Origin of the sequence: Brevibacillus panacihumi W25 (assembly GCF_000503775.1) — a bacterium.
In the GTDB taxonomy this organism is placed as follows: Bacteria; Bacillota; Bacilli; order Brevibacillales; family Brevibacillaceae; genus Brevibacillus; species Brevibacillus panacihumi_A.
Map to the genome: position 1 here is coordinate 56,559 of NZ_KI629785.1, position 114,342 is coordinate 170,900.

The 114,342-nt window shown below is 50.3% G+C and carries 122 protein-coding genes, 3 tRNA genes, 2 pseudogenes and 3 riboswitches (1 of these 130 cut by a window edge); of the genes and pseudogenes, 30 read left to right on the top strand and 97 right to left on the bottom strand.

Going from position 1 to position 114,342, the window contains the following annotated elements; all coding sequences use genetic code 11:
- Positions 1-2: 2 nt before the first annotated feature.
- The 9 genes from T458_RS41125 to T458_RS41165 form a co-directional block, all read right to left on the bottom strand.
- Positions 3-611, bottom strand: a complete 609-nt coding sequence (locus T458_RS41125; RefSeq protein ID WP_023556890.1) for a DedA family protein — start codon at positions 609-611, stop codon at positions 3-5.
- Between the two features lie 136 nt (positions 612-747).
- A complete protein-coding gene (locus T458_RS41130; RefSeq protein ID WP_023556891.1) occupies positions 748-1,134 on the bottom strand; it encodes an ArsR/SmtB family transcription factor in 387 nt (128 codons plus the stop codon).
- Positions 1,135-1,136: 2 nt separating this feature from the next.
- Positions 1,137-1,568: an SRPBCC family protein gene (locus T458_RS41135; RefSeq protein WP_023556892.1), complete on the bottom strand. Its 432-nt coding sequence runs from the start codon at positions 1,566-1,568 to the stop codon at positions 1,137-1,139.
- 214 nt (positions 1,569-1,782) lie between these two features.
- A complete protein-coding gene (locus T458_RS41140) occupies positions 1,783-2,664 on the bottom strand; it encodes a metal ABC transporter permease (protein WP_023556893.1) in 882 nt (293 codons plus the stop codon).
- Positions 2,661-3,599 carry a metal ABC transporter permease gene (locus T458_RS41145; protein ID WP_031305774.1) on the bottom strand — a complete coding sequence of 313 codons (939 nt, stop codon included), beginning with the start codon at positions 3,597-3,599 and terminating at the stop codon, positions 2,661-2,663. Before T458_RS41145 ends, T458_RS41140 begins: the two co-directional genes overlap by 4 nt.
- On the bottom strand, positions 3,599-4,327 hold the full coding sequence (locus T458_RS41150; RefSeq protein WP_023556895.1) for a metal ABC transporter ATP-binding protein: 729 nt from the start codon (positions 4,325-4,327) through the stop codon (positions 3,599-3,601). The genes T458_RS41145 and T458_RS41150 overlap by 1 nt, the downstream gene beginning before the upstream one ends.
- An 84-nt stretch (positions 4,328-4,411) precedes the next feature.
- Positions 4,412-5,371 carry a metal ABC transporter solute-binding protein, Zn/Mn family gene (locus T458_RS41155; protein ID WP_023556896.1) on the bottom strand — a complete coding sequence of 320 codons (960 nt, stop codon included), beginning with the start codon at positions 5,369-5,371 and terminating at the stop codon, positions 4,412-4,414.
- Between the two features lie 202 nt (positions 5,372-5,573).
- On the bottom strand, positions 5,574-6,167 hold the full coding sequence (locus tag T458_RS41160; RefSeq protein ID WP_023556897.1) for a YqaA family protein: 594 nt from the start codon (positions 6,165-6,167) through the stop codon (positions 5,574-5,576).
- Between the two features lie 409 nt (positions 6,168-6,576).
- Positions 6,577-8,466: an EAL domain-containing protein gene (locus T458_RS41165; RefSeq protein ID WP_023556898.1), complete on the bottom strand. Its 1,890-nt coding sequence runs from the start codon at positions 8,464-8,466 to the stop codon at positions 6,577-6,579.
- Positions 8,467-8,815: 349 nt separating this feature from the next.
- Between T458_RS41165 and T458_RS41170 the strand changes: the two genes are divergently transcribed.
- Positions 8,816-9,256, top strand: coding sequence for a hypothetical protein (locus T458_RS41170; RefSeq protein WP_023556899.1), 441 nt, complete (start codon positions 8,816-8,818; stop codon positions 9,254-9,256).
- Positions 9,257-9,411: 155 nt separating this feature from the next.
- On the opposite strand, the gene T458_RS41175 is transcribed toward T458_RS41170, so the two are convergent.
- On the bottom strand, positions 9,412-9,615 hold the full coding sequence (locus tag T458_RS41175; protein ID WP_023556900.1) for a cold-shock protein: 204 nt from the start codon (positions 9,613-9,615) through the stop codon (positions 9,412-9,414).
- Between the two features lie 413 nt (positions 9,616-10,028).
- Between T458_RS41175 and T458_RS41180 the strand changes: the two genes are divergently transcribed.
- From T458_RS41180 to T458_RS41190, 3 genes are all read left to right on the top strand, one after another.
- The gene (locus T458_RS41180) at positions 10,029-10,382 is read left to right on the top strand and encodes a rhodanese-like domain-containing protein (RefSeq protein ID WP_252989830.1); all 354 of its coding nucleotides are present in this window, start codon (positions 10,029-10,031) and stop codon (positions 10,380-10,382) included.
- 75 nt (positions 10,383-10,457) lie between these two features.
- Positions 10,458-10,608: riboswitch (cyclic di-AMP (ydaO/yuaA leader) on the top strand.
- 8 nt (positions 10,609-10,616) lie between these two features.
- Entirely contained in the window at positions 10,617-11,372 is a 756-nt protein-coding gene (locus T458_RS41185; protein ID WP_023556902.1) for a CAP domain-containing protein, read from the top strand.
- Between the two features lie 202 nt (positions 11,373-11,574).
- Positions 11,575-12,873, top strand: a complete 1,299-nt coding sequence (locus T458_RS41190) for an aminotransferase class I/II-fold pyridoxal phosphate-dependent enzyme (protein WP_023556903.1) — start codon at positions 11,575-11,577, stop codon at positions 12,871-12,873.
- Between the two features lie 78 nt (positions 12,874-12,951).
- Here the strand turns inward: T458_RS41190 and T458_RS41195 are convergent, their stop codons facing one another.
- The 5 genes from T458_RS41195 to dacB all read right to left on the bottom strand — a co-directional run bounded on the left by T458_RS41195 (position 12,952) and on the right by dacB (position 19,805).
- The gene (locus T458_RS41195; protein ID WP_023556904.1) at positions 12,952-14,124 is read right to left on the bottom strand and encodes an acyltransferase; all 1,173 of its coding nucleotides are present in this window, start codon (positions 14,122-14,124) and stop codon (positions 12,952-12,954) included.
- 236 nt (positions 14,125-14,360) lie between these two features.
- A complete protein-coding gene (locus tag T458_RS41200; RefSeq protein WP_023556905.1) occupies positions 14,361-15,566 on the bottom strand; it encodes a DUF418 domain-containing protein in 1,206 nt (401 codons plus the stop codon).
- An 82-nt stretch (positions 15,567-15,648) separates the two neighbouring features.
- The gene (locus T458_RS41205; protein WP_084567981.1) at positions 15,649-16,386 is read right to left on the bottom strand and encodes a YheC/YheD family protein; all 738 of its coding nucleotides are present in this window, start codon (positions 16,384-16,386) and stop codon (positions 15,649-15,651) included.
- Entirely contained in the window at positions 16,383-16,775 is a 393-nt protein-coding gene (gene panD / locus T458_RS41210; RefSeq protein ID WP_023556907.1) for an aspartate 1-decarboxylase, read from the bottom strand. Before panD ends, T458_RS41205 begins: the two co-directional genes overlap by 4 nt.
- Positions 16,776-16,916: 141 nt before the next feature.
- Positions 16,917-19,805 (bottom strand): D-alanyl-D-alanine carboxypeptidase/D-alanyl-D-alanine endopeptidase, encoded by a 2,889-nt coding sequence (gene dacB / locus T458_RS41215; protein WP_023556908.1) that lies wholly within the window; start codon positions 19,803-19,805, stop codon positions 16,917-16,919.
- A 172-nt stretch (positions 19,806-19,977) separates the two neighbouring features.
- On the opposite strand from dacB, the gene T458_RS41220 reads away from it, so the two are divergent.
- A complete protein-coding gene (locus T458_RS41220) occupies positions 19,978-20,532 on the top strand; it encodes a hypothetical protein (protein WP_023556909.1) in 555 nt (184 codons plus the stop codon).
- Here T458_RS41220 and T458_RS41225 read toward each other — a convergent pair.
- The 10 genes from T458_RS41225 to T458_RS41265 all read right to left on the bottom strand — a co-directional run bounded on the left by T458_RS41225 (position 20,529) and on the right by T458_RS41265 (position 28,900).
- Complete coding sequence (locus tag T458_RS41225; protein WP_023556910.1) at positions 20,529-21,068, bottom strand: DUF4269 domain-containing protein; 540 nt, start codon at positions 21,066-21,068, stop codon at positions 20,529-20,531. The two genes, T458_RS41220 and T458_RS41225, sit on opposite strands and share 4 nt — an antisense overlap.
- A gap of 296 nt (positions 21,069-21,364) precedes the next feature.
- Complete coding sequence (locus T458_RS41230; protein WP_023556912.1) at positions 21,365-22,402, bottom strand: ABC transporter substrate-binding protein; 1,038 nt, start codon at positions 22,400-22,402, stop codon at positions 21,365-21,367.
- A 24-nt stretch (positions 22,403-22,426) separates the two neighbouring features.
- Positions 22,427-23,182, bottom strand: a complete 756-nt coding sequence (locus T458_RS41235; RefSeq protein ID WP_023556913.1) for an ABC transporter permease — start codon at positions 23,180-23,182, stop codon at positions 22,427-22,429.
- Entirely contained in the window at positions 23,175-23,957 is a 783-nt protein-coding gene (locus T458_RS41240) for an ABC transporter ATP-binding protein (protein WP_023556914.1), read from the bottom strand. The genes T458_RS41235 and T458_RS41240 overlap by 8 nt, the downstream gene beginning before the upstream one ends.
- A complete protein-coding gene (gene tenA / locus T458_RS41245) occupies positions 23,954-24,622 on the bottom strand; it encodes a thiaminase II (RefSeq protein WP_023556915.1) in 669 nt (222 codons plus the stop codon). The genes T458_RS41240 and tenA overlap by 4 nt, the downstream gene beginning before the upstream one ends.
- A gap of 7 nt (positions 24,623-24,629) precedes the next feature.
- Positions 24,630-25,913, bottom strand: a complete 1,284-nt coding sequence (locus T458_RS41250; protein ID WP_023556916.1) for an acetylornithine deacetylase — start codon at positions 25,911-25,913, stop codon at positions 24,630-24,632.
- Between the two features lie 2 nt (positions 25,914-25,915).
- Positions 25,916-26,686: a thiazole synthase gene (locus tag T458_RS41255; RefSeq protein WP_023556917.1), complete on the bottom strand. Its 771-nt coding sequence runs from the start codon at positions 26,684-26,686 to the stop codon at positions 25,916-25,918.
- 5 nt (positions 26,687-26,691) lie between these two features.
- Positions 26,692-26,895 (bottom strand): sulfur carrier protein ThiS, encoded by a 204-nt coding sequence (gene thiS, locus T458_RS0128845; RefSeq protein ID WP_031305785.1) that lies wholly within the window; start codon positions 26,893-26,895, stop codon positions 26,692-26,694.
- A gap of 206 nt (positions 26,896-27,101) precedes the next feature.
- Positions 27,102-27,212, bottom strand: a riboswitch (TPP riboswitch).
- A 37-nt stretch (positions 27,213-27,249) separates the two neighbouring features.
- Positions 27,250-27,633 carry a kinase-associated lipoprotein KapB gene (gene kapB, locus T458_RS41260; protein ID WP_023556919.1) on the bottom strand — a complete coding sequence of 128 codons (384 nt, stop codon included), beginning with the start codon at positions 27,631-27,633 and terminating at the stop codon, positions 27,250-27,252.
- 58 nt (positions 27,634-27,691) lie between these two features.
- Positions 27,692-28,900, bottom strand: coding sequence for a serine-tRNA(Ala) deacylase AlaX (locus T458_RS41265; protein WP_023556920.1), 1,209 nt, complete (start codon positions 28,898-28,900; stop codon positions 27,692-27,694).
- A 99-nt stretch (positions 28,901-28,999) separates the two neighbouring features.
- On the opposite strand from T458_RS41265, the gene T458_RS41270 reads away from it, so the two are divergent.
- Positions 29,000-29,386 (top strand): DUF2203 domain-containing protein, encoded by a 387-nt coding sequence (locus tag T458_RS41270; protein ID WP_023556921.1) that lies wholly within the window; start codon positions 29,000-29,002, stop codon positions 29,384-29,386.
- Positions 29,387-29,398: 12 nt separating this feature from the next.
- Here the strand turns inward: T458_RS41270 and T458_RS41275 are convergent, their stop codons facing one another.
- The 10 genes from T458_RS41275 to tlp form a co-directional block, all read right to left on the bottom strand.
- Complete coding sequence (locus T458_RS41275; protein ID WP_023556922.1) at positions 29,399-29,626, bottom strand: hypothetical protein; 228 nt, start codon at positions 29,624-29,626, stop codon at positions 29,399-29,401.
- A 98-nt stretch (positions 29,627-29,724) separates the two neighbouring features.
- Entirely contained in the window at positions 29,725-31,008 is a 1,284-nt protein-coding gene (locus T458_RS41280; protein ID WP_023556923.1) for a glycoside hydrolase family 18 protein, read from the bottom strand.
- Positions 31,009-31,072: 64 nt separating this feature from the next.
- The gene (locus T458_RS41285; RefSeq protein ID WP_023556924.1) at positions 31,073-31,381 is read right to left on the bottom strand and encodes a thioredoxin family protein; all 309 of its coding nucleotides are present in this window, start codon (positions 31,379-31,381) and stop codon (positions 31,073-31,075) included.
- 63 nt (positions 31,382-31,444) lie between these two features.
- Positions 31,445-32,401, bottom strand: coding sequence for a class 1b ribonucleoside-diphosphate reductase subunit beta (gene nrdF / locus T458_RS41290; RefSeq protein ID WP_023556925.1), 957 nt, complete (start codon positions 32,399-32,401; stop codon positions 31,445-31,447).
- A gap of 32 nt (positions 32,402-32,433) precedes the next feature.
- Positions 32,434-34,518, bottom strand: coding sequence for a class 1b ribonucleoside-diphosphate reductase subunit alpha (gene nrdE, locus T458_RS41295; RefSeq protein WP_023556926.1), 2,085 nt, complete (start codon positions 34,516-34,518; stop codon positions 32,434-32,436).
- Positions 34,505-34,870, bottom strand: a complete 366-nt coding sequence (gene nrdI, locus T458_RS0128850; protein WP_031305787.1) for a class Ib ribonucleoside-diphosphate reductase assembly flavoprotein NrdI — start codon at positions 34,868-34,870, stop codon at positions 34,505-34,507. The genes nrdE and nrdI overlap by 14 nt, the downstream gene beginning before the upstream one ends.
- Before the next feature lie 146 nt (positions 34,871-35,016).
- Positions 35,017-35,212: riboswitch (cobalamin riboswitch) on the bottom strand.
- Positions 35,213-35,290: 78 nt separating this feature from the next.
- Positions 35,291-35,803, bottom strand: a complete 513-nt coding sequence (locus T458_RS41300; RefSeq protein WP_023556928.1) for an ACT domain-containing protein — start codon at positions 35,801-35,803, stop codon at positions 35,291-35,293.
- Positions 35,804-35,834: 31 nt separating this feature from the next.
- Positions 35,835-36,167, bottom strand: coding sequence for a hypothetical protein (locus T458_RS41305; protein WP_023556929.1), 333 nt, complete (start codon positions 36,165-36,167; stop codon positions 35,835-35,837).
- 25 nt (positions 36,168-36,192) lie between these two features.
- Complete coding sequence (gene mnmA / locus T458_RS41310; protein WP_023556930.1) at positions 36,193-37,299, bottom strand: tRNA 2-thiouridine(34) synthase MnmA; 1,107 nt, start codon at positions 37,297-37,299, stop codon at positions 36,193-36,195.
- A 147-nt stretch (positions 37,300-37,446) separates the two neighbouring features.
- The gene (tlp, locus tag T458_RS41315; RefSeq protein ID WP_023556931.1) at positions 37,447-37,662 is read right to left on the bottom strand and encodes a small acid-soluble spore protein Tlp; all 216 of its coding nucleotides are present in this window, start codon (positions 37,660-37,662) and stop codon (positions 37,447-37,449) included.
- Positions 37,663-37,802: 140 nt separating this feature from the next.
- Between tlp and T458_RS41320 the strand changes: the two genes are divergently transcribed.
- Positions 37,803-38,021: a hypothetical protein gene (locus tag T458_RS41320; protein ID WP_023556932.1), complete on the top strand. Its 219-nt coding sequence runs from the start codon at positions 37,803-37,805 to the stop codon at positions 38,019-38,021.
- 3 nt (positions 38,022-38,024) lie between these two features.
- Here T458_RS41320 and T458_RS41325 read toward each other — a convergent pair whose 3' ends face one another.
- Positions 38,025-38,369, bottom strand: a complete 345-nt coding sequence (locus T458_RS41325) for a DUF952 domain-containing protein (protein ID WP_031305788.1) — start codon at positions 38,367-38,369, stop codon at positions 38,025-38,027.
- Positions 38,370-38,395: 26 nt separating this feature from the next.
- The gene (locus T458_RS41330; RefSeq protein ID WP_023556934.1) at positions 38,396-38,641 is read right to left on the bottom strand and encodes a hypothetical protein; all 246 of its coding nucleotides are present in this window, start codon (positions 38,639-38,641) and stop codon (positions 38,396-38,398) included.
- 193 nt (positions 38,642-38,834) lie between these two features.
- On the opposite strand from T458_RS41330, the gene T458_RS41335 reads away from it, so the two are divergent.
- From T458_RS41335 to T458_RS41350, 4 genes are all read left to right on the top strand, one after another.
- Positions 38,835-39,062 carry a hypothetical protein gene (locus T458_RS41335; RefSeq protein ID WP_023556935.1) on the top strand — a complete coding sequence of 76 codons (228 nt, stop codon included), beginning with the start codon at positions 38,835-38,837 and terminating at the stop codon, positions 39,060-39,062.
- A 98-nt stretch (positions 39,063-39,160) separates the two neighbouring features.
- A complete protein-coding gene (locus tag T458_RS41340) occupies positions 39,161-39,373 on the top strand; it encodes a hypothetical protein (RefSeq protein WP_023556936.1) in 213 nt (70 codons plus the stop codon).
- A 174-nt stretch (positions 39,374-39,547) separates the two neighbouring features.
- Positions 39,548-39,901, top strand: a complete 354-nt coding sequence (locus T458_RS41345; RefSeq protein ID WP_023556937.1) for an MmcQ/YjbR family DNA-binding protein — start codon at positions 39,548-39,550, stop codon at positions 39,899-39,901.
- Between the two features lie 73 nt (positions 39,902-39,974).
- A complete protein-coding gene (locus T458_RS41350; protein ID WP_023556938.1) occupies positions 39,975-40,391 on the top strand; it encodes a hypothetical protein in 417 nt (138 codons plus the stop codon).
- Positions 40,392-40,408: 17 nt separating this feature from the next.
- On the opposite strand, the gene T458_RS41355 is transcribed toward T458_RS41350, so the two are convergent.
- Positions 40,409-41,101 (bottom strand): class I SAM-dependent methyltransferase, encoded by a 693-nt coding sequence (locus tag T458_RS41355; protein WP_023556939.1) that lies wholly within the window; start codon positions 41,099-41,101, stop codon positions 40,409-40,411.
- 103 nt (positions 41,102-41,204) lie between these two features.
- Here T458_RS41355 and T458_RS41360 point away from each other — a divergent pair, with 103 nt between their 5' ends.
- Positions 41,205-41,561, top strand: coding sequence for a VOC family protein (locus T458_RS41360; protein ID WP_023556940.1), 357 nt, complete (start codon positions 41,205-41,207; stop codon positions 41,559-41,561).
- Between the two features lie 66 nt (positions 41,562-41,627).
- Complete coding sequence (locus T458_RS57200; RefSeq protein WP_023556941.1) at positions 41,628-41,786, top strand: hypothetical protein; 159 nt, start codon at positions 41,628-41,630, stop codon at positions 41,784-41,786.
- A gap of 57 nt (positions 41,787-41,843) precedes the next feature.
- On the opposite strand, the gene T458_RS41365 is transcribed toward T458_RS57200, so the two are convergent.
- Entirely contained in the window at positions 41,844-42,161 is a 318-nt protein-coding gene (locus T458_RS41365; RefSeq protein WP_023556942.1) for a metal-sulfur cluster assembly factor, read from the bottom strand.
- Between the two features lie 581 nt (positions 42,162-42,742).
- On the opposite strand from T458_RS41365, the gene T458_RS41370 reads away from it, so the two are divergent.
- Together T458_RS41370 and T458_RS41375 are read left to right on the top strand one after the other, a co-directional pair.
- Positions 42,743-43,087, top strand: a complete 345-nt coding sequence (locus T458_RS41370; RefSeq protein ID WP_023556944.1) for a DUF2512 family protein — start codon at positions 42,743-42,745, stop codon at positions 43,085-43,087.
- A 231-nt stretch (positions 43,088-43,318) separates the two neighbouring features.
- A pseudogene (locus T458_RS41375) lies at positions 43,319-43,837 on the top strand (DUF3231 family protein).
- Positions 43,838-43,916: 79 nt separating this feature from the next.
- On the opposite strand, the gene T458_RS41380 reads toward T458_RS41375, so the two are convergent.
- The 12 genes from T458_RS41380 to T458_RS41435 form a co-directional block, all read right to left on the bottom strand.
- Positions 43,917-44,594, bottom strand: a complete 678-nt coding sequence (locus tag T458_RS41380; RefSeq protein WP_023556945.1) for an SOS response-associated peptidase — start codon at positions 44,592-44,594, stop codon at positions 43,917-43,919.
- A gap of 924 nt (positions 44,595-45,518) precedes the next feature.
- A tRNA-Gly gene (locus T458_RS41390) sits at positions 45,519-45,592 on the bottom strand.
- A gap of 39 nt (positions 45,593-45,631) precedes the next feature.
- Positions 45,632-45,713, bottom strand: a tRNA-Leu gene (locus T458_RS41395).
- Positions 45,714-45,771: 58 nt separating this feature from the next.
- Positions 45,772-45,847: transfer RNA gene (locus T458_RS41400), tRNA-Thr, on the bottom strand.
- Between the two features lie 88 nt (positions 45,848-45,935).
- Positions 45,936-46,247 carry a hypothetical protein gene (locus T458_RS41405; RefSeq protein WP_023556947.1) on the bottom strand — a complete coding sequence of 104 codons (312 nt, stop codon included), beginning with the start codon at positions 46,245-46,247 and terminating at the stop codon, positions 45,936-45,938.
- Between the two features lie 86 nt (positions 46,248-46,333).
- Entirely contained in the window at positions 46,334-46,900 is a 567-nt protein-coding gene (locus T458_RS41410; protein WP_031305791.1) for a thioredoxin family protein, read from the bottom strand.
- Between the two features lie 85 nt (positions 46,901-46,985).
- Positions 46,986-47,153, bottom strand: a complete 168-nt coding sequence (locus tag T458_RS56480) for a YycC family protein (RefSeq protein ID WP_023556949.1) — start codon at positions 47,151-47,153, stop codon at positions 46,986-46,988.
- Between the two features lie 115 nt (positions 47,154-47,268).
- Positions 47,269-47,472 carry a hypothetical protein gene (locus T458_RS57605; protein ID WP_023556950.1) on the bottom strand — a complete coding sequence of 68 codons (204 nt, stop codon included), beginning with the start codon at positions 47,470-47,472 and terminating at the stop codon, positions 47,269-47,271.
- A 107-nt stretch (positions 47,473-47,579) separates the two neighbouring features.
- Entirely contained in the window at positions 47,580-48,101 is a 522-nt protein-coding gene (locus T458_RS41420) for a TlpA family protein disulfide reductase (RefSeq protein WP_023556951.1), read from the bottom strand.
- Between the two features lie 21 nt (positions 48,102-48,122).
- Positions 48,123-48,833, bottom strand: a complete 711-nt coding sequence (locus T458_RS41425; RefSeq protein ID WP_023556952.1) for a cytochrome c biogenesis CcdA family protein — start codon at positions 48,831-48,833, stop codon at positions 48,123-48,125.
- A gap of 252 nt (positions 48,834-49,085) precedes the next feature.
- A complete protein-coding gene (locus T458_RS41430; protein ID WP_023556953.1) occupies positions 49,086-50,327 on the bottom strand; it encodes an efflux RND transporter periplasmic adaptor subunit in 1,242 nt (413 codons plus the stop codon).
- A gap of 26 nt (positions 50,328-50,353) precedes the next feature.
- Complete coding sequence (locus T458_RS41435) at positions 50,354-53,491, bottom strand: efflux RND transporter permease subunit (protein ID WP_023556954.1); 3,138 nt, start codon at positions 53,489-53,491, stop codon at positions 50,354-50,356.
- A gap of 401 nt (positions 53,492-53,892) precedes the next feature.
- On the opposite strand from T458_RS41435, the gene T458_RS41440 reads away from it, so the two are divergent.
- Positions 53,893-55,125 (top strand): sensor histidine kinase, encoded by a 1,233-nt coding sequence (locus T458_RS41440; protein ID WP_023556955.1) that lies wholly within the window; start codon positions 53,893-53,895, stop codon positions 55,123-55,125.
- On the top strand, positions 55,100-55,783 hold the full coding sequence (locus tag T458_RS41445; protein WP_031305794.1) for a response regulator: 684 nt from the start codon (positions 55,100-55,102) through the stop codon (positions 55,781-55,783). Before T458_RS41440 ends, T458_RS41445 begins: the two co-directional genes overlap by 26 nt.
- A gap of 107 nt (positions 55,784-55,890) precedes the next feature.
- Here T458_RS41445 and T458_RS41450 read toward each other — a convergent pair whose 3' ends face one another.
- From T458_RS41450 to T458_RS41510, 14 genes are all read right to left on the bottom strand, one after another.
- Positions 55,891-57,411, bottom strand: coding sequence for a two-component system sensor histidine kinase NtrB (locus T458_RS41450; protein WP_171819385.1), 1,521 nt, complete (start codon positions 57,409-57,411; stop codon positions 55,891-55,893).
- Positions 57,412-57,569: 158 nt separating this feature from the next.
- On the bottom strand, positions 57,570-57,854 hold the full coding sequence (locus tag T458_RS41455; protein ID WP_252989831.1) for an antibiotic biosynthesis monooxygenase family protein: 285 nt from the start codon (positions 57,852-57,854) through the stop codon (positions 57,570-57,572).
- Between the two features lie 108 nt (positions 57,855-57,962).
- Entirely contained in the window at positions 57,963-58,874 is a 912-nt protein-coding gene (locus T458_RS41460) for a hypothetical protein (RefSeq protein WP_023556959.1), read from the bottom strand.
- An 83-nt stretch (positions 58,875-58,957) separates the two neighbouring features.
- Positions 58,958-59,620: a thiamine phosphate synthase gene (thiE, locus tag T458_RS41465; protein WP_023556960.1), complete on the bottom strand. Its 663-nt coding sequence runs from the start codon at positions 59,618-59,620 to the stop codon at positions 58,958-58,960.
- Positions 59,620-60,246: a thiamine phosphate synthase gene (locus tag T458_RS41470; protein ID WP_023556961.1), complete on the bottom strand. Its 627-nt coding sequence runs from the start codon at positions 60,244-60,246 to the stop codon at positions 59,620-59,622. The genes thiE and T458_RS41470 overlap by 1 nt, the downstream gene beginning before the upstream one ends.
- Positions 60,230-60,586: a hypothetical protein gene (locus tag T458_RS41475; protein ID WP_023556962.1), complete on the bottom strand. Its 357-nt coding sequence runs from the start codon at positions 60,584-60,586 to the stop codon at positions 60,230-60,232. The genes T458_RS41470 and T458_RS41475 overlap by 17 nt, the downstream gene beginning before the upstream one ends.
- Positions 60,587-60,729: 143 nt before the next feature.
- Complete coding sequence (locus T458_RS57795) at positions 60,730-60,861, bottom strand: hypothetical protein (RefSeq protein WP_023556963.1); 132 nt, start codon at positions 60,859-60,861, stop codon at positions 60,730-60,732.
- A gap of 75 nt (positions 60,862-60,936) precedes the next feature.
- The gene (locus T458_RS41480; RefSeq protein WP_023556964.1) at positions 60,937-61,350 is read right to left on the bottom strand and encodes a DUF3054 domain-containing protein; all 414 of its coding nucleotides are present in this window, start codon (positions 61,348-61,350) and stop codon (positions 60,937-60,939) included.
- A 78-nt stretch (positions 61,351-61,428) separates the two neighbouring features.
- Positions 61,429-62,019: a GNAT family N-acetyltransferase gene (locus T458_RS41485; RefSeq protein ID WP_023556965.1), complete on the bottom strand. Its 591-nt coding sequence runs from the start codon at positions 62,017-62,019 to the stop codon at positions 61,429-61,431.
- Positions 62,020-62,128: 109 nt separating this feature from the next.
- Positions 62,129-63,655 (bottom strand): tripartite tricarboxylate transporter permease, encoded by a 1,527-nt coding sequence (locus tag T458_RS41490; protein ID WP_023556966.1) that lies wholly within the window; start codon positions 63,653-63,655, stop codon positions 62,129-62,131.
- Positions 63,656-63,667: 12 nt separating this feature from the next.
- Positions 63,668-64,135 (bottom strand): tripartite tricarboxylate transporter TctB family protein, encoded by a 468-nt coding sequence (locus T458_RS41495; protein WP_023556967.1) that lies wholly within the window; start codon positions 64,133-64,135, stop codon positions 63,668-63,670.
- Between the two features lie 63 nt (positions 64,136-64,198).
- Complete coding sequence (locus tag T458_RS41500; protein ID WP_023556968.1) at positions 64,199-65,257, bottom strand: tripartite tricarboxylate transporter substrate binding protein; 1,059 nt, start codon at positions 65,255-65,257, stop codon at positions 64,199-64,201.
- Between the two features lie 144 nt (positions 65,258-65,401).
- A complete protein-coding gene (locus T458_RS41505; protein ID WP_023556969.1) occupies positions 65,402-66,094 on the bottom strand; it encodes a response regulator in 693 nt (230 codons plus the stop codon).
- The gene (locus T458_RS41510) at positions 66,081-67,703 is read right to left on the bottom strand and encodes an ATP-binding protein (protein ID WP_023556970.1); all 1,623 of its coding nucleotides are present in this window, start codon (positions 67,701-67,703) and stop codon (positions 66,081-66,083) included. Before T458_RS41510 ends, T458_RS41505 begins: the two co-directional genes overlap by 14 nt.
- A gap of 192 nt (positions 67,704-67,895) precedes the next feature.
- Between T458_RS41510 and T458_RS41515 the strand changes: the two genes are divergently transcribed.
- Complete coding sequence (locus T458_RS41515) at positions 67,896-69,386, top strand: NCS1 family nucleobase:cation symporter-1 (RefSeq protein ID WP_023556971.1); 1,491 nt, start codon at positions 67,896-67,898, stop codon at positions 69,384-69,386.
- A 67-nt stretch (positions 69,387-69,453) separates the two neighbouring features.
- On the opposite strand, the gene T458_RS41520 is transcribed toward T458_RS41515, so the two are convergent.
- The 11 genes from T458_RS41520 to T458_RS41570 form a co-directional block, all read right to left on the bottom strand.
- The gene (locus tag T458_RS41520) at positions 69,454-71,166 is read right to left on the bottom strand and encodes a methyl-accepting chemotaxis protein (protein ID WP_023556972.1); all 1,713 of its coding nucleotides are present in this window, start codon (positions 71,164-71,166) and stop codon (positions 69,454-69,456) included.
- 114 nt (positions 71,167-71,280) lie between these two features.
- Positions 71,281-72,177: a hydroxymethylglutaryl-CoA lyase gene (locus T458_RS41525; RefSeq protein ID WP_023556973.1), complete on the bottom strand. Its 897-nt coding sequence runs from the start codon at positions 72,175-72,177 to the stop codon at positions 71,281-71,283.
- 4 nt (positions 72,178-72,181) lie between these two features.
- Entirely contained in the window at positions 72,182-73,537 is a 1,356-nt protein-coding gene (locus T458_RS41530; RefSeq protein ID WP_023556974.1) for a tripartite tricarboxylate transporter permease, read from the bottom strand.
- Positions 73,534-73,980, bottom strand: coding sequence for a hypothetical protein (locus tag T458_RS41535; protein ID WP_023556975.1), 447 nt, complete (start codon positions 73,978-73,980; stop codon positions 73,534-73,536). Before T458_RS41535 ends, T458_RS41530 begins: the two co-directional genes overlap by 4 nt.
- Positions 73,961-75,250, bottom strand: coding sequence for a hydroxymethylglutaryl-CoA reductase, degradative (locus T458_RS41540; RefSeq protein ID WP_023556976.1), 1,290 nt, complete (start codon positions 75,248-75,250; stop codon positions 73,961-73,963). The genes T458_RS41535 and T458_RS41540 overlap by 20 nt, the downstream gene beginning before the upstream one ends.
- Positions 75,251-75,527: 277 nt before the next feature.
- A complete protein-coding gene (locus T458_RS41545) occupies positions 75,528-76,103 on the bottom strand; it encodes a helix-turn-helix domain-containing protein (protein WP_252989832.1) in 576 nt (191 codons plus the stop codon).
- 95 nt (positions 76,104-76,198) lie between these two features.
- Entirely contained in the window at positions 76,199-76,729 is a 531-nt protein-coding gene (locus tag T458_RS41550) for a hypothetical protein (RefSeq protein ID WP_023556978.1), read from the bottom strand.
- Positions 76,730-76,795: 66 nt separating this feature from the next.
- Complete coding sequence (locus T458_RS41555; RefSeq protein WP_023556979.1) at positions 76,796-77,686, bottom strand: nitrilase-related carbon-nitrogen hydrolase; 891 nt, start codon at positions 77,684-77,686, stop codon at positions 76,796-76,798.
- 37 nt (positions 77,687-77,723) lie between these two features.
- Entirely contained in the window at positions 77,724-79,109 is a 1,386-nt protein-coding gene (gene hydA, locus T458_RS41560; protein ID WP_023556980.1) for a dihydropyrimidinase, read from the bottom strand.
- Between the two features lie 98 nt (positions 79,110-79,207).
- Complete coding sequence (gene preA, locus T458_RS41565; RefSeq protein WP_023556981.1) at positions 79,208-80,494, bottom strand: NAD-dependent dihydropyrimidine dehydrogenase subunit PreA; 1,287 nt, start codon at positions 80,492-80,494, stop codon at positions 79,208-79,210.
- A gap of 61 nt (positions 80,495-80,555) precedes the next feature.
- A complete protein-coding gene (locus tag T458_RS41570; RefSeq protein WP_023556982.1) occupies positions 80,556-81,908 on the bottom strand; it encodes an NAD(P)-dependent oxidoreductase in 1,353 nt (450 codons plus the stop codon).
- A 176-nt stretch (positions 81,909-82,084) separates the two neighbouring features.
- On the opposite strand from T458_RS41570, the gene T458_RS41575 reads away from it, so the two are divergent.
- Together T458_RS41575 and T458_RS41580 are read left to right on the top strand one after the other, a co-directional pair.
- The gene (locus T458_RS41575) at positions 82,085-82,612 is read left to right on the top strand and encodes a hypothetical protein (protein WP_023556983.1); all 528 of its coding nucleotides are present in this window, start codon (positions 82,085-82,087) and stop codon (positions 82,610-82,612) included.
- A 9-nt stretch (positions 82,613-82,621) separates the two neighbouring features.
- Positions 82,622-83,023: a hypothetical protein gene (locus T458_RS41580; RefSeq protein WP_023556984.1), complete on the top strand. Its 402-nt coding sequence runs from the start codon at positions 82,622-82,624 to the stop codon at positions 83,021-83,023.
- 15 nt (positions 83,024-83,038) lie between these two features.
- Here the strand turns inward: T458_RS41580 and T458_RS41585 are convergent, their stop codons facing one another.
- On the bottom strand, positions 83,039-84,361 hold the full coding sequence (locus T458_RS41585) for a hypothetical protein (RefSeq protein WP_023556985.1): 1,323 nt from the start codon (positions 84,359-84,361) through the stop codon (positions 83,039-83,041).
- 195 nt (positions 84,362-84,556) lie between these two features.
- Positions 84,557-85,690, bottom strand: coding sequence for a zinc-dependent alcohol dehydrogenase (locus tag T458_RS41590; RefSeq protein WP_023556986.1), 1,134 nt, complete (start codon positions 85,688-85,690; stop codon positions 84,557-84,559).
- A 154-nt stretch (positions 85,691-85,844) separates the two neighbouring features.
- On the opposite strand from T458_RS41590, the gene T458_RS0128865 reads away from it, so the two are divergent.
- Both T458_RS0128865 and T458_RS41595 read left to right on the top strand, forming a co-directional pair.
- Entirely contained in the window at positions 85,845-86,447 is a 603-nt protein-coding gene (locus tag T458_RS0128865; protein WP_023556987.1) for a TetR/AcrR family transcriptional regulator, read from the top strand.
- A 61-nt stretch (positions 86,448-86,508) separates the two neighbouring features.
- Positions 86,509-87,498 carry a quinone oxidoreductase family protein gene (locus T458_RS41595; RefSeq protein ID WP_023556988.1) on the top strand — a complete coding sequence of 330 codons (990 nt, stop codon included), beginning with the start codon at positions 86,509-86,511 and terminating at the stop codon, positions 87,496-87,498.
- Positions 87,499-87,618: 120 nt separating this feature from the next.
- On the opposite strand, the gene T458_RS41600 is transcribed toward T458_RS41595, so the two are convergent.
- The 3 genes and pseudogenes from T458_RS41600 to T458_RS41610 all read right to left on the bottom strand — a co-directional run bounded on the left by T458_RS41600 (position 87,619) and on the right by T458_RS41610 (position 91,281).
- The gene (locus T458_RS41600; RefSeq protein ID WP_023556989.1) at positions 87,619-88,206 is read right to left on the bottom strand and encodes an LOG family protein; all 588 of its coding nucleotides are present in this window, start codon (positions 88,204-88,206) and stop codon (positions 87,619-87,621) included.
- Between the two features lie 142 nt (positions 88,207-88,348).
- On the bottom strand, positions 88,349-89,710 hold the full coding sequence (locus tag T458_RS41605; protein ID WP_023556990.1) for an aspartate aminotransferase family protein: 1,362 nt from the start codon (positions 89,708-89,710) through the stop codon (positions 88,349-88,351).
- A gap of 62 nt (positions 89,711-89,772) precedes the next feature.
- A pseudogene (locus T458_RS41610) lies at positions 89,773-91,281 on the bottom strand (CoA-acylating methylmalonate-semialdehyde dehydrogenase).
- A 150-nt stretch (positions 91,282-91,431) separates the two neighbouring features.
- On the opposite strand from T458_RS41610, the gene T458_RS41615 reads away from it, so the two are divergent.
- Positions 91,432-93,078, top strand: coding sequence for a PucR family transcriptional regulator (locus T458_RS41615; RefSeq protein ID WP_023556991.1), 1,647 nt, complete (start codon positions 91,432-91,434; stop codon positions 93,076-93,078).
- 364 nt (positions 93,079-93,442) lie between these two features.
- Here T458_RS41615 and T458_RS41620 read toward each other — a convergent pair whose 3' ends face one another.
- The 7 genes from T458_RS41620 to T458_RS41650 all read right to left on the bottom strand — a co-directional run bounded on the left by T458_RS41620 (position 93,443) and on the right by T458_RS41650 (position 103,400).
- Positions 93,443-95,818 carry an AAA family ATPase gene (locus T458_RS41620; RefSeq protein WP_023556993.1) on the bottom strand — a complete coding sequence of 792 codons (2,376 nt, stop codon included), beginning with the start codon at positions 95,816-95,818 and terminating at the stop codon, positions 93,443-93,445.
- Positions 95,819-95,926: 108 nt separating this feature from the next.
- A complete protein-coding gene (locus T458_RS41625) occupies positions 95,927-96,130 on the bottom strand; it encodes a hypothetical protein (RefSeq protein WP_023556994.1) in 204 nt (67 codons plus the stop codon).
- A 58-nt stretch (positions 96,131-96,188) separates the two neighbouring features.
- Complete coding sequence (locus T458_RS41630) at positions 96,189-96,515, bottom strand: hypothetical protein (RefSeq protein WP_023556995.1); 327 nt, start codon at positions 96,513-96,515, stop codon at positions 96,189-96,191.
- Positions 96,516-96,522: 7 nt separating this feature from the next.
- On the bottom strand, positions 96,523-99,051 hold the full coding sequence (gene parC / locus T458_RS41635; RefSeq protein WP_023556996.1) for a DNA topoisomerase IV subunit A: 2,529 nt from the start codon (positions 99,049-99,051) through the stop codon (positions 96,523-96,525).
- A gap of 2 nt (positions 99,052-99,053) precedes the next feature.
- Positions 99,054-101,054 carry a DNA gyrase/topoisomerase IV subunit B gene (locus tag T458_RS41640; RefSeq protein ID WP_023556997.1) on the bottom strand — a complete coding sequence of 667 codons (2,001 nt, stop codon included), beginning with the start codon at positions 101,052-101,054 and terminating at the stop codon, positions 99,054-99,056.
- 306 nt (positions 101,055-101,360) lie between these two features.
- On the bottom strand, positions 101,361-102,494 hold the full coding sequence (locus T458_RS41645; protein ID WP_031305803.1) for an Rv1355c family protein: 1,134 nt from the start codon (positions 102,492-102,494) through the stop codon (positions 101,361-101,363).
- A gap of 42 nt (positions 102,495-102,536) precedes the next feature.
- Positions 102,537-103,400 (bottom strand): hypothetical protein, encoded by an 864-nt coding sequence (locus T458_RS41650; RefSeq protein WP_023556999.1) that lies wholly within the window; start codon positions 103,398-103,400, stop codon positions 102,537-102,539.
- A 175-nt stretch (positions 103,401-103,575) separates the two neighbouring features.
- Here T458_RS41650 and T458_RS41655 point away from each other — a divergent pair, with 175 nt between their 5' ends.
- Positions 103,576-103,953: a YflT domain-containing protein gene (locus tag T458_RS41655; RefSeq protein ID WP_023557000.1), complete on the top strand. Its 378-nt coding sequence runs from the start codon at positions 103,576-103,578 to the stop codon at positions 103,951-103,953.
- A 53-nt stretch (positions 103,954-104,006) separates the two neighbouring features.
- On the opposite strand, the gene T458_RS41660 is transcribed toward T458_RS41655, so the two are convergent.
- The 5 genes from T458_RS41660 to T458_RS41675 all read right to left on the bottom strand — a co-directional run bounded on the left by T458_RS41660 (position 104,007) and on the right by T458_RS41675 (position 108,018).
- A complete protein-coding gene (locus T458_RS41660) occupies positions 104,007-104,312 on the bottom strand; it encodes a DUF1292 domain-containing protein (protein ID WP_023557001.1) in 306 nt (101 codons plus the stop codon).
- A gap of 83 nt (positions 104,313-104,395) precedes the next feature.
- A complete protein-coding gene (locus tag T458_RS41665; RefSeq protein WP_023557002.1) occupies positions 104,396-105,805 on the bottom strand; it encodes a PAS domain S-box protein in 1,410 nt (469 codons plus the stop codon).
- Between the two features lie 139 nt (positions 105,806-105,944).
- On the bottom strand, positions 105,945-106,115 hold the full coding sequence (locus tag T458_RS56070; protein WP_023557003.1) for a hypothetical protein: 171 nt from the start codon (positions 106,113-106,115) through the stop codon (positions 105,945-105,947).
- A gap of 71 nt (positions 106,116-106,186) precedes the next feature.
- Complete coding sequence (locus T458_RS41670; RefSeq protein ID WP_023557004.1) at positions 106,187-106,744, bottom strand: RNA polymerase sigma factor; 558 nt, start codon at positions 106,742-106,744, stop codon at positions 106,187-106,189.
- A 125-nt stretch (positions 106,745-106,869) separates the two neighbouring features.
- Positions 106,870-108,018: a trans-sulfuration enzyme family protein gene (locus T458_RS41675; RefSeq protein ID WP_023557005.1), complete on the bottom strand. Its 1,149-nt coding sequence runs from the start codon at positions 108,016-108,018 to the stop codon at positions 106,870-106,872.
- Between the two features lie 143 nt (positions 108,019-108,161).
- Here T458_RS41675 and T458_RS41680 point away from each other — a divergent pair, with 143 nt between their 5' ends.
- The 4 genes from T458_RS41680 to T458_RS41695 all read left to right on the top strand — a co-directional run bounded on the left by T458_RS41680 (position 108,162) and on the right by T458_RS41695 (position 110,948).
- Entirely contained in the window at positions 108,162-108,857 is a 696-nt protein-coding gene (locus T458_RS41680) for a peptidylprolyl isomerase (RefSeq protein WP_023557006.1), read from the top strand.
- A 191-nt stretch (positions 108,858-109,048) separates the two neighbouring features.
- Positions 109,049-109,675 (top strand): cell wall hydrolase, encoded by a 627-nt coding sequence (locus T458_RS41685; protein WP_023557007.1) that lies wholly within the window; start codon positions 109,049-109,051, stop codon positions 109,673-109,675.
- Between the two features lie 385 nt (positions 109,676-110,060).
- On the top strand, positions 110,061-110,369 hold the full coding sequence (locus tag T458_RS41690; protein ID WP_023557008.1) for a YfhH family protein: 309 nt from the start codon (positions 110,061-110,063) through the stop codon (positions 110,367-110,369).
- Between the two features lie 129 nt (positions 110,370-110,498).
- On the top strand, positions 110,499-110,948 hold the full coding sequence (locus tag T458_RS41695; protein WP_023557009.1) for a DUF441 domain-containing protein: 450 nt from the start codon (positions 110,499-110,501) through the stop codon (positions 110,946-110,948).
- Between the two features lie 6 nt (positions 110,949-110,954).
- Here T458_RS41695 and T458_RS0128875 read toward each other — a convergent pair whose 3' ends face one another.
- A complete protein-coding gene (locus tag T458_RS0128875; protein WP_031305805.1) occupies positions 110,955-111,281 on the bottom strand; it encodes an iron-sulfur cluster biosynthesis family protein in 327 nt (108 codons plus the stop codon).
- A gap of 100 nt (positions 111,282-111,381) precedes the next feature.
- Here T458_RS0128875 and T458_RS57205 point away from each other — a divergent pair, with 100 nt between their 5' ends.
- Positions 111,382-111,522, top strand: a complete 141-nt coding sequence (locus T458_RS57205; protein ID WP_023557010.1) for a hypothetical protein — start codon at positions 111,382-111,384, stop codon at positions 111,520-111,522.
- A gap of 89 nt (positions 111,523-111,611) precedes the next feature.
- The gene (locus T458_RS41700) at positions 111,612-112,673 is read left to right on the top strand and encodes a DUF2515 family protein (RefSeq protein WP_031305807.1); all 1,062 of its coding nucleotides are present in this window, start codon (positions 111,612-111,614) and stop codon (positions 112,671-112,673) included.
- On the opposite strand, the gene T458_RS41705 is transcribed toward T458_RS41700, so the two are convergent.
- The 3 genes in view from T458_RS41705 to T458_RS41715 are tightly spaced (at most 27 nt apart) and all read right to left on the bottom strand, a layout consistent with a single transcriptional unit that may run on beyond the window.
- A complete protein-coding gene (locus tag T458_RS41705; protein ID WP_023557012.1) occupies positions 112,640-113,566 on the bottom strand; it encodes a hypothetical protein in 927 nt (308 codons plus the stop codon). The two genes, T458_RS41700 and T458_RS41705, sit on opposite strands and share 34 nt — an antisense overlap.
- A gap of 27 nt (positions 113,567-113,593) precedes the next feature.
- On the bottom strand, positions 113,594-114,196 hold the full coding sequence (locus T458_RS41710) for a DUF1444 family protein (RefSeq protein WP_023557013.1): 603 nt from the start codon (positions 114,194-114,196) through the stop codon (positions 113,594-113,596).
- Positions 114,197-114,216: 20 nt separating this feature from the next.
- Positions 114,217-114,342: the 3' portion of a DUF3900 domain-containing protein gene (locus T458_RS41715; protein ID WP_084568034.1), read on the bottom strand. Its footprint extends 1,011 nt past the window's final position; 126 of the gene's 1,137 nt are visible here — the last part of the coding sequence; the start codon falls outside the window, past its right edge; it ends in the stop codon at positions 114,217-114,219.

Sequence of the window (114,342 nt, forward strand, 5' to 3'; positions counted from 1 at the left end):
CATTATTTTTTGCGGAAATAACGCAAAAGCTTGATCAGCAGCAAGACGAAAATCAAGATTCCAATCCCGATTCCGATTATCTTCAAATAGCGTTCCACCAATTCAAGCATAAATTGCCATTGGTCGCCAAAAAAATAACCGATCCCGAAAAAGACAGCCACCCAGATCGCCAAGCCTGTATAGGCGTAGAGCAACACATTGCGAAAAGGAACGCGAATAATGCCCATGAAATACCCGATGAACTGTCTGATGCCGGGTACAAAAAAACCGACGAACAGAAGCTTGTCTCCATACTTGTCATAATAGCGACGAGTATTCTCCAAATGAGCGGGTTTGATAAACAGCCACTTTCCATAACGGGAGATCAGCGGTTGACCCAATCGATAACCCAGAAAATAGGTGATGGTAAACCCGACGGTAGCCCCGATATAAGCCATCAGGATCGCGCTCCCGCCATGCAGGACACCTTTATAAGAAAGAAAACCCGTATACGTTAAGGTACTGTTCCCCGGGGGGATGGGCAAAGCGATAAAATCTAGCGGCAATCCGATTAACAGAACAAGATAGCCGTACTGGGCAAACAAGCGTTCTACAATCTCAATCAATTGCATGGACAAGCTCCTCGAGAAATCCTTTGTGGAATGGTAATATGTTCGAGAACCAGATGAATTCCTCCTCTATCAGGCCCCAAACATACCCTACTCCTTTTACGTACGCTGTGTAATTTGGTTACAAGCGAGGAGCTTGCTACTTCCCTTTGGTCTCCCTCTCTTGCTTGACGATTTTGGGCACCCGATCTACCATTCCTTCCGAGTCCTGGTGCTCGATGTAATGAGCAAGGGCAGCCAGCTTGTTGTCCCAGAACTGTTCATAGTAAGCGAGCCACTGCTTTAATTCCCGCAGGGGTTCCGGCTGCATACGGTACCGTGTCTCCCTCCCGACCTTCCTCTCCTGAACCAGCCCAGCCTCTGCGAGAATTCGCAAATGCTTGGAGACAGCAGTACGACTGATCGGAAAATGTCCGCTGATAACCGTAACAGGCATTTCCTGCTCGACCAATAGCTGCAGGAGTCTGCGGCGAGTCGGATCGGCGATGGCCTGAAAGACATCGTACTTGGGTGCAGATGAAGCCATTCTTATTTCTCCACGTAAGTGCCGAGCACTTGGATAAGTTTTTCCCAGCCATTGTCCATGTTATTGCGAATTTGCGTATGCGGCGCACCAAATTCTGTGACCTGATCGGCGCTCCATCCGGAGTGGATCAGAGTAAAGTTCGTGTACTCTCCCTCTTCTTGCAGTTCAAATGTCAGCGTCCAGTCCTTTCCCCAACGAAAAGCAAGACGGCGAGGCGCTTCTACTACCGTCACTTCGCAGGGAGACATCCCGAATTGGCCTGCATTCAGGTGAAAGGAATGGCCGACTTCGGGTACCAAATCATTGGGCATAAACCATGCTGCCAGACCTTCCGACGTCGCAACGGCATCCCAAACTTTTTGAATCGGCGCATGAAAACGCATCGTTCTGCGAATATCAGGCAATGTCCCCTGCTGATTTTCTTTTTCTGTCATCTCGATCATCCTCCATTACGAAACCTTTTCGTTTCATGTTCGAACCTCATATTACGACACCATTTGGTTTCGTGTCAAGACGCATGTCTGAATGAGCCACTGGTCCCGTCACTCCTACTATTCCGCCTACTACGCAGGTTTTATACAGAAAAAACCACCCCCGATCCAGGTTCTACAACCTGGCGAAGATGGTTGACAAGTGGCTTGCTCCTGTTTATGGGGAATCCGACGCGGAAACGGGACGGATATAACGCGACAACATGCCGTGCTTCGGCGAACAAAGAAAGCTGAATAGAAATACAAGCCCTGTCGCGAAAGCCATGGAGCCTGAGATGGAAGTATCCAGCCAGACAGCGATCATATAGCCGACAATGGCTGAGACGACGCCGAAGGAGCTGCTCAGAACCAGCATGAGGGACAGCCGATCGGTCCAGAGGTACGCTGATGCTGCCGGTGTGATCAGCATCGCGACAACCATGATTGCTCCCACTGCGTCAAATGCCGCGACTGTAGTGACTGACACGAGAGACATGAACAAATAGTGCATGAACACGACGGGTATCCCGATGCTCGCAGCCAAACCGGGGTCAAACGAAGTGATTTTCCACTCCTTGTAAAAGAGGAGGAGGACCAGCAACACCACAGCCAGCACTACAAGCAGAATAAAGGTGGCTTCAGGAAACTCGCCAATCCAAGGAAGCTCTATGACATTCCAGGGTACGAAGGTAATTTCTCCCATGAGTGCATGTTGAATATCCAAGTGGGCATTCCCTACCTTGGTCGCGATCAGGATCACACCAATCGCAAACATTGATGTAAAAACCACGCCGATCGCAGCTTCCTGCTGAACACCTCTCGCGTGAAACCACTGTACCAGAACCGCCGTCAACAAACCTGCCAGTACGGCGCCGATCAACATATGAATGCCGCTTAGCTCCCGTGTAACCAGATATGCCGTTACGATCCCGAGCAGCACGGTGTGGCTGATCGCGTCCGCCATCATCGCCATGCGCCGCAAGATCAAAAATACACCAATCAACCCGCAGGACAAGCCTACCAGGGATGCGGTGAGCAGTATCCAGGCCGTGTAGCTCATCCGACCTCTCCTCCTCTCTGCGGACCTTTCGCACCCGAAGCTTCAATCGACGCATACCGCAGTTCTCTCTTTTGCAGCTGGATTTGCATGGCTTTTGTCAACAAGCCCTTCTCCATTCCAAAAACGAGTGACACGACGAACAAGACCGAAGATGCGAGTACAATAAACGGACCGGTGGGCCATCCGACTCCCATCGTGCTTACCAACGTGCCGATCACACCCGAACCGCCGCCAAAAATCGCCGATAGGATCACCATCCATTTGAAGGAATGGGTCCAATACCGGGCGCTGACTGCCGGGATAATCAGAAGGGCAGCCATCAGAATGACACCTACTGCTTGGATGCCGATCACGATCACCATGACAAGAACAGCGAGATAGATCCCATCCATGAATCGACGTGATAGGCCAAGCCCGCGTGCAAAGTCGGGGTCGAATAAAAACAATTTCCATTCCTTGAAAGCGATCGAAACAACGAGGATGACAATCGCTGCGAGCACCATCATCATGTATACATCTTTTCGTACCATCGATGCTGCCTGCCCGAAGATAAAGCTGTCCAGACCGCTTTGGTTTCCCCCTGCAAAACGATTGACGATGGTCAGCATCATGATGCCAAAGCCAAAAAATACAGACAGAATCATGCCCATTGCCGTATCTTCTTTGATTCGGCTGGAAGAGCGGATCCATTGGATCATCAGGGCCCCGAACAGAGCGCTTATCGCTGCCCCGGCGATCATGACCGGCATATTTTTTGTGCCAATCAGCCAAAATCCTATGACCACACCGGGCAGGGCTGCATGGGATAGAGCATCACTCATCAGACTTTGGCGCTTCCAGTAGGCAAGACATCCGATCATGCCGGATGCCATGCCCAGAATCAGTGTGCTGAATAACACCCACTGCGCATTTGCAGATAGAAGCATTCCCATCACTACGCCTCCTTCATCCAGCGTAGCGTCCCGCCGTAAGCACGGTACACATTGTCCTTCGTGAAGACCTCTTTAGTCCTGCCGTGTGCGACAACGGTTCGATTCAAAAGCAAGACATGATCGAAATAATCTTCTACCGTCTGCAAATCATGATGAACAACCATGACCGTTTTGCCTTTGTTCTTCAATTCCTTCAGCGTCGTCATGATGGCCCGCTCGGTGGCAGCATCAACCCCTGCAAGTGGCTCATCCATGAAGTACAGATCTGCGTCCTGGACCAATGCCCGTGCGAGAAACACACGCTGCTGCTGGCCACCTGATAGCTGGCTGATCTGTCTCGATGCATAATCGGCCATTCCCATCTGATCCAGCGAAGCAAGTGCCTTTTCCCGATGAGTTCGGGTGGGCCATTTCAGCCAACCAACCTGTCCATACAAGCCCATCATGACGACATCAAGCGCGTTGGTCGGAAAATCCCAGTCTACAGAGCCGCGCTGAGGAACATACCCGATTCGTTTTTTCATCTTGGCATGTGTCGATCCGAAGAAAGAGACGGAACCGGACAGCTTCGGGTGAAGCTCCAGCATCACCTTCAACAATGTCGACTTTCCCGCACCATTGGGACCGACGATGCTTGTCAGCGAGCCGGGCTGCACCTGGAAGCTGACATCATGCAACACCTTGTTTTTACGATATGAAGCAGTTAAATCCGCTACCTCCAGAACACTCATGCTACTCGTCCTCTCCATTCGAGCATTTTCATCCTTCGCGCTCGTGTGATACGTACTCTCGTTCTCCTTGCAAAAACTGCCCTCCTATTGATTCAATGCCTGGAAAATCGTCTCTACATTATGGCGGTACATCCCGATATAGGTGCCTTCCGGCGTCCCGGCATCACCCATCGCATCGGAGAATAGCTCTCCCCCGAGCTTGACTTCCAGACCTGCACTTCCGGCCCCTTCGATCACCGCTTTTATCGAATTTTGATTGATGCTGCTCTCCACGAAAACGGCAGGAATCTTGTACGCCAACAACAGCTCAATGGTAGATTGGATGTCGGAAATCCCAATCTCATCCTCCGTGCTCAATCCTTGCAGACCGACCACCTTCATCTCATGCAGCCTGCCGAAGTAGCCAAACGCATCGTGCGCTGTCACGAGGACGCGTTTTTCCTGAGGGATTTGCTTGAGCTTTTCCTGTGATTCGCGCTTGAGCGCATCCAGCTGCGAAAAGTATTTCTCTTTATTGCCTTCAAAATATTCAGCATGCTCGGGGGCAAGCTTTTTCAATTCATCCGTGGCTGTCGCAAGTGCGATCTTCCACAGATCAATATCAAACCATACGTGAGGATCTAGCTGGCCATCCTCATCGCTGAGCAGTTTTTCTTTCGGAATCGACTCCGCAATGGCTGATACCGCTTTGGTTTTGCCGATCTGGCCAAAAATGTCTATCATATTTCCTTCCAAATGAATCCCGCTATACAGCACCAAATCAGCATTCTCCAGTTTTTTGATATCCCCCTGCGTGGCGTTGTACAAATGCGGGTCTACCCCAGGACCCATCAAACTCGTCACCTGTACTTTGTCGCCACCGATGAACGCGACAGGCTCTGCAATCTGGCCAATGGTCGTAACAACGGTAATCGTCTCTTTCGTCTGTGAAGGCTCCGTGCTGTTTGGCGCAGCAGTCGATCCGCAGCCTGTCAAAAACAAGACAGAGGCGCACACGCAAACGCCAACCTTCTGTACGGCGGCTTTGATTCCTCGATTTCTCACACTCTTCTCCTCCTGAAAATATGCTCGTTCACAAAAATGTTTCCCTAAGGCAAATTTTATTGCTATATACAAAATATATTCCTCCGGCTAAATTTGTCAAGATTTTTCCTGCGACAAATTTCCAGATGTCGGAATAAAACAAAAAAAAGAAGCATCATCTCCATCTCGATGTGGAAATGATGCTTCTCGCTTCCAACACAACTTACGCGTTGCTGGAATCCGTCTCATTTTCTTTTTGCTTTTTGTCTTTTCTGCGTTTAAACCAGATCACCAATGCCAGCAAAGGAATAGCAGCAAGGAAGATGTAGAGGGACACGTCCTTGGCCATATGTGCTGCGGCTCTGCCATACAGGTAAAACAGGATGCCGACCGCATAGAATTTGACTGCGCGCCCAATAGCAGCATAAGCAATCAGCCTCCATAACGGAAAGTGCAAGAAGCCGGAGAGAATGGTAAATACCTTAAACGGAATAGGTGTAAAGGAACCCACCAGAATGGCCATTTCTCCGTTCTTCTGAAACATGTTGGTCGCGGAATCGACCCAGGATTTTTTCAGGATTTTATTTAAGAATTTGTCCCCGGCAAATTTCCCGATCATGTAACCAAACGGCGTGCCCAAAAGACAGGCGATATAACCGACGGTAGCCAACCAAATAGCGGCTGACGGATCAAGGATGCTGAGTGATACCTGCAATACAAAAGCGGGTATGGGGAAGATGACCGCATCAATAAACGAATGGATGAACAACCCCCAGGGTCCTAATTCTTTGAGCACCTCAACTAGATTATGAAGCATTGCACAACTCCTATCCTCGGCAAACCCCTGGGCCCACAATGCCTTTTTTATCTGGATTTTACAGCACATTCATCTCGTTCTACCTCATCTTCCTCCACGGCACTTGCTACATGTGACCCAGTGAAACAAGTGATCTTATGAAAGAGATGGCCCCAACCTAACTCGCACAGCACTGATTCCAACCTTTTTTGGTAGCGTGCTGGGGCGTTGGAAGATTCGAGTACAATAACCCAATACAAGTATTATAAAAAAGTTATCGTGAGAAAGCTATCCTAGCAGACATAAAATTCGTCAAATTCAGCTAAAAATAGCAAATGGGTCTTTCTTTTACATGCAAGCTGTCGTTTTCTCACTGCTGCTCTCTTTTATTATGCACTGTTTAGACATGCTGTACAAGTAGAGAGAATGTTTACTTATTCTTTTCTTTTCTTTGCGGGATAAAAAATGCAGCTTCTACTTGTGGTGCGGGCAAAGGGCGGCTGAAATAATACCCTTGAATTTCCTCGCAGGAATTCCGGGTCAGAAATTCGAGCTGGTCCTTTGTTTCAATCCCTTCCGCAATGACGTCCATTTTGAGGTTTTTCGCCATCGAAATGATGGTTGCTACTATCGCCTGATCATTCACGTTTTTCGTAATATCCGCAATGAAGGATCGGTCAATTTTCAATTTGTGGATCGGGAACTGCTTGAGGTAGCTAAGAGAGCTATAACCTGTGCCAAAGTCATCCAAACTAATTTTCACACCAAACTCGTCTAGTTCTTGGAGAATGCTCTTCGATACCTTCGCGTCCATCATCATGCTCTCCGTGATCTCCAGCTCCAGATACTTGGGCTCCAGTCCGGTTTCCGCCAGGATTTCACGGATGTAATCGATCAGATTGGGCTGATGGAACTGCTGCGAAGAGAGATTGACCGAGACGGGGATCAAGGGCCCTCCGGCCAAATGCCATTCTCGCATCTGACGGCATGCCTCTCGCAACGTCCAAGTGCCAATCTCGTAGATCATCCCTGTCTCTTCGGCGATCGGAATAAAAACGCCAGGCGACAGAATGCCTTTCACAGGATGATTCCAACGTGCCAGCGCTTCCACACCAATCATCTTATTGCTCCCGGCTTGTATTTGTGGCTGGTAATAGAGCACCAATTCCTGCCGCTGTATGGCTTTGCGCAAATCCGCTTCCAGTTCAATCTTCGTATGTAAATGCTCGTCCAATTCACTGGTGAAGAAGCGATAGCCGTTCTTTCCGTTCTTTTTCACCTCATACATCGCTTGATCTGCCTTTTGGAGCAGCTCCTCCTCATTGGTTCCATGATCGGGATACACCGCAATTCCAACACTCGCCGAGACATAGAAATCGTTTTGTTTCAAGTGGTATGGGACTTCAATGGCCGCAACCAGATTTTCTGCCAGACGAGTCACAGCCCCCCTATTCGGACACTCTTCACAGATAAGGGTAAACTCATCTCCCCCCATGCGCGCGACTGAAGCTTGATACCCTTCCGTACAAGCGAGTAACCGTTGGCTTACTTCTTGTAAAAATTGATCCCCATACGTATGACCTAACGAGTCGTTAATCAATTTAAAGCGATCGATGTCGAGCATGAGCACGGCAAACTTCGTCTGTTTCTTTTCATTTCGGGCAATCGCTTCCCGCAGGACATTCTGGAACATGCGGCGATTGGGCAGACCAGTCAGTTCGTCGTGATGAGCTTGGTACTCAACGATTTCTTTTGCTTTTTGCTCCACTTCACGCGTCTTTTCCTCGTATGCTTCCAATACCAATTGCTGCTCGAAGCTAAGCAGTTTGGTAATGGCTTGGATGAAACGGTCATAGTGAGGCAGTTCATTTTGCATGTCATGGGCAATTCTCAGCAAGGTGCTCTGCAGATTCTGGAATGCTCCCATATACCATTTTGGCGGCAACCCAATTTTTTGATGCACCAGGGCAATTTTCAACCGCTTTTGGATAAATGCCTCATCTATTTTACCTGAAAACATCTCTATCACATGGTTTGACAAGGTGAGACGCAAACGCTCAACCGTCGTGTGTTTTGTGATGATCTCTTTGAGCTTGTCGACACGAAGAATCGATTCATAGAAGGAGGAGGTAATTTGTTCAATACGAGTTATAATAATAGGTCGGAAAGCTGAAATAAGAGACAAATCTTCTTCCGTTAATTGGATCATATTCATTTGCAGAATCATTTCCGCGTTTCCTGCAATGGCGATAGACCCGCTATTTTCGATGACATTGCGCTGTTCATCTTGCTGAGCAAATATATGATGGTCGTTGCTCATTCTTCCCGCTCCTTCTCCTTGCTCTTCCTCTCCTCTAGAGCATTTTCCATTGTTTAGGAATATTGTATCATGCTGGAGTACTTCCATTTATCGATAAATTTCACAAATATTCGACAGAATCCCTTACATATTCGTGATTCTCGATTTCGGGCGTTTTCCCCTTTCATCCTCCATTCAAAACAGGCGAGGAAGGATGTTTGTCTTGCACCCCCCATTGCGTGTATGATCTTCCACTCTTTCCGTATAGAAATGGTTTTCCGTGCCGCTACGTTCGCCGTTACCGAATAAGACAAGAAGAAATACAGTATTATTGTCCCACTAGCAAATATGGAGAATGGAGTGAATGAGGATGGCAGAATTTGAACAAGATGGCTTTGAAGAACGTAGAGAACGCGGCAGAAGACCCCGCAGAAGTCTGGTGCGCACCACTGGAATCCTGCAGAATAATCTACGGGCGGCGATCAACGTCCATGCTGAAGTCGTGAATCTCAATCTGGATGACGTAGAGATCCGCGTACAGGTATTGAACTGGGGTACAGCAGTTACGCAGACCAATCCCGTATCTACTGCGCTCGATGTAACACAAATTTTAATGGGCAATACCCGGACTGCATTCAATGCCGCAATCCCTGCAGGAAGCCACTACGAAGTTCGCTTGACAGTGGAAGACAATGAAGAGACTGTCTTGATCAACACCTATGCACGGACTGCTGTTGGCGGTGGCATCCTTAATGGTCTTACTGTTTTAGACAGCCAGTTCCAAAGAGTCGAAATCGAAAACTGTCTGTAAGGATTCTAAAAAAATCGACAACGATTCGGGCATCCGAACGAAGGAGAGAGAAACTGGATTATGGCGTGCTGCCATAGTCCTTTTTCTTTTCAGGTAGGGAATGAAGAGGGCAAAAAAAACTGCCCGCTAGCGGACAGTTTTTTCATAGGAGACTCTTACAGTTTTACTACGTTCTCAGCTTGTGGACCACGGTTGCCTTGAACGATGTTGAATTGTACGCGTTGACCTTCATCCAGGGTTTTGAAACCATCGCCTTGGATTGCGCTGAAGTGTACGAATACATCGTCTCCGCCTTCTACTTGAATGAAACCGAAACCTTTTTCTGCGTTAAACCATTTTACTGTTCCGTTCGTTTGCATGAAGAAAACCTCCAAAAGTCAATTTGAATATGCTAGTCATATTTACCGAAGCAAATAAAGCTCACATATCATGAAGATGTACCCTCATGATTGTAACAACGATACCCCTTCATGATATGTGAAACATACCTACTCCCATAATATATGCGGTTATCTTTCTAACAAAAATCGGACTTGCCAGTTACCTTTTTGAAACCAAAAACAACGAAAGCCCTTCCTCTCTTCCATCCTTGCGGCTCCGATGACCGCGCCAGTGTGAATCAGATATCAAAAACGCAATCCAATGAATGGCCTTACGTATCGGATTTTTCAAGTAGCATATCTATCCTACCACGTTTGTCCAACAAAATCAATATATGCGGTTTTTTCCACGAATCCTTTACCATTTGATACAATAACGTTCGGGAGGATTGATGATGGACAAGAACACGATCAATTGCCAAGAGCTTCAGAAATTGCTGGAAGAAAACAAAGATTTGATCTTGCTTGATGTGCGCGATGAGGAAAAATTTTTGGCGGGCACCTTTCAGGCCAATCATGTGAAGACGCTCAATCGACCTTATCTAATCATGAAAGAAACCCAGGAACCTGTAGATGAACCTACAGCGCAATCATGGAAGGACAAACCGATCATTACGTTTTGCACTTCCGGGAACAAAGCAGGAAAAGCTGCCACGCTTTTGCGGGAGCACGGATTTCATGCGGTTTCACTCGAAGGAGGACTTACTGCATGGAAGGCGTTTGAGAGTGGTGTTGAGAAGGACTGACATCGTCTGTTTATGGCATCTCCCATTATTTACAGGTTCCCTTTATGCAGGGTTCTTTGGTAAAGTGGTTGATGCCAAACAAACAAGCCGAGACTTCCAGTTGGCTGGAAGTGCGGGGGATGATATTGCGAAAGAAATTTCGCTTGGGGTGAATCGCTTACAGCGATGGGTTGTATCCTCAACCCAAATCCGACAACTAACCTCGTAGGCAGAAAAAAGGAGACGATGTGAATAATGAAACAATTCGGCACTATTACCATCGCACTGGCATTGGGATTGGGAATCAGCCTTACGGGCTTTGCAAATACAGCATCTGCTGCAGCACAATTCCCAACATCTGCAAATTACACGCAAAAGGCACCATGCCCGTATCCAGCGGCATTATCCCAATTGCTCCCCTCTATGAAACAATGGCACATGCAGCCACAAATTCAGTTTCCTAACCAACAACAGCAGCCAGTCACAAACTACTACTCCTATGTACCGCAAAAACCCGTACAACAAGCACCTGTTCAACAAAAACCAGTTCAACAGGCACCTGCTCAAGCACCAACACCTGCAGCCAACCAGAACCAACAGCCTGCAGCACCTGTGAATCAAGTACAGCCAGGCAGCGATCAAGCAGCTTCCTTTACCAAGCAGGTAGCTGATCTGGTGAACCAAGAACGCGCAAAAGCAGGACTCGCACCACTTCAATTCGATGCAGCACTCTCCAAAGTAGCGACAGCAAAAGCGGCCGATATGGCGCAAAACAACTACTTTGATCACATTAGCCCAACCTACGGCTCCCCATTCGATATGATGAAGCAATTCGGGATCTCCTATATGACAGCGGGAGAAAATATTGCAATGGGGCAACGCACACCGCAAGAAGTCATGACCCAATGGATGAACAGCGAAGGTCATCGCCAAAATATTATGAATGGCTCCTTCACCAAAATCGGTGTTGGATATGTAAATGGATACTGGGTTCAAACCTTTGCTGGATAAGGTTGAATAGCAAAGCCGCACTTCTCGGATGAGAGGCGCGGCTTTTTCCGTACGGCAGAACGGCAAGGCTCCCCTTTTACATAATCACGGATATTTGTGTAAAAATGCTTGAAAAATCACTGTCGATTCAGATGACAAATGCTTGTAGATACGCTATCTTTAATGATAAAACAACTGTCGTAAACACAAGAGGGAGGATACCATGCATTCACTGGCATCACAATTGAACCAAACGATTCAACGAGAAAATCCACATGTTTTTCACATGCTGTCCCATTTGGGCAGACTGATCTATTTTCCGAAAGAAGGCATTCTCAGCCAATCTGCTGAAGCCAAGGCGAAAGCAAAAAAATATAATGCTACCATCGGTATTGCCCTGGAAGCAGGACAACCTATGCATCTCAAAGTGATCCAGGATACGCTGAGTGCCTATAACCCCAAGGATATCTACGAATACGCACCTCCTGCCGGAAAACCGGAGTTGCGTACGGCATGGCGTAAAAAAATGATTGAGGAGCAACCCTCCCTTGCTGCAAAGTCATTCGGTAATCCCATCGTTACCAATGCTCTGACGCATGGCTTGAGTGTCGTTGCAGATTTGTTTGCAGACGTGGGAGACAGCGTGATCATCCCAGACAAAAACTGGGAGAACTATGAGCTGACGTTCTCCATTCGCCGCGGTGCCGAAATGGTCTACTACCCGCTGTACAATGAAGAAATGTCCTTTAATGCAGATGGTTTGCGCGAAGCCATCCTGGCGCAAAAAGGGAAAGGAAAAGCAATTGTCGTCCTCAACTTCCCGAACAACCCAACCGGCTACACTCCAGGCCCTGAAGAAGGCAAGCAGATCCTGGCTGCACTCAAGGCTGGTGCGGACGAAGGCATCAACATCGTAGCCGTCACCGATGACGCATACTTTGGCCTGTTCTTCGAGGATTCCTTGCACGAATCCCTGTTCGCCAGCCTGTGTGATCTGCATCCGCGCATTCTGCCAGTCAAAGTGGACGGTGCAACAAAAGAAGAGTACGTCTGGGGCTTCCGCGTCGGCTTTATCACATACGGCGGCTCTGCAGACCTGCTCAGTGCCCTGGAACAAAAAACGACTGGAATTATTCGAGCCACCATATCCAGCGGCCCGCATCCTTCTCAGACCTTTGTCCTGAACGCTCTGAACTCCCCTGATTTCTTGCAGCAGAAACAGGAGAAATTCGAGATCATGAAAGGCCGCGCCAACCGTGTAAAGGCCATTCTCGACAGCGGCAAATACAATGATGCCTGGAGCTACTATCCGTTCAATTCCGGCTATTTCATGTGCCTCAAGCTTTCTACAGTCGATGCGGAAAGCCTGCGCACTCATCTGCTGGAACAGTATGGCGTAGGCACGATCGCGCTAGGCCAGACTGACCTGCGCATCGCCTTCTCGTGCATCGAGGAAGCCGATCTGGAAGAGCTGTTTGAATTGGTCTATCAAGGTGTCAAGGATTTGGAGAACAAGCGCTAAATTCGTCTCTCCCCCACCCATACAAAACGCTCTGGCCTGGAAGTGGAAGCACTTCTGCGCCAGAGCGTTTTTTTACGTTTACACCGCTGCCTTTCTGGACGGTTTCGCTGCGGGAGGAAGCGCACGTTTCTTTTTCGCGGACCCCACCAATAGCCAGCCTAATGGCAATTTGCTCAGTCCATACGAAATCGCGAAGGACAGCAACGAGCACAACACAAACGCGACGATACTGCCGAGGATGCCCTCATGAAACCATTGCAAAGCTCGCAACCCTTGCATGACATAAGTCAAAACCAGCGCGTGTATCAAATATGCACCGTACGAATACTGACCGATTCGAGTCAGCATGGCAGCCAGCCGTTGACGTCCCAGCAGCCAAAGCGCCAGACCATAGACCAGCAATAGCTGTGCTACCGTATACAAGAACATGGACGGCTTCAAGGAAGTGGCGACGTTCAGATTGATCAGACCGCTTCCCGAATCACGGATCAGTTCATATCCTACGTAACCGTAAAGCAAGACAAAGGAGATGCAGATCCACGCCCAATACTGCTTGATTTTCGCTCGAAATACGGGAAGAAGGACAGCAACCATCCCCCCGAACAGGAAGTAGAAGAAGTAATAAAAAGCGTTGCGATCCCGGTATTTGACGAAATAGGTATCCAGCCAGACGTTGTGAAAGGAAAATCCATGTGCGGGAATATAGCGGTGTGAAAACCACATCATCACGCCATAGACCAGACTGACCCCCGCTGCAATGACCAAAAAGCGCAGAAGCGTATGTGCCTGTCGCCGCATGAAACGAAACACTTGTTGCCACAAGGGGTAGAACAGATAAAACTGAAAAATCATCACAACGAACCAGAGATGATAGGAAGCCGTCCCTGTCAGAAGCGTCTTGCTAAGATTCCATACACCCCCACCATCTCCCCCCTTCAGAAAATCTGGGGACAGGAGGAGATAGACGATGGACCATACGAGATAGGGAAGCAGGATTTCTGTCATCCTTTTTCGCATAAAACTCAGGTAGGTAATCTTCTCATAGTAGTTGTAAAACAGGACCAGTCCCGTGATAAATACGAAGGCAGGCACAGCGAATTTCAGTAAATGAAACCACATTCCATAAACCATTGCCGTCTCAGGATCAATCCCGGGGACTCGCATGTAGACTCCTATGACATGTTGATAGACTACAGCTAAAAACGCAAAGGAGCGAATTAGCTCAAGCTCCGCGATTCGTTCTTTTCGCATTCATCCGCACCTTCCAGCACTTTCCATTATTTGCAAAACAATAAACTCATTTTCCATACTACTTTTTTGAAGCAAGGATCGCAAGTTTTATAAAATGGAACCGCCAGTGGAATTTTTGCCCTCCCCTTCCCGGTTTTTAACCGGCTGTATCCTTCTTGCGTAATGGGCCAAAACGTGAAAAACCGCCCGTAATAGTATACGGACGGACTTGTTTCCAGCGCTTGATCCTATTCATTTCACTTCAAGACTTGCTTCTTTCGGAGGGGTATCCGCGAGCCATAGGTCAGGCAACGCCACACCCACTCCAGCGGGCCGTAGGTGTAACGGGCGAGCCACCAGCGGCTCCCGATGATTTGCAAAACAAACAGGATCAGGCAGATGATTGCGCCTGTCAGCATACTGATCTTTCCGTATATGTGAAAGAGGCGCACCATTCCAGTGAATACAAACGTTTGCAAGACGTAATTACTCAATGCCATCCTCCCCACAAAGGCCAGGGGCATCAGTGTCTTCCTCCAGGCTTCATCTGCACACAGCAGCATCAAGGAAGTGATGTAAAAGCCACAAAGCGTCAGCCCGCTCAACCCGACAAAGACTAGGACCCCTGTATCCGCAGAGGACGGGAGTACCAAAACGCTTTCCTGTAAAAGCGGAATCATCGCAACCAATGGAAGACTAAGGAAGAGTGAAGTCCACCAAACGCGTCGAATCGCTGGCAGAAAGTCGGCGGTACGGTGAAACAAGCCTTGTCTGGCTAAGGAAAAACCCAATAAAAATAGCGGCAGGATCGGAATGACAGCGAAGAATTCATTAGAGATTACGTATGGAATTTCATAAGCCAGCCGAAATCCCATCCATTGCGGCCAGGCCCCCTCGTTGTAGGCTTGCAGGGCCATAACCACGAGACCTGCCTTGCCTTCCATTTGCTGTGACGCCGGATCGGACGGGAGAAGGAGCAGCAGCGTCATCAGGCCCTGGTAGAAAATCAGCAATGACCATGCCCAGGCGTGCACTGTCTTTTGACTTTTGTAATAGAACCATAAAAGAATACATCCCGCAATTGCATAGGTGTGCAAGATATCGCCGTACCACAGAAAGATGAGATGCAGCATGCCGAACCCCAGGAGCACCCACAAGCGTCTAGCAAATAGTCGTTTGATCGGGAGACCCTTCTGTTCGGCTCGATGCATGAATAGGTAGAACCCGGCACCGAACAAAAAGGAAAAAATCGTATAAAATTTCGTCTGGATAAACATGTTGAAAAGGAGCCGGAGCCATTCGTCCGCTCGTGTGTGCTGGATGGGGAGGGCATCTGCTGGAAGGAACAGCATCGGGTGCAGAAAAGTTGGCATATTAACCAGCACGATTCCCAGAAGGGCAAAGCCTCGAATCACATCCAACTGATGGATACGGTCCCCCTCTGAGACAGGAAATAGATTCACACATGTCATCCTTTCTGATTCTGATCAAGGTGCGAAGAGAAACCGCATGCGCACGACTCACTCACCGGTCCGATGAATTCATTCAAGTCCGAATGCGAAAAGCTTTGATTCTGCGATAAAAGGTTTTTTCAGGCAATCGTTGAAACAAGGAGAGCGCGGGCCGAAAATTGGCCTCGATAACCCAGATCTTTCCCTCTTGATCCAATCCCAGGTCCAATCCGATCTCCAGCAAGCGAGGATAGGCTTTCCCCAAGCAGGAAGCCACTGCCAAAGAGACTTTCTTGATGTCGAACAATAAATCAGGCCGTTTTGGAATCCCAGAGCGCTGGATGGCATTTTGAAGTGAAAGTACACTGCCGCGACTGCGGGCTACATTCGTCACCACATAACCGGGACCGGCCAGCTTTGCCAGCCATCCTGTGACCTGCCAACGCTGATTGCTCCTTGTCCTCTGTACCATCACTCTCACATCAAATGGCCGTCCATTTATCCTACCCAAAGAAAGATGAGGCTGCAACAAGTATATCTTCGGGCGAAACAAAGATTTCAGCGCGTGAAGAACAGCCTCTTTTCCCTCGACAACCCGCCGAATCGATCCCGCATGGATCCGATACCTCTCCCCGTCCAGGCTGCTCATTTTGATGATTCCTGCTCCTCCACCTCCGCCTGACGGCTTCAGGATGACATCTCCGTAGTTCTCCATATACTCCCACAGAGCTGCGGGGGAAAAACGCTTCGTCGGCGGCAAATACGCCTGTAAACGTGCATCCTTTGCGATATGCTGGTGTTTGCTCCATTTCCCTACGTTTGGCGCTTTTATTGCTTCATCTCCCCATTCATAATCAGATGATGTTCCTCAACTTTGGTAATCTGATTTTTGTCATCGACAAAGACAACCTTTGGCACCAACTGTCTTGCTTCCCGATCATCGTACATTCCCATGCTGAGTATGATGACCAGATCACCAGGCGAAAACAGATGAGCAGGAGGGCCATTCAAACAAATTTTTCCACTGCCCCCTTCAGCCGGCAATGCATATGTCTTCCAGCGAGTTGCATTTCGCAGACTGGTCACCTGAACGATTTCATAGGGAAGAATCTCTGCCGCTCTCATCAACTCTGCATCGATGGTAATACTGCCCACATAATCCAGCTCTGCTTGCGTCACGGTCGCTCGATGAATTTTGCCCTTGCACATATGTCGTTGCACCAGGCAAGCACCCCTTTCCTATTCCAGATGCTCCTAGTCTATGTGCAGCAGGCTGTCCATGAACCCAGTCGTGTTTGAGGCAGCGGTTTTTACCAGACAAAAAAAGCAGGGGAAGATCCCCCGCTTCGTCGTATGACACCGCTAATCGTAGCTTGCCAGGCTGTTGACAATCTGCTCCTCGATACGGTTTAGATCCAGGTCGTTCGACATATACCCGTTGATGATCAGCGAGAACACCAGCTTCTCACCGCTTTTCGTGGTCACGTAACCGGACAGGCTTCGCACATCGGTCATGGAGCCTGTCACGCCAGTCAGATTTTCTTCTGCAGCCGTTCCGATAAAGCGCTCCTCCAGTGTTCCGTCTACTCCAGCCAATGACAGCACCTCTACGAAAACAGGTGAAATCTCGTGCTGCTTGCTCATGCCTTCCAAAACAGAGACGAAGTGCCTTGGAGAAATCAGGTTGTAGCGAGTGAGGCCCGATCCGTCCATCATGTCAAAATTGGTTTTGCCGCCCATGGCCTGCACCATCTCCAATACCGACTGGACACCGGAGTCGGCGCTGCCGTTCGCTTGTTTGTGCGCACCGATGCTCTTCAAAATCATTTCGGCATATCCATTGTCGCTTTGTTTGCTCATATAATCTACGATTTGGCGAAGCGGCTGGGATGTAAACTCCATTCGCTTGACTGCCGCTGCGGGTACGGGACCGAGGACAATTTTGCTGTTGCCGGAAAAACGGATCCCTTCCTCTTCCATCTTCTCCTTTAGAACTGTACCGAAATACATCGCAGGCTCTTCGACAGGGATTCGTTTGGCGCCACCGTCATGATCGAGTGGCAATGTCCCCGTAACCCGAATCTGATTGGTTCCTCGCTCACGCTCGATAACCAAAGAATCTTTCCCGCCTTCTGCCGTGACGGCTTCGTTCTTGAGGCTCAGGTAAGAAGTATTCGGGTAGAGGCTGACCCGTACAGCATCCCCTTCCTGCTCTCCCGGCTCATAAGCCAGTACAATGGTTCCCCTGTTGAGCGACAAGGCTCCGATGCGCGGATTGAACGCTTCATCCTCATCGTCCCATGTCCATCCAAGACCCAGACGCTCTTGGTCAAAATAGGTTTCATCCAGTATCAGATTTCCGGTAATCTGCTTGATCCCCCGTTTTTTGAGATCGTCTACGATCTGCTCCACAGATACGCCGTTCTGCACTTTTAACGAATCGTCTGTGTGGATCGTAGGGTCCCCGTATCCTTTTACATACAGATTTCCCTGGATCACAGGAGAATCAGCCTTGGCTGCATCTGTGTACAGCTCCGTCTTGTATACATATTCAGGTCCAAGCTGCGACAAGGCGGCTGCACTTGTCAGCATTTTGACATTCGCTGCAGGTGTCAGGAGAGTATCGGCATCCCGCTCGTACCAGACCGCCTCATCACCGGTCGAGTCTACGGATTTGACCAGCAGTCCGACGGCGAGATTCTCCAGCTGCGGCTGATCCAGGATGGGATCGAGTGTTGCAGACAGCTTGTATGTTTTTTGGTCATCTGTTGCATACCCATCCGGCATGCTGAGTTGGGGGTACGAGGTCAGCAGTACTACGATCTGGTCTTGCAGATCTCTTGCGTACTTGGATTTATACACTCCATTGGTCATGATCACGTAGGCAAGTTTATGCCCATTCTGTGCTGTCACATAACCCGCCAAGGCATTCACTCCGCCCATCGAGCCCGTCTTCGCGATCGCTTTCTTTTCGGCAATCGTCCCTTTCAGGCGGTTTTTGAGCGTACCGTCCACTCCAGCGATCGGAAGTGATGCTTCCAGAGCCTCGCGATAGCTCTGCTCCTGGACAAAAGCAAGCATCGTCACCATCTGCTCAGGCGTGATCCAGTTGAAGCGGGAAAGACCGGAACCATCCACCACACGAAATCCGGATTCTATGCCAGCCCGCTTCACCATCTCGCGGACCGCCTCGCTTCCCGCTGCGAAGCTTCCTTCCCCTTTTTGCGTGGCACCCAACGTCTTCAGCAGCATGTCGGCGTAAAAGTTGTCGCTTTCCTTGTTCAGTTCGATCACAAGCTCGGATAGCGGTTTGGAGTAGTGCGTGTGGAGTGGGGTACCGTGTGTTACCACTGATTTTTCAATCCCCTTTTGTGCCGGGGTAATGATCCCTTCCTGAAGCAGAATGTCTCGCCACAGCTCTCCGACATAGAGTGCCGGGTCTTCCATCGTAACGGCCTCTTGATAGGGCTTGGCTTGTGCTCCGATCGTCCCTTTCAGGATGATTTCGTTTTTTCCTCGGGGACGTTCGACTGTAATGGATGTCGAACTGTTGTTCGCAACAATCTGAACCTGATTGGTGATGGCCAGATATGTAGTCGCAGGCTGTAAAGTGACAGCGGGAGCCGAGGCTTTCCCGGGCGTAATCGTCACCGTCACGCTGTTTTTCTCTGCCGCCAGGCCGCTGAGCTGAGCACTGTATCCGTAAGGCTCGTCATCCCACATCCAGCCCATTCCCAGACGCTGCGTATCGAAATAGCTTTCATCGACGAGCAGCTTCCCCGTCACTCGTCGGATCCCCTTTTCCTTCAGGGCCAATGCGATGTCGCGCAGATCGCTTTGTTTCAGACTCGGATCGCCATAGCCTTTTAGAATAAGGTTCCCTTGGACGACACCATTGCCGACGAGAGACCCGTCGATGAGCACTTCTGTCTTCCAGCGATGATCCGGTCCCAAGCGTTCCAATCCCGTGATTGTTGTGAACAGCTTCAGTGTTGATGCCGGGATGTAGCTTCTCTTCGCCTGATGCTGATACAGGAAGCGCTTGTCTGTCAAATCATAGACGGCAATTCCCGCATGAAGACCGATGCTGTTGTCATCTTTTTTCAGATCGGACAAGCGCTTTTCAATCTGTGCCTGAAGGGGCGACACTGCTTCCGCCCCCGACTCGGCATAGACTGGTGCCGCCGAGACAGACAGAATCACAGCCAACACCATCAGCCACATACAGGCTTGTTTGACTTTCAGATTCATAGTCTCCTCCTTCTCATATTTTCGTACGGGCGGCTCTCCAGTATCAGAGAAAAAGCCTGAGTACGAGTCCTATTTTTCTAAATAGTAACACAATAATCTGGATACTTCCTGCGACTAACGTACCTGTTGCTGTCCATACTAGAGAAAACATGACCGAACGGAGGTATTACCTGTGCTGATTCGCTTCATCTGGACGGCTGTCCTTTGTCTGACTTTGGCTGGCCCGGCATTCGCTGCTCCCCCTAATCTGGCTCGCTTGCACGTCGATACCACCCCTGTGAAAAACGTACGCGATCTGGTACAAACCTGTGATCTCATTGTCTCAGGCCGCACCGACAGTCATTTCCAGTCCGCTCCGACGGGAGTCTCCCTGGGCCACGGAAAGGTGCACAACTACGTACAGTCCTTTCGGGTCCAGCGCACCTGGAAAGGCTCTGCCCCGCAGGTCATCAAACTGCTAACTACGGGAATAGAGCCACTGCCAGATGCCAGAGATCCCCTCAATCTAACATACCCAGGGCCCCTGAGCGAAGGAGAGTATGTGCTTTTTCTCAAAAGGGTTCACGGAACCAATCTTTATCGTCTCGTCGGGGTCTGGCAAGGAGTTTATCCCGTACAGGTCGGGCGAACCATCGCATTGCGGGGAGTCGGATTTGCAGAGTTGAATGGACTTGCTTTGGACCAGATCGGCCTGACATTGCAACGATTACAAGCACCCGCACGTTAACGGTCTGGCAAAATCCCCAATTGCTTTCCCAGATCGAGAAGCGCCATATAGGGATCTCCCGGCAATTGCAGGGCGTAGGCAAAAGCCGGCTCGGTCTTGATGCCTTGCTCCCTGAGCCGCAGGATAGTCTCCCTGAGTCCGGGGTCCCTCTCCATTAGCGCATGCTCCACAATCATATGAAGGTAGGCATTTTGCTCTATCACCGGTCTCGGCTGGCCGAACAGCTCAAAGGCAAACCCGCTGTAGAAAAAATTGGCTTTGATCGTCGGAATTCCGCTCCGTTCTTTTTGTGTGATGACAAAGTCCTGCACCCCCCCGTATAACGAGATCACCTGCTGTTGAAATCGGGCAAAATCATGAACCTCCATGATCACGTCCAGGTCGGATTGATCCGTATCGATCTCAATGGGGATCGTGCCGCACAGGACAGGCGAATACGATTCTAGCTCCTCCGGAATGCGAAGTTCACATATAGCCCGATATGCCAGCTGTTGTTTGGGGTTGCCAGCCTGTAATGTCTGCCAATTGGTCAACAAGCCGTTCCTCTCCTTTCCATATTGGGGAAAATATGAAAAACCACTGTCTTCACAGTGGTTTTTTCGGTGAGCCACTACTTGCTCATATCGTACATAAAAAGGAACATCGCGATCGCACAAGCGAGGACAGTGCCGATAAAGCCCCACATGACCCATTTATTTTCATTGCGATTCTGATTATCGTTCATCACGCAGTCTCCTCATACAAGCATTCATCATCATTATAAAACCGTTTTCATGGAAAAGAAACCCGATAATATGACAAAGATGTTGCTTTCAGGAGTTTAAACAGTCGTTTAATTCGCGAATTGACGAACGATTTGACTGGCTTGAACATCTCCGCTGATCAGTTTTTCCTTTTTCATCCAATTGATCAGCGTTTGCCAGGATTCTTCGGTCTGGTAGCCAAAAGGCTTATCCCCTGCATCCATCAGCGGCAACAGGATCTCCAGGCTCTTGGTCTCGATGTCCTCCTCGAGCGGGAATTCCTCCGCCTGCTTGGCCAAAAGCAGATCCAGAGCTGGTTTCGGATTCTCGGCGACGTATTTCTGTGCTTTTGCAGCCGCGCGCATAAATGCTTCGAACGCTTGCTTTTTCTGTTCCCACTGATCATCGCTTGTCGTCAAGATCAGTTCGTAATAGTCAGGCACTCCGAAATCGGTTGGTTTGAAAATGTTAAGCGGTACACCGTGCTTCTCCAAAATGGGCCCTTCATGGTTGATGTAGCCTCCGACTACGGCATCCACCTTTTTGCCGGTCAAGGCAGGCACAATGTCAAACCCAATATCGATAAAGGACAGCCCGGAGTCGTCTCCGCCAGCATGTTTGACCGCTGTACGAACGATGGATTCGTTAAACGGGATCGATGGGAATCCGATGGCTTTGCCTGCGAGCTTTTCCGGAGAATCCAGTCCGCTGTCCTGCCTAGTCATGATCGCGTTCAGCGGATGTCTGACCAAAGCCGCTACAGAAACGACTGGAATACCCTCTGCTCTCGCCTGAACCACCTGTGTCTGATAGCTAATCGCCAGGTCTACTTTGCCCGCTGCTACCATTTTCAGCGGATCATTGCTGTCCGATGGCATTTGCAGGTGAACATCCAGATTTTCTTCCTGGAAAAAGCCCTTTTCCTGGGCTACGTACAGAAAGGAGTGGACCGCATTCGGATACCAGTCCAAGGCGACGGTCAGTTTTGTCGGTTCCCCTTTGCCATTTGCCTGCGGATTCGAATCCGGGGCAGCCGGAACGGCGGTATTGCTGCTTCCGCAAGCCGCCAAGCTTGCAGCCAAACCAAATGCCAGAACACTCTTCATCCAATTCTTTTTCGTTCTCATGATGGTTTCTCTCACCTATTTTTTTTATTTTTTTCGAGACTGTGGCATATAACGTTGCCCGATATATCCCACGATCCAGAACAACAACATGCCCAGGAGGGATAACAACAGAACGGATGCAAATAGCGCAGGTGCCTGAAAATTGCCGGAAGCCCGCCGCCCGAAATAGCCGAGCCCTTCACTCGCTCCCAGCCATTCGCCGATCGTTGCGCCAGACACGCTGTACGTCGCCGCTACCTTCAGCCCGCTGAAAAAAGCCGGAAGACTGGAGGGCAGCTGCAGCTTCGTGAAAATTTGCCAGGGAGTAGCCCCCATCGTCTGCAGCAAACGGATCATTTCCCGGTCGGTCCCGCGCAAACCATCGTAGGTGGTGACGACGATCGGAAAGAAGGTAAACAGCACCGTGACGGCGATTTTCCCCGAGATGTCATAACCAAACCAGAGGATAAACACGGGCGAGAGAGCGATGATCGGAATGGTCTGCGAGATCACGATATACGGATAGACAATTCGTTCGACCAAACGGCTTCGGTTCATGACAAACGCGAGCAGGCTTCCAAATACAATCGAAATGCTAAGGCCGATGAGCACTTCCTTCAGCGTCGCCCACAGATGCTGTCCGAAGAGCGGCTCGCGCAGTTCCCACAAAGCGTACAGGACCGAGCTTGGCGGCGGAAGAATGAAAGGTGGAATCGCCAGCAGGCGGCACACTGCTTCCCAGACCCCTAGAAACAGGATCAGCGAAGCCGCAAACCATAAGCCGCGCTTGCCTTTATCCATATGCGACGCCCCCCTGTGCCTTCGCTCCTGCTGCTTGCCGCAACAATCCCCAAATCTCTTCTCGCAAGTCCAGAAAAGCCGGGAGATTGCGGCTTGCTGTGCTGCGAGGATACGCGATTGGAACTTCGCGCTCCACAGGCGCCGTAATTGGCGCTCCCGATAGAAGAATGACGCGATTTGCCAGCAGTATGGCTTCATCCATATCGTGTGTAATCAAAATCATCGTGCTGCCAGTCTGCCGCCACATCTGCAGCAGCCACTCCTGCAGCTCCAAACGGGTGATGCCGTCCAATGCGCTGAACGGCTCGTCCAGCAGCATCAGATCCGACCCGAACAGCAGCGCCCTAAGGAACGAGACGCGCTGTCTCATCCCTCCCGACAATTCATGGGGATAGGCATCCGCCCACTCAGACAGGCCGTATCGCGGCAGCTCTTCCCGCACCCGCCGCTGCGCCTCTTTTTTGGAACAGCCTTGAATTTCCAGCGGCAGAGCAGCATTTTCTACTACGGTGCGCCATGGCATTAGTGCATCACTTTGCGGCATGTAGCCGATTTTGCCCAATCGCTCCTTCGTCGCGACTCCGTCGATGCGAATCTCTCCTGCCTGCGGCTGCAAAAGTCCTGCTGCCAGTTGAAACAGAGTGCTTTTGCCGATGCCACTCGGTCCGATCAAGCTGACAAAGTCGCCTTTTTTCACTTCCAGGTCAAAGGACGACAGGAGCTTTCTCTCCCCGTAGGAAAAATCGACCTGCGAGAAAGCGAGCTTTTCGTTCACGGCCACATTTCCTGCCTGTACGCCATATCCCAGAAAAGGACTTCCATCTTTGACGTGATGAGGAAATGCTCTTCCAGTCTCGCCAGCTCCTGCTCGTTCTTCCCGTCTGCCAACTGGTCGATCAGCTCGATCAGCCAGATCGCCAGAGAGCCAAACTCATCGGAGCTGTACATGCGCACCCAATCTCCGTACAGCGGGTGGTCGATTGCCCCGTCTACCTTCGCAAGACGCTTCCCGATCTCCCAGTAGCTCCAGGTGCAAGGCAATAGCGCGCTAACCAGGTCTGCCAACGATCCTTCATGGGCAACCTTCAGCATATAGCTGGTATACGCCAGCATGACGAAGGAGGGCTGCGTGGCTTCCAATTCCTCGCGTGTAATGCCAAAACGTTCTGCATATTGGCGATGCAACGACATTTCATCGTTCAATGTCGCTTCTTGCAGCTGGGCAAACCGCGCACTGGTCGTCAGGTCATATGCCTTTGTGCTCCCAAGCGCAAACATTTTGGCGTATTCGATCAAATAGACATAGTCCTGCTTCATGTAAAATTTGAATGATTCCACCGGAAGACTTCCATCACCGAGCCCGGTAACAAACGGATGTTTGTATTTGCTCTCCCAGATCGGTGCCACGCTTTGCAAAAGTCTTTGGCTAAAAGGTTTCACGATGCGCTCACTCCTCTATTTTCTCCTGGTTGCACCAGGTCGCGATAAACACAGCCATGATTTGGGCAAACTGGACAAGCTGTACCGGATCGATCGACTCGTCAACGGAATGTGCTTGGGACAATTCGCCCGGGCCAAACAAGGCAGCTGGGATGCCTGCGTGAGCAAACCAGCCTGCATCCGTAACGGATGGGGACATATCCACAGCGGGAGCATGTCCGAGCTGTTGCTCGTAGGCTGCCTGCAGCACGGCGAGGGCAGGATGTTCCAAATCCAGCTCCAGCGAAGGGAAAATTTCACCACGCTCCTCAATCATGGAACGCCCTCCCCAGCGAAACGACGGGGGATTCTCACGGAGCCAAACATCAGCAGCAGCCGCCCGATTGACATGGTCCTCGATCTCCTTGACGACCTCTTCATACGATTCATTCGGGTAGAAGTGAACCGTGATCCACAAGGAGCAGCGGTCTGCGATAAAGGCAGCATGCCGCCCACCCTCGATTACCGCCGGATTAATGGTAGTGGTGCCGGGAGGAAATCCCGGGTACGACTTCATGACCGCCCAATGCCGTTCCAAATCCTGCAATGCCGCCAGTATCTTCGCCATTTTTTCAATGGCTGATGCTCCGAGGACCCGGCCTCCAGCATGAATCGTCCTTGCGCGCATGCCATCGTGCAGGGTCTCCGGGCTTTCGACCGTGATCCACCCGGTGATCACTCCGCCCTGGCCTTGAATGTGCAGGTCGCTCGAATCCACAACCACCGCATAGTCCGCGGTATAGCCCCTCTCGATGGCAACCAGCGTCCCGGCTTCTCCCGCTTCTTCGCCAATCACGGATTGAAAAATCAGATCGCCCTGCAAGCTTACCCCGTACTCGCGCAGCATTTTGATCGCGAACAGGCTGGCTGCGAGTCCGCCCTTCATATCCGCTACCCCTCTTCCGTACAGGCGGCCATCCTCACCGCGAGTCAAGGAGAATGGCGGATGCGTCCAGGCTGCATCATCCCCGACCTCCGCTACATCGATGTGGCCGTTGACGATCAGACTCTTGGCTTTTTGCGGCGCTGTGCCGGTCAACCGCCCCACGATGTTATCGTCCCCTGGATACACCGTCCAGCGATCCACTTCAAACCCCAGCTTCTGCAATTCTTCCGTCAGCACTTGTTGCGCGGTGTCGCTGTTTCGGGCTGGAGGGCTGACCGTCGGATGGGAGACCAGCGTCTGCAGCAGATCGAACATTTCTTCCTGCCGCTGGGCGATGGCAGCCACCGCTTCACGCAATCGATCCATCGCTATTCAATCATCCCTTCTGTCGGGCTGCTTGCGGAGGCGTAGCGCTTTTTCGGAATGCGGCCCGCCAAGAATCCTTTGCGGCCTGCTTCCACGCCCAGCTTCATCGCTTCTGCCATCAGCACCGGGTCATCGGCCAAAGCTACTGCCGTGTTGAGCAATACACCATCCGCCCCCAGCTCCATCGCTTTTGCGCAATCTGCCGGAGATCCGATGCCCGCGTCCACGATGACCGGGACCTTTGCTTCCTCGATGATAAAACGCAGGTTGTTCTCATTGATGATGCCTTGACCTGAGCCAATTGGAGAGGCACCCGGCATAACGGCGTGGACGCCTACCTCTTGCAGACGTCTTGCCAGGATCGGGTCGTCATTCGTATACGTAAGCACGGTAAAGCCTTCCTCGACCAGGATGCGCGATGCTTCCAGGGTACCGATCGGATCAGGCAGCAAGGTTCGCTCGTCTCCGATGACCTCCACCTTGATCATGTCGCACAATCCGGAAGCTTTCGCCAAACGCGCGATGCGTACAGCTTCCTCTGCGGTGTATGCCCCTGCCGTATTCGGCAAAAGGGTAAAGCGCTTCAGATCGAGCCTTTCCAGAAAATGAGGCTCGTGCGGATTTTCCAGATTCAGGCGACGCACGGCAAAGGTAAGAATTTCCGCTCCGGATACCTCCACTGCCTTTCCTTGTGTATCCAGATCAGCAAACTTCCCGGTTCCCAAAAGCAAGCGGGAACGAAATTCGTATGTTCCAATTTTCAGTACATCCATGTCTGTCATCCTCCCCCTACGAAGTGAACAATCTCAATGCGATCGCCATCTGCAATCGTCTGATTCTCGTACTGCGAACGTTCAATAATCGTACCGTTCTGCTCGACTACCACGATTTTTTCCATTAATTGGTATGAATCGAGCAAATCACGGATCGTCCGCACTTGATCCGTCAGCGGGACCTGTTTTCCGTTTACAATGATCTGCATAACGTCCCCATCTCCTCCTTCTCCCGTACAACCGAAAAAAAGCTTCCCCCGCCGCTGGGACCACCCAGTCATGCGAAAGAAGCTGTATATCCAAAACATCCGGACGAATGAAAAAAACCATCCGCCGCCGGGATGGTTGGATTCGATCCTCTGTGCCATATGAAACAGATACGCTCAAATCAAGCGATCTCTTCCATCTAGCCGAATTGATTTCGTCTACCTCTTCCTCCGCTGGCATGACCCAGGTCAGGTTCAACGGTCAGTAACGCATTCGTTACAATCTCAGCCGACTATGCTCGGCCCCCGTTTGGTAAAGAACTATGCGGTTGTGTACTACGCCTATACCGTACCACGCTATTTGCTGTTTGTAAAGGCTTCCTTGTGGATGTTTTCCAATTCAACGAGACAACGCTGCGCCCACGCTGACATTTTCTTCATCTTGTCCATCTCTCGCTCCAGAGCGATCCGAACCGATTCCTTGTAATCGGGGATGGCAGCATTGTAGCGAATTACGGATTGTCCAGGCACATAAAACTTCTCCAGATGAGACAAGGCCGTACGCTGGTGAAACAGGGGAACATCTACCTCGTAGGAAGTATGCAAATCCCCTTGCGTCGGGTATTTGGTGACAGCCAGAACCTTCACCAGCAGCTTGCCATCGTGATTCTCCAACACCTCTGCCACATATTCACCTGTTTTATAAGGGACGCGGACAATATCACCCGTATTCCAGTTCATATTCTAGTCCTCCTTCTCATGTCTTTCTCCAAAGCCCCCTGCCCTGACAAGCATTGTGCTATTCCATTAGCTCCTCCAATTTTTGGCGGGCCAAGGCAAGCACTTCCTCCGCTGCAAGATTTGCCTGACCGCCACCTTGTGCGATCGCCGGGCTCCCGCCGCCTTTGCCATCGATTGCTGGCAGTACCTCTTTCATCAGTTGATTCATGGCGACAGACACATTCTGACCGCGTGAAAAGACAAGCTGCCGCTTCTCTCCGGTCGTCGCCAACAACGATATGACATCCGTGGCTTGCGCGTTCACCTGTTGGGCAAATTGTTGCAATTGCTGGATCGTCCTGTCGGCAAATCCTTTTTGCAGCAGACGATACCCCCCTACAGGAGTCGCTTCGGCCAGCGCTTGGCGAACCTCTTCTGCCAGCATCAGCCGCTCTTTTTCTTGCAGAGCTTGCTTGAGTGCGTCACGCTCCGCCAGCAAGCGCTCCAGCTCTGTGCCGAGTTCGGCTTCATTGGTTCCCAGCAGTCGGACTGCGTCGCTGATCCTTCGCTGTTTGACCGTATACTCGCGCATGGCGCGCCAGCCGCAGAGAAATTCCAGCCGTACATTGCCGCGATGGCGTTCCCAACCCAGCATCTTGATCAGCCCCACTTCCCCGGTACGGGATGGATGCGTTCCGCCGCAGGGGTTGTAATCAAAATCCGGGATGATCACCAGGCGGATGTCTTGTGTGACGGTCGGCAGCTTGTGAAGCGGCAATGCCTTCCATTCGTCCTCATCGACAAAACGGGCGATGATCGGGTGATTTTCCAAGATGATCTGGTTGGCTCGACGCTCTACTTTTTCCCAAACGTCCGGAGTCAGTTCATCCAATCGAACATCAATCGTGACACGCTCGCTTCCCAGATGGAAGGCTACGGTCTCGGCACCAGCCACCTCGCGGAAGGAGGCAGATAAAATATGCTGCCCGGCGTGTTGCTGCATATGGTCAAATCGGCGCTCCCAATCGATCTGTCCGTTTACTTGTTCCCAAGATTCGGGGAGCTGCCCTTCCAGTCGGTGGCGAATCTCCCCATCGATTTCTTCTACGTCGACGACCCGAATCTCTCCCAGGTAGCCTTGGTCGGCAGGCTGTCCGCCGCCGGTCGGGTAAAAGGCCGTTTGGCTTAGCACAACGTACGGTGTGCCATCCGCTTCGGCTCCTCGTTTCGTGATCGCAGCCGTGAAGGTTTGCTGGTAAACGTCTTGATAATACAGTCTGTCTTTCATCCTTACTCCTTGCCGCTGGAGTCAGCCATCGTCCGAATGTGCTCCAGCCATTTTCTCTACCGGCCCGTACCCGTATAATAGGGGCGGGAGGCGATTTCGTTGAGCAAAAAATATTTTACGCCCGAAGAAGCGAACCAACTGTTGCCATATGTACGAGAAGAAATCTCTTTTTTGCAAGGATTAAAAAGCCAATTTCAGGATGCCTATCGGGAACGCGAGCACTTGAAAAAATCGCAGTCCGCGACAGACGACGACCTGTTCACGTTGGAATGCAAGCTGGAATTCATGGAAATGGAAGCCCAGATGCGCCTTCAGCACATGGCCGCCAGCGGAATCCAGGTGAAGGACATCGACGTGGGGCTGGTGGATTTCCCCGCTCTGCTCAACGGTGAAGAAGTCCTGCTCTGCTGGCGCGAAGGAGAAGAAGCTGTCGAGCACTATCACGGGCTTTATGACGGCTTTATCGGCCGAAAAAAGCTGGACTAGAAGAATTGCCTTTTATACGAGCAGCTCGGCCATTTTCTCGTCTCGTTGCAGACGTTCTTCCGGTGTAGCCAGATCGTATTTTTTCAGCAGGTGAAAAAGCTCATTCAACTGCTCCTGCGTCAAATCCGTCGCGAGCAAAGCCTCAAGCTGATCGGCGCGTTCTCCTGGCAGGTAGGGGGCCTGCTCCGACAGTTTCTTTTGCACATCAGCCACCGTGTGGTTCAATCTGCACTCTCCCATGCATCATACCTCCTGTTACCTGCACTTTTTGTCATCATACCATGAGTGGTCAGGTGAAAAAAAGGCGTACAAGCCCCTGGAGCTGTACGCCTTTTTGCTTATGCTCTCTTTCGGACGCGAAAATTGGACTCGATCAGCAGCCAGTTTTGCGGAAATGGCAAACCCAATTTCCAGTAGCTGACGCCTCTTAATCCCATCTGTTTAACCAGATTAAACTTAGCCTGGATGGAACGGGCGTCCTCAAACCAAACCTGATGACGGCGGCCTTCATCATCTGTGTACTCGAAAAAGGGAGCCTGCGCCCTGGCGTCATACTGGATCGCCACATTTTCCCTCGCGGCGAGTGCGATTGCTCCTTGGGCGCTCAATGCCCTGGCAGTCGTTCCCGGCTCAAAAGGAAGCGTCCAGTCATAGCCGTAAAGGTTTTGCCCCATCATGATTTTCTCCGCTGGCATCTCCGTCTTCGCATACTGCAATACCCGGCGCACCGGACCGATGGGCGAGACAGCCATCGGCGGACCGCCGCTGTACCCCCACTCGTAAGTCATAATGACGACGAAATCGGCAATCTCTCCGATCTGGCGATAATCATGGGCTGCGTACCATTTTCCTTGCTGCTCGGCGCTCGTTTTCGGCGCGACGGCGACAGACATCATCATTCCCGCAGCCTGGGCGCGCTCTTTGGCACGCCGGAGAAACTGGGCGTACGCGTTCCGATCAGTAGCTGGCAACGCCTCCATGTCAAAATGGATGTCTCCGAAGCCAAGCTCCCTAGCGGTTGTGAAGATATTGTCCAGCAACTTTTGCTGCAGGGCTTGATCGTTCAGGACGAGACTGCCCAGTTCTGAACTAAATTGGTCTCCCTCCAGATTGGTCACCACAAACATCATGACGACCTGATTTTCCCTAGTAATGGCAGGAAATTCGTTCAAAGGCGGCCGGGAGAGCGTGCCATCCCGCTGGATCCGAAAACTGAACGGGGCCAGATAGGTCAAATGAGGTGCCGCTCTGCGTACATCTGCCTCCAATGCAGGACTGACGGTCCTCCGCGGTTCGGCATACGCAGCGAAATCCGCTGCCCGGCGGGGGCGGGGCGGAATGTACAAACGCTGACCGATGGACAAAGGACGGTACATCGATATTCCGTTTACCCTCGCCAGTTCTGCGGCACTGATCTGGTATCGCTGACCGATGGTATACAGGGTATCCCCCTGTTGCACCACGTAAAAGCTTCCCACAATCGGAATCACAAGCGCCTGTCCGACGACGAGCTTGTTTGGATCAGGAAGCTCGTTTGCCCTTGCGATCTCCTCGACTGACGTATCAAATTCTCTCGCAATATCCTGCAGGGTCTGTCCTTCTTCGACCACATAAATCTGCATGCTCCTCCTCCTTCGCACAATCTCTCTTATCCTTGTATTCGGGAAGAAGGCAGTAGGTGTATGTCTAGGAGAAGGATTTCAGCAGATCGTATAGATGCGCTACCGAATGAAGCGCATAGTATCGTTCCTGTACCTGACCGGACCTGATGAGCAACAGGGCAGGAACACTGGATATCTTCCATTTTTCTGCCAGAGATGGAGAGGTATTCAGGTTGATCTGATATATCGAGACATCAGGCAGAGCCGCTTCCACGACGCGCAGCATCTGCCCCGTGATCTTGCAGGTGCCGCACATCGGCGTATAGACGAAAAGGACAAAGGATTTCTTCGAAGCGAGCTGTTCATTCAGTTTATCCAAATGCAGTTCTTCCATCTGATTTTTCTCCTATCCGAATCGTACTTCGTCCATTATACGCGATAGCGGCCGCCCTCAGCCTCAAAGGTCAAAACGAAAATCCTCATCTGTCAACGGCTCCACATGGATCGTCCGGACATAGCCGTTGCCTTTTTTGGAGAAAAAGTCATGCTGCTTCGTGTGGGTGCGAATCCCGTTCAACACGATCGGGTTTACTTCCTCCTCCGGAAACGAGGGCTCGAGCCCCAGATTCATCAAAGCCTTGTTGGCATTGTAGCGTACGTAAGCCTGAACCTCTTCTGCCAGACCAATCTCGGAATACAGCTCCGCCGTATAAGCCATTTCGTTTTCATGCAGCTTGTCAAGCAAGGCGTACAGCTCCTCTTTGGCAGACGCTTGTTCCACTACAGTCAGCTTTTGATATTCTTCCTGAGCCAAGACACCCACATACAGCCCGTGGATGCTTTCGTCTCGCACGATCAGGTCGATGATCTCGCCGCTGCTCGTCATCTTGCCCTGACCCGCCAGGAACAACGGATAGAAGAAGCCGCTGTAAAACAGATAGCTCTCCAGAAAGACTGAGGCGACCATTGCCAGATACAAGTCTTTGGGACTGTGGATATTTTGGTAATACTCGGAAATCAGCGATGCTTTTTTCTGCAGACGTGGATTTTTTTCAATCCAGCGGAAAATGTTGTCGATCTCCTCTGTTGTCGCCAAGGTAGTAAAAATACTGCTGTAGGATTTGGCATGGATCTGCTCCATCATGCCCATGAAGCCCAACACCGCTTTTCGCTGCAATCCGTCGACATGCTCCAGGATCTTGGGCATGCCGATTCCACCCTGTACCGTATCGAGCAAAGTAAGCCCGCCGAGTACTCTTTTATACGTCTCCCGTTCTGCTGCACTCAGCTCGAGCCAAGCCATTTTATCGTCCGAGAGCGGGATCTCGTCGTCTGTCCAGAATTGCATGATATTCTGGTTCCAAAAGGTCATCGTAAAATCATCGTCGGGTCTGTTCCAGTTGACTGCTTTCACCTATTCTCTCTCCTCCTTCTTCTCCATCGGCGTCAGATCGCACAACTGATGCATTCCTCGACTGTCAAATGCTTGGTGCGTGTATAGTAGAGCGATTTCAAGCCCTTTTTCGCCGCATAGATGTAGTAGCGGGCCAGTTCTCGCGTTGAAATATTGCTATTGACGTGCAGAATCGTCGAGATGCCCTGGTCGACATGCTCCTGTATCTCAGCGATCAGGTCGATTACCTTGAACGGATCGATATGATACGCAGATTTATAGATAAAATAGTTCTCTGGCGACAGGTACGGCATCGGATAATACGTCGTGGAATTGGCGTACGTCCGCGTCTCGATATGATCGACAATCGGCATGACGCTCGATGTGGCGTTCTGGATGTAGGAGATGCTTTGCGTCGGTGCGATCGCCAATCTGTACGCATGGTACAAGCCGTGCTCCTTTACCTTTTGCTCCAGCTGTGACCAATCCTCCGCGGTCGGCAGGTACATTCCTTCAAACAGCTGCTTCCCTTTCTCTGTACGCGGATGGTACGATTCGCTCCGATACTTGTCAAAGTAAGTTCCCTTCGCATAATCGGATTGCTCGAATCCCAGGAAGGTCGTACCCGTCTCCTTCGCGATCTCCATGCTTTTCTCCAGCGAATAGTAGTTCATCATCATGAAGAAGGTGCGGACAAAATCCTTCGCTTCCTCACTTTCATAAGCAATCTTGTTTTTCGCCAGATAGCCGTTCAGATTCATTGCGCCAAGTCCCACCGAGTGCAGCTCACGGTTGGCCTTTTGCACCCCTGGCGCATTTTCCACCTGTGTCAAGTCGCTTACCGCCGTGATGGCCTCCATCCCCTCGCGCACCGATTCGCGAATTTTTTTGTGCCCCATGACATTGGCGATATTCAAGGAAGCCAGATTGCAGCTAATGTCCCGGCGAATGATGTCTTCCTCGCCGTAGTTTGTGATCGTGGAAGTCTCCTGCAGCTGGAAGATTTCTGTGCAGAGATTGGACATTTTGACGGAACCGATATCCCGCAGGGCATGGTCGCGATTGGCATTGGTTTTGTTCATGATGTAGGGATAGCCTGATTCCAATTGAATCATGGCGATTTTGGTCAGCATCTCGCGTGCGCTCATGACCGTCTGCTTTTTCACGCGTTCATTGGCCAGCAGTTCCTCATACATCTCATCCAAATCCAGATCGTCCAGGTGAACGCCGTATTCCTTATAGACCGAATAGGGCGCGAAAACGGTCAGAGGCCTGTTCTCCTCTGCAAGCTTGTAGAAGATATTCGGAACGATCAGGCCGATTGACAGCGTCTTGATCCGTGATTTTTCGTCGGCGTTGATTTTTTTGCTATCGAGGAATTCATTGATGTCCCATCCGAAAATATTGTAGTACGCGGCACCCGATCCTTTGCGTTGTCCCATCTGGTCGGCATAGGAGAAAGCATCCTCCAGCAGCTTCAAGACCGGCATAATCCCTTTGGCGGCACCCTCGACGCCTTTGATCGGTTCGCCGCGCCCGCGCAGTTTGGACAGGTTGACTGCCACACCCCCGCCGATTTTGGAGAGCTGCATGCAGGTTCCCAGAATGTAGTTGATCGAGTTGAGCGAGTCGTCCATCTCCAGCAAGAAGCAGGAGACCATCTCACCCCGGCGGCTTTTTCCCGCATTTAAAAAGGTCGGTGTAGCGGGCTGCAATCGCTGTTCCATCATCGAGACTGTCAAGCGCTTCGCCAGGTCGGCATCCCCGCGCGCCAGTGACAAGGCCACGATTGCCACACGATCCGGGTAATGCTCCAGGTAGTACTTTTTATCATCTGTTTTCAAGGCGTAATCCTTGTAAAATTTGGAAATCGCCATATACGAAGCGAAGCGGAAAGAGGAGCCGTGCGCGATCGCGAAAACCTCTTCCACCTGCTCGTTCGTATACGAGGCGTACACATCCTCGTAATAATCGTTTTCGATGAGATAGGCCAGCCTTTCCCGGACGCTTCTGAAGTGCAGGGTGTTGGCCACCACCTCTTCCATAAATACCTCGACAGCCTCCAGATCTTTTTCCAGCTGGAAAAAGCCGTCGCTGCCACGCTGCATGAGTTGGTTGTTTAGTTCAATATGCCGCAATGGATGTCACCTCGTTCTGAAAGGATTCGAGATCGCGTGTCGTTCCGGAAAGCTCGAATTTGGCCAGGACCGGGACACGATACCGCTGTGCGATCCAATCAGCGCTTTTGGCAAAGTTTGCCCCCCAATTCCGATTGCCGCTCGCAGCTACGCCGCGAAGGTAGGCATGATTGTCTGCTAGAAACGCTTCAACCTTTTCCGGCACCTGCCCAAATCCCGTCGTATATGTAATCAGCACAAAAGGCTTGTCCACCCGCAGATCAGGCTGGATCTGCACACTCGGCAAGCGGTCATTCAACTTATCTACAAAGCGTTGGACATTGCCTGTTCTTGAATCATAGGCGATCATCATCTTTCCATCTTCCTTTCCAAATCTTTGTGAGGCATGAAAAAAGCGTATCCGACTTGTCGAAAGAGTCGAATACGCATAGTAATCCAATGGACTGCCCCGGTACGGGCGACTGAGCGCTTCAAACACTTCCCTATCTCCCGTAGGTTGATCGTGTTCACGTCTAGGCAGGTCTCCTGGCTCACAGATCATCGTGACGCTTTGCCTTCCCAATCGAAACAATCAGTGGCGTCGTTCAAGCGTCACTCTCTGTATACAGTGGCGGGACCGCGCCGGATTTGCACCGAGCTTCCCTATTAAGTCAGCCGAAATAATCAGCTAGACACCTATACGCATCAATATGTAGTTGGTAGAATTTACTTTACATCAATATATCGTGGTAGTCAAGAAAAAAACCGCCCGCAAGGAACGGACGGTTCTCTATTACTGCAACGAAATCACCTTTGTGATCTGCGGCAAGTGCTCGATCTCCTGGACGACGGAGGAGGTAATTCCTTCATCTGTGACAGAGACGAGCAGGGCATTTTTTCCTTTCTGCTCCCGGGACACGTTCAGCTTGGAAATGTTGATCTGGTGGTTGGCCAGGATTTGCGACACGTCGTAGATCACACCGGGATAGTCGATATGATGCACCAGCAGTCCATGGGCGCCCGGCGGTATCCGGCACGCACAATAATTGATCTCGCTAATATACACCTCTCGAAAATCCTGGGCAAAAGTAAACTTGTTGCCGCCAGCCTTGAACACCGCCAGATGATTCGCATACTCTCCCGAACTGTGCTGGACGGGCACCTTGGCACCCAATCCTTCAAGCAGCAAAGAAGCGATCTCCTCTTTGTTCTCATGCGACAGAATGGAGATGGCACCGGTTGAATAAGCAGGCTCGATCCGTGCGATCAGTTGCGCGAGTTCACGGAGTCCAGAAAGTTGGCTCATGTGCAATCACACTCTCCCTATTCGTTTTTGTCTATTCGGCAAAAATCCATTCTTCTTGCTCGGAGATGATCGAGGACTGATTTTTCGAGCGATAAAAAGCTGTATACGTTTTGCCGTCCTTGGTGTAATCGATTTTAAAAATCGTATTGCCTTTGCCGCTCTTCTCAAAAGGACTTTCATCCAACGGAACCGCCATGATGCCGCCTTGTGCCACGGTTCCCCCTCGTTCCTCAATGGTCTTGTGAATCAGGGCCACCGCTTCATTTCCGCCTATCGCCATGCCGACGTAAGCAAGAACCCCGATCACGATAGACCCGATCAAAAAAGAGAGGATGACCACTTTTGATTTTTTCGCTGCCTCCATGAAAAGCTCCCCCTACACGCTATTTCTATCTATCCAACAAGGTTACCTTGTCGATGGTGCCGCCTCCCAGGCATACCTCCTGGTCGTAGAAGACCACAGCCTGTCCCGGCGTCACTGCTTTTTGCGGTTGGTCAAAGACAACCTCGACGCGGTCGTCGCCCAGCAGGTGCACGGTTACTTGCTGATCAGGCTGGCGGTAACGGAATTTTGCTGTGCAGGTGAAGGATTCCCGTGGTTTGTTGTCGCTCACCCAGTTCACATCCGTCGCGATCAGACTTGTTGAAAACAGCCGCGGATGGTTCGCCCCTTCGCCCACAATCAGGACATTGCGTTCCAGATCCTTGTCGACGACAAACCATGGCTCGCCGGTGGTGCCGTGTCCGCCGCCGATACCCAGCCCCTGGCGCTGCCCCAGCGTATAGTACATCAAGCCGTCATGTTCCCCGATCACGATCCCATCGACTGTCTCGATGGTTCCTTTTTTCGCCGGGAGGTAATTTTGCAGGAATTCACGGAAATTCCGTTCCCCGATAAAGCAGATGCCGGTGCTGTCCTTTTTCTTCGCGGTCGCCAGCCCTGCTTGTTGTGCGATCTCCCGCACTTGCGGCTTGGGCAAATGCCCGATCGGAAACATCGTCTTGGACAATTGCTCCTGGCCCAAAACGTTGAGAAAATAGGTCTGGTCCTTGTTGTTGTCGACGCCGCGCAACAGCTTGTACTCGCCATCGATGTACTTCACCTGGGCGTAATGTCCCGTCGCGATATAATCAGCTCCGAGATCCATCACTTTGGCCAGAAGCTCGCCAAATTTGATCTCGCGGTTGCACATGACATCGGGGTTGGGAGTGCGCCCGCGCTTATATTCATCTAAAAAGTACTGGAATACTTTATCCATGTACTCTTTTTCAAAATTAACCGTGTAATACGGAATATCAATTTGTTCACAGACGCGCCGGACATCCTGAAAGTCATCTTCCGCCGTGCAATGGCCGAATTCATCGGTGTCATCCCAGTTTTTCATAAAGATGCCGATGACGTCATATCCCTGCTGTTTGAGCAGGTAAGCCGTCACGGAGGAGTCGACTCCACCAGACATGCCGACTACAACGCGTGTATCTTCTGGTCGTTTCATGGTCTTTCTCCTCTATTCTGGATTCGTTCCTTTAACAGATTACCATGTTTTGCGGAACAAATCATGTCTTGGAGTATATTTATTAGAAAACGAGTGTATAAAAAGCGCCCGTCGCATGATTGCAACAGGCGCTTCGAATCTGTTTGATTATTGAGAAGCCTCGTCCTGAATCTCGGCCCGAAAACCATCGATGCTTTCTTCACGGCGCTGGTTTTTCTCCTCAATATCCTGCTTTTCCTTCGCAGAGATCTCATCGCCGTGGGCGCGAAGATAGTCCTGTGATTCCCGAATGTTCTGCTCTGTGTCCTGAAGCATGTCCTGCAGTTTTTCCACGTTGTCCGAGCGATCGTCCGGTTTTGGCATGTCGTACACTCCTTCTATTCGCATGTTTTGAGATATACCTCTCCCATTTTGCGCCAAGACAGGTCCCTTTATGTATCGAGCATGCTATAATTGTCGGTGCCGGCACCCCTTACTTTTGATGTAAAGAAGGTTAGAACACAATGGCTTCCCTGGATTTGCTCGAGCGAAAACTGCTGCGCATCATCGCAGATACAGAATCCGTAAAACTGAAAAGACAATGGATCAAGGGCAACAAAAAGTCCGAATCAGAGGAAGAGCAAAGGCTCCGAATCGGCTACCTTTTGCGAAGACTGGATCAATTGCCTCCGTCCAAGCGTCAGGAGGTACTTGACCTGTTAAATTTGTACCACTTTGAATGAAGCTCAGCGGACGGACTGTCCCAATCTCCAGCCATCCTGCACTCGCTCCATTTTTCTCACGTCGATAATCGCGTCCTGATTCAACCCGCCGTAGATATGCGGATACAGGAGTCCGTCTTTCGCCTGTTCATATTTGACAGGGGATGTACACGTTTTTTCGTCGACAACGAGGACCAGCAATTCGTCCGCAAAATCGGGATAGACGCGATTTGCCACCACTTCCAGCAGTTCGTCCCCCTTGGTCGCATGAATAAAGCCTTCCTGTTCGTAATCACGTGGAAAATACTCCGCTTTTCCTTCCCATTGCTGCCAGTAAGCGCTTGGCACCAAGCAATAGATCGTACTCATTTTCGTCCCTCCATTTTCTCCATCAGCTATTTTCGTGACAACCATTTATCAATGTGACGAATTGATTTTCCGTAGACCAATTCCTCCATCCGTCCCTGGTCATAGCGCCACTGAATGAAATTCCGCAACGAATGCAGATCCACCCATGCGTCCTTGGACTGCGGGTTGCGATCCGGCACCTCGCCGGTGATCTCCCCGTCATAGACGAGCTTCGCCAGTTCTGTAGGATGAATCCCGATCTGATAAGCGATCTGATGCAGGGCAATTTTCATAGGAACCCTCCGTTCCTCTTTCCTGTTTCGACTTCCGTTCTTATTTTGCCAGCATTTTTTGATCATGCCAAGTCCTTAGCTCTTCCAGTCCCATTTGCAGCCTTGGGATCATACTGTTTACATAATAAATGTTATGGTGCGTTCGAACCGTAGCTTTTCTTATGCTACACTACATGAAAAGGAGTGTGCCGCCATGAAAGCAGAGAAAGCTTTTTACTATACAGTCGACAAACAAAATGTAGATCAGTATAAAAACATGCTCGACCTGATGAAGATCCCCTACGAAATTGAAGCCCCCATCGCTTTGCTGCAAGAAGGGGCCGATCTGTATCGAATCGTGTTTCCCGATCTGCCTGCACGCCTCTACGGGATGGTGAGCAAGCTGTTTCAAAGAGACGCAATACCCTATGACCAAGCTTGAAGCTATCCCGCAGCGTAAGTCAGCATCTCAAACCTCTACGCCATCTTGCATACTTTTTCTAAACAGGTAAAGGCTATGATTGGAAAGGAGGCGCGAAGATGAACGGAATGGAATGGGCAGAGTTTATTCGTAGAACAGAAAATAAGATGTATCACTTGCATCGCGCAATAGATGGGATATGTAATGAACCGGATTATCAGGAATCCGTAACAGCTCTTACGGAGGTTGTGAGGGATTACCAAACGCTTGTCGAAAAGGCCAAGGATGAACTTCGGGCCATCGACATGCATCCCGAGCACCGCCACGAATAAGCAAATAATGAGGTCACCTGTGAACGTACTTCAGGTGACCTCTACCTTTGTCCAGCTCCTGCCTCCCCTGCAGAAAATGGCATTGCAAATTTTCTGCTTGCCCTTCATAGTAGGAATGGAAGGGAACATTTGGCAATGTAGTAAGCGTCCATTACAGAAAACGGGGGAAGAAGAATGGATTTTCAGCAGCTGCGTCGATATTGTTTAGCGAAGCCCGGAGCTATTGAGGACTTCCCTTTTGGGGATGACACACATGTGATCAAGGTTGGCGGCAAAATGTTTGCCCTGCTGACAGAAAAAGAGCAGATCCCGCACATCAGTTTGAAGGGCGAACCGGAATTTTCCGAATTGCTGCGCGCCCAATACGACGCAGTCAAGCCCGGCTACCATCTGAACAAACGGCATTGGAATACCGCCGAGATGGATGGAAGTCTCCCCGAGGAGGAAGTGAAGGGCTGGATCGATCTATCCTATCAACTGGTTGTGAAAGGACTAAAAAAAGCCGTTCGAGATGAGTTGCTTATGTAATGAATACTCACAACAGGAGATAAATGATCGTCCCTAGCAACACGCGAACGGCAGCAGTCTGGAGGAGATGTTCGTGAAAACAAGTGTCCGAGTTGCAGGTTATCTGCTCTATACGGCGCTCCTGATATTCGGTTTGTGGCTTCTCTTTTCTTATGATGCAGTCCTTCTGGAACATCGGAATACGACCTATCAATACTGGCCCTACTTATGGTACAGCACGCTTTACCCGATCCTGATCGGAGCTTTCCTTGCTCTTCCGTCGTTTATCCGAACATTCCGAAGCTATGGTCGATGGACTTTTGACTGGATTCTGTTCGTCACTGTCGGCATACCCACTCTATTGGGCACTTTTTCTGGTCCCATACTGTTTTCACCCTTCGGACAGTATCTCACTATATTTTCCTTTTTTGTTCTCGTTCAGAATCTGCGTTTCGTCTGCGGAATCGCTTTTGGCTATTTTTTGTTGTACGGCTTTCAAAAAAAGTCGTAGCATTCTGTCTAAACAAATTATTCGTCCTCACGATCATCAGCTTTTTGTGCTGTCATCAGCAAGGAAAGAGGTTTGCCTGTTAGCGGATGGATGGGCTCTTTGCAATGGATCAATCGGAGCCCGGCTTGATGCAGATCGTTGAGCCAGGAGCTCATTGTACGAAAATACCAAGGCATTTCCGCTTGATACCCTTCTCCCATTCCCTGAAAATCCTCTTTTCTCCAAGCATCTTCGTACTGCTCTCTTTCCGTCACCGCGAACGGGTGCAGCGTATGGATGATGAGCACTCCTTGCTTAGAAAGAAGTACGGAAAGAGCCTGCAGCAAAGGCACGATGACTTCCGAAAGAATGGAGAAATTGCAGATGATCACATCGAATTGTTCCCCTACTTGCTTGGGATTGTCACATAAATCCGTATAGTTGACGGTATAGAAAATGCCGCCACCAGACTGTTGAGCCAGTTTGATCAACTCGTTGCTCCCATCGATGCCGACGACCTCCATGCCCTTTTCAGCCAGTGTACGGGCTAACCACCCTTCCCCGCAACCGACATCGAGGACTTTGGCTGGCTGATGCCTCATAATCTCCTGAATCACTGCCTGATCGGTAACCAGCTTTCGGCTCTCAATCTGTTTTTCTCGCACGGATTGTGTCCATGCCTCTGCATTGGTGATCCAACTCTGTTCCAATTGGCGTTCGAGATCCTTCATGCTTTTCCCTCCCCGATATGTATGATGAAAGTATACGTTATTCTTCATGGGAAGGACAGATTTCATAACAATCGCTTTATACGATATAGAGGGGGAAGCGTTCATGTCGCGCAATATCATGAATCGTATCGGGACTGTTTTTATTCCCGTCAGCAATATTGAGAAAGCAAAGGCTTGGTACTGCAAGCTCTTGGATTTGCCAGAGACGGGTGAGATTTTATATGGACATTTGTATTGCCTCCCGATGGAAGGCGATACGGGTTTGGTTTTGGACAGCAAAATTTATGATCCGGAATCGCGGCGAAACACTCCCCTTTTTCATTTCAATTGCGACGATATTGAGCTAGCCTATCAACACTTGCAGGAGAAAGGGGTAGAGCTTCTCACCGGCGTAGAAAACGGTCATTGGTTCAATTTTACAGATCCGGATGGGAATGTACTGATGGTCTGCCGCTGCTGATTCCCCGTCTTTTTGGCATAAGAACAACTGAATGTTCACAAGCTACTCAAAAAGGCGGTGTGCAGGATGCGTTCAAAACGACGGGATCAAGAGCAGGAGCCAACAGTAGCTCCCGGATTATACGGCCATGACCCGCTAGAGGCCAAAGCAAGCGAAACGGAAATCGAAAACGGTGAATACACATCGGTGACGAAACTGTTCCTGGATCGCACACCTGAAGAGTAGACAGGAAGAACCCGCCTCTGTCCCATACTGAGGCGGGTTCTTTGATTCCCGGGAGAATTACGGTATGGCTTGACGCGACCTGATTTCTTCCCTGGCGCGGTCATTCATTCTTGCCGGACTCCATTTTGGTTCCCACACCAGGGAAACTTTTACATCCGTAATCCCGGGCACCCCTTTTGTCGCAGTTTCTACATTCTGAACAATTTGATCAGCCAACGGGCATTGTGGAATTGTCAGGGTCATTTCAATGTTTGCTTGTCCTTTTGCCTCGTCGACCTCAACCTCATAGACCAACCCCAGGTCTACAATATTCACCCCGATCTCAGGGTCGATCACTTCTTCTAAGGCTGCCCATATGTTGTCTTCTATCGCCATCCTTAGCACCTCGCTCAACCCTCAAAAGGAGAGGGAAATGGGAATCATCACTTTTCTACTTTTACCGTCCAGCGATGATATTATCCAACCTTGAGCAACCACCAGCCCTCCGTGAATCCCCTGTCAAATAAATAGGGACATAGCAAAGAAAATGGTTAGGGCAACAATGCTAATCGCCGATGCAACTTTCGTATAACGAATTGCCCCCTCAGAGGGCTCCGGCTCTTCCTTGTACATCCACCTTTTCCCCCACAAAAGACTTTCTCTAGGCTCGAAGTAGGTCCATATGAGCACCGCGTATAATGGAATAGAGAGAATAATAATTAGAATTTTTTCAGCCACCATGATCACCCTGCCTCTTTTTTAGTGATAAAAGCTGCCTGGTAGATTTCATATCTATCTGTATTAGTATAACATTCCGTATCGATGAACTTGCCACATGGTTGATCCCCTCTTTTTTGTTGATACCTACTTCCTTCATCCAGAAAACCACCTCCAAGTCTGAATAAAGTTATCCTTTTTCGCCCAAGGTAATACCAATACACTTGCATATACCCCATATAGTTAGGAGATTGCGTTCAATGACTCGATTTTTAATCAAATTAATCATTAATGGTGTTATCCTCGTCGGAAGCTTAATCTGGTTTACTGAAGCAACTTGGGGTTCCGCCATCCTTGCTGCACTTGGGTTAACCGTAATCGCCTACCTACTGGGAGATCAGGTAATCCTTCGAGCAACCAACAATACCATGGCTACGATTGCCGATGCCGTAATCGCAGCTATTTATCTTTGGGCAGTCTCGCGCGTGTTCAATTGGGATTTGAGTTTTGGCGAACTGATTGTGACGGTTGCGATCCTTGGCGTCGCCGAATTTTTCTACCACCGCTATTTAGGATTGAATGATGTTGAAAATGCGAAAAGCTGATAAGTAAATGTACATCTTGCCTCCCCCTCTATGTACCAATCTTTAGAGGGGGCTTTTCTTAGCCCGTCATATGTAGTCCTTACTGCTATTCGGGCCAAGCAGGATACGTGCAGTGGCGAAAAATTCCTTCATAACACCTCGCCCCTAGGCAAACCATATCAACGGGTTAAAAAAACAGTCAGGAGAACCCACATGGATATAAAAACTTTAATGAATTCTGGGAGGATGTTAATGGGAATCTTGAGTGGTAATCCGCAAAATGAGCCTATGCACTATGGTGAAGTCTTTGGAGTATGAAGTTATCTTGCAACAACAAAAGGTCTGCTTGTGGCGTATCAAACGTTTATCAACCATACAGGGGATAAGGACCTAAAAAGCTTTCTTGAGGACCTTACCCAGGGTATGAAACAAGAAATCCAACAGATCGAAAATCTGCTGAAGGCAAATGGGATTGCTCCTCCCCCAACAGCATCTGAACGTCCAGTCGCATCCCTTGAGAGCATCCCTGTGGGCGCACGATTTAACGATCCGGAAATCGCTGCAGGCGTGTCGAAGGAAATTGCAACCGGCTTAGTCGCGTGCAGCCAAATCATTGGACAATCGATCCGGGAAGATATCGGGATGATGTTTGGCCAGATCCACACCACAAAAGCTCAGTTTGGTGCAAGATTGTTACGTATCAATAAAGAAAAAGGCTGGTTGGTACCGCCGCCGCTTCATTTGCGGACACCAGAACCCGTTCACGCTTAAGAGTCGCATCACGGGATAAATGATAGGTTTCCTCGCCCCCTCTAAGTCCGTTTTTCTTAGAGGGGCTTTTATTTTTCACTCATGCTAGCTCGGTTATTTCCTTTATACACTCCGGCACATCATTTTTCGGGCTACCGACCATTGCTGATACGGGATACGCACGCATGCGAGCAGAGTCAAATGGTACGAGGAGCGATTGAAGCAGGGCTGCATCATATCGTTCGCGATCCAGCCAGAACGGTTCATCTTCTTGATTCAGAATGACAGGCATGCGATCGTGAATGTCAGCTACCACGCTATTGGGCTGGGTGGTAATGATGGTACATGTATGCAGCTTCTGACCGTCAGCGCATGTCCAGGTATCATACAGGCCGGCAAAAGCAAAAGGCTCCCCGGATCGCATCATGATTCGCATGGGCCGTCTGCCTTTCGGACCCTGCTGCCACTCATAGAAGCCATCTGCGGGTATCAAGCAGCGTTTACGCTCAAATAGCCGACGGAATGCAGGTTTGTCCGTGAGTGTTTCTGCACGGGCATTGATCATTTTGGATCCGCCCTTTGCATCCGACGCCCAAGATGGGACGAGACCCCATTGAAGCTGGCCGATTCTGCGTTGGCCCCTGTCTTCAATAATTGCCGGGATGTTTTGTCCCGGTGCAATATTATATCGTGCCTGCCATTCAAAAGGGATGACCTCGATCTGAAACCGCAGCATCAATGAATCTGGATTCGTAGCCAATGTAAAACGCCCGCACATTCTGAATCCCTCCTATCCACATCATTGCCAATGTGGGGAAGAGGGAAACACGTCCACGTTTGACTGTAACAAGCGTTGGAGGTCGTTCTCTATTCTAAGAATCTGCGAGAAGCTACGACTGCACCTGTTGGCAGGTTTTCTGAGGTGTACCCGTACTCGGCAAGCACGCGGCGGAAAGACTCCCGCAGGCATATATCCTTGTCCACTTTCTTGGCAGCATGGATCGCTATGGGGCCGCTGTGATGATGGCCCACCGCTTTTGTCAGCTCTTCCCGCCTTTTCACAAGTACTATTTGCGCTTAAATCGAAAATTCGCATAATCAATGAACACGATCTTTCCTTTTCGCTTTAACCGTAAATTACAGCGCTTTGGTTTGCCCTTACGAGTTAATACATCATCAGGCATAATTCCACGCTTCCTAAAATAAGCTATCATTTTCTTCAGTTTTCTCCTATATTTCTTTGAGCGGGGAAATCTCCGCCAATACTTCACCATTTTGATCCAGGAATATTTTCGATGAAATTTTTTGATTCTCCCAAGATGCTTTCTCACCGAACGAGGTGATGAGTAGTATATGGACACTTCCTTTTTGTTGCTTCTCCTACCACGCTTTGACCTGGAAACCTTTAAAACATGGCCGTTTACTATATCATAAACAATTCGATGTTTTCCTGATCCGATTCGTTTTTTAAGCTTATACATGTAAGTGGTGGCACCCCTTATTGAAGAATTCATACTTTTAGATTATTCCAATGGAAATGCCATGTCCCCTGATCGAATGCTTATTTTAGGACACAAAATGTCTTGCTTGAATTGCAGCTCACAGGCCGTTTTTAAGAATCGCAAGCTGAGTAGCCATGTCTCATCTTCCTTCGGACTTTTAGAAATAACAAAAAACCCCTGATTTCTCAAGGGTTTTCGTATGGAGCGGGTGATGGGAATCGAACCCACGCCGCCAGCTTGGGAAGCTGGAGTTCTACCATTGAACTACACCCGCATATGGACGGGTATGACCAGCTTGTCTTGTATGTAAGTATGGTGCCGGTGAAGGGACTTGAACCCCCACGGTTTCCCTCACGATTTTGAGTCGCGCGCGTCTGCCATTCCGCCACACCGGCATAAAAAGTGTAAAGATATTATAGCATCTTCCTAGCAAAAAAAGCAATCTAGAAAAGATGGTGCCGGCGATAGGACTTGAACCCACAACCCCCTGATTACAAGTCAGGTGCTCTACCAATTGAGCTACACCGGCATCATAACGTCGTCCATTTCGCGTGCTTGTGAACTAGGAGCGACGTTTATTAATTTAACATGAACAAAATAGAACGTCAATACATTTTTTACACATTTTCTGTCTTCGCTAAAATTTCTTCAGCCCATTGCCGAAAGAGCTCTAGTGCTTCCTCTATCTCCGGAAACATTCGCTCTTCTTCACACTCGAAGTCTGGAAAAGTGGTGATACGATTCTTGCGGATTCGCACTCCCTCTTCCTCACAGCAAATATCCAGGAAAAATGGAACCGGTTCATCGATTCCGTAACGGTTCTCCAAAAACTCGTACGTTCTCACCCATTCGAGAATCCGTATCTCCGACGGCTTCAAACGAAGGACTTGCTCAAGAGACATGATTGTTTCATTTCCGTAATAATGCATACATCTCAGCCTTTCTATACCAAGCGGCATGACCGTTTATCACACAACAGGCGGGCATACAACCCGCCTGTCTACTTATGTGCATGTTAGAAGGAAGAAAGCAGCTCTCTCAGTTCTGTAACAATGACTGCCTGATAGCAAGTGCCATCTCCGTATTGTTGCAGCATCTGTTCGCGTGCAACCTTGATCTTTTCGTCATAGTCTGGCGCATTTCGATCTGGATTTTGCTGTTTGAAAGCAATCATCACTTCTTGAACATGTTTGGGACGAGGTCCCCATGTTCCGAGCACATGCCCGCCTGTATCTGCGAAAATAACGACTGGGATCGCACGTCCTCCCATCGTCAGGAATTCATCCATGAGATCGAGATGATCTTCCATGATCATGATCTCAGTCGGGATCATAGTTGGCTCCAACGCCTTCAAAACAACCGGGACGTTGCGCACGACATCTCCGCACCACTCAGCGGCCAGGATCAGGCAGCGCAAATCATCACGGTGCTGCAAGGAAGCAAAAAACGACTGATCTTCTTCACTCGACCAAGCAAAAGCCTGTGACCAATTCTCGAAGGCTTCTTTGTTTTTGTTCATTCCCTCTACGAATGCTTGCGGCTTGATTCCAGTACGAAATTTGTGAGCTACATTGACTGCCATCTGCTTCTCCTCCAGTATCTTCTTTCTCTCATCCATTTCCACGTAAAACGACAATACTCCTCTATTCTACTGCACTTCAAGGCGGTTATTCCTTATTTTCAGCCTCTTTGCCTGGCTGATCTTCCTCTTTCGCTAATTCCATCATTTTTTGCAGCAATATATGTTGAGGCATATGCATCAGTCGCTCCAATGGCACATTCAAAGCCTCCGCCAGCTTGATTGCGGTCTCAGGCGATATTTGCAAGGGTCGCATTCGATCACAGCTCCTTTCTCATTCTTTCAGTATAATACATGGTATATGGGCAATCCAGATTGCAAAAAAATAATCCCTTTCGCAATAGAAGGGATTATTCGAAGCACCTATCCGATTATTTAGCAGCGGTCGTTTTGTTAGTGAGGATACATGGTACGCCAAACCCAATCATTCCGGGCTCTGACATCTTTTCCAAATAAGCCAATCCGCGTGAACACTGCTGTTTGCACACCTGACAGGTTTGGGATGTCACGATTTTTAAATTTACCTGATTGGGATGGTTTCGTTTATCCTTTTTGATCTTCTTTCCCTTGGCCACCCGTCATTCCCCCCATAGCCCTGAACTCAATCCAGTCTATGTAGGAGATCGACCCTGTACCTTAGGCAAAGATACAAAAAACAGCAAAGAGGCTCTAATTGGGCATGTTAGTCAGCCAAGAGCTTCTGCAGCTCTTTCTCTAGCGTCTTGGCATCGATCATTCCAATGATCTTTTGGCGCACAATTCCTTCGCGGTCAACGAGATACGTAGTTGGAAAAGCCATGATTTTGTACCGATCAGATACACTTCCCGTCACGTCCATGGGGATGGGAAAGCTCAGCTTATGGGATTGGACAAACTGCATAGCGGCTTCCGGATTATCATTGCTCGTAACATTGACGCCGTACAGATCGACTTTCTTCCCATACATCTCGTATACTTTTTGCAAATCCGGCGCTTCCATTTTACATGGTCCGCACCAGGAGGCCCAGAAGTTGATAATCACGGGCTTCTCGCGCTTTCCTGCTACGTGGTACTGCTGGTTGTTCAGTCCCGTCAGCGTAAAATGAGGGGCCTGGTAGCCCACTTCCGGTTTTTGTTCCTGTGCCATGACTTGTACGCTCTGCTGCCCGACAATGACATAGCCAAGCCCAACAGCCAGCAGCATGGCCAATACCAGTCTCTTCATCTGATCCCCCAGCTTTCTCGGTTAGAATCCGGTAAAGCCCCCGTAAAGCTGAATCAACACGCGAGTAATGTCCGTTAACTTGTCTGTATACAAGAGCACACCGAAAACGATCATGATGACTCCCCCAACCTTCATGAAGCGATCCGAATACTTGACGATCGCGCTCACTTTGCTGATAAAGAAAGTCATGATGAAGAAGGGAATCGCGAAGCCCAATGTATATGCCAAAGTATACGACAAGGCAAGGGACGGTTCGGATACACCCATCACGATGATTCCGGAAAGAATGGGGCCGACACATGGTGTCCAACCGGCTGCATACGTCATGCCTACCAGTATAGATCCAGTATACCCCAAGGGCCGGGCTTTTAAATCGACCTTCCAGGTGCGCATCATCCAGTCCATTTTAAAGACCTGCAGCATGATCAATCCGATGATGACAAGCAAAATGCCGCCAAGCTGCCGAATGAGATCCTGTTTGTCAACGAACAAACTGCCAATCCAGGATGTGGACAACCCCAAAGCGATAAAGATAATGGAGAAACCCACCATAAAGAACAGGGTATGGAGCAGTGCCTGTTTTTGGAACACAGCCTTGCCCTTCTTCACTTCATCCATCGTAACTCCGGTTATGTAAGAGAGAAAGGACGGGTAAAGCGGCAGGCAGCAAGGCGATATAAACGAGAGAAAGCCTGCTCCAAAGGCTAACAGAATAGAGATTTCGCCACTCATCGTTACCTCCACTAAAAGTTGCTTGTTGTACCTATTGTAACGAATCTTTCCAGAAGCCAAAAGCAGTCCTCACACTTTGTCTTAAATACGTGACATTTGAGACAACATAATTTTTGTTATGTAAACTAACTTGGTAACTCGTTCAGATTTTTAACCAAGCAGCTTCGAGCTCCCAGATCATTGACTCAGTAAAATTCAATACCAAAAAAAAGAGACGGAGCAACCCGTCTCTTTTCATGTCCTATTCTGTTTTTATTGGTTCTGAATGCTGACTTTGCTTCCATCTTGCAGAAGCGTCTGTCCTTTGACCACGACTTGATCGCCTTCGCTCAAACCAGAGACGATCTCAATCTGGTCACTGGAACCTTTTCCGGTCGTTACTTCGATTTGTTTCACGACATCGCCCTCGAGCTTGAATACATACTGCTTCCCGCTGCGCTCGAAAACTGCTGCGCGAGAAACGATCAGGCTGGAAGCACCCTCCGTACCAGCGGATGGGAAGGTAACCGTCACGACCATATCCGATTTCAGTTCATTCTTCGGATTCGGTATGGTGACTTCGACCGGATACGCCTTCATTTGCTGATCCATCACAGGACTGACTGCAGATACCTTTGCATCCAGCGTTTGTCCAGTAGATTGCACATGCACCTTAACCGGTGTACCGACTGTTACCTTTGTAATATCAGCTTCGGACAGATTTGCCTTTACAATCAACGAGCTGGTATTCACGACTACTACAACAGGCTGTTGACCGGCCATTTGACCGACTGCGCCGTTGACGCTGGAGATAAATCCGTCGATCGGAGACGTGACCGTCGCATTCGCCAACTGTTCCTTGGCGTTTTGCAAGGCGACAGACGCTTGCTGGACAGAAGCCTCAGAGACTTGAAGCCCCGTCTTCTTCTGCGCCGTTTGCAAATTTTGCTGCGCGTTGTCATAAGCGGTTTGCGCATTTGTCAGTTGGTTGTTGGCTTGCTCCATTTGTTGGGATGAGATCGCTCCTTGCGTAAAGAGGTTCTGCATCCGTTGCTGATTGAGTTTCGCCTCATTCAAGCTCAGTTCTGCCTGTTTCAAACCGTTTTGGGCTTGCGTCAGGCCTTGATCTGTACTGTTACCGGTCTGGTTCAGGTTTGCCTTGGCTACAGCATAGGAAGCTTCTGCCTGCTGTACGCCATTGATCAAATCTTGTTCATCCAATTTGAACAGAACTTGACCCTTTGTCACATGCTGACCCAGTTTGACTGGCAGGGAAGTAATTTTACCGCCCACTTTTGGCATGACTTGCACTTCTTCGACCGGTGCCAGCTTTGCTGTAATACCGGAATCAGATTCTACTGCACCTGTCTTAACCGAGTCGATTTGTACAGGGGTGACGGACTCCTTTGTTTCTTCGGCAGGTGCCGTCGTTTCCGGTTCTGGAGCCGAGCAAGCACCCACTACCAGCGATATGGCCAACAAGGCCAGTATGACAGGTTTTTTACTTCTATTCATAATGTCCCTCCTTCTCCGTGCGCACCTTACGATTCCAAAGCCGGAACGGTTTTCTGCTGTTTTTTCTGCAGTTTCTTTTGTTGCTTTCTCAGGCGTTTTTCCTTGCGTTTTCTGCCCATGTCATGGAACCATGAAGCGACTACAGGGACCAGCACGAGTGTAATCAAGGTCGAGAAGCTAAGACCAAAAATAACGGTGATGGCCATCGGCGCCTGCGTCTCTGTACCAGAACCTCCAGCAAAAGCAAGTGGTCCGATTGCCAGAATCGTCGTCAGTGTCGTCATCAGGATCGGACGCAGACGAACCGGAGCAGCATGCAGCAAGGCTTCTGACATCTCCCAGCCTTTTGCACGCAGCTGATTGACATAGTCGATCATGACGATGGCGTTGTTCACAACCAGACCAATCAGGAGGATGTATCCGATAAAGACGGACACGCTGATTGGAGTTCCCGTCACCAGCAAGCCAAGCAATACGCCGGAAATGGTCGGCGGAACCGAGAACATGATGATAAATGGACTGTACAAGGATTCAAACTGCGCAGCCATTACCATGTAAAGCAGTACGACAGACAAGAGTACTGCTAGCCCCAAGCTGGCGAAGGATTCCATCATATCCTCACTCTGTCCGCCAAAATCAATCTTATATCCATCAGGAAGGTTCAGATTTGCCAATTTCGCTTGAATTTCCGTACTGACCGAATTCAAGTCTCTGCCTTCCAGATCACTTGTAATGCTCACTTGGCGTGTCAGGTTGGTCCGGTTGATCGATACCGGGATATCTACCTTGCTGATCGTCGCCACGGATGACAGAGCGATTTGCGCTCCGCCTGGCGCGGAGATCCGCAAGTTGTTCAGGTAGTTGATGTCTTCCTGGTATTCTTCCGGAAGCTTCAGCTTGACATCAATTTCGTCATCACCCGTACGGTATTTCGTCACGGTCTGTCCCTGGAAGGAAGTACGCACGCTGGACAGGATTTGACCTGTTGTCAGCCCATACAAACTTGCTTTTTGGGCATCTACCTTCACTTCAAACTCTTTGAGTGATGCTTGCAAGCTTGTAGTGACGTTCGTCGTACCCGGGATGGTTTCAATTTCACCTTTGATGATATCACTGATGTCTCGCAGCACATCCAGATCGTCACCCGACAGGTTTACCTGGATTGGAGAACCGGTCGACATCGATTGGCTTGCGCTGACTGTGATTTCAGGACCCGCGATATGTTGCAGTTTTTGACGCATTTCAATCGCAATCGCATCAGATGAACGCTGTCTTTCTGTGACATCGACCAGCGTTAGCGTCACGCTTGCCATATGAGACGAGAGCGAGCTTGCCAGCGGTGAACCGCTGCTGCCGATGGAAGTCGAGACAATATCTTTCTCGGGGACTGTATTCACAATCTCTTCCACTTGTTTGGCAACCTTCTCTGTCTCAGCCAAAACAGTACCATTTGGCATCTTGATGGATATATTGACCTGGCCTTCATCCATGGCTGGAATAAATTCGGCCCCGATCATCGGTGTCAGAGCAAGGGAGCCCACCATCAGAACGACGGAGGAAATCATCACCGTTTTACGATGACCCAACGCCCATTTCAGCACGACACGGTATGCTTTTTCCAATTTTTTGAATCCAATGTTAAACCAGATTACAGGATTGATGCCCCGGTAATTCTTGATCTCGCCATGATCCGGCACTTTTTTCAGAATCCGCGAGCTTAACATTGGCACTAACAAGAGGGAGAAGACCAATGCCGCAATATGCGAATACACGACGGTCAAAGCAAGCGGTCCGAACAACTCGGCAGCAATCCCCTCGGTCATCGCGATTGGCAAGAATACGCAAATCTGAGCCAATGCGGATGCCATAACGGCTGTACCTACTTCTTTGGAACCGACCAATGCGGCTTCCATCATGCCCTTTCCTTGTTCCCTCTGTCGGAAAATGTTTTCCAACATAACGACCGCAAAGTCAATCAATGACCCCAGACCTAGCGTCAAACCGGACAAGGAAATCAGGTTGATCGTCTGTCCCGTCATGTACATCAACAGAAATGTCGCTACGATGGAGACAGGAAGAACGATGACTGCCACCAGCATCGACTGGAGACTGCCAAGGAAGAAGAACAACAGGATCATCCCGATCCCGCCACCCAGCAAGGCATGCTCTGCTGTGGTATAGATCGAGTCCTTGATGTACGTGGAGGTATCCATCGTCATGATGACTTCGATGTTCTCAGGCAACTCGGCCTTGATTTTTTCCATTTCTTTCTTGACTTGATCTGCTACTTCGATCGTGTTTCCGCCAGATGCTTTAATAATTGAAATTCCCAGACTAGGTTTTCCATTTACATAACTGATCTGGCTGACCGGCTCGCGCGTATCGTTAACTTGTGCGATATCGCTCAAACGGATCGAATTGCCGCCCACATTGATAGGAGTCAGGGCGATTTGCTCCACATTGTCGTACTCGCCTTGAACGCGGATGCTCAGTTTTTCATCACCCTCGCGAACAATACCGCCGGAACCGGACAGGTTGCTCGCATTCAGGGCTTGTGAAAGTTGATCCAATGTCAGTCCGTAGGCGGACAACTTGGCAGGATCAACGACGATATCAATGACGCGGCTCTGACCACCGCTGAGTGAAGCTGACGCTACACCGTCGATCCGCTCCAGACGGGATTGGATCAGATCTTCCGTCAAATCCTTCAAGCGGTTTACATCATCTTCCCCCGTAACAGCAAAGGTGATAATCGGCATGCTGTTCGGGTCAATCCGCAACACGCGAGGCGATCTTGCGGAGTCAGGCAAAGCTCCTCGAACCTGGTCCACTTTTTCACGCATGTCTAGTGTTGCCATATCCAAATCGGTTCCCCAGTTGAACATCAGGATAACCTGTGAAGCTCCTTCGATGGATACGGATTGAATTGAGTCCAGATTCGCCACAGTACCAAGTGCATTCTCAATTGGCTTGGTGACCAGCTTCTCTACCTCGCTTGGGGATGCTCCGTCAACGGAGGTTACCACGACAGCTACCGGAAAGTTCAATTCCGGCATCAGGTCAATCGCCAAGCGTGGAAGCGAAACGAAGCCAAAAATCATCATGGCCACCGTCAGCATGATCATTAGTACGGGGCGTTTAATCGATAACTCGGACACATTCACTACCACTCACCTCTTCCCAATCAGCTTGTTGCTTGGATGCTTGTTGCTTGTAATGAAAATGGCACGTGTCTGCGAGAAGAGTATGTACCAGCGTGAGATTCCGATCCCTTCTCTTCCTAAACCCGCGACCATTCATCAACCCCGTTTACACAAAATAAAGACACGTCTGCGACGCAAAGACGCAGACTTGCAAGGCCTCGTCCCCGCGATATTGACGAAAAAGTCATACGGATGCCAGGGCGAGGTGCTTCATTTCCTTTTTCATTCTAACCATCGAGTGGAAAAGTGAAATCTATCACATGGCTGTATATTTGTCTCGGGTATCTATCTAGAGATAGACGACACCCCATGCTAGAATGAAATTGGGTGTATAATACAGCGAAAGAAAGTAGGAAATCTCTTTGCTGAAAGGGTTAAAAGCCGCTCTTCATAAACGAATCATGATCATTTGGTTCACCGTCTTGATCGTATTAGCCTTGCTTCCCGATTCCTTCATGAGGGAAACACCGCTCCAATTTTCTATTACGATTGTCCTATTCTTAAGTTACATTTTTTTGTTTTGGTTTCCCAAAAAAAATTGGAAATCGTATTGGGCGGAACTGATTGCAGTCGCCATTGGCATTTTCTCTCTTTTAAAAGGACTCTTAGTAGGCGGAGAAGCTTACGGAATGATGATGCCGCTCGCCATTTTCATCGGCTATAATATCGGAACCAAACGCTCACATCTGTACGCAACCTTTTTTGCGATCGTTGCGACCTTGCTGCTCATTTTCGATACAGACTTACGGATTCAGCATATCGTTTCCTTTATTCTCTCGTACAGCGGTTGCTACCTCGGCTCCAGAGGCTACCGCATACAGAATGAAGCGTATGAAGCGAGCCAGCTCCATTACCAGGAACTCCAAAAAGCTCATGGTGATCTGCAGGAAGCGCATCGACAATTGCAGGAAGCCGCGATCGATACCATGCAGATCGCTGTTCTCGAGGAACGCACACGAATAGCGCGAGATATACACGATGCATTAGGTCACAGTCTGACTTCCTTGATCGTGCAGTTACACGCGCTCAAGTACATGCTGCATGAAGGACCTCCACAAGCACAGGAAGCGGTCCAAAATATGCTGGGAGTAGCCAAGCAAAGCCTGGAAGATATCCGTTCCTCTGTCCATACATTGGCAAGCGACAACACCTGGTTGGGACTAAATCCTCTGCGCGCTCTGGTCTCCCAGGTGGAAAAGCACACCGGGTTACAGGTGGAGATCATCACCGAAGAGTCGGAGGTGCCGCTTCCGCAGCAAATTACCATCTCGCTTTACCGCATTTTGCAGGAAGCGATAACCAATACGCTGCGGCACTCTGATGCCAAGCATTTGCAGGTGATCGTCGAGATGCGCGAACAAGACATTCGTCTTTGCGTCAAGGACGACGGCTCTATTACGAGAGACAATAAAATCCGGCCTGGCTTTGGGCTGACTGGCATTCAGGAGAGAATCGAGATGCTGAATGGAACACTTTCCTATTTTATCCGTGAACCCCATGGATTTCAATTAGAAGTGACAATTCCGACCAAAATTGGGGAAAATCCACCTGGAGAGGAGCAGAATGCAAATGGGCGAAGCAAGCAAACCTTCTAAGATAAAAGTCATTCTCGTCGATGACCAAAACATGATACGCCAAGGTCTGGGATACGTCATTCAGATGCAGCCGGACATGGAAGTGATCGGCGAGGCATCTGATGGAGTGGAAGCCGTGGAGCTGGTCTCCTCCCTCGCCCCAGATGTCGTGTTGATGGATGTACAAATGCCGAAGAAATCCGGAATCCAGGCGACGAAAGAAATTGTCCAAATGCATCCAGAAATCAAGGTGTTGATTCTGACCACCTTCGATAATCATAACTATGTCGTGGAGGGGATTCGTGCCGGAGCTGTAGGGTATATGCTCAAGGATGCCGATTCACAGGAAATGCTGGATCTGATCCGGCGAGCCAATCAAGGCGAGGCCCTGTTCCATACGGTTACGGCCGCTAAAGCACTCGCGGAGGTTCTGCACTCTCAAAGCAATCATGCGCAGAGCATCGTTGACCAGTCGTTTCTGCTGGATGAGCTGACTGAACGGGAACTGGACGTCCTGCAACAGCTCGCATATGGCTACCGCAATGATCAAATCGCACAAAACTTGTACATCTCGGAAGGAACCGTTAAAACACATGTGCATCGTATCCTGCACAAGATGGGTGTGGAGGACCGTACGCAAGCGGTGGCAAAAGCGCTTCGCCACCGTCTTGTCAAGTAAGCCTCGATCTGTTTAAACGAAGTTGGTTCAGCTTTTACAAAAAAATCGCCTCTTTTGAGAATGAGAGCTTTACTCTCCACTTCAAAATGGCGATTTTTCTATTTGTCTTAGATAAGGGGAAGCCTCACTTCAAATCGGGCACCACCTAGACGTGCGGAATTGTCAGCTGATATCCTGCCTCCATGGTCAGCAATGATACGTTGGGTCATCGATAATCCCAGACCAGTTCCTTCTGCTTTGGTCGTATAAAAAGGAATGAACAAATTTTTTTTAATTTCCTCTGAAAGACCGGGCCCATCATCTTCGATCGTGAAAATAATATCTTTCCCCGTCTCGCGCGCCTGGACCAAGACCAGCTGTCCTCTGGAATGGATCGCTTCCAATGCATTTTTTAGAAGATTGAGAAAAACCTGTTTAATTCGCGCCCGATGACCCTTGACTAGCCACTTCCTTTCGGTCACGTCGACCTCCAGACGAATCCCCCTGCGGTTCGCTTCGGGTTCCAGCAGACGTACGACGCTGTATAGCTCCTCCATAACCGGGAAGGGCTCAGAGACAATATGGCTGTCGCGATAGCGTGCCAGAACAAGAACGTCATTTAACAACTCATTGATTCGCTCCACTTCCATCAGGATGACAGAGTAGTACGAACCGCGGAATTGATGATCATCCTGCTCGCGCAACAACTGGATAAATCCTTTTATCGAAGTCAGGGGATTACGAATCTCATGGGCCATGCCTGCTGCTAGCTGCCCTACGGAAGCCAGTGCTTCGCTCCTCGTCAATTCCTCTTCATTTTGCTGGGAATCCGCGAGTTTTCTTACGAGTGCCATTCCTCCATAGATTCGATCCTCATACGTGATCGGACACGTGCTGATCGTCAGCCACCTCCCCTGGTACTCCATCAGGTAATGGCCGGATTCTCCGCGTTCTATCACCCATTGTATATATCGTTCACTTTCGTCAAATGTAATGATCTCATCCACGTTTTTTCCTCTGATCTCTTCTCTGTCAACTCCGAACATTTTTGCGAACAGAGGATTAATCTCCAACACTTTCAAGCGATGATCGATCATGAGGATAGCCATCTCGTTTGACTGCATGATCAACTGGATGAGGCCGCGCAGGATCACATATGCTTCGGATTCCTCAACAGATTCCAGGACGAAGGGCTTGTATGACGAAGCAGTCGGAGGAAAAAGAGAATGAGGGAACAATTCAAGGATGCGATTCATAACGAGATCGAACATTTCATACAAGGAGAGTCGGATGTTCGCATACTGCAAAACATCCTCCGGGGTTTTGGCCTGTTGGTTCGCATGTTTCTGCAACTGTTCCATCACTACATCTCTACATACACGCAACGGCTCGATATAGAAGAGGATTGGCGTATCCTTCAAGCCGTATTTTCTGACAAAGCGATAGACTTGACGCTCCAATGTGCTAAACTTTCCTGTTTCCAACACTTCAATCAAGTGCTTCATAAATAGTGCAACCGTAGATTCAAACCTACCTCTCTCCTCCGGATGGTATAGGGAAAAAGGGAGACGTCGGGACAGGATATGCAGGGACATTGCCGTCATATCAGGGACCATTTTCATAAGATCCAACCATATTCGCTTATTCAAAGCCTCCGGCTCCTTTGTCATGATTCATTCTTCTCAGAATTACATAGCAGAATTTTCAATCTCTTTTATGTATACCTTTTATATTGCGCGAAAATTAGGTCAATGTAAAGTGGCGTGATTTTTAATCTGGATCAAAAATCACGCCAGGATTCCCTTCGTCAAGCATTCGCAAATGCTTTTACTTCATAATTGCGCAGATCAGATTTCACCGGACTGTTCGGGTTGGTACCGGTGTGGGCGCGCTTGAATGCTTCGCTCTCCGTCCAATTGCGAAAGTCCTGTTCACTCTCCCATTTGGTGAACACGATGTACTCGTCTCCTTCGGCTGGAGCCAGGAACAGAAATTCCTTGAACCCTGGTACGTCCTTCATGCGCTCGCCTCCCTGCGCGAATGCGCGTTCCAGGTGGGACTGATAATCTGCAGGAACCACTAAACGATTCATCGAGACATACATCTGCGACACTTCCTTTTTCGATTGTTTACTAGTTTAGTATACGCCATTCCTTGGAATTAGAAAACTTGGCTGCACCAAAAACAAAAACCGGTGACGTCAGGTATCACGTCTCCGGTTGGTTTGTTGCTCCAGCATGATATCGAGCAGCAGGATGTCCTGCAGCGGTTCCTTGGGATCTGTCGTCAAGAGCGCAGAGACAGCAGCCATCGCGCATCGTACAGCGTGATAGGAATAAAAGGCGTCTCTTTCCGCATCACTAAACAAGGACAAATCGGAACGCTCTTGGACAGGATAGGGAAAATCCGTCTCCACGCCTGCGCGATCAAGTACGATCAACGCCTGCTTGATGGCGACGAGAGCCGCACTCACACTGATGCCGTATTCGACACGCAGCTCATCCCAAACCTGAAAAGCGGATCGTTCCACTCGCTCTTGATTCGGCCTGGTAATGATCCCTGATTTCCGCCCTTCCTTGAGCAGCCAGTCCACATAGATGTCATGTCTGGGTGGATAGGCGTACACCTGCAATTTCAACTCCAGCTCACTCGGATGATCCTTGGCAAAACGGGCATGGGACAACGACATCTCATAGCGCCGCGAAGGATGGCCAGGGACAGTGACAAAAACCGTATCCTGCCGGATCGCGGCGATTTGCAGTTTTGTATGTGCAGGAATCCTTCCCTGGGGCGCTTTATCCCTTCTGATGTTTCCCGGTATCAATTCGGAACCAAATTGATGGTATTCAAGCGGAGAATCAATCCAGGGAATCGGCTCCCGATGCATCACTTCGTACAGACCGTTGAACGTCACCCATTCACCCGGGCGGCGTTGACAGCGAATCAGAACTTTGTGACGCTCCTCTTCCGGGGAGACCTCCGCTTCCGTATCCTCAGCCTTCGGGTGCAACCGCTTATGCTCGATCAAGGAGCTATCGTTCAGAGTCAAACGTTCCAGCAACTCCCGTTTGCTGACCCACTCATATCCAATTCGATAGATCCGGTTTTTCATGGTCTCCACCACCTTTGATGCCTGATTACATGATTCCCTGTACTTTGTTTACCGTACCATATGAATGTACGGACCTGTCCGTGCTAGACAGCAGTTACAATCCGCACGAGTGACGCCGCTGCTTCTCGGGGCGACGCTGCACGGCTGATCGCACTGATGATAGCTACACCGTCAGCACCGGCTGACATGATTTCTCCCGCATTGGCAAGGGTAATTCCCCCAATTCCGACAATCGGCAGATCTTTTCCGACTGCCTCCCGAATCTCCCGCAAGCCTGCAGGTCCGATCGGCTCTCCAGCGTCTGCTTTTGATGTCGTGGCGAACATGGCCCCAACTCCCAGGCAATCAGCGCCGCCTGCTTTCGCTGCCAGGGCTTCTTCTACGTTACCTGCCGAGATACCGATATATATGTTCTCCCCGACAGCTGCACGCACCTCATTCAAGGCCATATCATCCTGTCCGACATGGATGCCATCCGCTTGCAGCCGAATAGCCAGGTCGACATCGTCATTGACAAAAAACAGGGCGTCGTATTGCCTGCATAAGCGTTGCAAAGCTCTCGCCATTTCATAACGCTCTTCGTCCGAAAGCCTGCTTCCTTTATCACGAAGCTGCAGGCTGCCTGCACCTCCGCGCAGTGCCTCTTCGCTGACCCGCAGCGTCTCCTCTGCTGAAAAACCGCAATCCTGAGATCCAACCACGAAATATACGCCAAGCTTTTGTCGCAGTCTCTCCTGATTTTTCATTACCTGATCTCCTCCCATAGGTCCAATGCTTGACGATAGGCGGCCGTTTTTTGTCTCACATCATCTGCCGCTGTAATTCCCGACAGCACCGCTACCCCTGTACAGCCCGCCTTCAATAATTCAACGGCATTCTCGGGCGTCACACCTCCAATACCGATGACTGGCGTGCGCAATGCCGCTGTGATTTGCTTCAGCTCCTCGATGCCGCGCGGTTCCAGATCTGGCTTGGAAGCACTGGAATACACATGGCCGTAGATCAAATAATCAGCGCCTTCTGCTTCTGATGCTGCGGCCTCGTCATAGGAGTGGACGGATCTGCCGAGCCACTGATGATCTCGTACGACCCTCCTGGCTTCCTGGACAGACAAGCTGTGGTAAGCGAGATGCGCCCCACGGCACCCGACTGCTGCCGCGACATCCGTCCGGTCATTTATCAGGAGACGATCAAGCGGCATCACTGCAGACAAAGCCATCGCCCAATCCATACATTCGCGCGCCGTCCGCTGCTTTTCCCTGATGTGCAGATAATCCATCCCGCCGGCATAAGCCAGCTCCGCGATGCGCAAAACCTCCGCCAGGGGCTGCTTGCCGCTGGTGATGACATGAAGCTCAGGCTTTTGCCGCATCTCCTCCGCCACCCCCAGACAACGCTGTCAAACACTCTTGCAGCCACTCCATCATACGATCTTCATTTTGCGGTGCGCGAGCGAGCATTTCTACAATCAAACGACGCAGAAAAAAGGATTGCTGCAGCGTCAGGGGAAACGTAATCGTCCGTGGTTTTTTCTCCTGTTTTTCCAGGGTGTCCACTCCGGCCAACAGGATATTCGCGATGGACTCAATCAGTTCATGCAAGGATTCTGTTTCTTTCAACTCATCATAACAGCCGTCAAACAGACGGCATAATAGTAAAAATGCCTGTGACGACATAGTCACCGGCTGAACATCCTCTATGGGTTCCGGCATCTTTTTGTCCCTCCATCCCTTGAAACAACCTCTATTATACCATTTCAACCTGAGAAAAACTTGACCTTTCGCCAAGTCCTTTCATCCTTTATCGCATCAGTGAAATTAATCTTTCTGAAAGAAAAATGAAAACCGCTGAGATTTCAGCGGCTTTTACTTGTCCCTTCATTGCGGTCATTATGATGCGATTGTCGAAGGTTCGTATTCTTATCGTTTTCATCCAGCGTCTTTCCGCGGTTCTTCCCTAAATCCTTGCTGTTGTTATTTTTGCCCACTAAGCACACCTCCTCCACCAGTTCGTCATGGAATAGCGTAACCAGTTGGCCGGTGTTTACACCTAGATTTTTGGATCAGCTCTCAATGCGTTGCATACGACCTCGAACAGCATAGACGATAGCAAATGGAACACGCCAGCCCAACAAAAACAAGAATGTCACCAGATAGGTTACCTCCGCGAATATCCAGGTCAAAGGTACGCCTGTCCACCAGGAGCGAAGCAGAAGACCGATCGGGGCAGCCAGTGTCCAGGTCAAAAAAGTGAAGAGCAGATTGCTCCATGCATTCACATAACGCTTGTTCTGATAGCTTTTCAGCAGGAAGGATGCGACCAGCCAAGCAAGCAAAAACGGCGCGAGCGTCTCCAACATTCCCAAAAACGTGATGGGGAGCTGATGGATTCCTTTTCCAATATAAACGAATAGCCAAAACGCGACCAAGTCACCGGCAAACAGTACGTAGCCAGCCGGCATGATACGATGTCCCATGTATACCCTCTTTTCTGGCGAGGCTTTTTCTTTCCTCTATTGTATACATGCCAGCATGGGATCGACAATCGACATCGCTCATGATTCACCAAACAGCAACAATTCCAGCTTCTTCGCTACTTCCGGCCACTCCCGATCCAGAATGCTGAACATGACAGTATCGCGTACGTATCCATCCTGGATGATCATATGGTTTCGCAACACGCCTTCACGCACACCGCCAATTCGTGCAATGGCACGCTGCGAATTCTGATTTCGGGCGTCCGTCTTCAATTGCACCCGTATGCACCCTTTTTCGAAGCTATGTTTTAATAGAAGGTATTTGCAATCTGTATTGACCCTCGTTTTCCAGACAGATGGGGTTAGCCATGTATGCCCGATCTCCAGACCTTTGTCATGAAGGGAGATGGCCATGTACCGTGTACTGCCAATAACCTCTCCGCTCTCCTTTTTTAGGATGACAAAAGGCAGCTCCGTTCCCTTGCGTTCATTATCCATCGCAATCCTGATCCACTCCTGGATGTCTGTTAGTGAACTCATTTTTTTGGACATATACGTCCAAATCTCTTCATATTTTCCTGCCTCCCAAAGCCCTTCCGCATGATGTTCCCGCAAAGGTTCAAGACGTACGTATTTTCCTTCCAAAATGACAGGTGACAATTGCAGCATATACCATTCTCCTTTTGTCCAAGTGTTCTGCCAGAAGCTCGCTGCAGAACACTTGGCTCAAATTTTTACAAGGATAATGGCGCTTACCCCAACTGTCAAGAGAAGATCGTCACGCCTCTTCGTTTATCACAACTTCTTTGCCTCTGCCTTTTAAAATCAGGGGAATGATCAGCCACAGAGCAGCGCAACCCAAGAAGATGAGAGACAATGGCTTGGTCAAGAAGATTGTGAAGTCTCCATTGGAAGTAGTCAAAGCTCGACGCATGTTGTTTTCGATCATCGGCCCTAGAACCAGTCCCAAGACAAGCGGTGCCAGGGGAAAATCATTAGAACTCAGGAAGTAGCCGAGCAATCCGCAGAATACCAGCAGGACGAGATCAAAGGTAGTGATTTGTACAGCGTATACACCAAAAACAGAGATGGCGATAATCGAAGGAATCAGGAAATGCGGAGGGGTCTCGATGATTTTGGCAAAGACTTTCACCAGCGGCATATTCAAGGCCAAGAGCATCAGGTTGCCGATGAACATGCTGGCGATCAGTCCCCACGCCACTTGTGGATGATCCGTAAACAGCAAGGGACCCGGTTGGACATTGTACATCAAAAGAGCTCCCATCAGGATCGCAGTCGTACCTGAACCCGGGATGCCGAGCGTCAGCAGCGGGATCATTGCTCCTCCAGAAGCAGCGTTGTTCGAGGACTCTGGGCCTGCCACTCCTTCGATCGCTCCTTTGCCGAATCGTTCCGGATTTTTGCTCCATTTCTTTTCGAGGATATAGGAAAAAAAGGAGGCCAATGTCGCTCCGGCACCAGGCAGCAGTCCGACAAAGAAACCGAGAATCGAGCCACGAGCGATTGGAGCTGCACTTTGCTTCAAGTCCTTGGCGCTCGGCAGAATTCGTCCAACCTTGATCAATTGCTTGGAGCTGTTGTCGTTCTCCAAAATGGTTTTAAACACTTCACCCAAGGCGAACAGTCCGACGGCGATCGTCAAGAACTCCAAGCCCTGATACAGGTACGGAATATCATACGTAAAGCGGGCGACCCCAGACACATTGTCGATCCCAATGGTAGCCAGCAGCAGACCGAAAACCGTCATGATCAAGGCTTTCGTCATCGATTTGCCGCCGAGGCCGCTCACAGCACACAATCCAAGCAGCATGAGCGAGAAATATTCCGCTGGCCCAAATTCCAAAGCCAGATCCGACAGTGGCTGAGCGAGAAAAACCAGTGCTACCAGAGCAAACACCCCGGCTACAAAGGAGCCGATCGCCGCAATAGACAGGGCTGCCCCCGCTCTTCCCTGTTTTGCCATTTGATAGCCATCCAGTGTGGTGACGACTGATGAGGACTCGCCGGGCGTATTCAAGAGAATGGAAGTCGTCGATCCGCCGTACATCGCTCCGTAGTAGACACCTGCCAGCAAAATCAAGGCACTGGCTGCCGCCTGCTCTGCATTCATGCCGCTCGTCAAGGAAGCTGTGACCGGCATGAGCAAGGCTACTCCACTCATGGGACCGATGCCAGGCAAAACACCAACAGCCGTACCGATCAGAACCCCAATAAAGGCATAGAGCAAATTATGCCATTGCATGGCAATATAAAATCCATCAGCCAGGTACTGTAATGTACTCATCTTGTCCCCTCCTTAAAAGCCGAGCCAGACCGGAAAACCTGGCAGCGTTCCTTGAAGCAAATGTACATAGACGTAGTAGACGCCTACAGAAAAGGCGAATGAGACAAGTGTCGTTTTGAAGTAGCTTTTGCTTCCCATTACTTTGAAGGATACGAACAAAAAGAGAAAGGTCATGATGACATATCCGACGAGCTCCAACAGATAGACATAGAGGAGTGTAGCTGCGAAGATGGTCAAGAACCGTTTGTATTGGAGTGATTTGCCTCCTGTTGCAGCAGAGCCTTCCGCTTTGCCGCGCGTGGACTCCCAGAACAGGCGCAGACTGAGGATGATCAGGATGATGCCAAGCCCCATGGGAAACATATTTGGTCCCACTTCGCTGCCGTAGGCGCTCGTAGAAATATTTCGACTTTCGATAACGAAAAGTGCCCCTACCAAAGCAAAACAGACACTGCTGTACCGATCAAATACTTTGTTCACGATGGCGCAACCTCCTTTGGTTACAAAAGGAGAGGGAGCTGGAGCTCCCCTCTCCTTCTGTGCCTATTTCGACATTCCCAGTGAAGCCAGCAGTTCTTGTACCAATTTGTCTTGTTCATCGAGGAACGTAGTAAAATCGGCTGCGCCCCTGTACTCACTCTCCCAACCATTCGCTTCCAATTCCTTTTTCCAGTCTTCGCTTTCAGACAACTCTTTTAGCTTCCCTTCCCAGAAGGCCTTGGCATCTGCCGGCATGTCGGGCGGTCCGAATACACCCCGCCATATGTTGAAGGTAGCATCAATACCTTGTTCTTTTAATGTCGGCACGTCCTTCAGGTCACCCCCGAGACGCTCTTCCGAAGTTACTCCCAATACGCGAATTTTACCCGCCTTCAGATACTCGGTGATACCCGACGCATCCGTGGCGATCATATCGGCATTGTTGCCCAAGAGTGCAGCGATTGCTTCGCCGCCGCCGTCATAAGAGACGTATTTCACTTTTTTGGGATCAATGCCGTATTTCGCTGCTGGTAGGACGCTTACCAAATGGTCCATCGATCCGGGAGCGGAACCGCCCGCTAAAGTAATTTTGCTGGGATCCGTTTTGAGTGCCTCCAAGAGACTTTTGAGATCCTGGTAGGGTGAATCAGCTTTTACGACAACGGCACCAAAGTCTTTGGTCATTTGCGCCAATGGCGTGACATCCTTATAGCCGAATGGACTGTTTCCTTCTTTTTTGTTGTAGTTGATCAAGATCGGAGGCGAATTGACAAAAAGGCGATATGGATTGCCTTTGTCCTTGCTGACGTACTCCGCCATGAACACTACGCCGCCACCGCCAGGTTTGTTCTCAACGGTGATTGGTTGTTCGATCAGTTTGCTTTCGTTTAATACCTTCCCGAGTGAACGCGCTGTTTTGTCCCAACCGCCTCCCGCACCTGAGGGCGCTACCATCACAATTGGCTTTTCGGGATAACGGGATGCAGGTTGTTCACTTTGACCAGCTGTGGACCCACTGCTCGAACCGCCGCTCGAACCGCTGCCCGCATTCCCGCCGCCACAGGCGACTAATGCGAGTGAGAGCATCGCAGACAGTACAAGTAACGCATTTTTTTTCTTCATAACACTTCCCCCTCTTTTCCCTTTTCTGAAAGCGCATTCAAAATTGTTTCTAAAATATCATGGAGGGGGAGTGTGAGCCTAGTTTACGTGCATAATGCCTATTTCGCGTTTAAAGTACTTTTTGTTCATATTGTTCACGTGATCTTATGTTTGGAGATAGCGATATTTTCGTTCTGGTCTCCCTACCGATCCATAGATGAGTTCAGCCCGTGCTTTCTTCTCCGCAACCAGATATTCCAGATAGCGGCGTGCGGTAGTCCGGCTCGTCCCGATCTCCCTGCTGATTTCTTCTGCTGACACCCCGGACTTTTTCGTCCGCTTGATCGCTTCCAGCACCTTTTCCAACGTAAGGAGATCAATTCCTTTCGGGACTGGTGACTCTCTGATCCTGCCTTTAACCAAATTGCGCATGAGGATGCGATCAATATCTTCCTGATCGATCTCACCTGCTTCTCGGGTGCGAAGGAGATGCTCTCTGTAGGACACCAGCCTTTCCCGAAAGCGCTCAAAGACGAGTGGCTTGACGATATAATCAAATACTCCTCCCCGCAATGCATCTTGCACCATTTCGATTTCCTTCGCTGCGGTGATCATGATGATGTCCGTGTCGCGGTGGTGCTGTCGAATGTGCCAGACCAGCTCCGTACCCAGCATGTCGGGCAGATACACGTCCAGTAAGACCAGATGCGGCTCCGTACAGACCAATAATTCCTTCGCCTCTGCACCGTTCGTCGCTGTCGCGATCACTTCAAACCCTTCTATTTTACTGACAAAACGCCGATTAATATCGACGATTCGCAGATCGTCCTCGACGATCAAAACCTCAACCTTCTGCATGGCTGCCCCTCCATTCCTTCGGCAGTGATACCGTAAACAGTGCCCCGCCTCTTTCACTTCTACCTAACAAGATATACCCACCCATTTCTCCGACAATATCACGGACCTTGGCCAGTCCGAGGCCACGCTGCTCCCCTTCTTTTGTCGAGAATCCATATTCGAACACTTGATCGCGCAACGCCTCCGGTACACCCGAGCCAGAGTCCTCCACTTCAAACATGATTTCCTCTCCGGCATCCGACAGATAGCATTCTACGATCTTATGTTCCTTTCCAGAGGCATTGACCGCCTCCAGCGCGTTTTGCAGGAGGTTGCCCAGCAGGACAATGACATGTTGACGATTGATCGTATCGGGCAGTTCGGTTAAACGGCTGTCGTGGTTGATTATAAACTGAATTTTCAGTTCCCTTGCACGATTATGCATGCCGAGCAAGAGAGCTCCGATCAACGGATCCGGAATTTGTTTGGCTAAAAAGAGGATTAGTTCCTGCTGGGATGAGGTTTCACTGGTAATCAGTTCGACGGCCTCCTGAATCGAACCCAGTTGCAGCAGTCCAGAAATGGTGTACAGCAAATTATGAAATTCATGGGTCTGTGCACGGAGAACATCAGCGTATCGCCGCGCTTGCGAAAGCTCAGACGCCAGCTGGTCGATTTCTGATTTCGAGCGAAAACTGCTGACGACTCCTACAATCTGATCACCCAGCTTGATCGGAAGTCGATTTACAATGATTTCCTTTCCCCCTATCAAGGTTTCGCGATCCAATTGGTACTCGCCAGTGACGAGAATTTCCGGCATCCGGCTATCCGGCAGCACTTCATAAATCTGTTTTCCATGTACATGGTCAACCGGCAGTCCCAAGATTCGCAGTGCGGCCTTGTTCATCATCGTAATGCGGTTGTTTTTGTCTATCGCGACGATCCCCTCGCGCACCGATTCGAGCACGGCATTGCGCTCCACGTATAAGGCAGCGATCTCCTCAGGCTCCAAGCCTAGAATCGCACGCTTGAGATAGCGGCTTAAGGCAATGGCTCCTAACACGCCGCACAATACGGCAATCCCCATGATCAGGAACACTTTATCCTGATAATCATCAATGGCATTTTCAATGTCCTCGAGAAGAAAACCAACTGATACGATCCCGATCACTTCTCCTTGCTCATCCTTGATCGGCACTTTTCCCCGCAAAGAAGGGCCCAAGCTGCCTACTGCTTTGGAAATGTAAGACTGCCCATACTGCAGCCCCAGCTCGTTGTCCCCTCCTACCATCTCTTTGCCGATTCGATCTGCCAGTGGATGGGCATAGCGAATTCCTTCCTTGTTCCCGACGACCACGAATTCGGCATCCGTTTGAGAGCGGACATTTTCCGCGATAGGCTGGATGAGTGCAGACGGATTGTCGGTAAAAAAAGCGGCGCGTAGCTCTGGATCATTGGCTGCTATTTTGGCTACGCTTAAGGCTCTTTTTCCGATTTGCTCCTCGATGGAGGAGGCAATAATGGAAGAGAAAATCAGACCGATTGCGCTAATAATGACAATAATGACCGAAGTAATCAATAAAATCATTCGTGTCTGAAAGGAGAGGCGCACTCTCTTTAAGCTTGTCATATCCATCTCACCTCTGGTTCATTTTACCACCTGAACCAATTGGGAGGACAGCTTCAATCATCTTCTGCAAGGCCTCATCCAAAATGGTGGTATGAGTCGTCCCCTCCCCCAATATACTTAACCAACTTATACTCGAGACAAACTGAGATGGCTGTCCGAGTATAAGAATTGAACTAGTAAGGAGGGATATTCGTGAAAACACAGGTAGACTCAAATGGTATCGTTACCTTGACCAGAGAAGGCGAAGCGCTGGTGAAAGACAGTCCGCTTTACAACGAGGGGCTTCGTCCGACAACGATGGAAGAACATAACTGGACTTCCTACAACTTCGCCAGTTTGTGGATTGGCATGTCCATTTGCTTGCCGACTTATGCCATGGCGGGCGGCTTGATTTCACTGGGCATGAATTGGTGGCAGGCTATTATTACCATTATCCTTGGAAACTGTATCGTCCTTATCCCCATTCTCCTCAACTCCCATGCCGGTACCAAGTTCGGCATCCCGTATCCGGTGTTTGCACGCCTTTGGTTTGGTTCCAAGGGTGCCCACATCCCGGCGGTAGCTCGCGGTTTGATCGGGGCCGGCTGGTTCGGGATCAACTGTTGGTTCGGCGGCGCTGCCATTGATACGTTGCTAATGTCCATGACCGATTGGGGAAATGTGCCGGGACACCTGTGGATCTCCTTTTTGGGATTTTGGGCGATTAATGTGTGGGTAGCCTACCGCGGTCCCGAAGCAATTCGAAAAATGGAGGCCTGGGCGGCACCCGTCCTGATCATCATGAGCTTGGCTCTGCTCATTTGGGCTCTGACCAGTGCAGGCGGGTGGGGCCCGATGCTGTCTGCTCCTTCCAAGTTTGCTACTACTGGCGAATTCTTAAAGGTGTTCTTCCCTGCCCTTACAGGTGCGATTGCTTTCTGGGCAACCATGGCCTTGAACATTCCTGATTTCTGCCGTTACGCGAAGAGTCAAAAGGCCCAGGTTGTCGGTCAGTCCAGTGCTTTGCCAACTACGATGGGCTTTTTCTCCTTCATCGGGGTAGCTGTTACCTCTGCTACAGTCGTAATCTACGGCGAAGCCCTCTGGGACCCTGCGGCTGTACTGGCGAAATTCTCTCCCCTGGCTATCTTTTTCGGCACAATCGGAATCGTTCTGGCAACCTTGACGACCAATGTGGCAGCCAATATTGTCGCACCAGCCCGTGCCGTCGAAAATCTGGCCCCGCGACGCCTCTCGTACCAGAATGGGGCGCTCATTGCCGGTTTCGTCGGTTTGCTGATGCAGCCTTGGTATATTTTGGAAAATTTCGGAAATTATATTTTCCTCTGGCTCGGGACTTACGGTGCCTTGCTTGGTCCGATTGACGGCATTGCCATTGCGGATTACTGGCTCGTGCGGAAAAGACGCATTCATTTGACAGAGCTGTACAAAACCAACGGCATCTACTCGTACAAAAGCGGCTACAATACCCACGCTCTCTGGGCGATGCTGATCGGGATTGCGATTCCTTTTATCTGCAAATACATCCCTGGATTGACGATCGTATGGGACAATGCCTGGACCATCGGCTTGCTCATATCCCTAGCCGTCTACACCTGGGTTATGAAAGGAAATGCATCGATTATCTCCGCCAAGCAGTATGAGCAGGTGACGAGTCAAGCAGCAGCAGGAAAAGCTTCCTGAGTGTGCATTCCATAGAAAAGACTGGTTCCCACCCACACGCATACGGGAACCAGTCTTTCTGTATTTTCTACCATTTGAATTGCCGGATTGAATCTTGCAGATCTTCTGCCATTTCATGTAAATTAGCACTGGATCGTGCAATTTCGTTGACAGAGGCAAGCTGCTCATTGGCATTTCCAGAGACGCTCTGTGTATGCTGGGACGATTCCTGCGCCAGGCGATTCATCTCATCCATGGCAGACGCTACCTGCTGAACGCTGGCCGACATCTGCTCAGTCGCCGCTGATACTTCCTGGATTTGATCCGCTACCTCTTGCGAAGACGCAACGATACGGTGGAACACGGCACCTGCTTCGTGGACGATGGCAGAACCTTGTTCGACCACGACTGTACCGTCTTTCATCACTGTTACCACCTGATTGGTTTCTTGCTGAATCTCACTGATCAAGCGTGCGATCTCCCTGGCCGATTCCTCCGATTGCTCCGCCAGTTTTCGCACCTCTTCCGCCACGACTGCAAATCCTCGTCCATGCTCGCCTGCACGGGCTGCCTCAATCGCCGCATTCAACGCGAGCAGGTTTGTTTGGGAAGCAATGCCGGTAATGACGTCGACGATTTGTCCGATCGCTTCTGACCGCTCGCCCAACTCCTGTACAAGCCCTGCTGCCTGATTTACAGAGGTTGAGATGGACTCCATTTGTGAGACAGCCGATTGGATGAACTCATTTCCTTGTTGCGCTTCTTTGGCGGCTTGCACCGAGCTTTCGGAAACCGTACTAGCGGTGTCTGCGATGCGCTGAATCGCGATCGACATCTCCTCCATGACACGCACGCTCTCTTGTGTGCGCTGTGACTGAATCTCGGAGAAAGAAGCGATCTCACGGACGTTTTCAAGAGAGTGTTGCGTGGTTTGGGCAGTTTGCTCAGCGCCTGCAGACAGCTCTGCAGACGACGCAGCTACCTGCTCACCCGCTACCTTAACCTGCTCAATCAACGAACGCAGATTGCCCACGAGTTCATTGAAAGCAATTCCCAGCTTCCCTACCTCGTCACGTCCGGTATAAGAGGTATGTTCGACAGAGAGATTTCCTTTTGCCAATTCCTCCAACCGTGTAGACACGACGGTCAGCGGGCTGCTGATCATGCGCGAGATCGCCATGCTAAGAGAGATGGCAAGAATCAACGCGATCGCTTCAACGACGAGAAGGAGAAAAATAGATTCCTCGACTCTCTCTGCACTCTCCTTTTGCACCAGATCTGCCTCATCCGAGATGTGATTGGCCCACGCCAGCTGTTCTTCGTTGATCCAATTCACGATCTTGTCAGTCGCGCGGTAATAGGCGTAAGCCGTGTCCACCTGCTCCTGCTCGATTAATTTCAGTACTTCACTCTGATCTTTTAGATATTGGTCCAGCAGGGTTTCAAGCATCTCGACGGTCTTCACTTCTTCACTGTCGAGCTGAGAGGATTTCAGGTTGTCAAATATTTGCTGCGCATTTGCGCTGCGTTGATCCAATTCTTTTTTGTATTCCTTATAGCTTTCAGCACCCGGATTCAGGATCATTTTGTAGACCAGTCCGTCGATTGTCCTCATTTCCTGCCGCCACTCATTGATCCATTTCACTGGCAGCAGCTGTTCCTGGTACATGGATGCCAATTGCTTGTTGGAAGATGTCAAGCCGTAGTAGCCCATCCCCCCGACGATCATCATAAAAATGGAGAATGAGATGATCAAAACCGCCATTTTTCCACGTGTACGCATATTTCGCATGATGTTCATCAGATAAGACCTTCCTCCATTATTGAAAAATGATGACTCTATCCTTTTCCCTCTTCTGTTCAAGACGAAACAAAAAAAGCCCACTTTCCAAAAAAGTGGACTTTTTCGAACCTCTCAATTGCCGTTTCTTCCACGACTGCATAAGCTTAGTCCCGTTCTTTCTTCAAGCAGCCGGGCACTTGCGAACAGTCGGTCGCGATGAATGCCTGTTGTCATGTCAAGTCCATCCAGCAGATAAAGCAAATCCTCCGTAGCCATGTTCCCGGAAGCACCAGGTGCAAACGGGCAGCCGCCCAATCCGCCTAAGGAACTGTCGAAAGTTGAGATTCCCATCTCCAACGCAATGAGTGTGTTGGCTATGGCCATCCCATACGTATCGTGAAAATGCATCGCCAAACGCTCGGCGGGAACATGATTGAGCAGTGTGTCCAATACCTGATGGACTTGCCCGGGATGAGCCACTCCAATCGTGTCGCCAAGAGAAATTTCTCGGACTCCCATCTCCAACAATCTCTGCGTAACGCGAATGACGTTATCAACCGAGACTCTTCCCTCATCAGGACAGCCAAAAACAGTCGACACGTAGCCGCGTACCGTTTTTCCTGCTGCCAATGCTGCCCGAGCAGTCTCCTCGAGAATCGGAAAGGTATCCGCGATGGATTTATTGATGTTTCGCTGATTGTGGGTCTCACTGGCGGACAGGAATACGGCGACCTCATCCACATCAGCTTCGAGCGCGCGCTCCAACCCTCGCACATTGGGAACGAGTGCTGCGTACGTGACCCCCGGCACACGCTCGATCCCTTTGGCCACCTCTGCGGCATCTGCGAGAGCGGGTATCCACTTGGGATGGACAAATGACGTGATTTCGATATACGGAATGCCCGTGCGTGACAACTGGTTAATCCAGGCGATCTTGTCCTGTGTCGGCACAAACTGCGCTTCATTTTGCAGTCCGTCGCGGGGTCCTACCTCGACGACACGGATCTGACGCGGTGTAAGGTCCAACATGTTTCTATGCCCCCAACAGGTTTGTCATCATGTAGCCTGCTCCGTAAAAAATCATGAACTGCACCCCGGCACCGACACCCAGCACGCGGTTGATCAATCCCCCGACAGTAGCCATCGTCAACGTCAAGATGACGCCGACCAATTGTGCTTCATGGAAGGCCAGCAAGCATGCCAGACCGACGAACATTCCGACGATGGCTTCCTGACTGATATTTTTCATGACAAACACGGTAGCTGTACGCGCATAGTTCATCGCAAATGGATAGGCAATTATGGCTGCGACCACCAAGCCGATCAAGCCGTACAAGAAGAAGTCCCACGGTGTCAGCAGATTGTGGAGGTTGTTCACCGGATCACTGGTAAAGACAGGTGGTGCATTGAACAACGGAGCTGCCGGTCCCAAAGCAACAGGACTGAGCGGGATCCCAAAAGCCAACAAGGGAATAATTGCCTCTGCGATGTACGTCGATTCGGTCACGCCGTTCATGGCTGCCAGACTCGAGGTCGATTTTTTGTACACGCCTTTGTTGCGGGAACCGACGATCTCCCCCATCAGGGAGGTCATCCCGACTGGACTGAATGCAAACGTCAATGACGAGATAAACGAAGTGACGGAAGTATGGGCTGCTTGTCTGCCCGTCAACACGCGAAACGGGTTGGGGAAGAATCCCTTCCAGGCGCGGATTTCCGGTGCCAGGTGATATTCCTTTGGTTTTGTGCGGACCAGGCTTGCCCTCCCGCTCGAGGAGAGAGACAGCAGCAAATCATAAAACATGGGACCGATTGCAATTCCTAGAAAGAAGCTGATGCTCAGGTGCTTCTCCACGATTTGGAAGCTGAACTGATCCAGACTTTTGATAAAGAAGGCAAAAGGAATAATCATGGCAATGCTGACCCATTTTCCTTTGGAAAAATAGGCGATCAATACAGCGGCCAGCGTAAAGATCAGGCCCGAGGCTGATTTGAAGAAGTCCGCAAACTGCCCGAGAAACTGTCCGAACAAAACCGCTGTCGGCAATGCGATGAAAGCTCCCAGCAGGCCTCCAGACAACATTTTGCGCAACGCGACGTGCGGCACACCGAGACGCCGCAACGAAGAAGCGTGATCGATCAGCGGAACGGCTGTCGTATCGCCCGGAATCCCCATCAAAGCAGTAGGAATCGCATGCGTCAGATGCTTCGCCAGCACTGCCGCCATAAAGAATGACAAGACTGCTTCCGGCGGGGCACCCAGAAGGATGACCAACAAGGTAAAAGGAACCATGATAGCGGTTTCATCTGTCCCCGAGACCAAGCCGATCAGGGTGAACAAAATCGCCCCGAGCAAGGCAAACAATAGTGAGATCATCAATACACTCATTTATCCGATTGCACCCCGCTTTTCTTAAACGTATCCAGAATCCCCAGCTCTTCCATCTCTTTTCTCGTTACGGGGTCATTCACGATCAACTGGTACTCTTCCTTGGCATCCACCTGCATATCCCGCAGGATTTCCTGAAAGCTCTCGACGCTCGATTCTTCTTCCTTCAGGATTCGGCTTGGTTTGAACAGCTTGGCACAGAGAATCAGCGCCAGCACACTGCCTGCAATTCCGAGCAGCAGGGAATAGGAAGCCACCATCTTCGGTTCGGCGATGGACGGAAAAATGCTCTTGCCGACGAAATAACCGCCTATACTGAAGGTCATGCTGATCACGACAGAGAGAAGGATGCTGGAGGGCACCACGGTGTCCCCCAGAACTTCCAAATACGTTTCATTCGACTTTCCGGTCTGCTTTTCTGTGCTAGCCACTTTGGTTTCCATCGCCAACCCCCGTTTGCAATTGTTTGGTCAAGGCCAATATCCGGTCATAACGGACATCCTTTTCTTGTATGGCCTGCTTGACGACTACTTCGATCTGCTCATCAGTGGCTCCAGCCATCATTGCGAGGTTGCGGGCATGCAAGGCCATATGTCCTCGCTGAATCCCATCGGTAGCCAAGGCACGCAATGCCGCCAGATTTTGCGCCAATCCTACCGATGCGATGCACCCAGCCAAGTCTTCTGCGGTCTGAACATCCATGATTTTCAACGCCAGGCGTGCTGTCGGGTGCGATTTGGTCGCGCCTCCTACGATCCCTACTGCCATCGGCAACTCCAAGGTTCCTACCAGATTGCCTTCGCGGTTCACTTCCCAGTGCGTCAAAGAACGATATCGGCCAGATACCGCAGCATAAGCGTGCGCGCCTGCCTCTACTGCCCGGGTATCATTTCCGGTCGCCAACACGACAGCTGTAATCCCGTTCATGATCCCTTTGTTATGCGTTGTAGCGCGGTAAGGGTCGCACTCTGCGAACTCGTATGCGCGGACGATGTTCGCCACGACTTCTGGTCCGCCCAATTCCTCTGCCGAGAATACCGCACGGGCCCGAACCAGTCTGCGGTCTGCCAGGTTGGAGATGATCCGCAGCACCACACGACCGCCTGTCACCTCTTCGATAAACGGGGCAACCGCTTCCGCCATGGTATTCACAGCGTTGGCGCCCATCGCGTCCCGTGTATCTACCAGCAGATGCAGCACCAGCATCGGCTCTTTGGAACGCTCCATGACATGTACTTCTACGTCGATCGCTCCCCCACCCAAGGATACCAGTGTCGGATCCTTGGCGTTGCAGCGATCCAGGATTGATTGCTTGTTTTCATACACTCTGGCCATCGCGCCATAGGGATCGGCTACATCGAGAACCTGGATCTGCCCGCGCATGATCGATCCGCTCAGGGAAGTGTAGAATCCCCCCAGCGCATACGAGGTACGTGCGGCATTTCCCGCACCTGCCACTACAGACGGCTCTTCTGTCGCCATGGGGATGAAACGGTCCTTCCCGTTGATCTTAAAGTTCGTCGCGACCCCAAGCGGAATCGCCATCGTACCGATTACATTTTCCACCATCACATTGGCCGAACGGAGCGGAAATGGGATCTCCCCCGACATGATTTGCTTTTCTTCCTCTGTTAATCCTCTGGCTTGTGCCACCAAATCGAGTCTCTCTTCTGGTGTGTACCGATAAAAGCCGGATATTCTGCTGTTCGTCATCTATGCTATCTCCCAACTCTATCTGTCTTCTTGATTGTGTTTGCCAACATTTGCGGCTAATAGCGAATGAAATCTGTCCACCTCCGCTCACCTCGGTTTCACACTATTCAACTTTGTTGAATGACCTAATACTACAATACCATTATGAAAATGTAAACGCTTTTTTCGCAATATTCGAAGCTGACATAAAAAGTAGACAAAAGAAAAAAGCCAGCCGATTACAATAGCTGCTTTCGAACTGGCCGTCAGGCGGCGAAGCCTACTGACTCCTATTTGATTAATTGCTGGGCTGAATGAAGATAGACAGCACCTTGGCTTCCTGATGGTTAAAAGGCAAGAAAATATGCGGTTTCAAGCCGGAAAAGTAGGCCGTGTCCCCCTCTTCCATGACATGCCGCTCCCCGTCGTAATAAAGAATGATCGTTCCGCTGATCACGTAGATGAATTCTTCTTCCGGGTGGGTAAAGGGCTCCGTCATCGTCATATCCGGGGGGACTGTCACCAAGACAGGCTCGATTTTGCTGAAGCGAGACCGATTGGCGAGGATTTCATACAGATACCCCATCTCCTTGCTGCCCATCTTGCTCGTTCGTTTGGCATGAGGCGAGAGCACGAGGTGATCTTCCCGATTCTCCTCCAGGAACCATGCCAATGGCGTTTTCAGATGTTCCGCAATCTTGGACAGCGTAGCTACCGCCGACGCCGTTTGTCCGTTTTCGATTTTGGACAATAGACTTTTCGTAAAGCCGCATCGATCCGCCAGCTCCTGCTGGGTAAACCCCTGGCTTAGCCGTGCTTTTCTGATGCGTTTCCCAATTTCTGACAACTCTATTGCAAACAACCCCTTCATCATTCCATCCTGCCTTGATTATAGCGATTGAGAAAAAAAGGATCAACAAAGTTGAACAAGATTCACTCTATCGCCAAGATTATTTTGAATAAGGGGTACTAGCCTAGCTCCTGCAAATCAAGCAATGCGAATAAAGAGATGGCGGAAATACAGGAGTCAGGCTCGTAGCAAATATAGTACGTCAGCTCCGGCGAGATGATGTACGCAATGCCAGAATACCCGGCATCCAACAAAAACGATCGCACCTCTTCTCCCGTCCATTCCAGCCATTCCTGATGGCTCATCTTCATCTGCAAATGGAGCAGCTCCAGCTCGCTATGTCGGGCAAATAGAGCTGCTTGGCGAAGCTCATTTTCACCGTAATCCCGGTTAAGCTCGTACAATCCACTTACGACAAGCTCCTGTTGCAGTACCGCTGCCTTGTCCCACGTTGCTTCGGCGTGGCAAATCGCGTATTCAGCCGCGACTTTTGGGTTGCTTACGAGATAGACACCTGTGCCGAAAACGGCCTTGGCACTGACTCCGCCTGGAAAATGGCGTCGTTCCTCACGCTTGTAGCGCTGCCTCTCTACTGCGTACCGCGCTTCCTCGTATTCCACGCCCCGGTAGACAATCCTTTTTTGGTTCATTCCCAACTCTCCTCGCCTCAAATGGCTGATACGAAAAAGGAAGGCGCCGCAGCACCTCCCCCCTTCTCACGGCAGCAATTTTACCATGTCATCGTAGGTCTCCGGTCTGCGATCCCGATAAAATTGCCAGGTATCGCGGACCTCGTGAATCTTGTTGCGATCCATTTCTGCCACAATCACCTCATCCTGATCCCTGCTGCCGACCACGACGAATTGTCCCCTCGGGTCCACCAGATACGATTGCCCGTAAAACTCACCCATATTCCAAGGCGCTTCCATCCCGACGCGGTTGATCGCAGCCACGTAGTAACCGTTGGCAACGGCATGCGCTGGCTGCTCCAGCTTCCACAGATATTCAGACAAGCCTGCGACCGTAGCCGACGGATTGAAGATGATCTCAGCACCGTTGAGCCCCAGGAGGCGCGCGCCTTCCGGAAAATGGCGGTCGTAGCAGATGTAGACACCGACTTTGGCAAACGCCGTGTCGAACACCGGATAGCCCAGATTTCCCGGTTTGAAATAATACTTCTCCCAAAAGCCGCAGCCTTCGCTGCCAACTCCGACGTGCGGGATATGCTGTTTGCGGTACTTCCCCAGATAGCTGCCGTCCGCATCGATGACGGCTGCCGTATTGTAATACGTGCCGATCCCGACACGCTCATATACCGGGAGAATCAAGACCACACCCAGTTCGCGGGCCAGAGAGCGAAAAAGCTGCACCGTCGGACCATCGGGTACTTCTTCTGCCGCCTCGTACCATTTCGTGTTCTGCTCTGCACAGAAATAAGGACCGTAAAAGATCTCCTGCAGGCAGATGATCTGAGCGCCCTGTGCAGCAGCATCACGCACCATTTTGACGTGTTTTTCGATGGCCTTTTCCTTGTGAACCTGTACGGGTTCATCGCCATGCACGTCATTTCTTGCTTGGATCAATCCAATCTTTACCCTGCTCGCCACCGTCAATGCCCCCTCCTGTCTCGACTGATCTGTCCGCTCATGGCCTGGAAAACGTCGCCCTTTTCAGATACCTGCCTGATCCCGCCTGACCGACAAACTCCTTGTCGCGCACCACGAAAGAACCGCGCGACAGGACGGAGACGACATCCCCGTACACTTCCATCCCCTCGAAAGGATTGTAGTCAACATTCATGTGGTGCGTCTCTACCGAGATCGTACGTTTGACGGCCGGGTCAAACAGCACGATGTCAGCGTCAGAACCCACGGCGATCGTGCCTTTTTGCGGGAACATGCCGAACAGTTTGGCGACCTTCGTCGAGGTGATGTCGACGAATTGGTTCAGGCTGATCTTTCCTTTCCTCACGCCTTCCGAGAACAGGATCGTCATGCGGTCCTCAATGATGGGACCGCCATTGGGGATTTTTGTAAAGTCCCCGCGTCCCAGCTCCTTTTGGCCCGCGAAATTGAAGGGGCAGTGATCGGATCCTACCGTTTGCAGGATGCCGTTTTTCAACGCGCTCCACAAAACCTCCTGGTTCCATTTCTCACGAAGCGGCGGAGACCAGACGTATTTGGCTCCTTCAAAATCAGGACGATCCAGATCCGTAATATCGAGCACCAGATACTGCGGACACGTCTCACCGTAGATATTCCAGCCCTTTTCCCTCGCCTCGGCGATCCGTCTGACGGCATCTGCGCAAGAAACGTGAACGACGTACAGCTGGGCGTCAGCCAATGCAGTCAAGGCAATGGCTCGGCCCGTCGCTTCTCCCTCTGCTTCGGGCGGACGGGTATAGGCGTGGTAGATCGGGTCTGTGTTCCCTTCTGCCAATGCCTGTTTTGTCAAATAATCCAGCACGTCGCCGTTCTCGGCGTGTACCTGCACCAGCGCACCCAGTTCCTTGGCGCGAATCAGCGTCTTGAACAGCGTCTCGTCATCGGCCATCAGGACGTTTTTATAGGCCATAAATACCTTGAGCGAGGTGATGCCTTCTGTCGCGATCACCGATTCAAGCTCCTGCAAAATCTCATCGTTGGCGTCTGAGATCATCAGATGGAAACCGTAATCGATCACTGCCTTGCCCTTTGCTTTTTCATGCCAGGTCGCAATCGCTTGATGAAGCGACTCCCCTTTTTTAGTCAGGCAAAAATCGACGATGCTGGTCGTGCCGCCAAATGCCGCTGCCTTCGTCCCGCTGAAAAAATCATCTGAAGTGACGGTGCCGCCGAATGGCATGTCGAGATGTGTATGCGGATCAATCCCTCCCGGCAACAGATAGCACCCCGTCGCATCGACGATCTCCGCGTCTTCGGCATGCAGCTCTTTTCCAATCGCAACGACCTTCTCCCCGTCAATCAAGACGTCGGCTTGGTACGTGTCGGCAGCTGTCACGACCGTTCCGCCGCGAATCCATTTTTTCAAATCTGCTCCCTCCCTTATCTTGAGCATCCCTATGGTGTAGCTCCCTCCGCTCGCTAGTACAAGCTATGCAGCAGCAAACGAGTTGATGACGGAGAGTATCAGGCAGTATCCGAACTGCTGCTTCCGCCTGCTGCAAGAGCTGCCTGACGTTGATTCCAGGTGAGTGGTGGCTGGTTGGTCGGGATTTCGACCATTTCGATGGTTCCTTCCACCGGGCAGACGATGGAGCAGAGATTGCAGCCTACACAATCCTCTTCGCGAACGACCAGGCGTTCCTTTCCTGTCGTAACGTCGGTCACCCTGTCAATGCACTGATGGGAGGTGTCTTCGCAAGCAATATGACACTTGTTGCAATGAATACAGGTCTCGTCGTTGATCCGGGCAACGACTTTGTAGTTGAGATTGAGATGTCCCCAGTCTGAATACGTGGGAACGGCTTTGCCGACCAAATCCATGACGGAAGCGATGCCGCGCTGATCCAGGTAATTGTTCAATCCGTCGATCATGTCCTCTACGATTCTAAAGCCGTGATGCATCGCAGCGGTGCACACCTGAACACCTGTCGCACCCATCAGAAGGAATTCGACGGCATCGCGCCAGTTGGAAATGCCGCCGATGCCTGAGATGGGGATGCCGACGAGCGGGTCGCGCGCGCATTCCGCCACCATATTCAGCGCAATCGGCTTCACGGCTGGCCCGCAGTAGCCGCCATGCGCCCCTTTGCCGTCGACATGCGGGATCGGCAGCCATTTATCCAGATCGACGCCCATCAGACTGTTGATCGTATTGATCATGCTGATGGCATCTGCTCCTCCTTGGGCTGCTGCTCGTGCAGTAAAACGGATATCGGTAATATTGGGGGTCAGCTTGACGATGACCGGTGTTTGCGCTACCTCCTTGACCCATTCCACCTGCTGCCGGATCAGGTCGGGATGCTGGCCTACTGCGGAACCCATTCCGCGCTCTGCCATGCCGTGGGGACAGCCGAAGTTGAGCTCCAACCCATCTACCCCGATCGCCTCCACCTTTTTGACGATTTCGTGCCAGGCTTCCTGCTTGTGCTCCACCATCAGCGAAGCGATCAACGTGTGCTTGGGAAAACGCTTCTTGGTCTCATCCATCTCCTTGAGGTTGACCTCAAGCGGCTTGTCGGTGATCAGTTCGATATTGTTGAACCCGAGCACGCGTTGACCGCCAAAATGAAGCCCGGCAAAACGGGACGTCACATTGATGATCGGTTCGCCCAGTGTCTTCCAGACAGCGCCGCCCCATCCTGCTTCAAATGCACGCTGCACCTGATAACCGGAATTCGTCGGGGGAGCGGATGCCAGCCAAAACGGGTTGGGGGATGGAATCCCCGCCAGATTGATGCTGAGATCTGCCATAATCAGTCTCCTCCATCTTCGCCCTTCGTTTGACAGAGCGGATTTTTCGCGATTTTTCAATCTACAGTTGTACTGACACGTCCCGTAAAGCCTTGTCGATGGCCCATGCAGCGCGCTTGCCGTGATTGGCTGCATCCACGACCATCGCATCGGTCTTCCCGCCGCCGAAAATCACGTCTCCCGCGGCAAACACCTTGGGATGAGATGTCCGATAGGTACCGTCCTCGATCTCCACCACTCCGTTTTTATGCTGGATGCCAAACGAGTCGATCAAGGACACAAAACGCTGCTGGCCGATCGCTTTTACGACATAATCGACTTCGATCACGAATTGACTGTCCGGAATCGGCACAGGTCTTCTCCGCCCTTTTTCATCCGGCTCTCCCAACTGCATCCGCGTCAGCTCCAAGCCCGTCACCCGTCCCTGTTCACCCAAGATCCGCGACGGTGCTACGAGCCAGCGGAACTCCACGCCATCCTGCTTGGCGAACTCATATTCGAATTCATAGCATGTCATCTCTTTTTCCGTTCTTCTGTAAAGGATCTGCACTTGCTCGGCACCCAATCGCTTGGAACAGGTGGCGGCGTCGATCGCCGTATTGCCCGCCCCGATCACGACGACCTTTTTGCCGATCATCTCGTCTGTAAGCGGTTTGGTTTTGGTCTCCTCTACCAATGCAATCGCATCCAGGACACCGTGCAAATCCTCTCCTTCTATCTGCAGCGACGGCACGTACCCCATTCCTGTCGCTAACAGAACAGAATCGTAATCTGCCAAAAGCTCCGACGGCGATACATCGACGCCGACACGAGTATTCGTGCGGATTTCTACACCCAACGCCTCAATCTGCTCCGCTTCCCACAAGGAGATTTCCTGCGGAAGACGAAATGAGACGATCCCGTACGTATTTAAGCCGCCTGCCTTTTCCTTCGCTTCAAAAATCGTCACCCGATGTCCAGCGCGAGCCAGCTCGCGTGCTGCTGACAAACCCGCTGGACCAGCTCCTACAATCGCCACGCGCTTTCCGGTTGCTTCCTCTTTTTGAAACAGCGGAGTTTTGTTTTGAATGGCCCAATCCGTAGCGTGGCGCTGCAACAGTCCGATCATGATTGCCCGTGAACCGGAGGCATGGTTGAGCACACAGGCGCCCTCGCACAACTCCTCAGTCGGACAGACGCGCGCACAGCTCGCCCCGACCGGATTGGCATCCATAATCGTCCTCGCAGATCCGAGAAGATTGCCTGTCGCGATTTTTTTAATGAAGCTGGGAATGTCTATCGAAGTCGGACAAGCCTTGATACAGGGGGCGTCATAGCAATAAAGACAGCGATTCGCTTCGTCGATTGCCTCTTTCGGTTTTAAAGCAGGCACCACTTCCCGAAACTGATCCAGTATGTGCTGCGGAGCACTCATCACGACACAACCTCCTTACCAGTTCTTCAAAACAGATACTTGCTATTAATCAATGTAGGAAAAAGCGATTTTATGATTTTTTCATTGCAGAATCTTCAGACATATCCATGCAATCATAATCCGGCTTCATGCATGATTGATTTCAAGATTGAATAGGTTGGTAAGGAGATTGGGAGGTGAATGTGAAACTGATGAGAGATTACGACCGGGAAATCGAAGCGTGGAAAAATCAGGTTATCACTGCCACGGCTCATATCGCCCAATTGGAACTGGAAAGGGCCTCTTATCTCGAACAGCAGCAGCGCCGCCTGAACTATCTCTCGTCTCGGGAGATCCTTGAGCTGCTGGAGGCTCGCCACGGAAGAGTCGGAAGCATGGCGACGATCAAACGCTGGGCAGACAGCGGCGCTCTCGGGGAAGTAATCGATGAGAGAGAAGCGTTCCCGCTGTTGGTGAACAAGCAGGGAAACAAGCGTTTTCTGTATCCGCGTGAAGACGTCTTGCAATTTCTGCGTGAAAAAGGGTATCTCTCCCCTCGATACGAGGTATTGGACCGCGTTCTTTTGGATACAGATAAGCCTTGCAGTCATGCCCTCATCATAGCCATTGAGCCCTGCGGACACCGTTTTACCTATCACGTCCAATTGGAAGCAACGGGAGAACTTCTGACACATGTCGCGGAGGAAGATCTGTTGCGCCCATAAGGAGGCATTATGGAACTGGCCGTCATCTCCATGAAAAACCATGTAGAGAATCAGGAAATCTCGCGTCAAATTCGGGATTATCACAAAAAAAAGGGGCAGCCCCTCGCCATTCGATTCAGCGAAGAACTGACCCATATCCTATTGGAAGCACCATGTCTGTACATTCCCGATCCGTCGATGCTGAATAAAGACATCTCCATCTCGGGGACGGTGAGAGTTTATGCAGATCACGCCGAAATCTATCCGCAAAAAACGGGTTCGACCATACATCTGTTTCTGGATTCCGAATTGATCGACGAACTCGAACAGATTCGTGCCCGTGTCAAGAACAAGACACAGGATGAAGTGATTTCAGAGCTGCTGATGCGCGGGCTGCGCTCCTACCATTCCGAGCGAAAGGATTCGCGATAAGGAGTCCTTCTCGTTTTATTTGAAGTCGTCACCTTTGAGGTAGTTATAGAAAGGCTGGTCCACCCAGAATTTGTAGGTCTTTACTTCCACTTCTTTGCCGAGCTTTTTAAAAGCGTTTACCACAGCCGGTGAATCTTCATTCAGGGAGAAGGTCTGCACGATATGGCGGCCGCTTTGCACGTAGTTGTTCGTGATGACCGGGTAGTCCTTCAGCTCAGTTAACGAATAGTACAGCGGTTGCCACCACGAAGCTCTCAGAAGCCCTGTCGCTTCCTCGTCATTCTTTTTCGCGTATTGGAGCACTAATGGCTGGAAGCGCTCCTTATCTTCCTGGCTGGCGAACTCAAAGCTCAAATCATACTCTTTGGAGTACGCAATGTAGTTGCCATTTTCGATTTGTACGACCTGGTAGTTCTCGGTTTGTACCGGCTCGCCCCATTCTTTGAGATAGATGAACGCAGAAGTCTTGGGTTCGAGTTGGACGTTGGCATCGATGCCTTCGCTTTTCAACAAGCCGATCAACTGAATCGCGTGAACGATGTCGCTATGTCCGTATGTAATGGTTCTTTTTGGATCGAAGCGCGGATCAAAAGCAGCGTCCTTGAGGTTGTAGCCAGTAATCAGATCTTGTTTCAAAATGTTGTCTACCAGATCCTGAAGCTCGCCTGCCTTGATGATTTGCGATTCATTCCATGCTTGTACAACTTTTCCATAGATGTCGTCCGACGAAATGTTGCCGAGGGCATTTTTTGCATGACCGTTGAACTCCGCTACTTTCCCAAGCAACTGATAAGCCAACTCAGCCTGTACATCCCCGGTTGGTTTTTGAGCTTTTAGTACATCTGCTTTTACCAATCCCAGATCGATCGCTGCAGCCAATTCTTGTGCAGCCTCGAATGAAACGTTTTCGTCGTAGGTCAGTCCTGCTTTTGCCCATGCAGCTTTGACCTTCTCCGCGCTGTATGTCCCGGCCAGCTCCTGTTGTTGTGCAGCTTTTACAGTTGCACGAACGGCTTCCAAGACAGAGAGTTTGCCGCTTGCTTTTTCTACGTATTCAGTCGCTGCCGCTTCCTTGTCCGTGATGCCGTTTGCTTGAGCCACGATTTTGTTCAATGCTGCCGCGAAGGCTTCACGGGATACCGTTCCGTTCAGTTGAACGCCGTATTGTCGTGGTACATAGTGGCTAAAGTCTGTCGAGACAGGAGTTGCAGCCAGTGCAGCATATGGTTGCACAGCGGAAGTGGATGGTCCAGCAGCAGCTGCAGCTTGCGGGAATGCAATCGCTGCTGCCAACAAAGCTGCCGTACTTACTTGGAGAAATTTCTTTTGTTTGTTCATCTTCTCTTTCTTCCTCCTCTAGGATGTCCATATAGACAACTATAATTCCCACCAAATTACTTGGTAATATTTCCTTACGCTACCATTCTTTCTTGATGAGGTCAAGGCAAGAATTATTCTTTTAAATAAAAAAAGCAGTTCCCTCCTCGAATGGGTGAGAACTGCTTTTTGCATCCATGCTTGTCTACTTATGCGTTATGGCTTCAGGACGACCTTGATGCAATCATCCATTCTGTCATTAAAAATCTCATACGCTCGACTCGCCTCTGTCAGTTTCATGCGATGCGTAATGATCTTCGTAGGGTCGATTTTACCTGCGGTGATGAGTTGAAAAATCTCCGGCATCAGGTGGATGACTGGGGCCTGTCCCATCTTCAGGCTGACATTACGAGCGAAAAACGGCCCTAGCGGAAAGTTATTGTAGTTGCCGCCGTATACACCCGTCAGTTGTACAGTACCGCATTTGCGCACCGCTTTCGTCGCGATCTGTATCGGACCGATCGTTCCTCCCTGCAGCTTGAGCTTTTGCGCTACGAATTCCAAGGGAGATTTTTTCCCATCCATCCCGACACAGTCGATTACGACATCAGCGCCACCCTGTGTGATCTCCTTCAAATGCTCCCCCATATCCTCGTACTGGGTAAAATCAAAGGTCTCCACCCGATTGATTTCCCTCGCACGATTCAGGCGGTATTCCAGATAATCTACGGCGATGACGCGCTTTGCCCCTTTTAACCAGGCAAATGCTTGGGCCATCAATCCAACTGGACCTGCCCCCAGCACGATGACCGTGTCCCCCGCTTTTACCCCGGCATGAAGCACGCTCCAGTAGGCTGTAGGAAGGACATCCGATAAAAAGAGCAATGCCTCGTCCTCCAGCTCACAAGCTTCCGGTATGACAAACGAGGAAAAGGAGCCAAAGGGCACCCGCAAATATTCAGCCTGTCCGCCAGGGTAATCGCCGAATTTTTCCGAGTAGCCGAAGTAACCGCCGGAATCGTAATGCGGGTTGGAGTGGTCGCATTGGCTTTCCAGTTCATGCTGGCAGTAAAAGCACTCCCCGCACGAGACATTGAACGGAATGACGACGCGATCCCCTTTCTTCACTTTTGTTACCTCTGGACCTACCTCTTCGACAATTCCCATCGGTTCATGGCCAATGATGTAGCCTTCGGGCAAAGGAAAATTTCCTTTGTACAGATGAAGATCAGATCCGCAGATGGCCGTGCTGGTGATCCGAACAAGAATATCATCTGCCTTCTCGATTTTGGGGTCCACGACTTCTTTTACTTCCACTTGATTGGGGCCTTGATAGGTCACCGCTCTCATGATGGCTTCCTCCCGTTTCGTGATGATCCCTGATAGGTTCATCCTGCCGCAGGAGAATTATACAAGCTTATCGGCTTAGACTGACCCGCCTATTGACAAAAAGGGATAACTTGGAATAAATTTTAGTTGAGTGATCATATATAGGGGTGGGCCAATGGGAAGAAGAAGTGATGCAAGGGAACGTTTGTTGGAAGCAGCAGTGGAATTGGTAACAGAACGTGGTTATCATGGGGTCGGTGTTCAAGAGCTGTGTAATGCTGCAGGAGTGAAACCTGGAAGTTTCTATTACTTGTTTCCTTCCAAACAGCAACTGGTGATTACCGTGTTGGAGAAGACTTGGGAAAATACAATGACATACATTATCGAGCCTATCCAAACTTCATCTCTGAATCCTTTGCAAAAGATAGAAGAATTTTTTATGAGAACCTATCATTTGCATGCACATCGAAGTAACGAAGGGAAGCCAGTTCTAGGATGTACATTTGCTCTGCTCGGAGGAGAACTCGCTACCGAAGATCCAGTGATTAACGAGAAAGTTAGGGAGATTTTTTCCTTCATCACAAACTATTTTACAGAATGGATCTCGGGAGCATATGAGCAAGGATTGATTACCATTTCGAAAGAAGATATCCCAGATACTGCGAAGGCACTGTTGTGCTTTACCGAGGGAACATCTATGATGGCACGAATCAACAATCAAGCAGATATTTTTGCTAAGATGACGGCTTCAGCACTCCGTTTAGTTGGAGCCAAGTAATTTTTTTTACCATTTTTATAGATGATCACTCAACTATTATTTTAGGAGATGAATAGAGGTCATGAAAGTTGTTCGATTATACGAGTACGGTGGACCCGAAGTAATGAAGGTGGAAGAGGATAGAAGGCCAATTGCAGGAATACATGAAGTCTTGATACTTGTCCAAGCGATCGGTCTCAATTATGCCGAGGTACAAATGCGCAAAGGCACATATCCCTATCCCTTGGGGCTACCTGCTATTTTAGGACAATGGGGTGTTGTTGCTGGGATAGTCGTAGGGATCGGTGATGGGGTTACACATGTTGAGGTAGGTATGAGTGTGATTACCCAAGTACCTCAAGGTAGTTACGCAGAATATGTCGTGGTACCCGCTTTATTCATATTGCCTGCTCCAAAGGAGATTACTCCTGCCCAAGCAACTGCACTTCTCACGCAAGGACAAACGGCTTATCATACTTTAAAATTTGCGGGGCGTATACAATTTGGAGATACGGTTCTCATCCATGCGGCTGCTGGGGGTGTTGGAAGTTTGGCCGTACAACTGGCGAAGGCCTTACACGCAGGCAAAGTTATTGCGACAGTTAGTACACCTACGAAACAAGAGTTGGTTCGATCTCTGGGGGCCGATATCATCATCAATTACAGTGAGCCTAATTGGATTCAACAAGTGCTTGATCATACAGAGGGTAAAGGAGCAGACATCGTTTTGGAAATGGTTGGTGGCCAGATACTGGAGGGAAGTCTTCGCGCCCTTGCCCCTTTTGGGCGTCTCGTCTATTTCGGTTCTGCAAGTGCATCAACAGAAAAATGGGACTTTGTGAATTTGTTGCAAGTATTAGAAAATAAATCGATTATTGGATTCAATATTGCTCATTTTCTTACAAGCTTCCCTGAATTGGCGAAAGAAGGATTGGAGCATCTATATGAATTGGTATCGATGAATAGATTGAACCCTGTAGTGAAGCATATATTCCCCTTGGTGAACGCATCAGAGGCTCACGCCCTACTTGAATCCCGTCAAACGGTAGGAACAGTAGTCTTGCAACCATAAAAGGAGCGGCAGTCTAGGGATCAATAGCAGTAGACTGTATCGATCCCAACTGCTCGGGTTTTGCCATTTCATATTGATCTGGAAGCTATCTACAAGAGCAGTCTCCCCCTTCAGTAGAGGCTATTTCTCCTCAGGTAGCTCCGACCACTTGTTGACTTTCGCTGGTGGACGATAATCACGCATCCGATCCAGCAGAACAGCAGGATCGCTTTCACAGATCAACAATGGTGTTTCGGTAGGCGGAATGAAGCCGGCCTCCGTGGCATGTTGAACTAGCTCCATCACAGGGGTGTAATACCCTTTGACATTCAACAAACCAATGGGTTTGTCGTGGATGCCGATCTGCCCCCAACTGACCACTTCAAAAATTTCTTCAAACGTGCCGTAGCCCCCGGGCAAGGCGATGAAGCCGTCTGCTAGCTCATTCATTTTTGCTTTCCGTTCATGCATGGAGCTTACCTCGTGCAGTTCACTCAGGCTGGTGTGGACGATCTCGCCTCGAAACAATCCGGTCGGCATGACGCCGATCACGTGACCTCCGCCGTTCAGTACGGTATTGGCGACCCGCCCCATCAATCCCAGCTTGGAGCCACCGTACACCAAGTCCATTTTCCGGGCGAGCAACTCATATCCCAATTGCTCAGCCGATTGACTGAACGCTGTATGTACACCTGGATTTGACCCTGCAAAAACACAAATTCGTTTCATCTCGCCCCTCCTAATGTTTGTTGATCATTCCTTTGATAGTGTACAGGATAATTTTGTGAAAGACCATGCCGAGTCATGAAGGAAATACCAAAAAATAAAATCCCGCCTCCCTTTTGACAGGGAGACGGGAATGTTGTCAGGCTTACAGTGTATCGAATGCTTCCTTCATGACATTAGCGATAAAATCCAAATCTTCACTTGTGGTAGAGAAAGGCGGAGACAGGGTGAGCACATTGTTATATCCCGGAATCGTGTCGCCGTTGCGTCCAATGATCAGCCCTCGCTTCTTGCATTCCGCGATTACCTGGGTCAATTTGGCAGGTGCAGCCGGTTCCTTCGTCTGTTTGTCTTCCACCATCTCGATCCCCATCAGGAAACCGAAGCTGCGGATGTCGCCAACCAGTGGATGATCGGCCAAGAATCCGAGTTTGGTGCGCAGCTCGGAACCCAACTGCTCGGCTCTCTCCACCAATTGCTCCTCTTCCATCAATTCCAGATTTTTGAGCGCCAGCGCACAGGCTGCCGGATTTCCGCCAAAGGTATTGACGTGGCGGAAATGCTGGTTGGTTCCCTGTTCTTTGAAAGAATCGGCGATTTCCGCTCTTACAGCCGTTGCAGAGAGCGGGAGATAGGCGCTTGTAATGCCTTTTGCCATCGTCACAATGTCCGGTTTGATCCCGAAGTTCTGATGGCCGAATTTTTGACCGGAACGTCCAAATCCGCAGATGACCTCGTCGACGATCAAAAGCACCCCGTATTTATCGCAGATCTCGCGTACTTTGGGCATGTACTCCGGCGGCGGAACGATCACTCCTCCCCCCGTGATCGTCGGCTCCATGATTACCGCAGCCACCGTTTTCTCGCCTTCCCAGTTGATCGCTTGATCGAAGAATTGGGCACATTCCAGACTGCAATCCCCGTACGTTTTCCCGACTGGACAGCGATAGCAATACGGTGGCGGGACATGAAGGAAGCCAGGAGCCAATGGTTCGTATTTTTCTTTGCGGATCGACTGTCCGGTCGCAGCCAGTGAGCCCATCGTGTTGCCGTGATAGGCGCGGTGGCGGGAGATGAACTTATAGCGTCCCGGCTCGCCATTCTGATGATGGTACTGGCGCGCCAATTTAAATGCCACTTCATTGGCTTCCGATCCGCTGTTGGAGAAGAAGACGCGATACTCCGCTCCGAGCCACTCGCTTACCTTCTCGGCGAGTCGAATCGCAGGGACGTGACTTTGAGTCAGCGGAAAATAAGCCAACTGCTTCAACTGTTCGTAAGCTGCATCCGCCAACTCTTGCCTGCCGTAGCCGATGTTGACACACCATAACCCCGACATGCCATCCAGGTAGCGATTGCCGTCAATATCCGTGATCCAGGAGCCGCTCGCTTCAGTAGCAATCATCGGATTGGGGTTGTACGGCGACATATGATGCCACATATGCGTGCGGTCTGAATCCAGCAAGCTATCCTTATCGTACGGTTTTGTCAGTTGCTCTTGTTCCATGACAGCATCCCCCTTTTCGTGAAAAACGTCTCGACGTTTTTCATTCAACAAGATATGACCGTTTATTTCACAAAGACTTTTTGCGATCCGATACTCGTATCCCCATCCTCGAACCAACGTGATGTCACTGTCTTCTTCTTGGTGAAAAACTCTACACCGTCTTTTCCGTTCGCGTGCAGATCGCCGTAAAACGACTGCTTCCATCCTGAGAAGGCGAAAAAGCCCATCGGAGCTGGTACCCCGACGTTGACGCCTACCATACCGGCTTCTACCCGCTGCACGAACTACCGTCCCCATTTTCCATTGTTGGTGTAGATCGTCGCGCCATTTCCATAACGGGAACGACTGATTGTCTCCAAGCCTTCATCGAAGCTTCCAACCCGCATGACGCTCAGCACTGGAGCAAAAATTTCGTCGCGGACTATCACCATCTCAGCGTCAGCTTTGTCAAAAATGGTGGGGCCAAGGAAGTAACCAGCATCCTTCCCTTTTGCATCCTCCCTGCCGTCACGCACGAGATCAGCGCCTGCCTCCAGCCCTTTTTCGATGAAGCCGTGGACTTTGTCGAGATGGCTGTCCCGAATTACGGGGCCGAGGTCGACGCCTTGCTCCAACCCATCGCCCATCACCAGCGCATTCGACTCCTCGATCAACAGCTGAACCAATTCATCCGCGATTTCCTCGACAGCGACGACAGCACTGGCTGCCATACAGCGTTCCCCTGCACAGCCAAATGCGGAACTGACAATCGTTTTGGCGGCACGGCGCAGGTCTGTATCCGGCATGACCAGGTGGTGGTTCTTGGCGCCTGCCAGTGCCTGTACGCGCTTGCCGTGCGCCGCTCCAGTCTTGTAGACGTATTCGGCAACTGGCTGCGATCCGACAAACGAGATTCCCTTCACATCGGGATGCTCCAGCAGGCCGTTGACAACATCATGCGCCCCGTTGACGACATTGAACACCCCGTCTGGCAGTCCCGCTTCCTTCAACAATTCTGCGATCCGTACACTTGAGATCGGCGTGCGCTCAGACGGCTTCAAGACAAAGGTATTGCCTGCCGTAATTGCGATCGGGTACATCCACATCGGCACCATGACGGGAAAGTTGAATGGCGTGATTCCAGCGACGACGCCGAGCGGGAAGCGAATGACATGGCTGTCGATACTCTTCGCGATATTGGGCAAGGTCTCACCCATCAACAGGGTCGGCATGCCGCAGGCGAACTCCACCATTTCGAGTGCTCTCAATAGCTCGGCATGTGCTTCTGGCAGGGTTTTTCCGTTCTCCATGGTAATCATCCGCGCCAATTCGTCTTCATGCTTGGTCAACAAATGATGGAAGCGAAACATAATGCGCGCACGGTCTACTACAGGAGTCTCACTCCATGCCGGGAAGGCTGTCTTGGCTGCCTGAACGGCCTTGTCCACATCCTCTTTGGTAGAAATGGGTACCTGCGAAAGAATTTCTCCCGTTGCCGGATTTGGTACGTCCTCGTAGCGAGAGGTTTTCGCATCGATCCACTGACCGCCGATGTAATTTTTCAAAGGTTGGGTGACAGTTGTATGACTCATCCTATCAACTCCTTGCGTTCATTGTTCTTCTCAGCCTTATTTTATCGGAATTTTCAATCCATTATCACTAGACAAAGCGTCAGTGGTTGACTTACATTGATCTTACAGAGTGTCTAGTTCCTCCAATTGGAGTCGGTAACGAGGTGGAAGATGAGCAATGATTGGCGTTTGACTGTCGGTGAAGCGCTGCGCCGCCCTTCTTTTCAACACGCTCAGGTGGTCGCTGGGAGCAAGGGCTTGTCGCGTCCCATCCGCTGGGTTCATGTACTGGAATCTGCCGATACAGGAAAGTACTTAAACGGGGGTGAACTGATTCTCACGACCGGACTGGGCTTTGGGGAAGCAAAAGATAAGCGCCTTGCCTACCTGTCCGAGCTGATTCATCAAAAAGCGGTCGGATTATGTGTGGAATTGGGCTCCTATCTGCCGATGATCCCTCTGGATATGCTGGAAATGGCGGATCATCACCAGTTTCCGTTGATCGTTTTTCACCAGCCTGTTCGCTTCGTCGATATTACACTCGATCTGCATGAGCATCTGACGAACCGGCAGCTTCGGGCCTTGCGCGACCTCGAATCCTATTCCCGAAGTCTGCAACAGCTTAGCTTGCAATCACACGGTTTGCCGAAGCTGCTCCAGCATTTTCAATCCGCTGTACAAACACAAGTATTTCTCTTTACGCCGGATTCCGTCCCGCTGTTTTCTCCTCCGGTCGCGCAAGTGGTTCAAACCGAGCTTTCTGCTTTCATGCGCGAACACTTTGTAGCAGATAACATGGCGAACCCCAATGCTCATTTTTTACCCCTGAATGATAAAAAACAGATAGTCTACCAGCCAGTGATGGCCATGGGGCATCTTCTCGCCTATGTCGGCATGGTTCTGTATGAGCGAACAGCCGATGAATTCATTCTCCTTACGTTGGATAACACGGTTCATGCCATCGCACAAATTCTGATGCGCAAGATGTTTGTGGAGGAGCAGTCCTTAGCGATGGAGTACCGCTTATTCGACGACTTGCTCGCCAGACGCCCTTTGACTGAGGAACAGATCCGCACGATCATGGGTCTATCCGCCTCTGCACGTCCGCCAGCTTATCATCTGATGATGCTGTCCTTTGAGCGGAATGGCAGCCAAGAAGAGACTCTGCCGCCCCATGATGCAACAGCCGTTTTTCGCTCATTGCTGGAACGTTTGGGCTTTCGTCCCTTTATCCGCTGTGTCGGCAATCGCTTTACCTTTTTGCTCGTCGAAAAACAGCCCGTCAGCCGCCCTCGCAAACTGCTGGATCGAGTCATGGCTGAGCTGCAGCGGATTCTTGTCCAGCTTATAGGGGCTGATACCACCATTCGGTTCGGGGTAAGCCGCAGCAGCCAGCGCTTCACTGACGCGTCCAAGCATCTGGCAGAAGCGGAGCAAGCTCTCTTGTTTCAGCATGAATCAGCCAGTCCCTATTTCGCCGATCTTGGCCTGTTTCGATTGCTTTTTCACATTCCCCAAGAACCCGTGCTGCACAGCTTTATTTCAGATTATCTGGGCCCGTTGATCCAATATGATGAGAAACACGGTTCCTCCCTCGTTCACACGTTGCGAGTCTATCTCGATTGCCATCTCTCCAAACAGGAGACAGCCGAAAAGCTGTTTATCCATCGGCAAACCCTGTACCACCGCCTGGAAAAGATCAAGGAGTGCATCGGAGAAGACTTTGCTTCGCCGGAACGCCGGATCTGTTTGGAGATTGCTTTGCGCACAGTAAGCTGGACTCATAAGGAGTTCCCTGCACATCAGACACAGAAATAGGGAAAAGGCGTGTGAGCTGTTCAGCAGTCACACGCCTTTTCTTATCGTTATGATTCAGCCAATGAAATGGCTTGTGCCCTCATGAGGGAGGAGGACGATGTCCAATATCCGGGCGTTTTGGGGATTCATTCGGGGACTTTTCCAGCCTGATTACTTAGCAGAAATGGCTGGTTTGACTCTCAGCAGTTCATTGGTTTTCAAAATTTTGCCAAAACCGCTTCCTTTGACAATTTCTTTTATACTTGGTTTTGCTGGGTACATGAGCTACACCTCCTTTCTTTTCTCTCATCGGCAACCTCTTGATTTTGATTATAGTGGGTGTCTAGGGAAAAATCTGTAACGATCATCACAAAACGATAAAAATTTAGTCCAAGCAGCGTTGAAAATCAGCCCACGTCAATTCAGCAAGCTGCTTTGGATTCCATTCTTCTTGTGGAATCTCTGTCAAGCGAATCGCCTGATTTTGCATCGCTTCCTGCACCAGATTTCGGGCGAAGCGTCCATTGCCGCCGATGCCATGCTCACCGGCGATCTCTGAGAGCCTTACTGCCAGCTTTTCGATGGTTTCGTTCGTGATCAGATAGCCCGCATTCTTCCCTTCCCATTCTATGATCTGCACAAGCTGGTCCACGGTATAGTCCGGAAAATGGATATATTTTTTAAAACGGGAGACCAGCCCCGGATTGCTTAGCAACAAGCGATTCATTTCCTCTGAGTAACCAGCGAGGACAACCACCAGATTTTCGCCATGTCTCGTCATTTCCTCTACTAGTGTCTGGACGACCTCTTGCCCGTAGTCCTGCTCACTTGTACCGAACAAGGCATATGCTTCATCGATAAAAAGCACTCCCCCGAGGGCTTCCCGGATTTTCCTTTTTGTCAACGCTGCCGTCTGCCCGACATACCCCGCCACCAGATCCGCTCTGCTGGCTACGACGAGATGTCCCCGCTTCAAATAACCAATTTCCCGCAGAATTTGAGCGTACAAGGCAGCCACTGTCGTCTTGCCAGTCCCGGGATTGCCTGTAAAAACAGCGTGCAGCTCCACGGGGCTTGCCTTCATTCCCCTCTCTGAACGTTCTTTTTGGACGCGAACAAAAGCTGTGATTTTCTTCAATTCGGCCTTCACCTGTTCCAGCCCGATCAACGCTTGCAAGCGCTCGGATGCAGCAGCAGTCTCCTCCCTAGAGGTATCTGACTGAATATCTTCCGGGTAAAGGACGGTGAAGTCGCTCCATTGCAGGTCTTTGCCAGCCGTCGCTTTTCCCTTGGCGAAAATCGCGTCGAGAATGAGGTTGGCTGCCGTCCGGGCATTGCCAAAGCTCTCGTCGACCCGGGATTTTTCAATGCGCTGCCGCAAGCTGCGGCTCGCTTCCTCAGTGAGGAGATAGTCATTTCGCTCGGCGACTTGGGAAGCGATCTGCACCAGCTCATCGGTCGTATAATCGGGCAGCAGAAAATGGCCTGTCTCCGGAAAGCGGCTGTACAAGCCGGGGTTGGCGTACAAAAAATTCCGCATTTCTTCAGGATAGCCTGCCAGCATGACGACAAAACGACCGGCATACTCTCCGCCTGTCATGGCGGCTACCAGCGTGTCGATCGCAGCCTGTCCATAATCGCTGCCCGAGCTGTCCGCACGTTTCAAACTGTATGCTTCATCGATAAAAAGAACCCCTCCGTCTGCTCGTTTGACTGCATCCATGACCCGCTGTTCCGTCTGACCGACATAGCCGCCGACCAGATGAGAGCGGTCCACTTCTATCAGCTGACCGGATGCGAGCAGCCCCAGTTCCTTGTACAAACGGGCGATCAGACGCGCCAAGGTCGTCTTCCCCGTGCCGGGATTGCCCATCAGCACGAGGTGAAGCGGCAAATCATCCTGCATGTGCCAGCCCTTTTCCTCACGCTTTTGCCGGTATTGCAAAAACTGGGCAAGCTGGCGGACACGCTCCTTGATCTCGTCTAGCCCGATCAATCCTTCCAATTCTTCAAGGGCCGATGAGTCTGTCTTCTCCGGATTTTCTTCCGTTTCCTGCCGCAACTCTAGATCCTGCCAAATCTGCTCCAAACGGTTTCTCTGCTCCTGAATGGAGCGAATGGTCTCTTGCAGTTGTCCCAGTAATTCTGTGGAAAAAAACACGCCTGACAACGAGGCAGCATAAGCATCCACCTGAAGCTGCAATTTCTCGACAAGTTCTTCGCGATCTATGAAAAGCTGGTTCAAATCAGCCGCCCATTGTATGGTCTGCTCATCCGCCAGCTTGCGTGCAAGCTCCTGGATATGAGTGATATTGGCCAGCTGCCGGGCCGTAAATTGCTTGGCTTCCCCAGCAAGCCGCGTCAAAATTTCTACGTTTCTTCTGCGTGTCACCACATTATCGGTCTCCCGGATGGTCGGGAAATTTTCGTTTAATGCCTGTTCCTCCCGCAAACGCAGAATCTCCTGACGAAGCAACAGCTCGTGGGCAACACGGTATTCCGGGTCCAACTGGACAGCCCGCTCCAACCATTCCCTCGTCATGCGATACCCGCCAGCTTTGTTCTTACGCAGCAAGGAAAGACACGTCAGCACGACCGCTTCTGCCTGATCCAGCCATTGCTGCGGTTCTTTTGATCTTCGCTGTTCGATCTCTTCCAGCATTGCCATGCAGGTTCCTTCCGAAAGTTCTGCCGTTTTGGGAAGCACCTTTCGCCACTGCTGGATCGTGGTGTACAAATCCCGTTCCTGAAGCTGATCCATGTCATTGCTCCTTCCGCTCCATACCTTCTTTCCTGTTGTAGCATATTTCAAGCAGGATGAAAAGAAAACGCTGCCCCCGACGACCGGAAGCAGCGCACTTGTCAACTCTTATACGTTTATATTGCCCATCTCTACATCTGCAGAAAAATGGGCTTGGGCTGCATCGAATACATCTTCTTCCGACTCAGCAGCAATTTTGAACATCGTCACGACTTTTCCGCCGCTGCGAACCTGCACGTTGTACTGCGAATCCCCGTCATAGGTAGTGGCAAAATAATACTCTCTGCCATTCACATTTATCTTGCGCTCCACAGTGGACACCTCCTACCATAGTGTGCGCAGGAGGCATCCCTTTTAGCCAGCAAAAAGCTTAAACCGGGGAAAACTGGGACAGTACCGCAGGTTGGCGGATTTGTTCACCTGACGGCAAGCCTACGATCAAGGTGCCGGAATCCTCCGTTTCAGACGGTTCCCACTTGATGGTGAACACCTGCGGAGTAAAGGCATCCTCTTCATCCAAAGTCTCAAGCATAGCTCGCAACGTATCTGCCGTCATGGGCACCGGTATGCTGCTTTTCTCCTCATCGGGGATGGACAACCACTTCGGAGCATCCGCAAAATACTGTACGGTATCAAGCAACAAGGATACCTGCTGCCAGTTGAGCGGGGAAGTGAATGCTGCAAATGGAACTGTCATGCTAACCTCATCCTTTTTTCTCACCGGATTCATCTGTAAACAGGCTGATTTGTTCTTCCGGTTTTTTCCCGGAAGCTGTATCAGAAGCATTGCTTTCCTTGGGTTCATCAGTAGGCAGTACCGTTTCATAGGCAATCGATTCAATGCCGCCTTCGATCACGGTTCGCCCGATTCCTCCCTGCTCGTTGATACTGACCTGATCCACCGGTACGGGTTGCCACTCGTTTTGTTTGGTCAAGGCGTACATGGTCTCATCTACACTGATCGCAAGCAGTTGGTGAGGGCTCGTCTTTCTTTTGCGAATCAATTGCACGCCTTTTCCTGCGCGTCCTTGCAGCGGAATATCAGCGATTTTCGTACGCTTGACCACACCGTCCGCAGTAATGAGCGAAAATACGCGTTCGTCCTCTGCCCCGACTGGCATAAAGCTAATCAGCTCGTCTTCCTTCGCCAAGGTGATTGCTTTCACGCCGCTGGAAGCACGCCCTGTGGCTCCTACCTCTTCTGCGAGGAAACGTATGCCCATGCCATCCCGGGTCGCTCCCAAGAGAGCGCCCTGTTCGCCACTAACAAAAACTGTGATGAACTCATCGTCAGCCGACTTCAGCTTGGCTGCTACCAATGCACTGGAGCGGTTTGTCTCATAATCTGCCAAGGCCGTTTTCTTGATCAGTCCGCTGCGGCTGACATGGTAGACGTACAGGGGCTGCTTGAAGTCTTCGACAATGGCGAACCCGACGATCCGCTGCGTCTTTTCCAGCGGGATGACATTGACCACTGCCGATCCAATATCCTTCCACTTGTCATCCGGGAAGGAATTGACCAGTGTAGCGAAATATTTGCCGTCCTGGGTAAAGAACAATGCGGTATGGGAGGTGTTCGTCTCCACAAAGTGGCGCACCCTGTCCCCGTCCTTGACTCCGCAAGTCTCGATCGTTCCTCCCATCGACTTGAAGGAGCGCGGGCTTGTCCGCTTGATATAGCCTTCATTCGTCAAGGTCACGATGCAGTCCTCTGCGTTGATCTGCATCGCGATATCGATTTTGATCTCCTCGATTTCGCCCTGGATCTCGGTCCGGCGCTCTTCGGCGTATTTCTTCTTGATTTCGTTCAATTCGGCTGTAATCACTTGAATCAGTTTTTTCTCGCTGGCCAGGATTGATTTCAGCTCCTCGATCTCTTTCGCCAGCGTCGCCAGTTCCTTTTCCAGCTTGATGATGTCCAAGCGAGTCAAGGAAGCGAGCTGGATGCTGAGAATCGCATCGGCCTGGATCTCGGTAAAGCCGTACTTCTCCATGATATTTTTCTTGGCATCCGCACGGTCTTCGGAATCCATGATGGTATCGACGATTTGCCGCAGAATGGATTTGGCTGCGATCAGCCCTTCCACGATATGCTCGCGGTGCTGCTTTTTGTCCAGATCGTATTGGGAACGGCGCGTCACGACTTCCTTCTGATGGTCGATGTATGCCCCCAGAAGCGCCTTTAGTCCCATCTGGCGAATCGTTCCCTCATGGATGACGTTCATGTTGTAGTTGTAATAGATTTGCAGGTCGGTATTTTTAAACAGATAGTGGAGAATCGCCTGTTCATCCGCTTCCTTGCGAATATCGACGACGATGCGCACCTGTTTTCTGTCCGCTTCTTTTCGGCCTGTTTCATCGCGCACTGCCAAGGCCCCTTCGATTTTTCGCTCCATGACCAGCTCATCGATTTGGGCGACCAGCTTGGACTTGACAACTTCGAACGGAATCTCGGAAATGACGATTTTTTTGACCTTGCCACCCTTCGGCTCCTCGACATGCGTCTTGCCGCGGATGATGAACTGACCCCGTCCGGTCTCAAACGCCTTGCGGATTCCAGATACCCCCTGGACGATTCCGCCAGTCGGAAAGTCAGGACCCTTGACGTGCTTCATCAGCTCATCCAACGAGATATTCGGGTTCTTCATCTGTGCGATCGCGGCATCGATGACTTCTCCCAAATTATGTGTGGGTATATCTGTCGCAAACCCAACTGCGATCCCTGCCGCGCCATTGACCAGCAAATTGGGAAAACGAGAAGGCAAAACAGCAGGCTGCTGTGCCGAATTGTCGTAGTTAGGAATAAACGTGACCGTATCCTTTTCGATGTCGCGCAGCATTTCACTCGCAAGCGCAGACAGCCGGGATTCGGTATAACGCATGGCTGCAGGAGGGTCGGCATCGAGGCTTCCGAAGTTGCCGTGACCCTGAATCAGCACCTGGCGCATCTTCCACCACTGCGCCATGCGGACCATGGTTTCATAGATTGCCGTATCGCCGTGAGGGTGATAGGTCCCCATCACATAACCGACTGTTTTCGCCGATTTGCGGTACGGTTTGTCATTCGTGTTTCCTTCCTGGTACATGGCGTACAGGATGCGTCGCTGCACGGGCTTGAGCCCATCGCGGGCGTCCGGGATCGCGCGGGAGAGAATGACCAGGTTGGCATAATCGCCAAAGCGCTTGCCCATGATCTCTGCAAAGCTCTGCTCGATGATTTGATTGGACAACATCGTTATTCATCCTCCCCGACTTCAAAGGTGACATGGCTCTCGATCCATTCGCGGCGCGGAGGCACTTTATCGCCCATCAGGACGGTGACGAGCTTCTCGCTCTGGGCGAGGTCTTCGATCTGTACTTTGATCAGCTTGCGGGTTTTCGGATCCATCGTCGTCTCCCACAATTGATCTGCGTTCATTTCACCCAAACCTTTGTAGCGCTGCACTTCTGCCCCGCGTCCCAGACGCTTGATCGCCTGCTCCAGCTCTTGATCGCTCCAGCAGTAGATGGATTCGGCGCCTTTGCCCTTGCTTTCTTTTTTCACCTGATAAAGCGGCGGCTGGGCGATGTAGAGGTGGCCTGCTGCGATCATCGGCCGCATGTAGCGGAAGAAAAAGGTGAGCAGAAGCGTCTGGATGTGGGAACCGTCGACGTCCGCGTCAGACATGATGATCACTTTGTCAAAAGCGCAGTTCTCGATCGAAAACTCTTCGCCGATGTCCGTCTCCAAAACTTCGAGAATGGTCCTGAATTCTTCATTGGCCAACACTTCGGACAGCTTGGCTTTCTCCGTATTGAGCGGTTTGCCTCGCAAGCTGAACAAAGCCTGGAATTCGGAGTCGCGCGCTTGCTTGGCGGAGCCCCCCGCCGAATCTCCCTCGACCAGGAACAATTCATTTTTCTTCGGGTCTTTATACTGTGGCGGCGTAAACTTCTCGGATATGGACTTGCGCTTCTTCGCGGATTTCCCTTTTTTGTCCCCGCGCAAGGCTTCGCGCTGCTTGCGCAATTCTTCGCGTATTTCTGCCGAACGCAGGGCCTTGTCCACCAAGAGCTTGCCGATCTCTGGATTCTCCTCCAGGAAAAAGCCAAGTTTTTCCGATATGACCTGCTCCACGATGGTTCGCGCTTCTTCATTCCCCAGCTTGTCCTTGGTCTGCGACTCGAACTGGACATCCGCCATTTGCAGGGACAAAACGCCAAGGAACCCTTCGCGCAAATCATTTCCTGTCAAATTCGGGTCTTTTTCCTTCAGGTATCCCTTCTTGCGGGCAAACTCGTTGAAAATTCGGGTTGTCCCGTTGCGAAACCCGGTTACATGCGTGCCGCCATCTGTCGTGACAATCGAGTTGACATAGGAAACCAGCGTTTCCGCATAGCCGTCGTTGTACTGGAAAGCAAGCTCCACATACACATTGTCCTTCTCGCCTTCAAAATAGACGATTGGATGCAGCGTTTGCTTGCCTTCATTCAAATACTCAACATATGATTTCAACCCATCTTCAAAATAGAACTCTTCCCGCTTCTTCTCCGGTCCGCGTTCGTCAATCAGCACCATGCGCAGCTTTTTGAGCAGAAAGGCTGTTTCGCGAAAACGTTCGCGGATCGTTTCATAATCAAAGCGGACCGTGCCGAACACAGCTTCATCCGGGAGAAAACGAACGGTTGTCCCTGTTCGCTTCGTGCTGCCTACGATTTCGAGGTCAGTCACGGGCTTCCCGACATGCTCGACTCCCTTGTCGTCTACCACATACTCGAACCGCTGCTTGTGAATTTTGCCTTCCCGGTGGATCTCCACCTCGAGCCATTTGGACAAGGCTACTACGACACTGGAGCCAACGCCATGCAAACCGCCGCTTTTTTTGTAGCCGCCGCCGCCAAATTTGCCTCCCGCATGCAAGGTAGTAAAAATGACCTCAGGTACGGGACGGCCCGTTTTGTGCATGCCTATCGGAATTCCCCTGCCATGGTCTTCGACACTGATGCTGCCATCCTTGTACAGGGTGACGATAATGCTGTCATTGGCTCCCGCCAGCACTTCGTCCTTGGCATTGTCGACGATTTCCCACAGCAAGTGATGCAACCCTCTGCTTCCGGTGGAACCTATGTACATACCAGGCCGCTTGCGGACGGCAATCAAGCCTTCCAGGACCTGAATATCATCTTCTGTATACGTCATTTGGAGTGTATCTGCTTCCTTCAATCGCGCTCTCCCCTCTGCCATTTGCAACTTCATCGTACTTCCAGGACAAGGCAGCCTTCTTATCGGCCAGCCTCGTTCCTGATCCCCTGCTGAATAAGATCACCCTATACATATCGGACAAAAAAAGCGAACACTTAATCGCTATTGTACCGTATGCGTTTGAATGTATTCAACTTCATCCCTTTTCCTTTCCCTAAACAGCCCCTGAACTTCTCCTGCTTGGCTGCTGTGCAGTCGTGGTTGACCCAAAAAGCCACCTCACCCTAAGCGAGATGGCTGACGCATAGTGATTGGATATCGAATGACATCGTATAGTGTAGCATTCGTGGTCAGGCTGGGTCAAAAAGAACGGCCTGCCTGTTCCTGCTTTCTATACCCCACTAATTCTTCCAAATCGACATAATACCTTCCCGAATCGCAGGTTTGTCCCAATCCGATTCTTCTGCAAGCATCGGTACCGCTCGCCGCCCCCAGCATGATGGATGACGCCAATTGCGGCCATGTCAAAATTGTGGAGCCCACCTCCTGAAGCGACTCTTTCAGCCGTGAAGACATCGTCTCGTAGCCTACGATTTTCAAGACATGCGGGATTTTCTCCTGGTTGCTGAGGTTTTTGAGTACCTCCATGTCCATTCCTTCCAGCAGGCCATGAAAGATGGGCCGCTCCGGCTCCAAATCAAAGCGCTCGACATCGATCATTCCCCTGTCGCTTGTCTCCATGACAACGGGAATGCCCATCTCCCTCGCTTTGAATCGAATCAGCATCTTCACATCCAGACTGTCGCATTCGTCCAGTACCAGATTCAGTTTGCCGCCTTCCGAAAAAAAGTCGTCGATGTTCTCTTCGGTTATTCCCTCTTCATAGCAAATCACCTTTAAAAATGGGTCGATTTCCGCAATTGCTCTGGCAGCGATCACCACTTTCGGCACGCCCAATTCGTGGACGCCTGCTCGTATACGATTCAGATTGGATAGCTCCAGCGCATCAAAATCAGCCAGGCGCAATTCTCCTGCAATTCGTTCCATCGCCAGCGTCATGGCGATGGAGTGGCCGACCGAAAGTCCGATCACCCCGATTTTTTGTTCCCGCAGGCGAAGCTGTTCTTCAGCCGTGATTTTATTGCGATTGCGATTGGTTCGCACAAAAGTGAATGCTTCTTCATCCAGCAGATGAACGAGGAGTTGTTTCCAAGGATAGTACACCCATACCCCCAGCTCTGCCACATCCTTCTCCCCGATCTGCCGCTCCACCTCCGCGCTGAGCTCTTCCGGCGTCCATCTTCGGCCGGGCTGCATCGCCTTGACCCATTCCTCCAATTGGCTAAGATACGTGTCCATCACTTCCAGATGGGGAATTTTCTCCATCAAGTCATGCATTTGCTCCTTATCCTGCCGATTCGCGAGGCGGAAAAAAAGCGGAGTATAAGAATAAGGTTTTTCTCCTTCTCTTGAACGAGCAATGGGTATCGTCATCGAATTTTGCACAATCTCATCCCCTCATCCTTGCTTCCTTGCTTACAGGACGACTTTTTGACCTTTTACTTCCTTGACCAGAGGCTTGATGCGAAAATCGAGTTTATACACCGCTGGCTGTTCCCGAACAGGCCGATCTGGTTTCCAGTATTTGCTGAAGGAACGACGCATTTTGTCATGTGCCTCCGAAGCAATCAATTGCGACTCCGGCATGTCATGCATTACGAAGCCGCATCCGACCATATAGCGTTTGACATGCGGCGGCATAATCACGAAGCTTGTCCGGTATTTGCGGCTTTTCAAAAAGCGGAAGGCTCCCCGCAGCAAGACGCGAAAGAGATGCCGCTTGTGCAAGTCCAGCAAAAGCCTGATCTCCTTGTCCAGCAATGCGACTGGTACGTCCAACAGCGGGTGGTAGGAAAATCGGGAGAATTCCACTGCGCGGACATCTGCTTGCTGCCTGGTAAAAAGTTCGAAGCAATCCAGTTCCTGATCCATCAGCACTCTGACACTCACCAACGGCAGCATAACCTCTCCTATTTGCTGGTAAACAATAAAAACTTCTGTCCTCTTTTCACTTTCGGAGGCAATATCTTCGTAGGTGAGTTGATCATGCAGGTAATGAAAGTTATAGCTGCAGTTGACGATGTCCTTGATCGTCTGCTGCAATGCCTCATCCTCACGCCCCACCCGCTTATAGACATAAGCTTTCGCATCCAAGGAAGATTCAGCAAACGGCGCTTCATGTTTCGTCAGTCTCGTGTACATATGCAGGAGTTGTTCGTTGCGAAAGGCAGGTGGGGGGACGTTCAGTAAAGCTTGTAAAGGGATCGTAGAACAATGACTGGTGGCAAACGGAACTTCATACGGCTCATGCACAATCGTCCATACAGAATGTGAAGGCATGTTTTGCATTCCCTCCGATACGTACTTTACGAAAATCTTTCTTCAGATTTACTTTAAAGTTCAACAATTTCCTATCATTTCCTCCATATTTGTACATTTTTTACCATTTATGTTATGGGCGGTTCGGGTAAATCTAAGAAGGCACGATGCAATGATCGACATAAGGGGGATTTTTATGATCAGCGCTACCAAACCGTTCGTCAAATTTCATCGTTACGACCAGGAACTGGTATCCGATATTCAGGCGCTCAATTCATCCGGCTACCACAAGGATGACATCTGGGTCATCAAATGGAACCCGGACAAGAACCACTCGAATCAGCGAAACAATTTCTATAAATTCAGCACCCATTTCGAAAGTGCAGTCGGGGATATTGACAGCAAGGCTCACTTTTTTGACAACGGTGGAGAAGAGATGCGAACTCGCTTGGAAAAGCTGGGGTTGACCAAAGACGAGGCTTCGGCACTTGTGAGGGAATTGCAGGAGACGGACTACACATGCTTGCTGGTCGTCCGAGATTTGAAGGATAACATCATCAAGATGCACAATTGAAAAAGCAGCTACAAAAAAGTCACTGCTTGGAAACGAGCAGTGACTTCCTACTATTATTCGTCTTCTTTGATCAATTCGATGCCTTCCAAGACCTCGTTCAATTTCTCGTAAACAGCATTTTCTTCGTTTTCTTCCAATGGAACGAGTTCACCTTTATCGAGCTGGAATACGAAGATATCCACTTCTTCTTCCAATTCTTCTTCCTCTTCTTCATCCTCGATCGCTTCGACCAAGGCAATATATTCTTTACCGTTCAAGTCAAACATGGCAATTACCTCAAAATCGCCCAACGGTTCACCATTTTCATCATCAAGAGTAAAAATATCGCCCAATTGGAGGTCTTTATTTTCTTCCGTCAATGCGTTCACGTCCTTACGATGGAATTGTCTTTTCGACTACATCATACCGTTTTTTTCCGGTAGACGCAAACAGGCGAATGGGGTCATGGTACTGGCAATCTTACTTCAAAGGTCGTGCCCACTCCCACTTTGCTGTCAACACTAATATTCCCCCCGTGGTGCGAGATAATTTTAAAACTGACCATCAGGCCCAAACCCGTCCCTGACTCTTTTGTCGTATAAAAAGGCTCTCCCAGCTTGGCGATTCTGTCTTCCGGTATCCCGCAGCCCTGGTCCTGAAAGGAGATGACAATCGTCTCTTCCCGTCTGACGCTAACCCTGACTTCCCCACCATTCGGCATGGCTTCGATGGCGTTTTTAAGCAGGTTGAGGAATACCTGCTTGATCTGATTTTCTTCCGCATTGATACACGGCAGATTCGGCTCGTATTGCGTAATAATCTGGACATTATTCATGATGGCGTGCGTTTTGGCGAGCGCAATGATATGGTCGAGCAGAGGCTTGATTTCACAGAGGCGGTGAACGACCGCCTGGGGCTTGGCAAGGACAAGAAATTCGCTGATGATAAATTCGATTCGGTTCAGCTCCGAGAGCATGATCGAAAAATATTCCTGTTTTCCCCCATGCGTCTTCAAAAGCTGGACAAACCCTTTCAAAGAGGTCAAAGGGTTGCGGATCTCATGGGCCACTCCCGCCGCCATCTGGCCCACCACAGACAGCAATTCTGACTTGCGCACCATTTCTTCTGCTTGCTTGCGCTCGGTCACATCCTGCAAAATGCCGATGACTGCAGGCTTGCCCTTGTACATGCTGGTTTTTTGCAAGACTTCCACATCGATGACTCTCCCATCCTTGCACAAACCGCGAAACGGGTAATGCAAATTCCTGCGGTCTCCATCCATCCGCAGCCTCTGATGCTCTCTTATCGTTTCTCTTCCTTCGGGGACTGCCAGCTCTGCCGCCGTCATCGTGACCATTTCTTCCTGCGTATAGCCGAACATATCGGCCAAGCGAGGATTGACGTAGACAAATCCCTCCTGCTCGACAAACGCGATGTACACGCCTATCAGGGTGTCTTCTACAAGACTGCTGTAAAGCTCCTGCGCTTCCAGCAATTGCTGCTCGATCTGCTTTCTCTCCGTGATCTCCGTGCAGGACCCTATCACTTCACGGACCTTTCCGTCAATGTGGACGGGCGAAAGAATCGTGTGAAAGACTCTGCCGTCTCGTTCCGATTCGTATTCGACAACTTGTCCATTGTATGCCTTTTCAAACAATGGCATGAGCCTCGTTGCATCCTCCAGCAGAATGTCTTCAATCCGGTCCCCTTCTAATCCGAACTCGCTGGCAATCTTGCCCACGGACAAGGTTACGACATACTGTCCTTCTGCATCACGGGAATACTTAAAGATTTGATTATGCATATTCTCCACTGTCCTTAACAATTCTTCCGCAATAGGAACCTCACTGAGTCCGATTGTGCGCGTTTGCAAAGATCATGCACCTCATTACCCGATAAAAGATTACGGACAATATTCACCATTCTGGATAAATTTCCTCTTTTTGCAATTAAATATCCAAAACCTGGACATACAAAAAAACAACCCGCCTCAGGCAGATTGTCTCGTGTCACTACTCGTTATACTCTTGCAGGACTCCTTTTTCCAGCAGAAATGCCTCTTCCGCCTGCAGGATGGCGATGATCGCATCACGCTTTACATACTGGCCTGCCGAAGCAAGTCTGCTCTCGATGAAGCGCAGCATTTCTTCAAAATCAATGATCTGTACCTCTTGATCATTCACGACTGAAAACCTCCCTTGTACACGCACTTTCCCCATTTTACACGATCAAGCCGCGACTTCCTAGCTGGACTTCACCTTTCGTACATCGTTTTTAGTCTGCGCAGGCCGCGGTGTGATATCATTTTCACGCTTGATTCTGTTTTTCCCAATACATCGGCAACCTGACTGATTTTAAGCCCAGCGTAATAGCGCAAGAGAAGAACATCTTTTTGACTGCAGGATAACAAGTCGATCCGTTCACGCAGACAGCTCATCTCCTCGCTCGTCAAAACCTGCTGTTCCGGCTGCCAGGTCTCATCTGTTTCAACGTCCAGCCAATCCTCCAGATCGACGGGAATATCCCTTTTTTTGCGAAGATAATCGATGTACGTGTTATGAGCGATGCGAAAAATCCAGGAGGCAAACGGATACGTCCGGCTGTATTGCCCGAACTTTTCCCACGCTTTCATAAAGACGACCGTCGTCAGATCATCAGCATCCCACGGATTTCGGACACGGGAAAGCAGATAGTGATTGATCCGGTTGAAAAACGCGTCGTACAGTTCACAAAATGAACGGGCTTCGTAATAATCCGAGACCAAGCTAGCGGTTGCCGATGGGCGGGCAGTAGTTTGTATTGCAGTTCCCATCATGGTTTCTTCCAACTCCCAAATTTCATCTCGCCAAGCATGAGAAATCTCCCATTTCTACTATAACTTGGTTCTACGAACGAGAGCGGAAAAAGTAACAAGATTTTACAAAAAATAATTAATCTTTATTTTTTCAGCGCCTTACCCAATTCTGCGATGATGTCTTCTGCCGCTTCAATTCCTACTGACAGACGGACCAATCCCATCGTAATCCCCGTAGCTTGGCGCTGTTCCTCGGAAAACGCCCTGTGCGAGGTTGTTACTGGATGAGAGACAGAGGTTTCGACTCCGGCCAGTGAAGGGGCAAACGGAATCCAATCCAGATTGCGGTAAAAGGAATAGATCTTGCTTTCATCCTGCAGGCAGAATGAAACCATCGCCCCTTGTTTGTTTCGGGTAAAGAAACGGGTGTCCGCCACGCTCGGGTAATAAACGGTAGACACGGCTGGATGCGCTCTTAAAAAAGCGGCTACCTGACTTGCATTGTCGCATTGCCGCTCCATACGCAATGCCAGTGTTTTGAGGCCGCGAGCAGTCAGCCAAGCCTCAAACGGACTGAGGGATGCACCGTAATTGACGACGATTTCCCTAGCCCTGCTGACAAGGTCTTTTCTGCCGACAAGCACTCCGGATGTAACGTCGCTATGACCCCCGATGTATTTGGTGGCGCTATGCACGACGACATCCGCACCGAATGCAAAGGGCTGGACAAGATACGGCGTCGCAAACGTATTATCCACCATAACGGTCAAGCCGAATTGTTTGGCCTGTTTGATCCAAAACGGCATATCCACGACGCGCAACAGCGGATTCGTGATGGTTTCCAGGAAAAACATCCTCGTGTTGGGACGAATAAAAGGTTCAAGCGATGTCTGCTCGTTCAGATTGATGCATTCCAGCTCGATTCCCATGCGCGAGAGCTCCTTGCTCATCAAAGCGTAGGTTCCCCCGTAAATCTCATGGGAAGCCAGCATGTGATCGCCTGGATTCAGGACGGCCAAAAGTCCCGCCATGATTGCTCCCATGCCAGATGCTGTACTTACTCCTTCTTCTGCTGCCTCAAGCTTTGCAATCGCATCAGCCAGCTCGGTCGGATTGGGATTGCCGTTGCGTGTATACAAATACTCGCCCTCGCCGGCATAATACTGTTCGACTTCCTCCAGGCCGTTGAAAGCGAAAACAGAGGTTTGGTAGATCGGAGTCGTTTTGCTTTGAGCGTGTCGCAATGGCTGATGTCCGATATGTACCGTCTTCGTCTCGAATCTTTCACTCATGTCTTTCACCCCTGTCACTTTTCCTTACATCATATCACGAAATCAAAACAGGAAAATAGATGATTGGCATTTTTAAAATAGATTTGCTATAATTCAAAACCGTAGCTCCCTCATAGCAAAAAGGCAAAAGGAAGGTGCATGAGATGAAAAGACTGTTTCCTGCTATTCTCGCATGTGTGACGGCAATTGCCCTGGTAACAGGCTGCTCCAGCAGTAGTGAAGAGGGCCAACCTACCCCTCCACCTGCTCCGATTGCGAAGGAACCTGTGTCCAAGGAGCCGGCTCAGCCGCCAGGACCGACAGGTGAGAAAAAGTACGACAAAGCGCCAGAAATGCAAATTGACAAAAATAAAGACTACCAAGCAACGATTTCGACTAGCATGGGGGACTTTACCATCGACCTGTATGAAAAGGACGCTCCTATCACAGTCAATAACTTCGTTTTTCTGGCGAAAGACAAGTTCTACGACAACCTGACGTTCCACCGCGTCCTGAAGGACTTCATGATCCAGACAGGAGATCCTCTCGGAACAGGGATCGGCGGTCCGGGGTACAACTTCGAGGATGAGTTGAATAACGGCCACAAGTACGAAGTCGGGGTTGTCGCAATGGCAAATGCCGGCGCCAACACCAACGGCAGCCAGTTCTTCATCGGTTCTGGCAAGGATGTAGAAGGACTTGAGTTCTCACCTAACTACACAATCTTCGGAAAAGTAACGGAAGGCCTTGATGTCGTCCAAAAAATCGCTGCTGTTCCCGTAAAACCGAACTCGCAAGGCGAGAAAAGCGCTCCGGAACAACCTGTTACAATCAAGACTATCACCATCATTGAGAAATAAGGTATGCCAAAGAAAAACACCACTTACCTGTGGTGTTTTTCTTTTTTTGTCAAATAAGGATGTAAATTACTTGTAAATAGTTCTTTGGAACCAATTACCTCTTGCGCCGATTCTTTTTTCCCACTACACTTGCCAATGACCCGATTCGCTTCCGCATGTATAAGCAAAAAGCGAAAAGGAGTGGTTCCTAGATGTTTCCACGCGAGGCGCAGATGCGCTTTTTCTTCTATATCAACAGTATTGGTTTATTGCTCTTATGCCTGTTTGTTACACCGACAAGTGCACAAGCACCGAAGGCCTTGTCTTTGGCAGGACCTAGTGATCCAGCTACTATGGATTCTTTGAAAACACCCAAAACCAATTCTACGACTCTTCACGCCTCCCAATCAGAGCGAAAAGCTGTCCAGGTCAGCCGCGGAGATTCCCGTACACGTACAGTGAATCCACATGGGCATGCCAGAATTACGGAGCGTGAAATGGAACTGCTTGCCCGGTTGGTCTATGCGGAAGGCCGGGGAGAACCGTACGAGGGACAAGTGGCAATTGCCGCTGTTGTACTGAATCGGGTATCATCCCCTCAATTTCCTGACACGGTTCAGGAGGTTATTTTCGCTCCGCGTGCATTCTCTCCTGTACGAGGCGGAAAATTGCCGTTCAAAGCGAATGAGAGTACACGAAAGGCTGCGCGTGAGGCGGTAGCAGGTGCAGACCCTACCAATGGCTCTCTGTATTTCTTCAATCCGAATACGGCCACATCGGAATGGATTTGGTCTCGCACCCAAACGGTGAGAATTGCCAACCATATATTTGCTAAATAAATTTAACAATACTTTATTTTATTTTAATGCATGTTTTACTTTTCTCTGTTATGATTTCACCATAAGCTCTTTTTCAACGCATTGAGAAAACGTTTGATGTCTGGTTTCGGCCAACATGAATCATTACCGTATGCATGAGTAGATGCTCGCATTCTGTGTATGCATACGGTGATGAGGTCTCGATTCGCATTGGTTTTGGGTGAGAGCAAAACCATTGTCATCGCATCAGATTTTTTCTCAATCGCCCCCAATTGACTCTGGCCTTCCTAACAGGAAGGCCACTTTTTTTGCTGCAGACATCCGCCATCGACGGCGCGTTTGGCAATCCGTCGCCTTTTCCCTTGTCTTTTGCTACAATATAAGCTGTGGAAGGGAGGTTTATACATTGCGTCTTTACAGTCAAATGACCCTGGCAGAGCTGCAGGAGGAAATGGAACTCCTCCGCCAACAAGCGGCAGAGAAGAAAAAGGCAGGCGACGAGTCCCAGTTCGCCATCATCCAGCAAAAGTATTTCATGGCTAAATCGTATTACCTGGGAACGGACGAATTCCGAATTGGGGGTACATACAGCGTTGCTGACCATGACCAGCCCTTTACCATTGATTATTTTAACGGCGTGTTCGCCTGGGGGCGCTTCCCCGATTCCGACGAACAGACCGGTTTCCCTGTAGGCATGCTGGAAGAATGGCACTAGCCCTTCGAAAAAAGCAACCGACCCAACTGCGGGCCGGTTTTTTGGTTCGGATATCCTTCCGCCCTTTTCCTTCAAGGCAGGGGAGCGAATGGATATACTATAAAAAAACAGAAAGCAGGCTTTTTGTCCATGGATCTCATCAATCTCGTCCTACTTGTCCTGCTCGCATTCGGGGTGGTAGGAAATAACACAACCGTGTCCATTGCTGTCGCCGTCCTGCTCCTGTGCAGATTGTTGAATTTGGAAAAAGCCTTTCCCATTCTCGAACAGTACGGATTGCAAATCGGCATCATCATTTTAACAATCGGTGTGCTTTCACCGCTGGCAAGCGGCAAAATGAAGCCGGAGAGCTTCCTGGACCTCTTCACGCATTGGCAATCGATCCTGGCCGTCGTTGTTGGCATCGTCGTGGCTTATCTTGCCGGCAAAGGAACATCCCTTATGACCGCCAATCCTCTCATCGTCACCGGATTGCTCTTCGGGACGATCATCGGGGTCACTTTTTTCCGAGGTATACCTGTAGGTCCCCTCGTAGCTGCCGGAATACTGGCTTTTGTTTTGCAATTTTTCCCAAAATGATTCTGTCTATGATACACCCCAGCGCTCTTTCACCTGCAAGCCGTAGGCGAGAATCTGCTCGGGGGTAACCAAACGAAACCCTTGCTGCGGTCGGTAATCCACTTTTAGTTGAGTGGAGCCGATGTAGTCAAGGGTTTCTTTGTCCATCACGAACGTAAAGGAACCGACATGCAGGAGAAGATCATCTGGCAATACCTCGTCCCACCAGAGGAAATATTCCACATTCATGCCGCAGCCACCCACCAGCTCCCCATTGATTCGGATCGTCTTTTCTAACGCTTTGGGTGTAGTCCGCAAGCGCTCCATGGCTTCCGTTGTCACTGTTAGTTCCATCTTTTACTCCCCTTTCTCAAACACATTTTAAAAATCGGATGCATCAACTGTTTCTTCTTCGCATACAATGCTTGAAAGGCAACAGAAAGGACGATTTTCTATGCATATCTACGAACAAGACGGCATCTACATCGCCGAAACCGAATACCAATCGGAACAGGTCGTAATCTTTGGAAACACGTGGGAAGAGGCAAAGGAAAAACTACTGGTTCGCTTACTTGTACTCGAGATGATTGGTTAATATAGAAAGGCGGGTCATTACCAGGACCTGCTTTTTTTCACCCTGACCGATTAACCTGACTACAGATGGCGAGGTGCGACTTCACGATCATGTCTGTAACCACTCTCGATGGACAAGCACTGGCAGCCGAGATCAGACGGCAAACCGCTTTGGCTAATCGCAACAACGTGACCCGAACACAAGCCTACCTTCAGTTTTACCGCGAGCACGAGGAGGTTCACTGGGCTTTGCTGGCTCATCTCGTCTCGCGAAATGGCGGCTGGAATATGACAGACCTGCAGGGAGAGTGGCTCCCCCGGATCATGGATCCCGCTTCCCGCAACGCCTACTTTTGGTTTTTGGAACGATGCAATTGGCTGATCTTTCACGATGCGTACGCCCAGCTTCTGCTCTATGCGGAAATGAAACGAAGTGGAAGAGATTTGACCAACCTGCTCCCTTCCTTGCATGTATCCTCTTTTATGCAAGGCTTCTGGCAGGACTTTTTGACGTCTGGGGACAGTGCACGACTGACACGGGCCTTAATCGTCAATGAGCAGCAATATATCGAACAACGTGTGGTTCGAAAATCCTTCACGTATCATCGAATCTTCTCCACGCTCGCCTTTTTCGCCCAGTCTCAGCTTTCCCTAAACCAGACTCTTTTTCCCTATAAAGCGCATCCGACCGATCGCCGATTTCAGCTTGTCGGGATGAACGTGCATGATTTTCCCGAGATCAACCAGCGCATTGCGATTGGCAAAGCCTTGTACAAGCTGTTGTACGAAGACAAAAAAAGGCTCGATTCCATCCGGGAATTTGCCTTTCGCATTCCACATACCGGCTCCAGGGCGGATTATTGGCCGCATCTGTTTACTCCGGTCGAGCTAGCACAACGAGAGGCTTCGCTATCTGACAACAATGCCTACTCGCTTCGGCTGCACAAGGATTCACTGCGGGAAGGAGCTCCCAAACTATACAGTCCTTTTTTGCACAAGGCTTGGCCGGATACCTCGCACGATCCGGCGGACGGAGTCGACTGGTATCGCGATCCGCGTTGGCTCTCCGTAGTCGACGAACCGATCGAACTGCCGAGCATTGCCACGGAAGAGTACGCACGGGCGCTCCAGTGGATCGATTATGGAGTCAAGATCGTCTCGCTTTTTTCCTGACCGAACAAGATCCGCTCCACCCATTGGTAGCATCGCTCCAGCTCTTCATCGCGAATCAGCTCGGAGCGATGCTCAAAGACGATTTTTACGTGCGGATTTTCATCCCGGATGATGTTGAGGTAGCTCTCGATAGGAGCCCAGCCCTCTTCCGGCAGGCATTGCGGCAGGGCGGGATAGTGGTTGTGCTTCATCTCTTCTCCCTGGACCTGCATCGTCCAAAGGTGAATCGTTTCCGCATATTTGGCGAACTTCTTCAGTACTTTTCGGGCATCAAAATACGGGTCGATTCGCTCCTGGACGTACAGTCTTCCCGTATCCAGACAAAGGCGTATGCGCGGATACTTTTGCAGCAGCTTTTCCACAATCGTCGTGTCATACACATAGCGATTGCAGGCATCGAATTCAAGCACGGGAGTGAAGTGAAAAGCCTCGCTCTGCCTGGACAGCCAGGAAAACAGCTCCTCGCTTTTCTCGATAAATGCCTCCAGGGGATAGTCGCTCTCATAGACGTAATCCCGTTGATCCGCGAAGCGCCATCTGTCCCACTTGACCCTGTTATCCAGAATGACCGGCTTGGGATAGTGGAACAAAACGTAGGAGGGCTTCACCGACCGCAGGTATTCCAGCTCTAGCGCAATCTCTGCATAAGCTTGCTGTCTGGCCTGCTCATCCAAATCCATGAAGAGAGCGTCACGAAGTATCCCCTGCTTCGCCCGCAGCGGGTAGTGAATCCCGATGGCAAAATTGTTGGTTTGTGCTTCCTTCACCAATGTGCGAATTCCTGCCTCGTCAGCAAACAGGCAGGCTTCGATGCCATAAAAGCCGGTTTTGAAATCCCGCTCATATTTCTGCCAATCAAAACCACCGTACTGACCGATTAAAAAACGCTTCATGACCTCCCGCCTTTCATCCTGCCCCTTTTACTTCCCATCATGGGAAACGACGAGAAAAGGCGTCAGCTCTCCATCTTCCCAGTAGAACGGCAATAAAGAGATCGGGACCTCTCCCTTTGAAGCAAAATCATACGTCAGCCTGGCTAACAGATGGGCTCCTGTCTCCCCAACCATATCGGCGACAATGAGAACATCCTGGTGTGGGATCGAGACCCCCAGGGAATCTCCCGTTTTTTTCGCGTCAAAATCGCGCAGCAGATCGTCCAGCAAGATCCGGCTCGCCGCGTAGCCATCCGTCGGGCTGATAAAATGGATGAGGTTATCCCCCACCGATTGGCTTTTTACAGAAAAAGGTAGTTTCTTCAGATTTTCCATCGCGTGGTGATGCAATTCCTCCGGGGTCCATCCGGCTTCCGTCAGCATGTGAGGCTCGATCAGCAGATAGCCCTTGTCCATATCCAACGCGTACAGAATAGCGGTATCGGCCGTATGCGGCTTGGACACCCAGCGCTTCGGCTGCTTTTGTACCAGGCTTGCATGGCGTATAACGGGGTAGACACGGTTTTGTTGCCCACTTACTGTCACGGGGCTCCTCTTTTGTTTGCTGCTAGGGTCCTTCGCTTCGCTCATTTCGCTGCCATCCTCCTTTCTTACTCCCAAGGCGGCTTGTCCGTATCCCCAACCTGTTCGGATGCGGGAACAGCAGGAATCGTCTGCCCTCCGCCAGTCCGGCTCCCCCGGGATTCAATCTCCCGCACAATCTCTGCCAATTCCTT

Coding starts and splice junctions, on each gene's coding strand:
- T458_RS41365 (WP_023556942.1), bottom strand. CDS start 42,161: ATGGCGATAGAAGACAACATATGGGCAGCCTTAGAAGAAGTGATCGAC.
- T458_RS41615 (WP_023556991.1), top strand. CDS start 91,432: ATGAGCAATGATTGGCGTTTGACTGTCGGTGAAGCGCTGCGCCGCCCT.
- T458_RS41685 (WP_023557007.1), top strand. CDS start 109,049: ATGTTTCCACGCGAGGCGCAGATGCGCTTTTTCTTCTATATCAACAGT.
- tlp (WP_023556931.1), bottom strand. CDS start 37,662: ATGCCAAAACCGGACGATCGCTCGGACAACGTGGAAAAACTGCAGGAC.
- T458_RS41585 (WP_023556985.1), bottom strand. CDS start 84,361: ATGAACAAACAAAAGAAATTTCTCCAAGTAAGTACGGCAGCTTTGTTG.
- T458_RS41700 (WP_031305807.1), top strand. CDS start 111,612: ATGTCTGTAACCACTCTCGATGGACAAGCACTGGCAGCCGAGATCAGA.
- T458_RS41175 (WP_023556900.1), bottom strand. CDS start 9,615: ATGCAAACGAACGGAACAGTAAAATGGTTTAACGCAGAAAAAGGTTTC.
- kapB (WP_023556919.1), bottom strand. CDS start 27,633: ATGAACTGGAATACGGGTGATATTGTCCGCGTCCCTTATAAAACAGGT.
- T458_RS41165 (WP_023556898.1), bottom strand. CDS start 8,466: ATGAGCAACGACCATCATATATTTGCTCAGCAAGATGAACAGCGCAAT.
- T458_RS41590 (WP_023556986.1), bottom strand. CDS start 85,690: ATGAGAGCGGTGACCTATCAAGGCCCCAATCAAGTGGAAGTAAAAGAA.
- T458_RS41600 (WP_023556989.1), bottom strand. CDS start 88,206: ATGAAACGAATTTGTGTTTTTGCAGGGTCAAATCCAGGTGTACATACA.
- T458_RS0128865 (WP_023556987.1), top strand. CDS start 85,845: ATGGGAAGAAGAAGTGATGCAAGGGAACGTTTGTTGGAAGCAGCAGTG.
- T458_RS41320 (WP_023556932.1), top strand. CDS start 37,803: ATGGCTTCCCTGGATTTGCTCGAGCGAAAACTGCTGCGCATCATCGCA.
- T458_RS41545 (WP_252989832.1), bottom strand. CDS start 76,103: ATGATGAAGGGGTTGTTTGCAATAGAGTTGTCAGAAATTGGGAAACGC.
- T458_RS41675 (WP_023557005.1), bottom strand. CDS start 108,018: ATGAGTGAAAGATTCGAGACGAAGACGGTACATATCGGACATCAGCCA.
- T458_RS57200 (WP_023556941.1), top strand. CDS start 41,628: ATGCGTTCAAAACGACGGGATCAAGAGCAGGAGCCAACAGTAGCTCCC.
- preA (WP_023556981.1), bottom strand. CDS start 80,494: ATGGCAGATCTCAGCATCAATCTGGCGGGGATTCCATCCCCCAACCCG.
- T458_RS41670 (WP_023557004.1), bottom strand. CDS start 106,744: ATGGGAACTGCAATACAAACTACTGCCCGCCCATCGGCAACCGCTAGC.
- T458_RS41550 (WP_023556978.1), bottom strand. CDS start 76,729: ATGAACCAAAAAAGGATTGTCTACCGGGGCGTGGAATACGAGGAAGCG.
- T458_RS41510 (WP_023556970.1), bottom strand. CDS start 67,703: ATGACAAGCTTAAAGAGAGTGCGCCTCTCCTTTCAGACACGAATGATT.
- dacB (WP_023556908.1), bottom strand. CDS start 19,805: ATGAATCTGAAAGTCAAACAAGCCTGTATGTGGCTGATGGTGTTGGCT.
- T458_RS41280 (WP_023556923.1), bottom strand. CDS start 31,008: ATGCAGATTTATGTGGTCGAAGAAGGACAGACCCTGCAGGATATTGCG.
- T458_RS41195 (WP_023556904.1), bottom strand. CDS start 14,124: ATGCGAAAAGAACGAATCGCGGAGCTTGAGCTAATTCGCTCCTTTGCG.
- T458_RS41235 (WP_023556913.1), bottom strand. CDS start 23,182: ATGGATAAAGGCAAGCGCGGCTTATGGTTTGCGGCTTCGCTGATCCTG.
- T458_RS41605 (WP_023556990.1), bottom strand. CDS start 89,710: ATGGAACAAGAGCAACTGACAAAACCGTACGATAAGGATAGCTTGCTG.
- T458_RS41410 (WP_031305791.1), bottom strand. CDS start 46,900: ATGGCAGTCAATGTAGCTCACAAATTTCGTACTGGAATCAAGCCGCAA.
- T458_RS41140 (WP_023556893.1), bottom strand. CDS start 2,664: ATGAGCTACACGGCCTGGATACTGCTCACCGCATCCCTGGTAGGCTTG.
- T458_RS41170 (WP_023556899.1), top strand. CDS start 8,816: ATGGCAGAATTTGAACAAGATGGCTTTGAAGAACGTAGAGAACGCGGC.
- T458_RS41640 (WP_023556997.1), bottom strand. CDS start 101,054: ATGAAGTTGCAAATGGCAGAGGGGAGAGCGCGATTGAAGGAAGCAGAT.
- T458_RS41190 (WP_023556903.1), top strand. CDS start 11,575: ATGCATTCACTGGCATCACAATTGAACCAAACGATTCAACGAGAAAAT.
- T458_RS41705 (WP_023557012.1), bottom strand. CDS start 113,566: ATGAAGCGTTTTTTAATCGGTCAGTACGGTGGTTTTGATTGGCAGAAA.
- T458_RS41180 (WP_252989830.1), top strand. CDS start 10,029: ATGATGGACAAGAACACGATCAATTGCCAAGAGCTTCAGAAATTGCTG.
- T458_RS41130 (WP_023556891.1), bottom strand. CDS start 1,134: ATGGCTTCATCTGCACCCAAGTACGATGTCTTTCAGGCCATCGCCGAT.
- T458_RS41125 (WP_023556890.1), bottom strand. CDS start 611: ATGCAATTGATTGAGATTGTAGAACGCTTGTTTGCCCAGTACGGCTAT.
- T458_RS41530 (WP_023556974.1), bottom strand. CDS start 73,537: ATGAGTGTATTGATGATCTCACTATTGTTTGCCTTGCTCGGGGCGATT.
- T458_RS41360 (WP_023556940.1), top strand. CDS start 41,205: ATGTCGCGCAATATCATGAATCGTATCGGGACTGTTTTTATTCCCGTC.
- T458_RS41470 (WP_023556961.1), bottom strand. CDS start 60,246: ATGCGGCAAAAGCCTGAGCTTCATGTCATCACCAGCGGCAAGCAGCCC.
- T458_RS41160 (WP_023556897.1), bottom strand. CDS start 6,167: ATGCTTCATAATCTAGTTGAGGTGCTCAAAGAATTAGGACCCTGGGGG.
- T458_RS41505 (WP_023556969.1), bottom strand. CDS start 66,094: ATGCAGAAGGTTGAGGTTTTGATCGTCGAGGACGATCTGCGAATCGTC.
- thiE (WP_023556960.1), bottom strand. CDS start 59,620: ATGAAAAATCAGGAGAGACTGCGACAAAAGCTTGGCGTATATTTCGTG.
- T458_RS41570 (WP_023556982.1), bottom strand. CDS start 81,908: ATGAGTGCTCCGCAGCACATACTGGATCAGTTTCGGGAAGTGGTGCCT.
- T458_RS41595 (WP_023556988.1), top strand. CDS start 86,509: ATGAAAGTTGTTCGATTATACGAGTACGGTGGACCCGAAGTAATGAAG.
- T458_RS41525 (WP_023556973.1), bottom strand. CDS start 72,177: ATGTTGGACCTTACACCGCGTCAGATCCGTGTCGTCGAGGTAGGACCC.
- T458_RS41300 (WP_023556928.1), bottom strand. CDS start 35,803: ATGAGCCAACTTTCTGGACTCCGTGAACTCGCGCAACTGATCGCACGG.
- T458_RS41255 (WP_023556917.1), bottom strand. CDS start 26,686: ATGGATGTACTGAAAATTGGAACATACGAATTTCGTTCCCGCTTGCTT.
- T458_RS41380 (WP_023556945.1), bottom strand. CDS start 44,594: ATGTGCGGGCGTTTTACATTGGCTACGAATCCAGATTCATTGATGCTG.
- T458_RS41645 (WP_031305803.1), bottom strand. CDS start 102,494: ATGACGATACCCATTGCTCGTTCAAGAGAAGGAGAAAAACCTTATTCT.
- T458_RS41325 (WP_031305788.1), bottom strand. CDS start 38,369: ATGAGTACGATCTATTGCTTGGTGCCAAGCGCTTACTGGCAGCAATGG.
- nrdI (WP_031305787.1), bottom strand. CDS start 34,870: ATGATGATCGCCTATGATTCAAGAACAGGCAATGTCCAACGCTTTGTA.
- T458_RS41370 (WP_023556944.1), top strand. CDS start 42,743: ATGACTCGATTTTTAATCAAATTAATCATTAATGGTGTTATCCTCGTC.
- T458_RS41335 (WP_023556935.1), top strand. CDS start 38,835: ATGAAAGCAGAGAAAGCTTTTTACTATACAGTCGACAAACAAAATGTA.
- T458_RS41500 (WP_023556968.1), bottom strand. CDS start 65,257: ATGAAGAAAAAAAATGCGTTACTTGTACTGTCTGCGATGCTCTCACTC.
- mnmA (WP_023556930.1), bottom strand. CDS start 37,299: ATGAAACGACCAGAAGATACACGCGTTGTAGTCGGCATGTCTGGTGGA.
- T458_RS41580 (WP_023556984.1), top strand. CDS start 82,622: ATGGAACTGGCCGTCATCTCCATGAAAAACCATGTAGAGAATCAGGAA.
- T458_RS41185 (WP_023556902.1), top strand. CDS start 10,617: ATGAAACAATTCGGCACTATTACCATCGCACTGGCATTGGGATTGGGA.
- T458_RS41330 (WP_023556934.1), bottom strand. CDS start 38,641: ATGAAAATTGCCCTGCATCAGATCGCTTATCAGATCGGGATTCATCCT.
- T458_RS41355 (WP_023556939.1), bottom strand. CDS start 41,101: ATGAAGGATCTCGAACGCCAATTGGAACAGAGTTGGATCACCAATGCA.
- T458_RS41480 (WP_023556964.1), bottom strand. CDS start 61,350: ATGGGACATCGTATCATGCCGGCTGGCTACGTACTGTTTGCCGGTGAC.
- T458_RS41655 (WP_023557000.1), top strand. CDS start 103,576: ATGATCAGCGCTACCAAACCGTTCGTCAAATTTCATCGTTACGACCAG.
- T458_RS41490 (WP_023556966.1), bottom strand. CDS start 63,655: ATGAGTACATTACAGTACCTGGCTGATGGATTTTATATTGCCATGCAA.
- T458_RS41520 (WP_023556972.1), bottom strand. CDS start 71,166: ATGAACATCATGCGAAATATGCGTACACGTGGAAAAATGGCGGTTTTG.
- T458_RS41405 (WP_023556947.1), bottom strand. CDS start 46,247: ATGCATTATTACGGAAATGAAACAATCATGTCTCTTGAGCAAGTCCTT.
- T458_RS41710 (WP_023557013.1), bottom strand. CDS start 114,196: ATGAGCGAAGCGAAGGACCCTAGCAGCAAACAAAAGAGGAGCCCCGTG.
- T458_RS41135 (WP_023556892.1), bottom strand. CDS start 1,568: ATGACAGAAAAAGAAAATCAGCAGGGGACATTGCCTGATATTCGCAGA.
- T458_RS41460 (WP_023556959.1), bottom strand. CDS start 58,874: ATGAAAAACCGGATCTATCGAATTGGATATGAGTGGGTCAGCAAACGG.
- T458_RS57205 (WP_023557010.1), top strand. CDS start 111,382: ATGCATATCTACGAACAAGACGGCATCTACATCGCCGAAACCGAATAC.
- T458_RS41275 (WP_023556922.1), bottom strand. CDS start 29,626: ATGGGAGAGTGCAGATTGAACCACACGGTGGCTGATGTGCAAAAGAAA.
- parC (WP_023556996.1), bottom strand. CDS start 99,051: ATGTTGTCCAATCAAATCATCGAGCAGAGCTTTGCAGAGATCATGGGC.
- T458_RS41695 (WP_023557009.1), top strand. CDS start 110,499: ATGGATCTCATCAATCTCGTCCTACTTGTCCTGCTCGCATTCGGGGTG.
- T458_RS41540 (WP_023556976.1), bottom strand. CDS start 75,250: ATGACGAACAGCAGAATATCCGGCTTTTATCGGTACACACCAGAAGAG.
- T458_RS41485 (WP_023556965.1), bottom strand. CDS start 62,019: ATGCTGCAATTGTCACCTGTCATTTTGGAAGGAAAATACGTACGTCTT.
- T458_RS41285 (WP_023556924.1), bottom strand. CDS start 31,381: ATGGAAGAACTGCATTTGGATAAACTGAATGAACAGCTCGCTTCGAAG.
- T458_RS41430 (WP_023556953.1), bottom strand. CDS start 50,327: ATGAATAGAAGTAAAAAACCTGTCATACTGGCCTTGTTGGCCATATCG.
- T458_RS41475 (WP_023556962.1), bottom strand. CDS start 60,586: ATGCCGGAACCCATAGAGGATGTTCAGCCGGTGACTATGTCGTCACAG.
- T458_RS41620 (WP_023556993.1), bottom strand. CDS start 95,818: ATGGATCAGCTTCAGGAACGGGATTTGTACACCACGATCCAGCAGTGG.
- T458_RS41345 (WP_023556937.1), top strand. CDS start 39,548: ATGGATTTTCAGCAGCTGCGTCGATATTGTTTAGCGAAGCCCGGAGCT.
- T458_RS41230 (WP_023556912.1), bottom strand. CDS start 22,402: ATGAGAACGAAAAAGAATTGGATGAAGAGTGTTCTGGCATTTGGTTTG.
- T458_RS41455 (WP_252989831.1), bottom strand. CDS start 57,854: ATGAATCGTTTAGTGGTTCCTGCAGATTATCAGTCCCACCTGGAACGC.
- thiS (WP_031305785.1), bottom strand. CDS start 26,895: ATGCAGATCATTGTAAACGGAAAACAGGTCCCGCTGACGGATCAAGTG.
- T458_RS41445 (WP_031305794.1), top strand. CDS start 55,100: ATGGGCGAAGCAAGCAAACCTTCTAAGATAAAAGTCATTCTCGTCGAT.
- T458_RS41650 (WP_023556999.1), bottom strand. CDS start 103,400: ATGCCTTCACATTCTGTATGGACGATTGTGCATGAGCCGTATGAAGTT.
- T458_RS41680 (WP_023557006.1), top strand. CDS start 108,162: ATGAAAAGACTGTTTCCTGCTATTCTCGCATGTGTGACGGCAATTGCC.
- T458_RS41535 (WP_023556975.1), bottom strand. CDS start 73,980: ATGGAAACCAAAGTGGCTAGCACAGAAAAGCAGACCGGAAAGTCGAAT.
- T458_RS41630 (WP_023556995.1), bottom strand. CDS start 96,515: ATGACAGTTCCATTTGCAGCATTCACTTCCCCGCTCAACTGGCAGCAG.
- T458_RS56480 (WP_023556949.1), bottom strand. CDS start 47,153: ATGCGACCCTTGCAAATATCGCCTGAGACCGCAATCAAGCTGGCGGAG.
- T458_RS0128875 (WP_031305805.1), bottom strand. CDS start 111,281: ATGGAACTAACAGTGACAACGGAAGCCATGGAGCGCTTGCGGACTACA.
- T458_RS41150 (WP_023556895.1), bottom strand. CDS start 4,327: ATGAGTGTTCTGGAGGTAGCGGATTTAACTGCTTCATATCGTAAAAAC.
- T458_RS41425 (WP_023556952.1), bottom strand. CDS start 48,833: ATGAGTGGCGAAATCTCTATTCTGTTAGCCTTTGGAGCAGGCTTTCTC.
- T458_RS41250 (WP_023556916.1), bottom strand. CDS start 25,913: ATGGATCGATTGCGTGAAGCGGTGGCTGCCATCGCCCAGCGGCAGGAA.
- T458_RS41420 (WP_023556951.1), bottom strand. CDS start 48,101: ATGAAGAGACTGGTATTGGCCATGCTGCTGGCTGTTGGGCTTGGCTAT.
- T458_RS41340 (WP_023556936.1), top strand. CDS start 39,161: ATGAACGGAATGGAATGGGCAGAGTTTATTCGTAGAACAGAAAATAAG.
- T458_RS41265 (WP_023556920.1), bottom strand. CDS start 28,900: ATGAAAGACAGACTGTATTATCAAGACGTTTACCAGCAAACCTTCACG.
- T458_RS41305 (WP_023556929.1), bottom strand. CDS start 36,167: ATGGAGGCAGCGAAAAAATCAAAAGTGGTCATCCTCTCTTTTTTGATC.